The sequence below is a fragment of the Bifidobacterium sp. B4081 genome (assembly GCF_026537335.1).
Taxonomy (GTDB): domain Bacteria; phylum Actinomycetota; class Actinomycetes; order Actinomycetales; family Bifidobacteriaceae; genus Bombiscardovia.
Map to the genome: position 1 here is coordinate 1 of NZ_JAFNMM010000003.1, position 115,343 is coordinate 115,343.

The following is a 115,343-nucleotide window of genomic DNA, read 5'->3' on the forward strand; positions in this document are numbered from 1 at the left end:
ATGTGGTCTTTGCCGGACCATGCTCGTCCATGATAAGCTCCCCCTCCTCACATGACACTTTGCCACCAGCTCCATTCTCCAACATGATCCTCATTGACCGGAGCATGACCTACACGCAGAAACGCTGCACGCTCGTTCATGAGCTCATCCACTGGCAGCACGCCGACAACACCAGGACAGGAGTCTAAGGTTCCCGCGTCGAACACCGCACCGGGAGGGAGACCGCGTTGAAGCTGGTCGACCCACTTGAATACCGGACTACAAAAAACATTTATGGAGGGAACTCCTACCAGATCGCCTGCGAACTTGACATCACCTTCCAAATAATACAAGACTACCGATGGCTACTCGATTCAAACACGACCATTCCAATCATTCACAGAACCATTAACCGAATAACAGGAGGGCATGTCCTCCTGATAGGCTGGCGGACACTCGCAGATGACTGGCAAAGCAAAGGAGATTGACTTATGAAGAAGGGCATCGCTGCTCTGGTCACCGTGGCGGCTTTGACGATGGGGCTGTCGGCCTGCGGAGGGAGCGGCTCGAACAGCGCCGACTCAAAGAAGGAACAGACCAGCTCCCAGGAGAAGACCGAGAAAAAGACGGAAGCCCCCAAGCCTGCAGACTTCACAGGCACGTGGAAGCAGGTGAACGGGGCCGACAAGGACCACTACCAGCAGGCCACCGTGGCAGCAGACAAGATCGATGTCAACTGGGTCAGCCCGGACTCCAGCAGCCTGTACTGGTCGGGCAGCTTCACTCCCCGACCGCCGCCGGCGACTATTCGTGGACCAGCCAAGGCGACAAGGAGAAGATGTCGTCAAGCCTGCTCGCCTCTCAGGACGCTACCAAGGACTTCAAGTACACGGACGGTGAGATCACTTACTCGTCCATCGCGGTGGGCACCACGACCACTGTCCATCTCAAGAAGCAATGACTCAGTTTTGCCAGGCCCCGTTTCGGCGGGGCTTTCTCATGCTGATCTGCGACCATGGTGTAGGCTCACCCGGTTCCCGTACTCTCTCATACCACGGTTGCTACTGTGGAAATCATGGAACCCGACAAGGACGACCACGCCACCATTGACCATAAGCGCAAGCAAAGGGTCGGGGTCACCAGTATCCTCCTCTTCAGCTATTACTTCCTTGTCACAGCCTGTCCATTCATCCTCATCGAGTCGCCCAACGACAACCTCAGCCTCCTGGCCATCTTCGGTGCCGTCCACCTGCTCGTAGTCATCCCTTTCTCGTTCGTGCTTGGCATGTGGACGGCAGGCCATTGGGCCAGGAGAGCACAAGACTTCGTCTATTACACCCTCAGCATCTTCACGGCAGTCGGAATCGTCGCCATCGTGGTGTTCTTTACCGATTACGATTTATTCAGCCAAATATGCTATTTCGCCTTATTCTCCATCCTCCTGTTCCTCGCCGGAGCAGGAGTCATCTGCTTATACCATTCTGCGAGAAACCGGAAGAAAAACAAAACGCACATCAGTAAATGAACCATGCCAGAACTCACACACCCGCTACCAGATGCCGATCGTCCGCACCACCATGCAGCAATTTGCGGCACCGCTCACTCAATATCGATCCTCCGTCATCGTTCGTTATCCCGCAGTAGAATATCTGCTCAGCTTGACCCTTGCTATTAGCGCCCTCGTTCTGTGCTATCGTACAAATCTTCCGCTCTCTGTTCCGCATTTAGTTAAGCCTGCGGTAGCGCACCCTGATATGGCTCTTCATCCGAAACACAGCCTCTTCCAAGGTATGAATGTCCTTCTGATAGGCTGACATAAGTCACAGAAGACGCACGGAAGGACTCTTCATGTCAAGTCCGGGCCAGACAAGGTTCTACCACTCTTACGATCCGCCGATGCCCAACCAGCTTGCGGGGCAGCCGCCGCAAACGCCAACCCGATCAAAAATCCGCCTTGCATCAGAGCTCAAGAAGTATAAGAAGCGCTCCAGGACACTTGCCATAACGACATGCATACCGGCCGTTACAACGCTCATATTCGGAGGCATAGTAGTCGCGGCAGAGGTGATCACGGTCAAAGATAACCACTGTGCTCTCTCCAAGGTTTACAACACCTGCAAAGACGCTGATGATAAAGACTCGTTAAGTCTGGGAGACCACAACAACACCCTTACCGTCGACGAGATAAATGGTTTAGACGCTTATGAGTGCGTTGCATCGACCCTGCCGATCCCGAAAGCCACACAAGCAAAAATTGGTGCCGCCAATGGTTTCTCGGGGACGCAAACCGACTCTTGGGATGGCTTCGAGGCAACCTGGCCATGCAACAAGAACAGCGGGCTGGATCTCGTGATCCAAAAGGATTGGCCCGATTCACAAGACGGCCATCGGCCCCGCTTCGGCGGGGTTTTGGTATGTCTTGGTGATAGTTTTGCACTAGTCACAGTTGACAGACCATGAGAGGGAAGACCATGACAGGACCGACAAGCGATGACTACGATCGTTATCGTCCGCAACAGGAGCAGCCCACGCAGTCCACGCAGCCAATGCAGACCTCACCTGAACCACCGACCCGGACGATGCCACCTGCGCAGGAACAGCCAGCGCAAGCCATGCCTTTGCGACAACCCAATCAGCGACTCAAACAGATACCTTTCCAAGTACTAGGGCAACAACCCATAGGAGGCACGGAACAGGAGACGGCAACAACGCCAGCACCAAACGGGGAAGTCCAAGTCGAACCGAGCAGAGAGAAAAGGGACAAGGGCAAGAAGAAAACATGGTACAAGCACCCCTGGGTATGGATCGTCGTGGCGGTCGTGCTCATCCTGGGGCTGGCTTTCGGGCAGGGCGGATTGAAAGACACATTAGCCCCAGCAAGCAACACATTAGCCCCAGCAAGCAACAAAAGCACCCAGCCTTCGAAGGAGATCTTCGATTTGCAGACACTGGTGGGAAAGAAATGGGATGAAGCCAGCCAAACCCTGACCGAACACCATTGGACTGCCCACGATTATATGGTGCAGACCGACGAAGGTAAGACCCCAGTCCTCGGAGAGAACTGGACCGTCGCCTCCGTTTCCGCTGACACGAAGCCAGTCATCAGCCTCAAACACGACAGCGCCCAAGCTGCACCTGACGCACCGAAGGCGGACTCAAGCGTGCCTCACGAATACTCTTTCGCCCTGGCCAAGGCAGACTACTACTCGCGTGTATTGCACTTGAGCAGACAAGGAATCTACGAAGAGCTCACCGACGAATACGGGTATAAGTTCTCTCCTGAGGCAGCCCAATATGCCACGGAACATCTCAAGGCGGACTATAATGCAAACGCGCTTGCCCATGCGAAATACTACCACAAGAAGATGCATATGACACCAGAAGCCATTCGTAAGCAGCTCACCAGCGAGAGCGGCGATCAGTTCACGCCCGACGAGGCGAATTACGCCATCCAGCATCTGAACGACTGACAGAACCGCATCAGGCCCCGCTTCGGCGGGGCTTTTACATAAGTGCGCCGAAATGGGCGTTTTCGGGGCTTATGCTCGATTATCGTTGGTATGGCAACGATAAGGTAATGACGCCACACCTGTCACGCCATGAAAGCCTCCGGATTGCACTTTACCGTACACATGGGGTTCTTTTGGTGGTCTGAGAAGGTATGAGACCCCCCGCAACCATTGTGGCTGTTGTTTTTTCGTGGCTGTGGAGCCTCAGAGGCTTGAAACCTGGACTGAACGATTATGAGTTCGGTGTTGCATGATTATAGCCTCAGACACCTTACCGTGGTGTAAACGGAAATCCATAGACGGATGGGCTGCTATTTATTGCTGTTGCTTCTTCTAATCACTCAGAAGCTACATTCCTAGCCAATGTGGTCTTTCTGATCTTTGAGTTGACGGACAACATTTAAACTCAATTAATGTCGAAACTGGGTTAGGAGTGGACAAATCAAAAAGAGGACATCTTTCTCATATGGGCTCTGTCCAAAGCCAGATAAAAGTTAAACACACAAAAATGGAAAGAGATAGCACAACGACATCTGCATCGGTGTCAGAGTGTCAGCAGGAACAATCATCATTCGAAGGATTCGGTGGATACCAAATCCTCATCAATTTCAAAATATAATTGGACAGTCTTACAATCGACAACTCGAAATCATTGTTCATACAGTGTTCTCAATACGAATGATTCAATTCCGGGTCTTGCAGCTTTTGTGTCTGTATGGCTTTCTCCTCGTTGGTGACCCATAGGGGAATGAACAGACTAAAGCGATCAGCATCTATGGCATACAGGTTCACTTTGATCGCTTGGCTGGATTGGCCCCCTGGCTTCTTTCGATTCGGACTTGATTTAGTGCATATTTGATCTCATTATCGCTTCTATTCACATCGAGAATTCTGTTAAGACAACCTTGTTAAGGGTTTTCTGTTTACTCGATATAACAGCACTAATTAATTCACCAATTCAATTCGCCAAAACGATGTCTATGAAAAGACAAACATCTAACCTTTGGAACCTACCCAAGTGCGCATGACAAAACCACGGAACAAACCATTTAGCCAGTCTACGCTTTTGATTCAGCTGCACTCTCCTCTGGCTTTTTTGCTTCCCTGCTCAGTACGGAATAGAGCCGGATTTCCGCGCCTGTCATTATAGCCCCTAACAGTATAGCAATGCAGTGAACATTTCCCCAACCACAACAGCCCAGTGGTATTGCTGCCCCCACACTTGCCTGATCAATAATGGAATCGGTACGAAAAATACTGACATGAAACCTTCGAGTGCTATATTCCTGCATCTGCGCACGGTCTTGTGGAATATGTCCTTCCCAACAGTCCTCAGCAAAAAACAAGCATCCCTTTTACACCTTTTATCGCATAGGTCCTATAAAAATAAGGATCAACAAATTCCCTGATACCCAGATTCCCGATATAATACCGACTCAGCAGTATAGCAAGCAATAAAGAAACACACACCAGTCAAAACTAAGGCGAAAAATACAATCGCGGCATCAGATAAATGATCCTTGGGATTCTCCTGGAAAAGCAGTAAAACTAGAAACTCCAGAAAGCGTAGGCCGATGGACCTGCTAGAAAGAGGCTTGCGAACAAACACCCCGGAGAAATGAAACTCCAACCGGGAAACACTCGGCTGTCACCATTCGGCCCAAGCATCCGACGAAAAATCTCATGCGCGATTTTCCTGTTGATAGCGTTCTCTATCAGATCGAGAGAGAATCAGTTAAAGTCGTTCCTGCTACTTTCAATCTCAGCTATTGCTGTCTCAGATCTCCTGATCAATCTCCACAGGTGGTATGTCGTGTCGATGAAGGAAGCCAACTCTCAACTTTCATCGGCATGATTACTGTGCCGACAGACACCGCCGAACCAGCAAACAATATAAGCGAAGATATACTATTTTCTATGGTCATCGTTAATCTCTTTGGAATGTAAGCAGTATCTATTGTAAGTAGATACCACGGTTTCATCCCGGATATGCCCACTCTTGTTATGCGTTCAGCCGGCTCTATCCGACGACTCCGTCGGTTTGTTAGTCGGTATTTCACCCCGCTTTAAATCGAATCGGACTAGGACCGTTCGGATTCTTCTTTGTTTCGGCTTACTGAACCCGCGAACATCGAGATACCAATGTCCAGGGGCCATTTTTCCTATCTGCGATTGGTCGCCATCCGTCCAGTCATCAACGCACCTCAGAGGCTCCGTTTGTGCTTCGGAAGAAGAAACGGCTCAAACTCCAAGTGACGGTTTCCATGAATTAGCACAATGCCAATCCGCGCTACCTGAGACGTCACCTCCGAACTACGCGAATAGGATACTTTCCCCTCATCACAGTCTTGTTAGCCAAAAGCAAAGGATGCCGGCTGGTTGTTCTCTTCATCAAACAGTGGTGGGGTTATCTGACGGTACAGAAGTCCATCAGAAGGCTCAATGATCGATTCGCCCGGCTCAAGCGTCGCTGTCGTCATGACTCAGGCCTCGAAGCTTGGAAGACTGCAACATTCTTTTCAATGAACTGTTGGGCTTCTTTCAAATTCGAAGTATCCTCGTCGGTACCAGTGAATCCACCCTGCGGGAAAATAAACACATTAAAGCCAGTACCAGCATTTGCACCCAGGTCTGAATCGATTCCACACTTACCACTTGTTCGGCCATTGGCCCACTCAGGAGACATCCCTCTCTCTTCTGTGGGGAATATGCCGGGAAGATGCAGCGATTCTTCACCAATGCCTTCCAGCAGTTTCAAAGCAACAGCAATTGCTAAGTCACTTATGGCAGGCTCATCCCCGTTATTCCAGTTTCTGTTAGTGAAGCAGTCTGAATAATACGGGACGCGCCAACCGAACCAGGTTCAATATGGAATCCTTATTCCTGGTATCTGCCAATGGTTCCAATTATTCTGAATCCGCATATCACATGTGATTCGCACCACTTCGGCTTTGCCGGGTGAATCCAGTGATTTCTTGATTTTAGATATATCTTCAAAATTATTAAAGTATCCTTTACAGACATTATCATTCGAAATCGCTTTGAGCCTGAAGCTCTTCTGTTCCACATCCACAATTAAGTGAACTGCCTGGACAACTTCTGTTGATGTTTCCTCTGTGTCGCAGATTCATTTAAAGGCTCCAACTGAAAATCAGCACCACGTTCGTATGCCTTCTTTGCGGCGGCATGCTGTTTCCCTGTGATGCTGATTGTCTCGTCTGCGGAGATTAATGTTATTCCGTCATCCTGATCAAGAGAACCGAATATATCGGTAATCGCCTTACCGATTTCAGCGGATTCGTCTATACCCTTGAAATCACCTTGATCGAAAGAACCGAGCCGTTTGGCCACATCAGCTCCGGATCTCCGCAACAGCTCCGTATGAATCTCGTTAGTGGCCGGGGGAACACTGGCCTCAACCACAACACAGCCTTTTTATGAATGACAACAGGATCGATATGGGCTGCTTCCTGTTTGGGGCTTTCCCTTATGGCGGTTTCCTGAATAGCCTCGGTGATCCTTTGAATCTCCGGAAGCGCGGAAACCGGGATGGGGCCATCGGTGAAACATTCACCTCTGAATTCAAGTCTCAGGAACCGCACTTCCTGTGTCATATCTTTGAAGGTACTTCCGCTCGTGGATATTTGGAAATCCAATAGGACAAGTAATGGAACAGGGAAACAGCGGATTACCCTATTTTATTGCAATTAATGAGCTTATGACACATATGAATCAATTCCCCCTAGCTCCACAAGACAAGAGCCGGCCGAGGCAACTTGGCTGGCCTTTTTTATACTGTCTTGTGCTTCAGAATCCATCTTTCAATATTATGCAGTGCGTCACAGCTACCCGGTTGGTATTTCTGGATTACAACCATTTATGATCCACCTGAGACTTACCCAATCTAGTAGGAACTAGGCTTTCAAAACCTTGAGAGTTTATTGAAGAGGTGATCCGTTATAGAGTTAACTGCATTACTGGAGCCTGGAATTCAAATAAAGAACATGACAAGAAATCAGCAGGACCCATTTATGGCACAATTCAACATAGAGCAAAAACAGTTATAGCCATTGCCTAAAAAGGTTCCCTGCTTCAGGATCTAGACGACCTTAATCCGAGTCAGGAGCTCATCGTGGTATTAGATTAAGAAGCCGTGTCCCCCTTGCCAAGAGCTTCGACATGTCAGCAACACCGATACTCGTTGTTTTTATCGGCCTACTCAAAGAGTAGGCTGCAGAATCACTATGAGATAATCTGTGATAAATCTTCTGACGCATGCGGCCGCTGAGACTCTCTTCGATGAATTTGATCGTTTATGAAGGATTGAGTTTAACCGCAATTGTGTGAGAACGTAGCGATTGCAGGTACAGATTGACGACCACACAGCTTACAAGGAATGGGAGGCATAGCTGTGGCAAGTCGGAGCCCAAGAAGTTCATGGGAGCAGATGGAACAGTAATTCAACTTTATGATGACCTTATAGCTTGCGGAGACGAACAACATAAGCTTGACGGCGTCCACGCGAGTGTGGAGGACAGCTCGGCATTCGAATCACGGGTAACGTCAATCAGGATGCTTGCAGTCGGTCTATTAGCATTTGCTTTCCAAAAAAGCGGTGGAGAGAAATATCTAACTGTTGAAAGCCCTACATTGCGTGGGCAGCCCCGGCTAATCGTGAGCACATATCTAACGCGATGAGATTTGCGACCGCTATTAATGATTCTACGCGAAAACTGCTGCGGCTATGCAAAAAAGGCCGACATCCAACCTTCACAAATCCGAATCGATGCCGAAGCGACACCTATCCAAGGGTGATGTATATGACATGACGGCATTGAATGAGGATTTCGAGGCTGAACGAATCTATCTTGCAACAGAGTTCTTAGCAAAAAAGAAAGAACCCGGATTCTGATTGAACGGTAATATTGACGAACAGCCATTGGCTAAGGCACGATGAGTCTAGCTTGCTCCAAAATACAGATTTATAAACACGAAAAACGATTCAGCCGACGGTGTGTTATCTGTTCAAAACTCAGCGTTGCTCGCAAGTGACTTTTCAGACCAATTAGCAACAAAAATGATGTCACTTACCCTGAGGGGATTCTATTGGTACAAATACAAATAAGAAAACAATATTTATGGTAGCTATAACGCCTCCACTTGTCCACGGCCTATCCGCAACAACGATTAAACATACAAGCTTTTAAGGTAGTAGGTACAAATTCAACGTTAGCAGGCAAATTACTACCCATTCATAGGCTTATTCCGGACTGTCACCGTTTTCTTTATACCAAAATTATATGCCAGTAAAGCGAGCCGCTCATACTTGAATTTCTTCATGACACGGTTAAATCTTTTTATTTCTGGGAATTTTGGATGGACAGGCACACTACGTTGACGGCTGAGCGCTGCACATTTACAGGACCATAAGGAATGGTTAATGTCACATATGATTGCGAATTATTTATCCATTATATTTCACAACTCAAGCAGGGCCACAGCTGTTTGGCGGTCGATGACCAGATGTGTCACGAATCCGGACCTGAGGGCGACATGCAGAGCTCGAGCTTTGCTGGGGCTGGCTACAAGAAACAACCGGGATGCCACACTCATCAGCTCGGCGCGATTCAATCCTGTCGATCTGCTGTTCAGATCGATGTCACTGGTGCTGCCGTCAGCCCGGTAAAACGTTGAGGCAAGGTTGCCGATAACCTTTTGCTCATGCAAGCTCTTAATGTCTTTGCTGCTCAATAGTCCCGGCGTAAACAGCGGGCTCGGGTCAGATCCGTTCGGTGTGCCGACAGAGGTGACCATCAGATTCATGTGTTTTCGTAATTCAAGAATCTTGCGTATGCTCGATTCTTCATACATGAGATTCCGAGTACTTTCAGAGTCGAAAATAGCGGGAAGCGGAAGAAATCGCACTGATGCATCGAAGTTCTTATGAAAACGCGAAAGAATCTGCGTGGCATAGTTCTCTCCAAAGGTCTGCGAGTTGCCGAACCCATGCAGCTGAAGGATTCGCATGCCGGGCAAATGACGCTGTTGCAATTGCAACGACATAGCCTCTATAGTACGGCCCCAAGCAACACCGATTGTGGTGTTGGAATGAACAAGGGTATTGAGCCAGATGGCTGCGGATTTTCCTACAGCCATTCTTTTCAATGTGTTGTCTGCATTGTCACTGGTATCAGCGACGACTACCCGGATATGGTATTTCTTAATAAGCCGGTTCTCCAGTTCAAGTGCTGAATTTTTCGTTCTGTGAACAAAGAATTCGATGACATGCTCCTTTCTGGCCCTTGCAATGAGTCTGGAAACCGTTGAGCGTGAAATACCCAACTCCCGTGCCACCCGTTCTATCTTCAGCCCTTGGATCCAATACAATTCCGCTACATCGGCAAGACGGTCACGAGACTTATTCGTATCAGCTTTATTCGTCATTTGTATCATCATCGCTACAGTTATTTGACCTTTTTTCTCAAAAATACAGTATCAAGTTCCAAATCACAAGAACAATTGATATAAATTTTCATGTTTCAGCCGAATTCATATTGCAAGGAAGCGTATATGGCATCTACACAAAAAGCGGCACAACCGCACCGCAGCGGTTATCGCTGGGTTGTCCTTTCGACAATCTTCGTAGGCTACGTTATCTGCATGGCAGATCGCTCCAATATCGGTGCCGTTCTGCCAATGATGAGAAGCGAATTCCATATTTCAAACTTTGAGGCAGGTGCAGTGTCCAGCCTCTTCTTCCTGGGATATGCTGTTTCGCAAATTCCCGCCGGCTTGGTTATGGGTAAGTTTGGCACCAGAAAGATTGTTTCCGTAGCGATTCTAGGTTTTTCGATCGTCACATTCCTCATGGGACATGTGGGTGGAGCGTTGGCGCTACTGATTCTGCGTCTGTTCCTTGGACTGATTGAAGGACCCACACCCGTTGGCATGACATCAACAATCAATTCATGGTTCCCTTTGAAAGAAAAGGGCATCGCGACAGGTGTCTACATCGGCTCTACTATGGTGGCCCCGATTCTTGTCCCAATAGTGTCCGTGTTCCTGGCTCAAGCATTTGGCTGGAGATCCGTATTTATTTGGTTCTCGGTCCCCGGATTCATTATGGCCTTGGTATTTTATCTGGTCGTCCGTTCTCACCCCAGGGAGAGCGGGCACGTAAACAAAGCCGAGCTTGAATATATCGAAGGCGACAAGAACGGGAGCAAGACCACAGCAGTCGATTTTGGCAATATGGGCTGGATCGACAAGGCCATCAGACTGCGCCAGGGTCGTAGGCTCCGTCGTAACGGCGAAGTGCTCAAGTCCTGGAACATCTGGGGCGTTACGCTTGCCTACTTCTGCATGAACAACGTGCTTTATGGGATGATTACTTGGATTCCTGACTATTTGAAGAGCGCACGAGGCTATGGAACCATTTCCATGGGCTGGATGTCGTCCACTCCGTACATCGGAGGTCTGATCGGCGCCGTTCTTGGCGGCTTTGTCTCAGATCGTATTTTCCGTGGACGCAGGAAGCCCGCAATGCTGATTACGGCACTGATGACAGCAGTGATGATGGCGATTCTGCTGATTACACCCAACAGCACCGCACTATTGGCAATAGTACTGATTCTTGCCGGTTTCTTCCTCAACATCGGCTGGTCCGGCTTTACATCCTTTGCAATGAATATGACAACCGATTCAACCTATCCATTTGCCATTTCCATTATCAACAGCGGCGGCAATCTCGGTGGGTTCTTCGCTCCGTTGATCGTGGGTGCGCTGCTTGATGCCACGCACAACTACACCGTGGCATTCAGCTATTTCGTACTGATACTGGTCCTTGCTTTCTTCATATTGCTCACACTTACCGAGTTCAAACCTGCAGTTGAGCTGAGAAAAGACGAGGCCGTCAAAGTGGGAGCAACTGCCGAATGAGTTTCCCACCCCATCCATACAGCTTTTAAAAGCAGTAAAGGAGTAATGATGACCGAACTTGGCATTGTGGCCGACGACGTCACTGGTGGCACCACCGTGGGAGCGTTGCTGGCACGCGAAGGAATAGAGCCGACATTGTGCTACGACACGCAAACTATGGCGAATATCGTAAGCCCCGACGAAGACGTGATTATCACCAGCACCGATTCTCGTGCCATGAAGCCAGTGAAAGCATACAAAGCGGTTCGTAAAGCCACGCAGAGTTTACTTTCACTCGGCGCCACCCAGTTTTCCAAACGCATCGATACCACCATGCGCGGCAACATAGGTGCTGAAATGGAAGGAATGCTGTCGGTTCTTGATGACGACTATGTCGCTTTGGTGGTGCCGGCGATGCCCCAATCGAAAAAAGTCATGATCGGCGGATATTTGCTGATTGACTCGATTCCCCTGGCAATGACCGATGTCGCACATGATGTGCGCACACCTGTGGTGCTTTCCGACGTGCGCGATCTGGTGCAGTCCCAGATGAAACAGAAGATAGCTTATGTACCAGTCGACGATGTAGTGCTCGGCGCCCATACCATAGCAGCGCAGCTGCTGCTGCAACGGGCAAGAGGCTGCAGGGTCTTTGTGATTGATGCCGCTACATTGCAGGAGATTCAGTGGATCGCCGATGCCATCGTCGATTTGGGGTGGAAAGTAGTTGCCGTCGATCCGGGCCCGCTCACACTGGCATTGGCCATGAGACACAGCTCTATTCGTCCGAGTCCTCGTCCTGATCGATCAGTTCGTACCGAGGCCAGCGAATTCGACAAGGGCATTGTGCTTACATTCGCCGGCAGCGCCACGAAGACCACTCGTATGCAGATGATGCGTTTGGCGGCAGAACCCGGCACAGCGGTTCTTTCAGTCGATCCCATGAAACTGATTTCGAATAAGCCGTCAGTATGCAGAGAGGAGATGCATCGGGTCAAAAAGCAAGCCATTCAAATATTATCGACTGGCACCCACCTGCCGAGGGTAGTGCTTCTGGCTGTTGACAACGCCTTGAAAGACAAGCTTCCGGCCAAACATGACGAATTAGCGAAGATCAGCGGCCTTCCTGCCGAAGTAGCTTCAACCCTGATAACAGAAAAATTCAGTGAAGTGGCCCGCACAGTGGCCAATATAGTTACTCCCGAACGTTGCGCCGGCTTTTATCTGACAGGAGGGGACACCACAGTACGTTTCTGCAAAGCCATCAAGGCGCACGGGCTGCACATGGTCGATTACCTCATTCCTCAAGTAGATCAATCAGTTATTGTCGGCGGACCCTTCTCGGGTACGCCAGTCATATGCAAAGGAGGATTGACCGGCGTAGAAAAGACATCCCTTCAGGTCGTCAACCGTCTTTTCGATGAACAGCATGTCCAAACAAACCAATCAGAGAAAGCAACTATTTAATATGAGCGAAGAATTGCAAAAGCCAGTCATGGCCATCACTCTAGGCGATCCAGCTGGAATCGGACCTGAAACTGTAGTCCAGACCATGAGATCCTCGATGATTTACGACATAAGCAAACCGTTCGTCATCGGGCATAGAGACAGCTTTGAACAGGCAATGAAAGCATGCAATGTAGATGCTCTGAAGATCCATATGATTAATGACCCCAGCGAAGCATATTACCGCTATGGCACAGTCGATCTGTTGCAGACCGATGTGGCTAATGACGCAAAGATCGAATATGGCTACCCTCAGCGCGATGCGGCTCTTCGTGCTTACTCATACATCACTAAATCCATCGACCTAGGAATGGCGGGCAAGATCGACGCAGTCTCCACTGCAGCAATCAATAAGGCCGCGCTGAAAATGGCGGACGTTCCCTATATTGGGCATACCGAAATCTATCAGGAGCTCACACATTCACCTTATGCCTTAACCATGTTCAACGTCCATAAGCTGCGTGTCTTTTTCGTCAGCCGTCATGTTTCGTTACGGGAGGCTTGTGATATGGCCAACCATGATCGCATCCTTGAGTTTCTCAAGAACATCAACACCGAATTCAAGAAACTCGGCTTCAACCAACCGGCCATCGGCGTTGCGGCCTTGAATCCCCACGTGGGCGAAGGCGGTATGTTCGGCGCCGAAGAAATCACCGATATCCGCCCAGCTGTCGATGATGCGCAAAAGCTTGGAATCTGCGCAGAAGGCCCTCTTTCGGCTGATGCCATTTTCGCGCTGAATCTAGACGGCCACAATGACTGCATTCTTTCGATGTACCACGATCAGGGCCACATCGCCTGCAAAACTTTGGACTTTGAGCATGCAGTAACAATAACGCTGGGATTGCCCTTTATGCGAAGTTCCGTAGACCATGGCACTGCCTTCGATATTGCCGGGAAAGGGACCGCTCAGGGGCGCAGCATGATTGAGGCGACTCGGGTCGCTGCAGTGTACGCCGAGATGGGCATGAATTACAAGCGCTCACAGGAGCACAAAGCAGGGGAAGAGGAGTAGATATGAAGCTGGCTTTCGGCTGTGATCCCAATGCCGCTGAGCTCAAGCAGGCCTTGATAAAGGAGGCTGAGCGGCTCGGTCATGAAGTAACCGATTTCCCCTCTGAAGATCCTGTTTATGCCAACACTGCCATAGCGGTGGCAAAGTCGGTTGCCGCTGGTGAAGAGGACCGTGGAATTCTGCTGTGCGGAACCGGCATAGGTGTGTCCATCGCTGCAAACAAGGTCACCGGGGCATATTGCGCATGCGTGACGGATGTCTATCAGGCTCAACGGGCAGTGCTCAGCAATAATGCGAATCTCATTTCAATGGGAGCGCAAGTGGTGGGAGTGGAGTCGGCCAAGATGTTCATGGACGAGTACCTGAGTTATACGTTTGATCCCAATTCGCGCAGCGCTCCTAAAGTCGACCGGATTAACGAATACGAACGCGGGACGATCGGAACACGCTAAGACGCCCGGTCCAAGTGGATAGATGCGTTCAGGCGCGCGGTAGGCTGCTCAAAAATGTCTCTGTGCGCCTGTGCAATAAGACGTTACAGAAAAATAGTGACGCCGCTTCTGCCACAGGGCTATGTAGCAAAAAAACAGTAGATACTAATAATTCGACATGCGGAAGTAAAAGTCATGGCAATCGTCGCCTTAAGCACCAAGATGTATTTTCCCCGGAAGAGGACGCTTGATTATTGTCAGCGTCTAGTTCAATTACTAAAGCCCATCCATAACGCCGATTCCGTCGTTATGGCCGTGCTTCCTGATTTTCTTACGATTGCTCCAGTGAAATCGTTGCTAAAACCGGCAGGGGTGCTAATCGGAGCCCAAGATGTCTGTCCCAACGACAGAGGGGCGTACACCGGAGAAGTATCCGGCTCAGATTTGGCTGCTCTGGGTGCTTCGATTGTAGAAATCGGTCACATTGAACGTCGCAGATATTATCACGAGGACGATGCCCTTATCTCAGGTAAGGTGGCTGCTGCTAGGCGCAACGGTCTGACACCATTGTTGTGTGTGGGCGAGCCAGAACGCATGGATGCAGGGAAAGCATCGCAAGTATGTATCAGAGAGATTAATAACGCTGTGGATGGTCATAAACCAGGCCCACTATGGGTGGCATATGAACCGATATGGGCGATAGGAGCCCAGCATCCCGCATCAACAGAGCATGTGCGCGAGGTATGTACCGCTATTTCTAATCATTGCCGACAATACGCCGATAAAATATCCCTCATTTATGGAGGTTCGGCAGGACCCGGGCTTCTGACTGAATTATGGCCAGCTGTCGACGGGTTGTTCTTAGGCCGATTTGCGCACGAACCCGAAGCTTTCATTTCGGTTGTGCAAGAGGCCTGTATACTGGAGGCTTCCTGATTCTGTTACCAATTTACGAATGATCAGTCGGGCCCGCTCACTCCATCCAAACCCATAAAGCTTTCTTTTTTACACAACGAAGGGGAATAGAACAGCTTGACAGGCAAACTGTCCTGCTGGTTTGCGACAATCAACAGCCCATAACCAAACCCCTAGAGCCATTGCCATAGACCTACTCCAGTTGCTTGGTGTCGATCATTCGCCTATGGCGCCTTGCAGAATGGCTATGGGCGAGCGCCTCAATGCAGGCCGAGCCGTCAGCATGGTCGCCAGCGAGCCGACGACGATAATCGGCAACCCGCATATAAGGAAGAACCGCCAAGGAAAAACTATGGACAGACTGTGGACAAGCGGGCAATAGACTAGGGCCGTACTCAGTCCGACCAGTCCGGTACCGACAGCTGCGATGATAATGCCTGTAGTCGTCACGATGGTGCCGTCCAATATGGATATAGCAGTCAGCTGCTGCGGGTTTGCACCAGCAATTGACAGGAGCGCCAGATCCAGGTCACGATCCCGGGCAGCAATGGTGAACCCCGCGATCACGCCGACTAGGGCGATCAGCAGCGCTGCCCAGAAGCCATAGAGCAACTCCAGGGTTCCGCCTGATGTGATGTTCTCTATTCCCGGTACTTTGTTCATAGCGACGGTACTGGTGCTTCCGGCAGTCAGCAGACCGCCGACCAGAAACATGCAGGCGGTCAACGCTATGACCGTAGAGCCAAATGTCGTGTCTCGACTTCTGGCCTCCGCCTGCGAACGCGCTATTCGCCAGACGGCAGACGATGACGGCACCAGAGCGGTCCAGAGTTGAGTGACCCTGCCAATAACCGGCTCGCCCGCGCGAGCCAGGGCGATCAGCAGCAAGAGAATGGCGAACAGCGGTCCACTTCCAACAGCATTAAGGACCGCCGAGACCTGCTTAGGATCCAATGACCTAGGGCCGCTGCTCGAAAGATAGGCAAAAACAGGCAACGGCAATAGCAGCAAGGCCAACCCAAGGAAAAGCGGCACAAGACCGCGTCCATGTCGGAGCCGTTCGACTGATTCGCTCTCCTCGGCACGGCGCGCCACCCGGACGGGTGTCATCTTCGCCAAATCTCGCAAAGTCAGGCTGGTCGCCAAGATGGCCGTGGCAAAGCCCACAGCAAGGCCGGTCAAAGCAGACCTGGGAAAACCGTGCCAGGTAAAAGCGAAATGCACTGGCCTCCGCATCCCGGCGGAATACCAATCGAGGATCCTTCCAGCCAGTGCAGGCGAAAGAGCCGCAGCAACAAGAGAGGCCAGCAGGGCCAAAATCATTACCTGCAGTAGCGTAAGCACCAGGATCTGCTTAGGCGTAGCTCCCAGCAGCGAGAGAAGGGCCAGCCCCTGGCGACGTTGGCGAATTGATGCTTGCAGGGTGTGCTTGATCACCAGGCAGCCGAGCACAATGACCGTGAAGAAGACCAAACTCAGGGCCGAAGCCAGACTCTTGGCAGGATCCCTGGTCTTGACCGATAGACCTTGGTAATAGCTGTTGACGCCCATGCTCACGCTCATGGCACAGAGCATGATTTGGGCGACCACAAGAACGATAAAGACACCAGCCCAGATGCCATTATTGGCTTTCAGATCACGCAAGGCCCAAGTCATGATTCATTCACCTGCCAAATCCCTCTATTACATGTATAGTCGATCGACGCGGAAGACAGTATCCGGCAAACCCCTTATTCGACCCTGAATCAACCCTGATTCCTCTTACATGAGGCCATCGGCCACTCCCCTGCTTGGGCCACCATCACTCAGGATTAGATTCAGGTTCCCGGACGATGGTCAAACACCCGGACAGCGATAAGACATGCCGAAGGGAACCATCTCCTCGTGGATCGTACTCATACTCGCCGGCATCCGTGAATCGGTCTGGGCCACCGCCCTGGGAAAATCTCAGGGCTCTACCGAAATCGTTCCTTACATTGTTTTTATTGTGGGATTGATTCTCAGCATCCCTTCCAGCATGGCCTACGCTGTCTGGGTCGGCATTGGGGCTGCCTTGACAGTCCTGTACGCCATAGCTAGGGGGGTCGAAGCCTGTTTGGACGATCCCCGGCAGAAGACCCATCCTCCGGCAGGGATCAAGTTGCTCAATCCGACATGACGGTAGCTTCTATCTTGCCGCGGAAGAGCATGACCGCCACGGCCACGACAAGTTCAGCGATGCCGATGATCAGCATCAGCGGCAGCTGCTGGTCCAGGGTGGTCAGCTTCCCATAAATCAGCAGCATAATAGCTGTGCCGATGGCAGCCGACAAGCTGAAAGCGGTCTGCATCTGAGTCTCGTAGGACTTGGGCGCGATGGCCGCCACGGTCGAGTTGGCCGCAACGCCATAGGGGAAGCCGCCGAAGTTGGAGACCACATAGTAGAGCAGCAGCCAGAGCACGGAATACTTTGCCGTATGAGGATTGAGCACCACAGTGGGGACGATCAGAAGCAGGTTGGAAATGCCGAAGAAGGCGAATCCGAACCAGAGGCGGTTGGTTGACTTCCACCGCTTGCCCGTGTCGGTCAGCCAGAACCAGCTGAAGAAGATGCCGGCCAGCATGGCGATGATGCCCACGAGAGTGTTGAAGGATCCCGGAGCGATTTCAATGCCGCCGAACTTTCTGTTGATCCGCTGGTCCAGGAACATGAGCAGAGTGGTGCCCTGAATGGCGTAATCCACTCCGGCAACAATCTGCATGATCACGATGGGCACGAAGGCCTTGAGCCGCCGACGCTCCACTCCGACAATCCTCTTGGACCGCCAGATGACGGCAAAGAAAGCTATAGCCACTACAAAGGTGCAGGAGCTTACTGTGCTGGCCAGCGCATTAACGCTGACCTTGTGGGTGATCAGCAGGACGGCGATGACCAGGCCGATCGCCACTAGCACACCCAGGGCGCCAAAGCCGTAGCGCTTACGCTCCTGGCTGTTGAGCGGACGCGTAGGCTTGGAACCCAAGGATCCAAAGAAACGATTGCCCGGCACACCAATGATGGCGGCGTAGATCAGCGCAGCTACCGCTCCTATCGCGAATCCATAATGGTAGTTGATCAGTCCCAGCTGCGCGGAGATGATCGGGGTAATGAACCCAGCGATGTTGTTGGCGATGGCGTGAATAGCAAAAGCACCATCACGACGGTTGTCCTTGCGGTGGAACAGCATGCCGGTCAGCGAGGCGTTCGAAGCTCCCATAATGGGCAGGTTCATGAGGATCATGCCCACGATGGCCATAGCTCGACCTTGGCTGACGGAGAAAGCCGGAATAGCCAAGAGCCCGCAGGACAGCCCCTTGACGATGTTGCCGATGACCAGGGCCTTGCGTGCCCCGAACACCCGGTCCGCCAGCCAGCTGCCCACAATGCCGAACATGGAATTGATGGCCGCCACGATAGCGATAAGCTGGGCTGCCTCCCCTTGGCTGAATCCTAGACCTTGGGTCCAAGGCTTATAGAGGTAGTAGATCGTCACGGCCCCGTAGGAGGCCCAACAGATCGAATTGAAGAAATTGCCGGATGCCAGGGCGCCGATGCCCTTGGGATAGCCGAAAAAGGAGCGGTCCGCCCTCAGCCGGTTCAGCTCCTCCTCCTGTTGTCGGTCAACCTTGAGACCGGATTCATCGATCACAATATCCGGTTGCTCGTCACCGTTTTCCGCTGGTGTAGCCATACGCTTCTCCTCGCTTCTCAATGGTGCCGACCCTCGTTGTCCGGCACCCTTTTGCTCTGCGTGGAACCACAAGCTGTTCCACTTGGAACGGTAAATCCTCAGCCTTTCTGGCCTAGGTGCAAACCGAAGGGAAAAAGGTGGATATTTCTTGGTAATGCTGTCTGAACGCTACTCGACAAGGCCCCCCGACAAGTTGTAGCTTGCTCGGAAACCGCGCCATGGCAAAGGATTACGAAGAAAGAGACGCTAACCAGAACGACTCCAAACCAAAGACACAAGATTGTCCACCCATTCGACGATATCCCCCACCTTCTCGATAGGGCAGCCGTCCATAAACTGATGAGGTAAGGCGCGCAAAGGCATCAGGGCAGAGCGGCGCCGACGGATCGGAGACGACCCGATGGAGAGCATGACCGGCCAGAATCCGCCCGTCAGCGGAGGGAGTAGGTAATTCATCATGACATCACCCATGCACACTGATCAGGACTGCGTCGACGAGACAGCCCGTCGGATATATATCGGCAACACAGGCACCGTGGACTTTGACCTGACGCTGCCGACCAAAGGGGTGGAGGAAGCCACCATCGAATGGGCCAGCAGCGACGATCGATGGGTGAATCCTCAGGGCAAGGTCAATCAGCCCGAATACGGTCGAGGCGACCGTAACGTGACCCTGACCGCGACCGTCACCAAGGGCGAGGCCAAGGCCCAGCGCAGCTTTGATGTGACCGTGCTGCAGATGCCCAACAGGATCGAAGTGCGCAAGGTCTACCCCATCGAGATCAAGGCTCGCAAGGGCGCTACCTACTATCTGCCCATGTTCACGGCCGTACTGACCAAGGACGGACAGAAAGTCTCCCAGCGGGTCAACTGGGACGAAGGCGTTCAGCAGCGGGACGGGCAGACCGGTGAACACGACTTCCAAGGATCCATCGACGGCAGCGGCATCCGTGTGCAATGCAAGGTTCAGGTGATTGACGAAGACCCCGAACAGCCAGTGGATTCCAGCCCTAAGGTCCGCCGCGTGCCTATCAGCCGGGTTCGGCTGACCGGCGATGGAATGCTGGCAGACAACCAGCGCCGACGGATAGCCTTTCTGAAGACCCTGGACGACGATCAGCTCCTGGTTGAGTTCCGCCGAGCCTCCCACCTGGACACCAAGGGAGCCAAGCCCATGATCGGCTGGGACGCTCCGGACTCCAACCTGCGCGGCCACACCACAGGGCATGTCCTGTCCGCATACGCTTTGGGGTATGCCGCTACCGGCGACAAGGACATCCAGGCCAAGCTGACCTATCTGGTCGACGGGCTGGCCGAGGTCCAGGCCGCCTTCGCAAAGGGCGGGACCACCAAGCCGGGCTTCCTGTCTGCCTACGACGAGAGCCAGTTCGACAAGCTGGAACAGTACGCGCCCTACCCCACTATCTGGGCGCCCTACTACACTCTGCACAAGATTCTGGCGGGCCTGATCGACGCCTACCACTTCGCGGGCAATGAAACGGCTCTGCGAGTGGCCTCGGATCTGGGCGACTGGGTCTATGACCGCGTCCACCGGCTTCCCCATGAGCAGTTGCAGAACATGTGGAGCATGTACATCGCCGGTGAGTTCGGCGGCATGAACGAATCCCTGGCCCATCTGTATGCCATCACCGGACGCCGTGAGCACCTGGAGGCCGCCCGCCTCTTCGACAACGACCGCCTCATGGTCCCCATGCGTCAGAAGGTGGATGCCTTAGGCGGGCTGCATGGCAACCAACACATCCCCCAGGTCATCGGCTCGGTGGAGCTCTTCCGCCATACCGGCCTGCCCTACTACCTGCATCAAGCCGAATTCTTCCTCAAGTCGGTCATGGGCCATCACATCTACGCCATGGGCGGCACCGGTCAGGGGGAGATGTTCCAGCAGCCCGATGTGATCGGTGCCCTGCTCAAGGACAACACAGCCGAATCCTGTGCCTCCTACAATCTGCTCAAACTGTCGGCGCTCCTGTTCTCCTTCGATCCCGACCAGACCTATGCAGACTACACTGAGCTGACCACACTCAACCACATCGCTGCCGGCACCGACCATGTGCCCCAAGGCGGCAGCCTCTACTTCTTCCCCACCCAGCCGGGCGGCCGCAAGGAGTTCGACGAGGAGAACAGCTGCTGTCACGGCACTGGCCTGGAATCGCACTTCTACTACGCCGATGGAGCCTTCTACACGGATGAAACGACCCTGTGGATCGAGCAGTATCTGCCCTGCAGCCTGAACGACATCGACCAGAAGATGGCGCTGAGCATGAAGGTGGACGACCGCCACCCCGAGAAGGTGACCATCACCATAGAAGCCCTGGACAGACCGCACCTGGCTCTGCGAGTTCCAGCCTGGACCCGTGGCAGAGTCCACATCGACATCGACGGAGCCCCGGCATCCCAGGCTCTCATGGGCACCGACCCGGCTGTAGCGATCTTGGAGGCGAGCGCTTGCGGGCTGGATTCCTGGTCAGGGGCCACCGTTACGCTGACGTTCGACCCGACTATCCGGCTGATCGGCACCCCTGACAGACCCTCCCTGGCCGCCGTGGCCTGGGGCCCTTACGTGCTTGCCGCCTTGAGTCCCAGCACCGATATGCAGAGTCTGGACATCAATCGGAAGGATCCCGGGTCCGCCTTCGAGCGCCAGGGCGAGAAGCTGGTCTTCCGTCACCGGGACAGCGGCCTGGAATTTGTCCCCCTCTGGATCATTGACGAAAACCAGCCCTATCATGCCTACGTCGAAGTGGCCAGCCACTGACCGCGTTCTAAGGCCAAGGTTTTCAGCGACAGGAAGGACGGTCAGCACGGATCAGGCAATCATCACAAGTTTCCCCAACGATGCGGCGGTCTTCAAATCCGCCGGACGCTTCATCGGCACCCCCGGATGGATCCACGAGCGCCGCACTGTTGACAGCTTTGAGCTGATTCTGGTTGAAGAGGGCGTCCTCCCGCTGACCGTAGCCGGGCGGCATCATGATCTGAAGGCAGGCGGCCTGCTGCTAATCCCTCCCAGCATCCCTCATGAGGGCAGTCGACGGCTGGGACAGGAGCCGCTGACCTTCTACTGGGCCCACTTCACCTTGCCCGACTGGCAACGGGCCCAGGGCCTGCCCGACGAACAGAGTGACGGAAAGGACCAGGGCGCGGCACGCGTGGTGCTGCCCCTGGATTCTCGTCTGGCAGACAACAACCGGGTGACCGTCATGTTCAACCAGCTGCTCGACATCTATCAGCGCACCTACCCGGATCCCAGCCCCTACTGCAGCTATTTCATGACCTGTCTGCTCATTGAGATCTCCATGGGAAGGCCTGCACCAAAGGACCCTCAAAAAGCGGACGACGAGGACAGCACCCTCCAGAAGATCCAGGATTGGATCCGCATCAACGCCTGCGACCGGATCAGTGTGGCCAGCGTGGCAGAGAACTTCAACTACTCGCCCTCCTACCTGTCGACCATATACAAGCGACGGTTCGGCATGGGCATCACTGGACAGATCAGGCGGGTGCGCATCGAACGGGCGCAGGAGCTGCTCCTGTCGACCTCCATGGGCGTCAGACAGATAGCCGAGGCCTGCGGGTATGACGACCCCAAGTACTTCATGCGGGTCTTCAAACGGTTCTCCGGCTTGACCCCAACCAGGTACCGGTCCAGCTTTTCCCTGCGTCACTACAACAACGCCTAAAGTCTCTAGACTGGAAGCATGAGAATCGTCATACAGCGGGTCAGCCGCGCCCGAGTCGATGTTGTCGACGAACAGGGGCAGCCGGATCCCGATTTCAAACCCCAGAGCATTGGCACGGGCCTCTTGCTTCTGGTGGCCATCCAGGATGACGACGGGATTGACCAGGTGGACTATGCCGTCCGCAAGCTGACCCGGATGCGCATCTTCTCCGACGAGGAGGGCCGAATGAACCGGTCGGTCCTGGACTGCGGCGGCTCCATCCTCTCCATCTCCCAGTTCACCCTCTATGCGGATCTGCGTCGCGGCAACCGTCCCAGTTTCATGGCAGCCGGAGAGCCCCGACACGCCCAAAGCGTCTGGCAGGACCTGAACCGGGCCCTGGCCGCGACCGGTGTCCCTGTTGTCGTCGGACGCTTCGGTGCCCACATGCGAGTGGATTCGGTCAACGACGGCCCTGTGACCATCCTGCTGGACACCGACAAACTGATGAAGACGGCGACCTCTTCAGCGGTTATTTGACGATGGGCCGCAGGGGCGCCGACACATCCAGCTGATGTTTGTCGCCGATTTTGGACGGATCGTTGATGATCTTGTCGACCACGGCCTGTTTGAGCTTCAGGTCGGAGCCGTCGCCCCAGACGATGACATGCTTGCCCTGGTCCAGCTCAGTGGTGATAGAGTCCTGGGTTTCCGCAGTCACCTTAGTCACCGAATGACGCATGGCCTCGGGCATGGTCGACAGAATCCGCAGGGTCTGCCTGACCGCCTGATCCTGCTGGGCACGATTGACGGTGGACACCTGGATGACCGGCACTCCCTTCACCGGCTTGGACACAGTATTGAGCACCCTCCCCTGTCTGTCGACGGCCGTCAGTTTGTCCTGCGCATCCTTGAAGACCGCAGTGGGCTCCTGGGCATCGAAGGTCACCTGCAGACCGTGAGGAAAACTCTTGCGGACCTTGGCATCGGTCACCCCGGCCATGCCACTGATCTCCTCCTCGACGCCATTGGTGGAAATCAGCAACAGTGAGCGATCCCCCTGATGGGCCACGATTGAAGCCACCCGATCGTTGGACACCCAGGCATTGCCGCCGCTGACACCGATCTTGTCAGTCTGTAGGCGGAAGACCGGCGAGAGAAAGAGCAACCATGACAGTCCTGCAATAAGAGCCATGACCAGGACGACGACAGCTGTTCGGATCAGAACCAGCCTGCGGCTGACCTTCTTCTTCTCGCGCACCCGGGCCTGAAAGTCCAGAACCTTGGGCCGAACAAAGATCCCCAGCCCCTGATCCTCCTGGTCGCTGCCTATCCTGCCTGAGACGGGTCGATCCGGCGGTATGGTCCGGGCATCGACGAATCCGCCGGCCGAACTCGTCGAACGAGATTCTGCAGACTTGGATGCCACAGACTTGGAGGCTGAGGCACTGCTGCCTTTGATCAGCGAGCGGGAGGATGAGGAGGCCGACCTTGGACTACGTGTCCGGGATCCTTCTGCATTCTTGGCACGATTCGGACGACCCTTGAGGCGCTTAGACCGCTTAAGACGCCTGCCCCGGCCGCCTGTCCTTTCAGCCTTAGACCGGTAACCTGCCAGTTCAGCAGCATCAAAAACGGTCGACCTGCCTGATCTGGCGGTTCTACCGGTCCTCCGTTCCTCTTTCGAAGACTTGGTGCGCCCAGACCGGGCTGTCCGTGCGGCCTTGGCAGCCCGGACAGCCCTGGTCCTGGAAGAGGCTCCACCTGAGGCGCTGCGACCCTTACCGGTCTTCACTGTTCGTCCCGTTCAGCCAGCTTGTCGAGAATGACCGGTCCCATGGCTGTGACATCGCCAGCGCCTACGGTCAGGATCACATCCCCAGGCTCCGCCCGCTCGGCCAGATCCAGAGCGGCCTGATGCATGTCCGGGCAGGCCCGGAAGACAGCTTCGGTCGACCTCTTCCCGGAATCTCGGGACTCCTGGTTCGATGCCTTGCGGGCAGCCGCGGGAATGGTCCCGGCATCCACGCCCGGAAAATCACTGGCCAGTTCACGGGCAGGGAAGATGTCAGTGACGGTCACGTCGTCCGCCAGAGACAAAGCATCTGCGAACCGGTCAGCGAAGATGGCTGTGCGCGAATACAGGTGGGGCTGGAAGAGCACCCTGATGGTCTGCCCCGGATAACGCCGTCTGGCGGCGGTCAACAGAGCAGCGATTTCCGTAGGATGATGGGCGTAATCATCCACTACGGTGACCCCATGCTGGATTCCGCGGACCTCGAAGCGTCGAGAGGCCCCGCGGAAGTCGGCGGCAGAAGCGGCGGCCGTATCGGGATCCATTCCCAACAGGATGGCGGCGATGATGGCCGCGGCGGCATTGCGGGCGTTGTGGATGCCGGGAATCGCCAAGTCCACCTGCAAATCAAGCGGCTTGCCGGCATCCAACCCTGCAGCCTGGAGCACCTGCGCCGGGAGAGCCAGACGGCAATGCTCACGACCGCTGCCACTGCTTTCGGACTCGGATTCGATGCGGACCAGGCCCAGAACCCCGGGCAGGGAGTCAGTATTCAGCTGAGGATCCGAGGCATAGACGATGATCTTGGCCCGGCAGTCCCCGTGCAGCCGCCGCAGCACCTCCAGGGCGCCCTGATCGTCCCCGCAGACCACCAGGAAGCGGCGGCCATGCCGGGCATGTTCCACAAAGGCCTGATGGAAGGCATCAGCCGTACCGTAGTGGTCTAGATGGTCGGGCTCCACGTTGGTGATGATGGCGATGTCGGGAGTGTACTTGCCAAAGCTGCCGTCGGACTCGTCCGCCTCGGCCACCAGGACCCGTCCGGCTCCCACATGCCCTCCGTCCATAGGCCCCTGGTCGCTCTGAAGGCTGCCCCCGATGGCGTAGCTGGGATCGGCCAGATCCCCTTGGCCGCCCTTGGTCAGCAGGTGGGCCAAGAGTGCACTGGTGGTGGTCTTGCCATGGGCACCAGCCACGGTGACCGAAATCCTGGAGGCCATGAGCAAGGCCAGAATGTCACTGCGATGAACCAGTCGGGCACCAGCGTCACGAGCAGCCAGAATCTCTGGATTGTCGGGCTTGATGGCACTGGACCAAACCACTGTGCGGGCCCCGGCCACGTTGCTGGCGTCCTGACCGATGGTGACCGGTATTCCCAGCTGACGCAGACGGCGGGCCTTGCCCCCCTCGGCGCGGTCGGAGCCCGAGACCTGCACCCCCTCCTGGTGGAGCATCTCGGCCAGCACGCTCATCCCAGCCCCACCGATGCCAATGAAGTGTGTAGGCCCCAGATCCTTGGGGTCGCGCACTCCGGCCTGGGCCAAGGCAGGCAGGCAGGGGTCCAGAACCGGCAGGGACCGGTCGCCGCCGTCCTGCCGACCGGACACGGTATTCAATTCATGCTTGGGCACAGTAGTTGCATCTCCTCCAACAGTTCAGGACCATCCAGGACGGGGTCGCCCGTCGCCTGCCTCCATTATGCCCGATTAGGCCCTCCCTGAGTCCTTGCGGGCAATGTGTTGGCCGGCCATGGTCAGAATCTGCTCGGCCATTACCTGAGCAGCGTCGCGAATCCCGTACCCCCAGGCCCGGCGGCGCATGTCAGCCAGCCTATCCTTATCAGCCATAAGAGCAGGGACGTGCTCGGCCACCCATTTGGCATCCAGTGACGCATCATCGACCATAAGGCCTCCCCCGGCCTGAACGACTGGCTGGGCGTTGAATCGCTGTTCACCGTTGCCAATGGGCAGGGGCACATAGACGGCAGGTACACCCAGGGCAGCCAGCTCACTGACAGAACCGGCACCAGCCCTGCAGACCACCAAGTCGGCGCAGGCGAAGGCCAGATCGATCCGCTCCAAGTATTCGGCCATATGGTAATCTCCCTGGCCCTGGTGAGCCGGGTCCAAATCGTTGATGACCCCATCGCCCAGATCAGCCGCCACCTGCTCTCTGACTTGGTCGGCCTTGCCACGGCCCGTCAAATGGATGACCTGGGTTTGATCCAGTAGCTGCCGTGCCGCGCCAGCCACCGCCGTATTGAGACTGAGCGCACCCAGGGATCCCCCGGTGACCAGGAGGATGGGCCTATCGGGATCCAAACCCAAGGACTGTGCAGACTTCCTGCAAGCGCCCGTGGGATCGGTCTCCATCTGCTTGGCCAGTCGGGCGATGGCCGGCCGCAGGGGAAGACCCACGCGGCGCACGGGCACTCCGGCCCGGGCTCGGATGCCGGTATCCTCATAGGCCGTACCTACAAAATCAGCCCAGCGAGCGCCCAGTTTGTTGGCCATGCCTGCCCGGGCGTTCTGCTCGTGGACGACGATGGGCAGACCCAGGTTCCGTGCAGCCCTGTAGGCCGGCGCCGAGGCATAACCGCCAAAGCCGACCACCAGGTCGGCCGACCGATCCTGCAGATAGCCTCGAACCCGCTGCACCTCATGCCGCCAACGCCGAGGGAAGCCCAGAGCGGCCTTACTGGGACGACGAGGGAAGGGCACCTTCTCAATCAGGTCCAGGGGCAGTCCGGCGGCCGGCACCAGGTCGTGCTCCAACCCGACAGCGGTACCGATCACGCTGACAGCAGCCTGGGGGCAGCGCTCCCGAATGGCCGCAGCCACACTGAGCAGAGGGTTGACATGCCCTGCCGTCCCCCCTCCGGCCAGCACCAGATGGGGGCCAGTACCTTTTCCGGGATGCTCCTGGCCGTCCCCAGGCATCCCGTTCTCAGTCCTCGTCGCTGTCGTCATCCGCGAATCCGCTTCCTTTCCGCCATATCCATTCCCTATCTCAGGACCCGTCCGTGGCCGCCTTCACGTCCGGTTGAGTCCGAATCATCTGCAGGGCCACCCCGGCCGAAGCCAGGCAGGAGATCAGGGCGGTCCCTCCAGCCGAAACAAAGGGCAGGGGCAGGCCGATGACCGGCAACAGGCCAAGAACCACGCAGATGTTGACCAGGGCTTGACCCACCAGCCACACATCCAGGCAGATCAGCACCATGCCCGCATACCGGTTCCTGGTGGTCAGGGCGATCCTCAGCATGCACCAGCCCATGACCACGAAGACCAGAATAAGCATGGCCGCCCCTACAAAGCCCAGCTCCTCGCCGATGACAGCGAAGATGAAGTCATTATGCGCCTCTGGCAGGTAGTTCCACTTCTCCCTGGAGTTGCCCAGCCCGACCCCGGTCAGACCCCCCGAGGCCATGGCATACAGCCCGTGTATGGACTGGTAGCAGACACCCTGAATGTCATCCACCGAGCACTTGCCGTAGGCGGCCATGATCCGCTGGGTCCGGTTGCTGTTGCCGTAGACCGAAAAGCCGATGACCGCGGCCATCCCCAGAACTGCCAGGCTGAGCAGCCAGCGCAGGGGGAAGCCCGAAACCAGGAAGGCCACGAAGCCGATAATGACGATGATCATGGCCGTTCCCAGGTCCTTGCCCAGCATGATCAGCAGGAAACTGACGATAAAACCGGCGGCAGGCTTGGCATAGGCCTTGGCCAGGCTCTTCAGGTCGGAATCCTTGCCAGCCTGCCGCTGGGCTTCGATCAGGGCCTGGGGCAGCCACAGACACAGGGCCAGCTTGAGCAGCTCGGCCGGCTGCATGGAGATGCCCCCCACCGAGATCCATCCCTCATTGCCGTTGGCGGACCGCCCCAGCGGAGTACGCGTCAGCAGCTGAATACCCTGGCTGACAATCAGAAACCCCGTACTCCAGCTCCGGTAGCGGTCGATGCTGATCCGCACAGCCAGAAGGGCCAGCAACAGCCCCACCACGGCGTATATGCTCTGACGAATAACCTGGCTCCAGGGAGAGCTGCCCTGGGCCACCAGATCCACAGCCGAGGAGGAAAAGACCATCATCAGGCCGAAAACCGTAGTGGCGACGACCGTGGCCAAAAAGCCGTAGTAGCACCAAAGCGGGTTGAGAATGGCCCGCCAGCCCCGGTAGTTCCCCTTGCCGCCAGACCCCCGGGAGGGATCCTTGTGCGGATCAGTGTCGCGCTTCATGCTCGTGGACCCACTGTTCGGCCTGCCGGGCAAACTGGTCACCCCGGTCGGCATAGGAGGCGAACTGGTCCATTGAGGCGCAGGCGGGGGCCAGCAGAACCACTTGGCCAGGCTGTGCATAGGAGCCAGCCGCACGGACGGCCCGGGCCATAACCTGATCGCCGGTACCAGGATCGATGAAAGTCACCGGCAGATCGGGCGCCTGGTCCTTGATGGCCTGGGCCATGGGCTGCTGATCCTGGCCGATGACCACGGCTGCAGCCAGCTTGGACCTGCGGGACCGAACCAAATCGTCAAAGCGGGCACCCTTGGCCAACCCGCCTGCCAGCCAGACCACCTGGCCGTCATGGTAGCTGGCCAGAGAAGCCTCGGCGGCATGGGCGTTGGTGGCCTTGGAGTCGTCTACAAAACGGATGGCCTGCGAACCCTGGCCCAGGGTCGCCACGGTGCTGATCCTATGGTCGCCGGGTGTGAAAGTACGCATGGCCTCGATGGCCACGTCGACCTTGGCCCCAGCTCCTAGTGCCAAGGCCAGGGCACAGAGGGCATCAGCCAACAGATGGGGGTAGACCGTGCCGTCAGGCTCGCATAGATCCGCCAGGTCGGCAACCCGGACTAGCCGGACGCCCTCCTCAGGGTTCTGACCGGTCAATCCGCTGCGGTCTATGACCCAGCCGTCCTCCACGCCCAGTTGCCCAGGCTCGGGCCGACCCAGAGTGAAGCCCACCCGTCGGCAGCCGGGAGCCGGCTGTGCCTGTCTGGCCAGATCGGAGACCCGGGAGTCATCAGCGTTGTAGACCAAGGCCTTGCGCACGCCCTGGTAGATGCGCGCCTTGTCGGCCGCATAGGCCTCGAAGCCCCCGTGCCAGTCCAGGTGGTCGTCGGCCAGATTGGTGATGGCCGCGCACTCCAGGGCCGGCGAGAAGGTGAAGTGCAGCTGGAAGGAGCTCAGCTCCACGCAGAGCATGTCATTGTCGGGGTCCAGGACGGCTGTGGAGACGGCCTTGCCGATGTTGCCCACCGCAGGGGCCGTGAACCCACTGGCCTGCATCATGGCGGCGACCATCCTGGTGGTGGAGGTCTTGCCATTGGTGCCGGTGATTCCGATCCAGGGGGCTGGCCGGCCGGTCCGCGCTGCGGGCACCCGCAGCATCCAAGCCATCTCCACCTCGCTGACCACAGGGATGCCACGACGCTGCGCCTCAAGGATAAATGGGGTGCGCGGATTGAAGACGGGCGAGGCCATGACCAGGTCCACCTGGCTCCAGTCCACCTGGTCGAAGTCATGAAGATCGGCCTGGGGGGCGCGTTGATCCACAGTAGTCACTCCGGCCGCCCGGCCTCGCAGGGCTGCGGCCACGCTCCGTCCGGAAATGCCCAACCCGGCAACCAGTACACGCTTCTGGCTCAAGTCCATATCCATGAACACCTCATTCCGCTAGCTCCGGCATCTGCTTGGCATGATACCGGCTGCCGAAGTCCGGTACCGTGAATGGACGCACTCAGATAGGCAACCCGGAACGGACCACCCAGTCTGCATAGAAGCAGACCAGGGCCAGCAGGACGAAGATCAGGTCCACCATCCAGAACCGGACAACCACCTTGGACTCCTGCCAACCCATCAGCTCGAAGTGGTGGTGGATGGGCGCCATCTTGAAGACACGCTTGTGAGTGAGCTTGAAGTAACCCACCTGGATGACGTCGGAGGCGGCCTCGCCCACGAAGAGTCCGCCCAGGATGACCGCCAGAAGCTCGGTATGGGTGGCGATGGACAGGGCTGCAAAAAGCCCGCCCAGAGCCAGGGATCCGGTGTCCCCCATGAAGATGGAGGCCGGATTGGTGTTGTACCAGAGGAAGCCGAAGCAGGCCACGGCGGCGCAGCAGGCGATGATGGCCAGGTCCAAGGGGTCGGAGACCGCATAGGCATGGCCGGGATGGCCGCCACCCTTCAAGTGGTAGCTCTCCCAGATTGCAATGACCGTATAGCCCACGAAGGCAATCATGGAGGAACCCGAGGCCAGACCGTCCAGGCCATCGGTCAGGTTGAACGCATTGCTCCAGGCCGTCATCAACAGATTGACCCAGATAATGAACAGCACCACGGACAGGACGCTGCCCGCCATTCGGAAGTCGATAATAGGGTGCTCAACGAAGGATATGCCTGCCTGAGCGCTGGGATAGCCGTTCTTGGTGGGCAGCTTGAGGGCCAGCACCGCGTATATGGTGGCTAGAATGAACTGGCCGATGAACTTGGCCCTGACCGACAGGCCCAGATTCTGCTTCTTACGCACCTTGGCAAAGTCGTCGATAAAGCCCAGGAAGCCCATGGAGAGCATGGCAAACAGAACCAGCATGGCCGACAGGGACACGGACTCCCCCCGGGACAGGTAGCGGTAGAGCGCCGAGGCTGCCCAGCCCAGCAGGATGGCCAGGTTGATGACCAACCCGCCCATGGTCGGGGTGCCACGCTTGACCAGATGGGACTTGGGCCCATCCTGGCGGATGTACTGGCCGTAATGCAATCGGTGGACCAGCCGTATCAGCAGGGGGGTCCCTGCCAGCGTCACCACCAGGGCGACCAGGATTCCGATGATGAGGGCAATCACAGTGTGTACTCCAACTCTTGAATTCTGTCCTTGAACGTTCGAACCCGCTGCGGGTATACCAGTGCACTCATGGCTCAGCCCTGCCAGCGGTCGGCCAGACCGGACAGGCCGGACATGTGCGAACCCTTGAGCAGGACAAGATTTTGCCGGTCCGGATGCCTGACGCACAGGCGACGGACCATCTGATCGGCCTGGTCAGCATCCTGGGCGAAGAGAACGCACATGGCCCCAGACTGTTCCTCGCTGGGATCAGATAGGCCACCAGCACCACGGACAAGGGCATGAACCAACCTGTCCATCTGCTGATCCCTGCAGCCCACCGCAACCAATGCATCGATGCCCAACCGACGGCAGTAGGCGCCGATCTCCTGGTGCAGCTGCTCGCCTCGATCGCCCAGCTCAAGCATGACCCCCAGGACGGCTATCCGATAGACCGGGCCATCGGATCCCCTCCAGGTAGCCAAGGCGTCCAGACCAGCCCGCACGGAATCGGGATTGGCGTTGAAGGAATCATCGATCAGGGTGAAGGAGGCATCCGGCAACCGGACCGAAGACAAAGCCATCCGATGCGGACTTATTTGCCGCTGCCGACCCAGCTCATCGGCGATGCGTTCTGCGTCCAGACCCAAGGCGTGGACTACCGTGGCGGCAGCCAGAGCATTCATGACATTGTGCCGTCCCGGAATGCCCAGACGCAGCCGCACTGGTTGCTGGCCACGCAGACGCAGCTCGAAGGCCGGCCTGTCCAGACTGTCGCTGTCCAGGTAGCGAGCCGAGCCATCCAGGTCGCGGTCCTGCCCGCCATCATCAGCGGCCATGCCAAATCGCAGAACAGACCCAGAGGCCAGATCAGCCATGGCGGCCACCCGGGAATCGTCGGCATTGAGCACGGCGGCCCCGCCCGGCACCAGGCCTTGCACGATCTCGCTCTTGGCCTGGGCGATGCGCTCCACGGAGCCGAATTCACCCAGGTGTGCTACTCCCACCTTGAGGACCAGAGCCATGTCCGGGGGAACCATTTTGGTCAGCCGGGCGATCTCACCCACGTGGTTAGCGCCCATCTCGGCCACCAGATATCGGGTGTCGGGCCCCACTTCCAAGGCGGTCAGAGGAAGGCCGATCTCGTTGTTGAAAGACCCGACAGGGGCCACCACCGGACCAAGGAGTGCCAGCAGAGAGGACAGCAGATCCTTGGTGGTGGTCTTGCCGACGGATCCGGTGATGCCGATCACAGTAAAGGGTTCTGCCGCTGCACGCCGACGGTCCATATTGGCCCGGGCCAGCAGCCCCAGGGCAGCAACCGTATCGTCCACAAGAATCTGGGACAGGTCAGCGCCCGGAACGAGATGATCGACCAGGGCCGCGCGGCAGCCCTTGGCTCCCAGGCCGGGAACATAGTCATGGCCATCCACATGCTCGCCCTTGATGGCTACGAAGAGGCCATCAGCCCCCGCCTGCCGGGAGTCGGTCACCACCCGCATGCGCACGGACCGCCGGTCAGGTTCACGACCAGAACCGACTTCAACCAGCCGACCGTGCACATATTCGACGACCTCATCCAGGGTCATGGGCATGGACCCGGCCCTTACAGACTGACTCATCCTCACCTCTCAGGACATCTCGCGGGAGACGCGCAGGGCGCTCCTGATGTTGTTGCGTTTGACGCCGGCGGCCATGGTCATGGCGATGCACAGGGACAGATCGTCACTATTCGCATCGGCGGGCAGGGATTGGCGGGCCAGCCCATCGGATTCCTCGTTACGCTTGGCCACGATGGTATGCCCGCCCAGGTTGAACCCGTATCGACGGGCCCTGGAAATCAGCCGAACGTGCCGCATATCGCGGGTGGAGCCCTCCTGGGCGCCCAAGGCCACCACATCCAGATCCACTGCCTGCAAAGCGTCCCTGGCCAGGGTCTGGTCGTCCACGGATATGACCACGGCGGCCGCTCCATCCTCCAGGGCGATGGACAGACTGCGCTGCACATCGAACATGCTCAAGGGATATTCCAGATCCAGTCGCCTGTCCAGCGAGTATGAGCCCTTGGCGCTGAGAATGCCGACAGGATTGCCCAGCACATGCAGGAAGTCAGCCAAAAGATCCACCTGGTCCTGCACCTGGGAACCGACCAAAGCGAAGACAGCCAAGGCTCCTGAAGGATCACCGGCGGCATTGGCCAGCAATTGGCCCATCTGCCAGGCATGCATGGTACCGAAGAGCAGGGGTATACGGGCTCGGCCCACCTCTTGACGGGCCGAGGTCGGCAACAGGGCCGCATAGGCGCCGCGAAGCTCAGCCTCCTCAATCATGCCCTGGTCCACCTGCCGGTCTGCAGGCACGTAAAGGCTACCGGGCCGCACTGAGGGCAGGTCGTCCACCAGTGAAGTCACCGTAACTGGTTCAGCGAAATCAGGGACCAAGGTCAGCCCGTAGCGCCCCTTGAGCTGACCCAGGGTCAGTCGTCGGGAGATTGATTCACTCAGCGCACTCATGCTGCAATCTCTCCTTCGTCCGGGAACGCCATGATGTCTGCCGGTATCACCATGTTACCGGGATAGCATCGGTTCTGGGCGGGGACGTGGGGACCTGGTATTTCTGCATAAGGAATTCACCGATCTGGGCGAAGATGGGACCGGCGGTGATGCTGCCGAAAACGCCATCGCTGCTGTGGGGATTCTTCAGCACCACGGTGACCACAAAATGAGGGTCGTCAGCAGGCAGGATGCCCACCCAGTCGCTGATGATGCCACCCAGGCCGCCCGAGCTGTCGGCCACCTCGGCAGTGCCCGTCTTGGAGGCCACCCGATAGCCCTCTACCTTGGCCGTATTCTGGTACTTTTCAGCCACTGACTCCATGCCGTTCATAACGGTAGCCGCCACCTTCTCGTCCACTACCCTCACCCGGTTGGCATTGACGGCACCCTGGCCGTGGATGATGGTCTGATCAGCGCGGACCCCCTTGTTGGCCAGGGTGGCGATGACGTTGGTCAGCTGGATGGCGTTGGTGGCATAGCCCTGGCCGAACAATACCGTATTGCGGGTGCGCCGATCCCAGGTCTGAGGCGAAGTCAGCAGGCCCTTGGACTCCCCCGGCAGACCTAGTGCCGAAGCCTGGCCGATGCCAAAACGGGTCAGATAGTCGTAGCGCTTCTGGTCCGGGTAGTGTTCGCCGGCCATGACCATGCCCACGTTGGAGGAATTCTGCAGAATGCCGGCAAGGGTCCAGTGCTCGGCTGGATGGTCGAAGGCGTCCTTGTACTGCTGGTTGTCCACGGTGATGTGGTCGGGCACGGTGAAGCGGTCGCTCATGGAGTGCACCTGCTCCTGGAGCATGCCGGAGATCGAGATGGTCTTGCCGATGGAACCGGGTTCGAAGGTCTCCGCCACCGCCCGCGAGGAGTTGACCTTGGCCTGGTCGCTGCCCGCCTGGTAGTCATCGGTGTCGGCCAGGGCCAGGATCTCGTTGGTGCGGGTGTCCTGGACGACAGCCAGGGCCCAGTCGGCATGAAATCGCTGACAGCCTGACTTGAGGGCTTGACGGACGTACCACTGAACGTCTTGATCAACGGTCAGGGTGACATCCTTGCCGTTGACCGGATTGCGCTGACGGGTCACGGTTCCGGGGATCTCCTGACCAAGCATTCCCTGCTGGTAGACCGTGTAACCGTCAGTACCGGTCAGCTGCCGATTCTCCATCTGCTCGATCCCGGCCACGCCCTTGCCGCTGTCGTCGATGCCCCCGATCAGGGCTCCCATCAGATCCGCATGCGGATAGGTGCGCTCACTGCTCAGTTCTGCCGTGATGATCCCCTGCAGCCCCAGCTTGTCGATGGAGCGCTTGACCTCGGGAGTCACCCGCTTGGCCAGAACCACGTACCGTCCAGGGACGCTGAGCTTGCCGCCCAGCTCCATGGCGTTCATGCCCAGGGCCGGCGCCAGGAGGCGGGCCACGCCGGCAGCACCGTCAGCGCCCACCGGATGGCCTTTGATGCTATGGCAGTCACTGCCTGTGCGCTTGGTGCAGTTGATAGGTATGAAGGAGGCGGCCGCCTCGGGGTCGCCGATGATGTTGTACCGCTCCAGGCTCTGGGCAAGCACCCGGCCATTGACATCCAGGATGCGGCCACGCTGGGCCTTGATGGTGTGCGGCACAGTGCGGCCCGCCGCAGCCGCTTGCGCCATGGACCTTCCGTCGAAGAGCTGGATATAGGCCAGCTTACCCAGGGCCAAGGCGGCCACCAGGACCAGAATCAGACCCACAGACAAGGAACGTTTGCAGAAAGACAGGTGCCAGGAGCGTTTGGTTCCGTTGCCGCTCATGGATGCCCCGCCTTGCTCTGGGCATCCTGAGGGGGCTTGTAGCCCTGCAGATCGATGGAGTTCAGGCCCTGCTGGGGCTGCATGCCCAACTGCTGGGCCTTGTCCGGCAGGGAGGCTTGGAGTTGGTCGAGCTTGTTCTGGTCATCCTGGACGTCCTGGGTCAGATTGCTGATTTCATGCTGGACCCTGGTGGCCTCGAAGGAGTCCTGGACCATCTGGGTACGCAGCATCAGGGATCCGAACATGCAGGCGGCCAAAAAGATCACGGAGGTCATGATGCGCAAGAGAGGATTGCCGCGGGTCCGCGTCCAGCCGATCAGACGCCGAGCCCCCTCAGCAAATGGACCTCGTTCGGGACGGCGGGCCTTGCCTGCCTTGCCTGTGCCCTTGATCAGACTGAGCTCAGGCCTGGTGGGCATCTCCTGGATGCGAGGATGACCCTTGTCCGCAGATGTCTTGGAACGGACCGAACGTGCTGGCATGGTCATGACCGGCGCCTCGATTCCGAACCGTGGCCGACATGACGATGGTGACCGGCTGAGCCCTGCCCACGGGCCTCGGCCTGAAGCCGACGACGACGCTCCTCGGGGATGGCTCCGATCTTCTCAACAGCCCGCAGGCGCACTGAAGCAGACCTGGGGTTGCGTTCCCGCTCGGCCGCATCGGCCTTAACAGCACCATGAGTCAGGTCCGACAGGTAGGGTCGGGCCTGATCGGGCACCACCGGCATGCCTGCAGGAAGATCCACATGCAGCCCTGGCGCCATGAAGCGCTTGACCATGCGGTCCTCCAGGGAGTGATAGGACTCCACGACCAGACGACCGCCCTTGGCCAGCCGCAGAATGGCCTGGGGCAGGGTGCGCCTCAAACGATCCAACTCTCCATTGACCTCGATGCGCAGGGCCTGAAAGACCCTCTTGGCCGGATTGCCAGGAGGACGGTGGCCACGCGGCACTGCCCTATCGACCAGACGGTCCAGCTGGGCCGAGGTGGTCAGCGGTTGCTCCTGCCTGGCTTCAACGATGGCTCGTGCGATGCGTCCTGCATAGCGCTCCTCCCCATACCGGGAGAAGATGTCAGCCAGCTGGTCCTGGTCGTACTCGGCCAGGACCTTCGCAGCCGTCAGCTCCTGGCTGGTGTCCATGCGCATGTCCAGCGGAGCATCCTGACGGTAGGTGAATCCCCTGTCGCGCTGGTCGATCTGCAGAGAAGACAATCCCAAATCCATGAAGACCAGGTCCACCTGGCCTACATCCAGGGCATCCAGCTGCTGGTCCAGCTGATCAAAGGGGGCGTGAACCGGCGTGAAACGGTCGGCCAGGCCCTCGTCGCGCATCCGGCCAGTGGCCAGATCCAGGGCCTGGCTATCCCTGTCTATGCCAATAAGACGGGCCTCAGGGCAGGACTTGAGAAAGGCGGTGGCGTGACCAGCCAGGCCCAGCGTGCAATCCACAGCCACGGCCCCAGGGTGCTCCAAGGCGGGCCGAGCCAGCGCAAGGCAGCGTTCCAGTAGGACGGGACGGTGGACCTTGCCGCTGTCCACGGCCTCCTGGTCGAGAGGATTGCGTTCTGACATCAGGGCCTCCATCAGCAATCCACCGCCGGAAGAACATCATCGGCAATGTCGGCATAGCCCTGCTCCTTGCTCTCCAGGTAGGCAGTCCAGGAATCCTGATCCCAGATTTCAGCACGGGTGCCCACGCCGATGACCACGACGGGGCCGGTCAGCCGTGCATAGGAGCGCAGCATGGGCGGGACCAGAATGCGGCCCTGCTTGTCCGGGACCTGGTCGACGGCGCCTGACAGAAATACGCGCAGGTAGTCCCTGGCCGATTTGTCACCCATGGAGGTGTGTTGGATGCGCACGGCCATCCGCCGAAATTCCTCGGTGGGCAGCAGGCTGACGCAGCGTTCCTGGCCACGGGCCATGACCAGGCCCTGACCCAGCTGAGCGCGGAACTTGGCGGGCAGAGCCAGGCGGCCCTTGGCATCCATCTTGGGGGTGTAGGTGCCCAGAAGCATGGGCGGCAGGGAAGGCGAGGCGGCATCTGCGTCGTATGTATCGGCCATGCCCCACCTCCAATGCCAGTTTGGTATCCATGGGACGGCCCCACCGGGTAGCGTCCCCTACGCAGTGCTCCCCACTTTACCCCACCTATCCCCATTGCTCACCACCTTGACACCACTTCAGGCCCAAACCCAACCATTCGCCCCGCCGAAGGGTTCACCTCGGCGTTTCGCCACCCGGCAAAGAGGGCACGGCCAAGGGTCAGTTGAACCGAAAAAGTAGAGGACGGGCGGTATATTGGATCATCCGATTTTGAACATTCCACAGAACGGACGCACATGTCGAGCTATTCCTCACAGCTGCATGAAGAGCAGACGGCGGTGGACAGGGCCTACGGCCGTCTGGACGAGCTGCGGACGCAGGCCAGGACCAGACTGGACGCGGTTCGGGCCGCCGGCTCCCACGGTTCCCCCACCCAGCGCACCGAACGGGATTCCTTTGCCAACATGTACGAGGACCGGCTCACCCAACTGCGAGCCATGGAGGACCGTCTGGTCTTCGGCCGACTGGATACTGCCCAGGGCGGTCGGCGATATATCGGACGACTGGGCCTGCTCGACAGCAACCATGAGCCCATCCTGACCGACTGGCGTGCCGAGGCCGCACGCCCCTTCTACGAGGCCACTCCAGCGGACCACGGCGACATCGTCATGCGTAGGCACATCACCCTTAACTTCCGCCAAGTCACCGGCATCGAGGATGAGGTTCTGGACCTGTCGGCCCCAGAAGTGGACAAGGCGGCCCAGGGCGGCACCCTGGCCGGCGAGGGCGCGCTCATGGCATCCCTGTCCAGCCGGCGCACCGGGCAGATGACCGACATCGTGGCCACCATCCAGGCTGAACAGGACCGGATCATCCGCTCCCCCATGACCCGTCCACTGGTGGTCCAGGGCGGGCCGGGCACCGGCAAGACGGCCGTGGCCCTGCACCGGGCGGCCTATCTGCTCTACACCCATAGGCGTCGACTGGAGAGTTCAGGCGTGCTGATCGCCGGGCCCAGCAACGCCTTCCTGCACTATATTGATCAGGTCCTGCCCTCCCTGGGCGAGACCGGAGTGCTCAGCCGCACCATGGGCGACCTCATCCCCGGCATCAGCACCGAACGCCAGGAGGACCCGCACGTGGCCCGGCTCAAGGGAGACATCCGCATGGCCGAGGCCGTAGCCAATGCCGTCGCCTCCCGGGAGCGGGTGCCTGCCTCCCTGCCCACGGTCAAGGTGGATGGGGTGGCCGTCCCTATGCTGGCGGTCGACCTGGAACAGGCCCTGGTCGATGCCCGACGCAGCCACCAGCCCCACAACAAAGCCAGGAATACCTTCGTGCGTTCGGCCCTGAACGCCATGACCGCCCGCTATGCCGAGGGCGTGGACTATCAGCCTGGAGCCGAGGAACTCGCCCGGGTCACCTCCCTGCTGAGACTGAACGACCAGGTGCGGCGGACCCTCAATCTAGCCTGGCTGCCCATGAACCCCCGCTGGCTGGTCAATGACCTCTGGTCCAGGCCGGATCGTCTGCGCCGGTTCGCCCCTTGGCTGACTCCTGAACAGATTGATCTGCTGACCCGCCAGGACGGCGCCGAACTGACCGTATCCGACATTCCCATCCTGGATGAGGCCATGGAGCTGTTGGGCCCTGACCCCCGTCAGGCGGACCGCGACCAGGCTGAAAAGGCCCGCCGCGATGAGGAACGACGGTTTGCCAGCGACACCTTGGCCCAGAATGGCATCGGAACGGGCATCGTGACCTCGCAGATGCTGCTTGATTCCATCAACGGCCAGGACGAGAACCAGGCAGCCACTCAGGCGGCCGCCGACCGCGAATGGGTCTACGGGCACATCGTGGTCGACGAGGCCCAGGAGCTGACAGCCATGGACTGGAGGATGCTGGTCCGGCGCTGTCCCTCCCGATCCTTCACCATCGTCGGGGACGTGGCGCAGACGGCCGCACTGGGTGGCACCCGGTCCTGGGCCTCCACCATGGACGCGCTTTTCGGACCGGATGGATGGGATCTGCGGCAGCTGACCATCGACTATCGCAACCCTCGTCAGGTATCCAACCTGGCCTCCTCCTTCGCAGCCTCCGAGGGCCTTGAGGTTTCGACCCTCAAGGCTGTGCGCGAGGTGGAAGGATCGGTAAGCCGCCTACGGGCAGAGGATCGGGTCAGTCTGTTGGACCAGCTGCCTGACCTGGTGCGCGAACTGGCGGAACGTCATCTGAGCAAGGACGGCACCGGACGCCTGGCCATCATCGTTCCCAGCGCCCTGCAAGCCGAAGTCAGCTCGCGCCTGCATATTGATAAGGCTCAGGAGCATCAGATCACGGTCACGACCACCGGCCACACCAAGGGCCTGGAGTTTGATGCCGTGGTTCTCGTGGAGCCTGGTGCCATTCAGGATGAGGCTCCTTCCAGGCTGAGCGCAGCGTCTGACCTCTATGTGGCCATGACGCGCCCCACTCAGGAGCTGGTCATTGCCCAAACTTCCGGGGATCAGAAACTATTGAACCTGGGATGAAGTATCTAGTGCCGGGCCAGTATCAGGCCTGGCACCGCGTTCACTTCCAGTCACAGGCCAGCCCCGTCACACAATGACGGAAGCTGCTCGCCTGCTGCAGGCAGAATGGCCGGTGCCCGAATAGCCGAATTCAGGACTGTGCAGTAGCAGACTGCTCTTCAGCTGACTGGTCTTCGGCGCGCAGGGTGTCGATGGCCTGCTGGAAGTCCTCCAGGTTGCTGAAGTTGCGGTAGACCGAGGCGAAGCGCAGATAGGCCACCTCGTCCAGCTCCCGGAGAGGCTTCAGGATAGCCCTGCCGACCTCTTCCGAATCGACCTGTGCCAGGCCACGCGAACGCAGATCCTCTTCGACCTGCTGGCCCAAAAGTTTCAGGTCATTTTCATCAATGGGCCTACCTTGGCAGGCCTTCCTCACGCCAGCAATGACCTTGTCCCGATTGAAGGGCTCGGCATTGCCTGAGCGCTTCATAACCAGGAGGATTGAGGTCTCCACCGTGGTGAACCGACGCGAGCATTGCGGACACTCACGGCGGCGTCTGATGGCATGGCCGTCGTCGCTGATTCGCGTATCCACAACCTTGGTATCGGGATTTTGGCAGAAAGGACAGTGCATGTGCAATATCATAGCGCCAAAGAACCTCAAGACCCACGTATACCGGGCCTATCAGCGTATAACACTGGACAAACTCCTCAAACTCAGCTAGTTACCCTTTTCCAGTCGACAAGCTATTGAAGCCCCATTGGTGATTTCCTGAACCGAAGATCACTGCCTCACTCGTCGCTGGGAATCAGAATTCGGTCCCCAACGCGCAGATTGGGTGAGGACATATTGTTGATCTGCATGATGCGGTCTACGTTTTTAGTGACGTCCTCGCCTTGCGGCGTGATTGAGGCCGCATAGGACCAGACATTATCGCCCGGACGAACTGTACGGGTGACGACCTCCTGTGGTCCTGGAGCGGAGCTTGCCGGACGAGCCATCAATCCGACCCCAGTCAGGGCCAAGGCGCTCACTGCTAGGAAAACCACAGATCTGCGTATGGTGACGCTCGCAAAACCCTGCGCGGACAAACATGCTGTTATAGCTCCACGCAGACGAGCCATGATGGATGAGAACACAGCACTGATACGCGTCCGGCAGTCCGAAAACAGGTTCGAAGGCGCGGACATGCGGGAACTGGCGCAGGAACGAACAACCATGGCACACCTCTTTCGAACATTTGTTCTATCGAACAGATGTTCTCATTGTGGCACTGCAGTCGTCATTTGGCAAGACCGATTCGAACATTTGTTTGATTTTTCACTTCAGGCAGGTTAAGCTGGGTTCAGTTTCCAAGGAAAGGAGCCATCAGTGAGCACCATCCCCTTTGCCGGGTCTGCGACCATGAGCTCCGCCAGCCAGTCCACCACCACTGACAACGCAACCTCTCAGGAAAAGGCCGAGACCTCAGCCAAAAACGAAGCGAAAGAAAACGCCGCCACCACTGAGAGCCCGAATCAAGGATCCAGGCCTGAGCTGACCGATCGACAGGCCAGGGTGTTGGAAGCCATCAAGCGTCACCTGTCAGAGCGCGGATTCGTGCCCTCCTACAGGGAGATCGGCAGAGACGCTGGACTGCGCAGTACTTCTTCTGTCAAGCACCAACTTCAGGTCTTGCAGGATCTGGGCTACATTCGTCTGACTGCAAACAAGGGCCGTGCCATAGAACTGGTCCAGAACCATCCTGAGCCGACCGCAGGAACCGCCAGAATCGTTCCTTTCCCTGACGCAAAGGCCGACGAGGCCATCATGCAGTCACGCGATGTACCCCTGGTCGGCAGAATTGCCGCCGGCCAGCCCATTCTGGCCGAACAGCATGTGGACGATGTCATGCGCCTGCCGGAACGTTTGACCGGATCCGGCGAGCTCTTCATGCTTGAGGTCCATGGGGATTCCATGGTCGATGCCGCCATCTGCGACGGGGACTTCGTGGTCGTCCGCCGCCAGCAGGAGGCCGAGAACGGAGATATCGTTGCAGCCCTGCTGGACGATGGTGCTACAGTTAAGACCTTCCGCCGCGAGGAGGGCCACGTTTGGTTGATTCCCCACAACCCGGCCTACTCCCCCATTGACGGCACCCACGCCGTCATCATGGGCAAGGTGGTCACCGTTCTGCGCAAGGTCTGAGGGTTACATATCCAAATGCTCGCCGCTGCTGTTCCGGTGGCCCTGCGGTTCTATCTGAAAGGTCGTGTGTTCGACCGAGACCGGGAAATGATCGCGCAGACAGCGTTGCATGCTGGTCAGAATACGTTCGTTTTCGACAGCCGTCGTGCCCTGACGCACTACCACATGTGCCGTCAGCTGCGGCAGACCAGTGGAAACGCTGCTGGCATGCAGATCATGAACCTCAAGTACGCCAGGCACTCCCTCCAGGTGCTTCCTGACCTTGGCCATGTCGAGCTCCGGCGGGGTTTCCTCAAGAAGCACGGAGACGCTGCAGGCCAGGAGCTTGATTGCGCGGGGAATCATCAGCAGGGCGATCAGGGCTCCCGCCACGGCATCGAACCCGGCCCAACCGGTGATCATCATAACCACAGCTGATATCAGAACCGCCACCGAGCCCAATGCGTCGTTGACCACTTCGAGAAAAGCGGCACGCATGTTCAGGTTGTCCTTATGCCCTGAGGCCAGGACAAAAATTGACCCTACGTTGGCAGCCAGGCCCAAAATGCCGAAGAAGAGCAGCAGCCCCTGCTGATGGACCTGATCCCGCCCAGGTGACCAGAGTCGCAAGACGGCCTCCACAATGGCGTAGATGCCCACAGCCAGCAGAACCAGAGCACCGCCAGCCGCCGTGATGACCTCCAGACGGGACCAGCCCCAGGTACGTCGGTTCGTGGGGCGACGCTCCATCAACACGGCAGTGACCGTGGAGGCGATCAGCACAGCCATGTCGGTCATCATGTGCCCGGCATCTACCAGCAGAGCCAGGCTACGGGTGACCACGGCGCCGACAACTTCAGCCACGAAGACCGATCCCGTCAGCGCCAGGGTCATCAGCAACTGTCGACGATGGGCGGATCCGCCACCCCGGACATTACCTTCATGAGCGCTCATGCATACCCCGATTCATCAGTCACCAAAGTATGTCACCAGGGGTCATAAGGCAAGAGTCTTCTGAGAAATACTCAGAAACCGAACTTGCTTGCCGTCTCCTTGAGGGTCTCGGCGGAACGCTTCAGAGCGGCCAGCTCGCCGTCGCTCAGAGGGGTGTTGATGTGGGTGTTGACCCCATCACGGTTGAGCACGCTGGGCACTGACATGCACACGTCGGAGATCCCGTGGAAGTCCTCCAGCAGAGAGCTGACCGGCAGGATTCGGTCAGTGCCGTTCAGTATGGACTCGATGATGTCCACGCCGGACATGGCGATGGCGAAGTTGGTCGCCCCCTTGCCCTCGATAATCTGGTAGGCCGCGTTCTTCACCTCCTGGTGGATCTCCTCGCGCTTGGCCGCGTCCAGGGGCTCATGGCCAGGCAGCTCCATCCAGTCGCACATGGGCACGCCGCCGATGGTGGCCGAACTCCAGAGGGGGACCTCGGAGTCGCCGTGCTCACCGGCAATGTAGGCATGGACGTTCTTTACGTTGACGCCGGTCTGCTGGCCGATCAGGTAGCGCAGGCGGGCGGAGTCCAGGTTGGTGCCCGAACCGAACATCTGGTTGACCGGCAGCCCGGACAGCTCCAGGGAAACCCTGGTCACGATGTCGACGGGGTTGGTAATCAGCAGGAAGATGGCATTGGGGGCCACCTCGACCATCTGAGGGATGATGGACTTCATCATGTTGATGGTGGCGCCGGCCAGGTCAAGCCGAGTCTGCCCCGGCTTCTGCCTGGCTCCGGCAGTGATGACCACCATGTCGGCATCGGCGCAGATCTGCGGATCGTCCGAGCCGTCGATGGTGACTGTGGGGTAGAAGCTGGATCCGTGCTGCATGTCGCGGACCTCGGCCTCAACACGCTGGGCGTTGATATCCTCAAGGACGATCTCCCGAGCCACACCGCGCTGGGCCGCCGAGAAGGCCAGGGTCGACCCCACGGCTCCGGCTCCTACGATCGCTAGCTTGGTTGGCTTGATTGATGATTCCGCCATAGTTTTATGGACCTCTCTTATCGGAACCCGGGAAACGGGTTTGCCGCTGACAACATACGTAGTTTACCCAGCATAGGTGACCTGGCGTGCACCTGCCCCTTAGGAGCCCAACCCGGCTGCTGGCGTGTCACCCGTTGAAGCCTGCAAGGGCTTCTCGTCGATGGCCTGGTCAAGCACGGCAGCCGCCAGCCGGTCGTCCACATCAGCGCTCAGCACAACCCCATCGGCCCGGTATTCCAACGAATTCACCCGTCCCAACTGCCGCACCTGTTCCAGCAGGGAGCCACTGGTGTAGGGCAGGATGGCCTCGACATGCACGGCGGGGGCGGGCAGCAGCTCCTCCACTCGTCTGCGCAGGGACTCAAGGCCCTGACCCTGCCTGGCCGAGACCAAAAAGGCATCAGGCTCAAGGTTGGCGAGCCGCTGCCGGGCATCCTGATCGATCAGATCCACCTTGTTGAAAACCAGCAGACGGGGGATGGACTCAGCGCCGGGGATGTCTGCCAGCACGGCATCCACAGCCCTGATCTGCCCAAAAGGATCGGGGTGGGAGCCGTCCACGACGTGCAGAATCAGGTCGGACTGACCCACCTCCTCCAGGGTGGATTTGAAAGCTTCGACCAGCTGAGTAGGCAGACGGCGGACGAACCCGACCGTGTCCACGTAGACGTAGAGCCGACCGTCCGCCGCCTTGGTGCGCCTGACGGCCGTATCCAGGGTGGCGAAGAGGGCGTTCTCCACCAGTTCCTCGGACCCGGTCAGCCGGTTGGTCAGCGAAGACTTGCCGGCATTGGTGTACCCCACCACGGCCACTGCCGGCAGCTGGTAGCGCCGCCGGGATCCACGCTTGACCTGACGCGAGGGGGCCATCTGGGCGATCTGACGCTTCAACCGGGAAATCCGTCGTCTGATGACCCGTCGGTCGGTCTCGATCTTGGTCTCACCAGGGCCTCGGGAGCCTATGCCGCCGGCCTGCCCGGCAGCCTGGCCGCCAGCCTGCCGGGAGAGGGATCCGCCCCAGCCGCGCAGCCTAGGCAGCATGTACTCCAGCTGGGCCAGCTCCACCTGGGCCTTGCCCTCGCGGCTGGTGGCGTGCTGGGCGAAGATGTCCAGGATCAGGGCCGTCCTGTCGACCACCTTGACCTTGGTGACATCCTCCAGGGCCCGTCGCTGGGAGGGATGAAGGTCGTCATCGGTGATGATGGTGTCGGCGCCCAGCCGGGCCACGATATCCGCCAGCTCCCGCGCCTTGCCTGAACCCAGGTAGGTGGCCGGATCGGGCTTGACCCGCTGCTGGAGCAGTCCATCAAGCACCTGAGCCCCGGCAGTCCGTGCCAGGGCGGCCAGCTCGCGCAGGGACTCCTCGGCCTGACCGACCGTGGTGCGCGAACCCGACCAGACGCCGACCAGGACCACCCGCTCCAGACGAACCTTCCGATACTCCACCTCGGTCACGTCCTGGAGCTCGCCCAGCCCCTCGACATGGCGGAAGGCGTTGCGCCGGCTGCGCTCCTGCCACTCCTGATCCTGGTCCTGCCCGACCTGCCCCTCGCTGCCGGTCAGCACCTTGGACTTGTGGGCGAGCGGGTCCTGGTGGGCATCGACAATTGTTCGGCCAAGCTCTTGGGTCGGTTGTTCTTGGGTCAAAGGCACCTCTGCACTGGTTTATGAACTAGGGAACGAATCCGGTATAGGCGGAATCATGACACAGTCTTTATTATCATCTTCTTAGCAGACATCAGTGAGTGCCCGAGGGACGGGCAGGATTCGAAGACGGACAGGATGGACATGACGCACAGGGACCATGGCAGCAGCCGGGGACAATCCTCCAGGACCGGGACGGACGGAGGCGAACAGTACTTCGTGACCCGTCCGGCCTCCCCCGACCAGCGGCGGACCATCCAGGTGGAGCTGGCCGGCCGTACCTGCCAGGTGGAGGTCTCCCACGGGGTCTTCTCGTCAGGAAGGCTTGACCTGGGGACTTCGGTCCTGCTCAAACGCGTCCCCCAGCCTCCGGCCGAGGGCGATTTTCTGGATCTGGGCTGCGGCTGGGGGCCCATAGCCCTGAGCATGGCCATGCAGTCGCCCAAGGCTGACGTCTACGCTGTGGACACCAACCTGCGAGCCCTGGACCTTACCGCCCGCAACGCACAAACCCAGGGTCTTGACAGGGTGCGCACCCTAACCCCGGAACAGGTGCCGGACGATCTGCACTTCGACCTGATCTGGTCCAATCCGCCCATCCGGGTGGGCAAGGCGGCCCTGCACGACATACTGATGACCTACCTACCCAGGCTAAAGCCCCAGGGCCGTGCCTATCTGGTGGTCCAGCGCAACCTGGGTGCCGACTCCCTGATTCCCTGGCTGGCTGACACCCTGGGCTCCGGCTGGACGGCGGAGAAATACGCCTCAGCCAAGGGCTACCGGGTCATCGAGGTGGGCCGGGCATGAGGTTCGAGTATCCAGCCGAGCTGCCCATCAGCGCGGCCAAGGAGGACATCGTCCATGCCGTGCAGTCCTCCCAGGTGGTCATCGTCTCGGGACAGACCGGCTCGGGCAAGACGACCCAGATCCCCAAGATCCTCCTGGAAATGGGCCGTGGCGACCACGGCCGCCAGATTGTGCACACCCAGCCCAGGAGGATCGCCGCCAGAACCGTGGCCGAGCGTATCGCCTCGGAGACGGGCACCAGGCTGGGCGACCAGATCGGCTACCAGGTACGTTTCACCGACAAGTCCAGCCGAAGCACCCGCCTGCGAGTGGTCACCGACGGCATCCTCCTGGCGCAGATCCAGGGCGATCCGCAACTGCGGGCCTACGACACCATCATCATCGACGAGGCCCACGAGCGCAGCCTCAACATCGACTTTCTGCTGGGGTATCTGACCGCCCTGCTGCCCAAACGGCCCGATCTTAAACTGATCATCACCTCGGCCACCATCGATTCGGTCAAGTTCCGGGACCACTTCGCCAAGGCCCTGCACACCCAGGTGCCCGTGCTGGAGGTCTCCGGCCGTACTTATCCGGTCCAGACCCTCTACGAGCCTGCCGGATCGGCCCCTGCCCTGATGCGGCATGTCCCCGGGTTCGACTCCGAGGAGGAGGGCCAGGACAGGGAGGAGCCGGACATACCCAAGGCGGTGGCCCGGGCCTGCGCTGAACTGGTCATCCACTCCACCCATGTCGACGGCCCCAGGGACATCCTGGTCTTCGCCGCCGGCGAGCGCGACATCCGGGAGTACGAGACTGCCATGCGGCGCCACTTCGGCCCGCGGACTTCCGACATGCGTCGCCCGGATGCCCTGGAGATCATCCCCCTCTTCGCCCGCCTGTCCGCCAAGGAGCAGCACCGGGTCTTCGAACACCACGGCCATCAGCGCATCGTCATCGCCACCAATGTGGCCGAAACCTCCCTGACGGTGCCGGGCATCCGATACGTGGTGGACCCCGGACTGGCCAGAATCAGCCGCTATTCCAAGTCGGCCAAGGTCCAGCGGCTGCCCATCGAGCCCATCTCCCAGGCCTCGGCCGATCAGCGTGCAGGCCGCTGCGGACGTGTGGCCGACGGCATCGCCATCCGCCTGTATGCCAAGGACGACTACGACACCCGTCCCAAGTTCACCGACCCGGAGATCCTGCGCACATCCCTGGGGTCGGTCATCCTGCACATGCTCTCGGTAGGTGTGGCCCATACGGCCGAGGACGTCACCGACTTCGGCTTCATCGATCCGCCCGACACCCGTGCGGTCAGCGACGGTCTACGCAAACTGACCGAGCTGCAGGCCATATCCCGGCAGCAGGGCCTCATCCGTCTGACCAATCTGGGACGGCGGCTGGCCAGAATCCCCATCGACATCCGCCTGGGCAGAATGATCCTGCAGGCCGGTCAGGACGCCACCCCGGACACCCTGGCCGCTGTTCTGGTGGTCGTGGCCTTCCTCTCCCTGCAGGACCCTCGCGAGCGCCCGGAGGAGAAGCGCGAGGAGGCCGACCGGATCCACGCCCGCTACGAGGACCCCTCCAGCGACTTCCTGACGGCCCTGAACATCTGGAACCGATTTTTCCCGCAGGACAAGGAGCCCTCCAACGGGACCCTGCGCAAGGCCTGCAAGCAGGAGTACATGGCCTTCCTGCGCATGCGGCAGTGGCATGACCTCTACCGGCAGCTGGCCCAGATGTGCCGAGGCCTGCACATGAAAGTGGGTTCCCCAGTACCTGTCAAGGGACCGGACCAGACCCTGCTGGACCTGCCTATTGGGCAGCAGGCAGCACACGCCCTGGTCTGCTCCTGGGACGACCAGGGCATCCACCGTTCCATGCTGGCTGGCCTGCTCTCCAGCATGGGCATGCAGGTGGTTCACGAACCCAAGGCCTCCGATTTCGCCGGCCTGCATGGCGCGGCCCGGGCCAAGGCTATGAAGCGGGCACGCCGGCAGGCCAAGAACGACTATCAGGGTGCGCGCGGCACACATTTCGCCATCTTCCCAGGTTCTGCACTCTCCAAGGCCAATCCGCCCTGGATTATGGCTGCTGAGCTGGTGGAGACCTCCCGGCTCTGGGCTCGCTGCTGCGCGGCCATCGATCCGGCCTGGGCCGAGCCCCTGGCCAAGTCCCTGACCAGAACCACCTACGCCGAACCCCACTGGTCGGCCTCCCGTGGTGCCGCGGTGGCGACCTCCAAGGTCCTGCTCTATGGTCTGCCCATCGTGCGCGACCGGACCGTCCAATGGGCACGGATCAACCCGGGCCAGGCTCGGGATATGCTGATACGCCAGGGCCTAGTGCAGGGCGACGTGCGCGAGCGCTTCCCCCATGACGGCTTCATCCAGGCCAACCGGCAGGTGCTCAGCGAGGCTGGCGAGCGGACCAGCCGAACCCGCCAAGTGACCGGCACCGTCACCGAAGAGGACCTTTACGATTTCTACCAGGAACACATTCCCCAGGAGGCCACCTCCCTGGCCGCACTGGGCTCTTGGTGGCGGAAGCACCACGATGCGGACCCGCACCTGTTGGACTTCGACCCTGACAAGGTGGAGCGCCTGAACGACCAGTCCGCCTCCTATCGACCCGGAGACTACCCCGACCACTGGCACACCCTGGGCACCGACGGCCGGCCCATGGATCTGCCCCTGACCTATCGCTACCAGCCGGGAGAGCCTGACGACGGCATCACAGTCCACATCCCCCTGCACTGCCTGAACCAGCTGACGCCAGGACAGTTCAGCTGGACTGTGCCCGGCCTCCTGGACGACCTGATCACAGCCACCATCAAGTCCCTGCCCAAGGCCCTCCGGGTCCAGTTCGTTCCCGCCCCTGACGCCGCCCGGACCATCCGCTCCTGGATAGACGGCCACTATCCCCTGCTGCCCGGTGCCGATCCTGCGTCGGCAGAGCAGGCCACCTACGGGTCGGCAGACCAGCATGCGGACGGAGACGAAAATGGTGCAGGAGCCATCCCCACCGGGGGCTGGCCGGACTTCGAGCAGGTCTTCACAGCCGCGGCCATTGATACTCTCGGAGCCCAGCTACACCCGGAGGTCTTCACCCAGGCCAGGCTGGAACGACTGCCCGACTACCTGCGGCCCACCTTCCAGGTGGAGGAGAAACGGCGCCACGGCCACCCCAAGGTCCTGGGCCGGTCCAAGTCCTTGACCGATCTGCAGCGAAACCTGGCTGGACAGGCCCGACAGTCGGCCCGGTCACGGGTGGACTCCCAGGCCAGCAAGGCCGCCCAACAGGGCCAGGTGGTCAAGAGCGCCGACCTCCTCCACCAGTCCGGCGCCACCACCAAACCGCGCGAGGAACTGATCTGGCAGGTCGCCCTGTACAAGCTCCACCTGCCTGCCCAGCGGATCTCCTCACGCTGGCTGAGCCGGGAAGCCCTGATGTTGGCTTCGGCCCCCTACCCGGACACCTCTGCCCTTGCCGAAGACCTGCAGATGGCCGCTGTCAAGCGACTGATCCCCCACACCGAGACCATCACCGACGATCAGACCCTGCAGGAGGCTGTGGCCGGCGTCAGCCAGGTCTACGAGGACACTGTGTATCAGGTGGCCAAGGATGTGGTTGCCATTCTGGAGACTTCGGCCCAGGTGGACAAGGCCGTGTCTGGCCCGGCCGATTTGCCCCTGCTCTCCGTCCTGCAGTGGATACGCCAGCACTCGGCCAGCCTGGTGGCCAAGGGCTTCATCGGCGCCGACCCGCCCTATGCCCTTCCCCGCCTGCGCACATACCTGAAGGCGGACCTGATGCGCCTGGACAAGGCCCGTAGGGACAAGGACCGTGACGTACGATGGGCATGGCAGGCACAGACCGCCCAGGATCTGGTGGGCCAGGCGGCCAAGACGGCCCAGGCTCTGCCCGCCGGTCCCGGAAGAGACCAGGCCATGGACCGTGCACGAAGGGGACGTTGGATGATGGAGGAGTACTTCGTCTCCATCTGGGCCCAGGAGTTGGGGACAGCAATCCCTGTCAGTCTGCAACGAATCAGGAAGGTGCTGGAAGGAAAGCCATGAGCAAAAGACCATCGGGACGATCACGTAAGGGCGGCACCAAACGCGGAGGGACGAGCCTCCGCCGCGCGCAGACCTTGGGGGCCGCCCTGATGGCCGTAGTCCTGGTGGTCGCCCTATGCATCCTGGCTGTCCGCTTCGTCTCCTACCGGCTGATGGTAGGCCGCGTCATCCGCCACCAGGAGGAGCTGTCCCAGGAGTACGTTTTCAATCCAGGCAAAATCATCACCGATCACCGTTTCCATGACACCGTGGACATGAACGCCGACGACGTCCAGGCCTTTTTAAACAAACACGAGGCCTCATGCAACGGATCCACCTGCCTGCGCAGCCTGCAGATGGATGTTCCCGACCGTCCCGGTGACGGTCTATGTGATGCCTACAAGGGCGGCAAGAAACAGAGCGCGGCTCAGATCATCGACGGGGCCGCCCGCTCCTGTGGAATCAGCCAGAAGGTCCTCCTGACCATGCTGGAAAAGGAGCAGCATCTAGTGGCCACCAATCATCCCCCCACCCAGGTCCAGCTTCGGTCGGCCATGGGCCTTTCCTGCCCAGATGATGCAGACTGTGACACCCGCTATGCCGGATTCTTCAATCAGGTCTACGGGGCTGCCCACCGATTCCGCTACTACCAGGCCCATCGGAACCAGTATGCCTACCAGACCAAGGCTCTGAACGATGTACGCTTCAGCCCCGATGTCTCCTGTGGCAGCGGCAAAGTCTACATCGAAAATGATGCCACTGCCCTGCTCTACATCTATACGCCCTACCAACCCAACGAGGCAGCGCTACAGGCAGGCGACGGCGAAGGCGACCGCTGCTCCAGCTACGGCAACCGCAACTTCGTCATCATCTACAACAATTGGTTCGGCCGATCGGACCAGTGAGCCCCGGTTTCAAAGCCTAGGCAGGTAGTAGGCCAGCTCGTAGGGGGTGACCTGCCGGCTGTACCCGGCCCACTCCCGATGCTTGTTGCGCAGGAAATACTCGAAGGTCTGCTCGCCCAGCACCTGGGCCACGAAGTCCGACTTCTCCATGACCTTCAGCGCCGCGTCCAGGCTGTCAGGCAGGGGTTCGATGCCCAAGGCCTGACGCTCAGCGTCGGTCAGCTCCCAGACGTCGTCGCTGGTGGGCTCGCCCAGGGTCATCTTCTGCTCGATCCCGTCCAGGCCGGCAGCCAGCAGCACCGAGTATGCCAGGTAGGGGTTGGCCCCTGGATCCAGCCCGCGGAACTCCATCCTGGCCGAGTTGCCCTTACCGGGCTTGTACTGGGGTATGCGCAGGAGGGCGGACCGGTTGTTGTGCCCCCAGCAGACGTAGCTGGGCGCCTCGGCCCCGCCCCAGAGCCGCTTGTATGAGTTGACGTACTGGTCGGTCACCGCGCAGATCTCAGCCGCATGGGCCAGGATGCCGGCTGCAAACTGCCGGGCCGTCTGGGACATGTTGAACTCCTGGCCCACCTCGTAGAAGGCGTTGGCGTCGCCCTCGAACAGGCTCAGATGGGTGTGCATGCCCGAGCCCGGCTGGTCGGTGAAGGGCTTGGGCATGAAGCTGGCGTAAATCCCCCGCTCCAGGGAGATCTCCTTGACTACGGTCCTGAAGGTCATGATGTTGTCGGAGGTGGTCAGGGCGTCAGCATAGCGCAGGTCGATCTCATTCTGACCCGGTCCGGCTTCGTGGTGGGAGTATTCCACCGAGATGCCCATCTGCTCCAGCATGTTGACGCAGGCCCGGCGGAAGTCCATCCCCGGGCTGCGGGGCACGTGGTCGAAGTAGCCGCCCTCGTCGATAGGGGTCGGGGTCTGGGACCAGTCATCCTGGTTTTCAAACAGGTAGAACTCAATCTCCGGATGCGTGTAGAAGATGAAGCCCTTCTCCTTGGCCTTGGCCAAGGCCCGCTTGAGCACGTGCCGGGGATCCCCGCTGCTGGGCTCGCCGTCCGGGGTGAGCACGTCGCAGAAGATTCGCGCTGTGCCCTGCGGCCCTCCCCTCCAGGGAAGTATCTGGAAGGTGGATGGGTCGGGCTTGACGATCATGTCGTCCTCGGAGACCCTGGTCATGCCCTCGATGGCCGAGCCGTCAAAGCCCAGTCCCTCCTCGAAGGCCACCTCCAGCTCGGTAGGCGCTATGGCCACCGACTTCAGGGTTCCCAAGACGTCGGTGAACCAGAGGCGAATGAACCGGACATCGCGCTCCTCGACAGTGCGCAGCGCGAACTCCTCTTGTTTATCCATAGAGCTTATGCTCCCATTCCTATATTTCGCAGACTTGCTTATAGCGTTAACAATGCCCCGAGACCAGGTCCAGCGCCTGCTCCAGGGTGAAGGCCCCTTCATAAAGGGACTTGCCCAGAATAGCGCTGTCCACGCCCCGATCGACCAGGTCCAGGATGTGACTCAGGTCATCCAGACTGGAGATGCCCCCGGAAGCGGTCACCTTGGCCGGAGTCCGGTCAGCCACCTGGCCCAGCAGATCCAGGTTGGGGCCGGTCATCATCCCATCGCAGGTCACGTCGGTGACCACGTACCGGCTGCACCCGTCCCGGTCCAATCGTTCCATGGCCTCGAAGAGATCTCCGCCCTGTCTGGTCCAGCCCCGGGCGGCCAGGGTGTGTCCACGCACGTCCAAACCCACGCAGACTTTCTGTCCGTAGCGAGCCAGGACCTGGCTGGTCCACTCCGGATCCTCCAGGGCCGCCGTGCCGATGTTGACCCGGGTGGCACCGGCATCCAGGGCGGCCTTCAAGCTGGCGTCGTCGCGGATGCCGCCGCTGAGCTCCACCTTGACGCGATCGCCCAGCTGGTTGACCAGGGCGGCCAACTTGTCACGGTTGTCTCCGGTACCGAAAGCCGCATCCAGGTCGACCAGGTGGAGCCACTCGGCACCCTGGTCGACCCAGGCCTTGGCTGCATCGGCAGGCTCGCCGTAGACCTTCTCGGAGCCGGAGACCCCTTGCCTGAGACGGACCGCCTTTCCGTCGCGGACATCGACAGCGGGTAGCAGCGTCAGCATCTTCATTCACCTTTCTCGGAGGGGAGTCCGGAAGCCCCGGGAAGGGTCCGCACCCAATTGGTCAGCAACCGTGCCCCGGCCTGACCGGACTTTTCCGGATGGAACTGAGTGGCGCTCAAGGGACCGCACTCATAGGCAGCCACGAACCTGCTGCGCCCATAGGTGGCCCAGGTAACCAGCGGTTCACCAAAAGTGACGCCCTGTGAGGTCTTGCCTGACTCCGGCTGGCTGCCGCTTTGTTCATTCAACGCCGAAACTCGTAGGGCCAGGTCGTGCTGTGTCTCGCCGGCCCGGTCATCCCCCTGCACCGCCATAGCTGCATAGGAGTGGACGAAGTAGAAACGCTGATCCTGAACCCCCGCCAGCAGTTGTGTTCCCTGAGGTGCCTGGACATGATCCCAGCCCATATGGGGCACGACATCAGCATCCAGCTTGGTCACCCGACCGGGGATCAGGCCCATTCCGGGTTCGCTGCGGCCATCCTCGTCCCCGAACTGGAACATGATCTGAAGACCTATGCAGACCCCTAGAACCGGTAGACCCTGGGTCAGGCGGTCCAGGATGATCCGATCGCCGCCGACGGCGCGTAACCCCGCCATGCAGGCCCCGTAAGCCCCCACGCCGGGAATGACCAGGCCGTCGGCCTTCATGGCCAGGTCTTGGTCGGCGCTGATTTGGGCATCTACCCCCAGCTGGGAGAGGGCATGCACCATGGATCTGACATTGCCGAACCCATAGTCAAGCACCTGTATCCTGGTCATGTTCCTCCTAGCAGGTCTTTGGTCTCAACGATTACTCGACGCGACCCTGGCGGGTCGATCCTCCGGCCCCGAACCTGGTGTGCGAAGCGATGATGCCCATGGCCTTCTCGCGGTTGTACTCCCCCGAGTCGAAGATGGTGGCCCCATCCTGGCGCAGCCTGTCCACCGTAGTGGTCCCGATCATCAGGTCCTCCACGAAGTCGGCGGTAGCGGCAAAGAGAATGGGCGGCGCAAGCGTTTGCCCCGACTGTCCGCTGATCCAGAGGGTCACTTCGAGCTTGTCGGCCCTGTTGACCGCCAGGATGGCGCTGAGCCCGGATACGACGGTAGTCAGATCGCGGATGGCTGCCTCGGGTCCGTCACCGTCCAGGTTTCTCAGGACGGCCACGGCACCCTCACGGGCCTGAATGCACCAGGCCGAGATATCGGAGATTTGGCAGAAGGCCGCCAGAAGCTCTGCCGAAGCCAGACGGGTCACCATGACGGCGGCCTTGGCCCGGTTGCCGATCAGACCTTCCAGTTCCTGATCGAAATCGGCAGCAACACCATCAGTCCCATCTGGTTCCACCGACGATTCGTCAGTGGGCGCAGAATCCGAACCAGCCTCGTCATCCACTCCTGATGCAGACCGTTCAACAGGTTGATCCGCTTGATCCTGGCCCTCATTGAACTCGGCCTCAAAGCTGGCCAGGGCCCGCTCGACCTCCTCCTCGCTCAGATGATGGCCGGAATCCGGCAGGTCCTGATCCTTGCCGTCCTTGTTATCGTGTTCATCAGCGCTCATAGCGACCCCTTGGTGCTGGGGATGCCCTTCACCCTGGGATCAGGCTCCACAGCAAAGCGCAAGGCCCTGGCCAGGGCCTTGAACTCAGCCTCGGCAATGTGGTGCGGATCCCTGCCCGACAAAAGAATCAGGTGCAGGCAGATGCCGGCGTGCAGGGCGATGGACTCCATGACGTGCCTTACCAGGGAGCCGGTGAAGTGCCCGCCGATCATGGCGTACTCGAACCCTTCCGGTTCGCCGGCGCAGACCGCATAGGGCCTGCCGGAAATGTCGACCACGGCTCGGGCCAGAGCCTCGTCCAGGGGAACAGTGGCGTCAGCGAAGCGCTTGATGCCCCGCTTGTCCCCCAAAGCTTGGGCCAGGGCCTCGCCAAAGACGATGGCCACATCCTCGACGGTGTGGTGGACGTCGATCTGTGTGTCCCCGCTGGCCTTGATGGTCAGGTCAATCAGGGAATGCCTGCCCAAGGCCGTCATCATATGGTCATAGAAGGGAACTGAGGTGTCGATGTCGGTCACTCCGGTGCCATCCAGGTCCAGACTCAGACTCACCTTGGATTCACTGGTCTGGCGGGTGATGGTGGCTGTTCTGCCTGCCATTGCTGCTCCTCCGCTTTCTTGCCGCGCATTCCAGTCCGCACTGCGGCTCCTGCACGGCATCTAGACCACCAGCATAGCCGTGCCGCTGGTCTGATCCTTCAGAACCGCTTGAGGACATGGACCAGGGTTTGACGGAATCGCTCCATCTCCGCGTCCGTGCCCATGCAGACCCTCAGGTAGCCCTGAGGACCGACAGCCCGGATCAGCACGCCTTCATCCTTCATGGCCTCGAAGATGGCATCGCGGTCGGGGAAGGTACCGAAGAGGATAAAGTTGGAGGCCGAGGGGACCACGGTCAAGGGACGACCATGGAACTTCTGTCCGGCCAGCCACTCAGCGGTTTCCCGACGGGTCTGGCGAAGCTGATCCACCCGAGCCAGCTGGAGGTCGGTGTGCTCCAGGGCAGCCAGGGCCGCAGCCTGGGTCAGGGCGCTCAGGTGGTAGGGCATACGAACGATGCGGACCGCGTCAACTATTCCCCTGGATGCTGCCAGGTAGCCCACCCTGGCGCCGGCGAAGGCGAAGGCCTTGGACATGGTCCGGGTGACTGCCAGATGGTCGTACTGCCCGATCAGACTGACCGCCGAGGGCGTGCCCGGGTCTCGGAACTCGATGTAGGCCTCATCCACGACCACGATGGGCTGGGCGGACTTATCCGCGCCCGCTACAGGGACCTTGGAGCAGGCCTCCAGGAGCCTGGTCAGCTGATCCATGGGCAGGGGCGTCCCCGTGGGATTGTTGGGGCTGGTGACCAGGACCATGGCGGGGCCTAGCGTCTTGATGCGCTCGATGGTCGTTTCAATATCCAGGCTGAAATCAGGCTGCCGATGAGCCAGCTCCCAGTCTGTGAAGGTGTCTCTGGCGTACTCGGGATACATGGAGTAGGTCGGATCGCAGCCCAAGGCGATCCTGCCCGGTCCACCGAAGGCCTGGAAGAGCTGGAGCATGATCTCGTTGGACCCGTTGGCCGCCCAGATCTGCTCGGGTTGGAGCGAGGTCCCTGACTCCTTCTTCAGATAGGCAGACAAGGCCCGCCGCAGATCCTCATGCTCCCTGTCCGGATAGCGGTTGAGACCGGGGGCCGCCTGGCGCACACGCTGGCAGATGGCATCGACCACCTCCTGGTCCAGGGGGTAGGGGTTCTCGTTCACATTCAGACAGACCGGGACATCCAGCTGGGGGGCGCCATAGGGCTCCTCCCCTACCAAGTCCCTACGGAGGGGAAGATCGGCAGGTATGGCACTCACCGCAGACCGGCATTCTCTTCGTTGGCTTCCAGGTCGGCCTTGTCGTAGGGATCCTCCAGGAACCGGCTCAGGACGCACTCGCCATGGGCGGGCAGATCCTCGGATACGGCGAAATCATTGATCTTGGCTGCGATGGGCTTGAGCCCTTCCTGGTCATATTCGATGACTTCGACAGGTTTCATGAAGGTGTGGACGCCCAGGGCCACGTCGAACCGGGCGGTGCCGCCGGTGGGCAGGACGTGGTTGGACCCGGACATGTAGTCGCCCAAGGGCACAGGAGCGTAAGGGCCGCGGAAGATGGCCCCTGCATTCCGAATCCGGTCGATGACGGCATCAGGATCGGCCGTCTGAACCTCCAGATGCTCGGCGGCATAGGCATTGGCCACGTCGATGGACTGGTCGATTCCGTCGGTCAGGATGATTCCCGACTGGTTGCCGCCCAGGGAGGTGCGCACCCGGTCGGCGTGCTCGGTCCTAGGCACCCTGCGATCCAGGGCCTCCTGAACGCCCTGGGCCAGGTCCTGGCTGTCGGTGATCAGCACCGAGCCGGCCAGCTCGTCATGCTCGGCCTGTCCGATCAGGTCTGCTGCCACCCAGTCGGGGTTGGCCTGGCCGTCGGCTAGAATAGCGATTTCCGTGGGTCCTGCCACGGCATCGATTCCCACCATGCCGGAGACCATCTGCTTGGCCGTCGCAACAAAGATGTTGCCCGGGCCTGTGATCTTATCGACCGGGTCGCAGAGAATCTCCCCGTCCTGAGGTTCCGACCCCTTGGCCCCGTAAGCAAACATGGCTATAGCCTGGGCACCGCCCACGGCATAGACCTCATCCACGCCCAGGATGGCACAGGTGGCCAGGATGATGGCCGCTGGCAGACCACGGGGATCGTCAGAGGCGGGCGGAGTGGCCACGGCCAGGGAATCGACGCCGGCCACCTGGGCGGGCACTGCGTTCATGATGACCGAGGAAGGATACAGGGCCTTGCCTCCCGGCACGTAGAGACCTACGCGTTGGACCGGGATCCACCGCTCGCTGACCCGGGCACCGGGTGCCAGGTCGGTGGCCATGGGCTTGGGCACCTGGGTGGTGCAGACCTTGCGGATGCGGGTAACGGACTCCTCGATTGCCGCCCTGACCTTGGGATCAAGCCCCTCCAAGGCCTTCTGCATGGCCGATGCCGGGACCCTCAGATCATGGGGACGCACATGGTCGAACCTCTCCTCCAGGTCACGCAGGGCAGCGGCCCCATGCTCGCGCACCCGGTCCAGTATGGGCTGCACCTGGGCACTGGCCTCCCGGGTACCCATATCGGCACGGGGCATGGCGGCGAGAAGTTGGGCGCGGGACATGGTTTTCCCGCGCAGATCCATGGTTCTCATCATGAGCTTTGTCATACTTTGATGGTAGTGAACTTTTGTGTCGCCAAAGCCAGTGACTGACCACCGTCCCAAATGGTGAGACGGTTTCGGGCGCGTCCTAGGCCGACGGCAGGCAGGAGGGCCCGAACACCGACTTGATCTCGGCCATCATGGAGGTGTCGTGCCCGGTGCGGAATCCGTCGCCAAAGGTCAGCAGACGGACGTTGCCCCGGTCGTCGGTGACGGCCAGGCGGACCTGGCAGTAGCCGGGGTGGGACTTGAGTATCCGGGCCAGCCGCTCCATGTGCCCCCGATCCAGGGCCTGCCTGGGCAGGGTGATGGTCAATGGCCGCTCGTCCGCCGACTCCAGGACGGGCACCTCCATATCGTTGACGCGGATATTGGTGGCCTCATCGCGCAGCTCGACCAACCCCCTCACTCGGATGACCGAGTCCAGGGCCAGGTCGTCGGAGTGGGCGTCGTAGACCTTGCCGAAGAACATGCATTGGATGGAGCTCTCCAGGTCCTCAATGGTGACGATGGCCCAGGGATTGCCCTTCTTGGAGACCCGTCGGTCCACTGCAGTGACCAGCCCGGCCAGGGTCACCGCCTTGCCTTCCATGCCCCTGGACCGGTTGAGCAGCTGGGCGATGGACATGTCGCGCATGCCGGCCAGAACCGAGGTCATGCCGCTCAGCGGGTGGTCGGACACATACAGACCCAGCATCTGTCGCTCGAAGTTGAGCTTGGTGGACTTGTCCCACTCATCGATGTCGGGCACAGTCACTTGGGCGTCGCCCAAGGCATCCTGCTGGGGTGCGTCGTCATCGGCGTCGGCGAAGAGGTCGAACTGGCCCTCGGCCTGCTTGCGCTTGATGGGCATGACCTGGTCGACGGCCTCGTCGTGGATCTGGAAGAGGGCCCTTCTGTTGGGGTCGATACCGTCGAAGGCGCCGCCCTTGATCAGGGATTCCACGGTTCGCTTGTTGAGCACTTCCATGGGCACCCGCTTGACGAAGTCCATAAAGTTGATGTACTTGCCCCGGGGCCCCTGGCGCTCCTTGATGATGTCCGCCACCACCTTGTCGCCCACATTTCGGATGGCTCCCAGGCCGAAGCGGACCACGTCGCCGACAGCGGAATACTCGGACACGGACTCATTGATGTCGGGAGCCAGGATGCGGATGCCCATCCTTCTGGCCTCGCCCAGGTAGAGGGCGGTCTTGTCCTTGTTGGTCCGCTCGTTCTGCAGCAGGGCGGCCATGAATTCCACCGGATAGTGGGTCTTCAGGTAGGCGGTCCAGTATGCGATCAGGGCGTAGGCTGCCGAGTGCGCCTTGTTGAATGCGTAGCCGGAGAAGGGCACCAGGACGTCCCAGACCGCCTGGGCGGCCTCCTGGGAGTAGCCGTGCGCCTTCATGCCCTCAAAGAAGGGCACCTGCTCCTTGGCCAGGACGTCGGGCTTCTTCTTGCCCATGGCCCTTCGCAGCACATCGGCTCGGCCCAGGGAGTACCCGGCCAGAATTCGCGCTGCGGACTGGACCTGCTCCTGGTAGACGATCAGGCCGTAGGTCTCGTCCAGCACGCCCGCCAGGGGCTTGGCCACCTCGGGGTGGATGGGCTCGATCTTCTGCAGTCCGTTCTTGCGCTTTGCATAGTTGATGTGCGAGTTCATATCCATGGGCCCCGGCCGGTAGAGGGCGATCAGGGCGGAGATGTCGTTGAAGTTGTCGGGCTTAAGCATGCGCAGCAGGGATCGCATCCCGTCGCCATCGAGCTGGAAGACGCCCAGGGTGTCGCCCCGGGACAGCAGTTGGTAAGTCTCCTTGTCATCCAAGGGGACCTTCTCGATGCTGATGGGCTCCTTGCCGTTGCGCTCGATGTTGGTGACCGTGTCCCTGATGACCGTCAAGTTGGACAGCCCCAGGAAGTCCATCTTGACCAGCCCCAGGGTCTCGCAGGTGTGGTACTCGAAGGTGGTGGTCACCGTGCCGTCGGTGCGCTCCATCAGCGGTGAGGTATTGGTGATGGGATTGGAGGCCATGATGGTGGCACAGGCGTGCACACCGGTCTGGCGGATGATGCCCTCGATGCCTTTGGCCTCCTCGGTGATCCGCTTGACATCCGGGTTGGACTCGTACAGATCGCGGAACTCCTTGGCCTCCGGGTAGCGCTTGGACTGGGGGTCGAAGATCTCCTTGAGGCTCATGTCCTTGCCGTTGACCGTAGGCGGCAGGGCCTTGGTGACCTGGTCGCCAACGGAGTACTCGTAGTCCATGATCCTGGCTGAGTCCTTCAAGGCCTGTTTGGTCTTGATGGTGCCGTAGGTCACGCACTGGGCCACCTTATCGGAGCCGTACTTGCGGCCCACATAGTCCAGGACCTTCATGCGCCCCTCGGGGTCGAAGTCCACGTCGATATCAGGCAGGGAGACGCGCTCGGGGTTGAGGAAGCGCTCGAAGATCAGCCCGTGCTTGAGCGGGTCCAGCTCGGTGATGCCCATGGCGTAGGCCACCATGGATCCTGCCGCCGATCCACGGCCCGGCCCCACCATGATTCCGTGGTTCTTGGCCCAGTTGATGTAATCGGCCACAACCAGGAAGTATCCGGTGAACTGCATCTGGCAGATGACGCCGCACTCGTAGTCAGCCTGGTGGGAGACCTCCTCGGGCACCCCGTCCGGGTAGCGGTTCTTCAACCCCTCGTCCACCTTCTTCAGGAAGAGGGAGGTTTCGTCCCAGCCCTCCGGGCATTCGAAGCGGGGCATGAAGGCCCCGTCCTCGTGGTCGTCGAACATGACGTTGCAGCGTTCCGCGATCTCCAAGGTGTTGTCGCAGGCTTCTGGGAACTCCTTGAAAATCTCGCGCATCTCCTGGGCGGAGCGAATGTAGTAGCCGCTGCCATCGAACTTGAAGCGGCCGGGGTCGGTCAGCCGGGACCCCGAGTTGATGCAGAGCAAGGCATCCTGGGCCGAGGCATCGTCCTTGCGCACATAGTGCGAATCGTTGGTGGCCACTAGGGGTGCATCCAGACGACGAGCGATTTCCAGCAGATCCTTGGTCACCCGATGCTCGATCTCCAGCCCGTGGTCCATCAGCTCCACGTAATAGTTTTCCTTGCCGAAGATGTCCTGGAACTCCCCGGCGGCCCTCAGGGCCTCGTCGAACTGGCCCAGCCTCAGTCTGGTCTGAACGATGCCAGATGGGCAGCCAGTGGTGGCGATGACCCCCTGGTGATAGGTGGACAGCAGATCCTTGTCCATGCGGGGCCACTTGCCCACCAAGCCCTCCAGGTTGGCCACCGAGGAAGCCTTGATCAGGTTGACCAGGCCTGTGTCGTCACTGGCCCAGAGGGTCATGTGGGTGATGAAGCCGCCGCCGGAGACGTCGTCAGAACGCTGTTCGTCGGTTCCCCAGTGGACCCGGCTTTTGTCCTGGCGGGCAGTCTCAGGGGTCACGTAGGCCTCGATGCCGATGATGGGCTTGATGTCGGCATCCACGGCCGTCCGCCAGAGCTCGTAGGCCCCGTGCATGTTGCCGTGGTCTGTGATGGCCACGGCCGGCTGCTCCAAGCGACTCACCTCGGTTACCAGATCGGGAATCCTGCTGGCCCCGTCCAAGGTGGAATAGTGGGTGTGGGTGTGAAGGTGAACGAAGTCTGACCGGGTTGAGGACATATCTCCAACCTACCCAGATCCCTGGCCGAATCGCCGGAGTCCGCTAGCTGCGTATACCAGTGGCGCTCTGACGCTCGATCTGTAGGGAGCGGCGCAGATCAGCCGGGTAGGAGGAGACCACCTGGGTCCAGATTTTGGTGCGCGGATGGCGGAATTCCAAGCGCATGGCATGCAACCACTGCCGCTTCAGGCCCAGTCTGTCCGCCAGGTCGGGGTTGGCCCCATACATGTGGTCGCCCACCAGGGGATGACCTATGGAGGAGAAGTGCACACGTATCTGATGGGTACGCCCGGTCTCCAGATTGACGCTGACCAGGGTAGCCGAGCCGAAGCGCTCCAGCACATCCCAGTGGGTGATGGCCTCCTTGCCGGCAGGCGTGACCGTAAAGCGGAAGTCCGAGACGCGTGCCCGTCCGATGGGGGCCTCTATGGTGGCCTTGTCCTCGGTCAGGTTGCCCTGGACCAAGGCGTGGTAAATCTTGACCACCTCATGCCGGGCGAACTGCCGACGCATCTCCTTGTAGGCCAGGTCGGACTTGCAGACCAGCATAAGGCCGCTGGTGCCCGCGTCCAGGCGGGAGACGATGCCCTGACGGCCCTGGGCCCCCATGGAAGTGATGTGGGTGCCCCGCTGCAAAAGGCTGCCCAGAACGGTTGGGCCGGTCCAGCCTATGGAGGGATGGGCCGCCACCCCCACCGGCTTGTCTACGACTACCACGTCCTCGTCCTCGTAGACCACGGGCATATCTTCGGCCACCGGCTCAACCTGTTTGGCTGGCTCGGGCTCGTCCAGCTCGATAAGATCACCGCCCATCAGGGTTGTGGCCTTGTTTACCCGACGGCCCATGATCCGCACATGGCCCTGGGCCACCAGATCGCTGGCCTTGGCCCTGGACAGGCCCAGCATCTTGGACAGGGCCATGTCCAGGCGCCGACCCACCAAGGCATCAGGCGCGGGAAGAAGCCGGGTCACTTGGCCGCTCCCCCATGATCCGGTGTCTTGTCCCTGTCGCTGAACCGCACATTGCAGATAATGAGCACCACTACGGCCATGCCTGCCAGGGTCAGATACACGTCGGCCACATTGCCCACCGACCAGCCGTAGTCCAGAAAGTCGACCACGGCACCGTCAAGAAAACCGGAAGCATAGGCCGCCCTGTCGATCAAATTGCCTGCTGCCCCGGAAAAGGCCAGGGAGAGGACCAGGGTCCAGACCATGGAGGTGGTGCGCAGAGCCAGAACAATGATAAGCAGACAGGCCGCCAGAGCAATAAGGGATATGACCCAGGTGCTCCCGGACCCCAATCCAAGCGAAGCCCCGGGGTTGCGCACCAGACGCAGTCCACGCAACGGTCCAGGCAGAGCCACTCTGATCCCGTTGCCCAGCCGTGCCACGGCCAGGGCTTTGGTCACCTGGTCCAGGGCTATGGCCACTGCCGCCAGAGCAACGAAGACGGCCACGCGCCCGCGCAGCCGTCTCTTGTATATGTTCTTGGTCATTACCGGATGGAATCAGTGGGGCTATTCAGGCTTCTTTTCCATGGACTGGTAATTGCTGGTGTCCGAGATCTGGTTGATCAGCTGGTTGAGGAACTCGGTCAGCTTGCTGCGGTAACCCGCCTCGAACTGCTTGAGCCCCTGGATGTTCTCCTCAAGAACCTTGGACTGATCCATGAGCTTGTTCTTGACATCGGCTGCATAGCGGTCCGCTCCGTCGCGAGTGTTCTTGTCGTACTCCTGAGCCCGGGTCTGCACCTGGGTTTCGTACTCGTCGGCCTGGGTGTGCTGGCGCTTGGAATAAGCGTCAGCATCGGAACGGGTCTTGACCGAGTACTCGTCAGCCTGGGAGCGTACACGCTGTGAGTAGCCATCAGCCTCGGAGTGCACTCGCTTGGAGTACTCGTCCACCTCGGCGCGGGTCCTCTTGGAGTAGTCCTCCGCTTTCTTGACGATGTCGTCGTGCCGGGCGTGGCCCTCAGCCACCAGCTGAGAAGCGTCGGCCTTGCCCTTGTCTACGTACTGGTCGTGCAGGGTCATAGCCAGGGAGATCATGGCAGTGGCCCTCTCGGGTTCGCTGACCTCGGCGCCAGCACCAGCAATCCGCTGCAGGCTGCCCGTTTCGGTGGAGGGCTCAGACTTGGAGACCTGCTGGCGCAGCTGCTCCTCGCGCTTGTGGGACTCCTCCAGCTGCTTGTTCAGCTGCTCAGTGCGTTGTTGCTGTTCCTGAGAGGCCTTCTGGGCCTGAGCGACCTGCTGGCGAGCCGCGGCCATGCTCTGCTTGGAGGCATTGAGCTGGCTGGTCAGAGCCTGGGCCTGCTGGCGGGCCTGGTCGCGCTCCTTTTGCATGGCGGTCAGCTGGTTGGTCAGAGCCTGGGTGTTGTTGCCCGCGGCGGCCTGGGCAGTCAGCTGGTCGATCTGCGAGTTGAGCTGCTCGACCTGACGTTTGAGCTGGTCGTTCTGGGAGGCCAGGGTCTTGATCTGACTCTGGGACTCAGCCAGGAGACGCTTGGTCTGGGCATCCACGGCAGGCTGCTGGGCGGCATTACCCTGGGCCTGCTTCAGATCCCGGTTTTCTGTCTGCAGGGATTCCACCTGAGCCGTCAGGTCAGAGATCTTGGAGTTCAGCGAGGCCACGTCGGTACCCAGGGACTGGGTGGAAGCGGTGTTGCCCTGCATGGCCTGCTTGCCCAAGGCTTCAACCGTGTCGGTGACCTGATCCAGGAAGTCGTCAACCTCGTCGACGTCGTAGCCTTCCTTGAACCGCACTGTCTGGAAGGTATGCTCCCTTATGTCATTAGGCGTCAATAGAGCCATATGTTTCTCCACCTCGCTTCAGGCCAACCAGCCCGATTGTGTTCTCTTACTGCATGCTAGCACGGAGTCTGCCGTATCCGCGGTCTTGCCTTTATCCCAGCAGCACCTGGATGATAATCAGGGCGGCATAGAGCACCATGAAGGAGACGTCGAGCTGGATCCTGCCCATGGGCAGGGGCGGGATGTACCGGCGCAGCCAGCGCAGGGGCGGCTCAGTCAAGGCATAGATGACCCGAATGAGCGAGGCCAGGAAGCCGCGGGGATACCGGCGAGGCGACAGAACCATGACCCAGTCCAGAATCATCCGCACGAATAGGATGAGCAGGTAGGTTTCAATGCAGATGTCTACCAGATATCGGATAAAAGGAACAAGCATGCGTCTTTAGGCTCCTGCGGACACGGCTGCCAGAGGGTCGGTCACTGGGCGAAAAGCCCCTTGGCCGAAGAGCCTGATTCGGGCTCCTCCACCTTGATGTTGACCTGTGCAGGACTGAGCAGGAAGACCCTGGGGGTGACCCGCTCGATGGATCCACGCACCCCGAAGACCACGCCGGCTGAGAAATCGACGATCCTATAGGCCACCGACTCGGACACGCCAGTCAGGTTGAGGACCACCGGCACCCCATCCCGCAGGGCCCTGCCGACCATCTGGGCATCCTCATAGGACTTGGGATGGATGGTGGTGATGCGGTTGATCCGGCTCTGGAAGGGCGTGGACTCGGTCTCCTGGCTGCTGGACGTGGATTGCGGAGCCATGGGAGTCACAGAGTGATCGATGTCGAAGCCATCGCTGGCCTCTTCATCGTCGGCCAGGTCGTCGTCATCGTCGTCCACGACATCCGACATGCCGAAAAAGGACATTGCGTTCTTCATCAATCCTGCCATACCTGCTCCTTCGCCTGATTACCGCAGAAAGTCAGGGATATCCAGATATCCCGGGTCGGAGGTGCCGTCATCGCCGGAGGCAGGGGGCACCACATCGTGTTCGGAGGTCTCATCGGACTCCGCCTGGACAGACGGGGTCGTCAGTGGCTGCTGGGGCTCCTGGACCGGAGTGGCCGCCGCAGGTGTGGTGGTCGCGTCCACTGCAGGGGCCGGAGTCTCATCTTTCTTTGGGGTGGGATCGAATCCGGCGGCGATGACCGTGACCCGCACCTCGTCCCCGTAAGCGTCGTCCAGGGCCAGGCCCCAGATGATCTGCGCCTCGGGATGGATGGCATCCTGGACCAGCTGGGCGGCTGCAGATGCCTCCTGCATGCTCAGGTCGGTGGGGCCGGCCACGTTGATCAGGGCCCCATGGGCACCTTCGATGCTCTCCTCCAAGAGCGGAGAGGAGATGGCGATCTCGGCGGCCTGGGTGGCTCGATCCTCGCCTCTGGCTGCGCCGATGCCGAAGAGGGCTGTGCCGGCGTCCTTCAAGATGGCGGTGACATCGGAGAAGTCCACGTGAATGTAAGAGTTCATGGTGATTAGGTCGGTGATGCCCTGAACGCCGGCCAGCAGGGCCGTGTCGGCTGTCTTGAAGGCATCCATGACCGAGACCGTGCGATCCGAGAGGTCCAGAAGCCGGTCATTAGGGATAACGATGAGGGCATCGACCTCCTTGCGCAGGTTCTCGATGCCCGATTCGGCGGAAGCGGAGCGCCTGGGCCCCTCAAAGGTGAAGGGACGGGTGACCACGGCGATGGTGAGCGCGCCTTGCTGACGGGCTGCACGCGCAACCAGGGGGCTGGCACCGGTGCCTGTGCCGCCGCCCTCCCCTGCAGTGACGAAGACCATATCGGCGCCCTTGAGGACCTCTTCGATGTCGGACTGATGATCCTGGGCAGCCTTGGCGCCCTTCTCCGGATCAGCTCCGGCTCCCAGGCCGCGGCTGTTCGCATCAGAAAGGGAGATCTTCACATCGGCTTCTGAGCGCAGGAGATCCTTGGCATCGGTATTGATGGCCACAAACTCGACATTCTGCAGACCTTCGGCAATCATGCGATTGACAGCATTGCCACCGGCTCCACCAACACCAACGACCTTGATGTTGGTCTTGTCATTGAAATTGTCATTCTGGGCAATCTCGCTCACAGTATGCTCCCGTCACTCACGTTACGCTCAACTCTAGCGCAGATCATATACGCCAACACGCATTTGCCCACAGGCGTTCCGACCCTCCCTGACGGCCGTGGGCCTAGGGTCCGGGAGGTCAGAGCCAACCGCCCCAGCCTTCCGAAAGAACCTCCACGCCGTTCTGTCCGTATTCTAAACCCTGATTCTAGACCCGGATGCGCATGGTTGGTGACGGGAATATTTCCAGCTTCAGTAGGAGGCATCCATAGGGTCGTTGCCGAAGAGCGTTTCGCGCTCCTGATGAGTGGTGGTCCGAGAATCCAGCCAGCCATAGGGCAGGCGGACCTTCTTGGCATAGCGAACCCGACCCCGAGGCTTGCCGGCCACGGCCTGCGGATAGGGCATGTCCTTGTCCAGGTCAGCGATGCAGCGGTCCATATCCTCCAGGCTCTCGCAGGCCATGAAGTCGCGGCGCACCTGGCCGCCCACGGCGAAGCCCTTCAAATACCAAGCCACGTGTTTGCGCATATCATGGACCGCCATACGCTCGTTGCCGTCGTAGAACTCGACCAGGAGTCGGGCATGGCGGGCCACGATAGCCCCAACCTGGCCCAAAGTGGGCTCCTGCCGCTCCGGGGAGCCGGCTAAGGCTGCCGCTATGTCGGCAAAGAGCCATGGACGGCCCTGACAGCCCCGGCCAATGGCCACGCCTGCACAGCCGGTCTGAGCGAACATGTCCAGGGCATCCTCGGCGGTCCAGATGTCGCCGTTGCCGAAGACAGGGATGTCTATGGCCTGGGCAAGCTCGGCGATCCGGTCCCAGTCGGCATGGCCGCCATAGTATTCAGCTGTAGTTCTGGCGTGCAGGGTGACGGCGGCGCAGCCTTCCTCCTGGGCGATGTGGGCCGCCTCCATGAAGGTCTCGTGCTGATGATCGATGCCCACCCGGATTTTTGCAGTGACGGGGATTCCGGCAGGCGAACAGACAGCGACAACACGATGGACCAGTTCAGCAAAGAGGTCAGTCTTCCAGGGCAGGGCGGACCCGCCGCCATGCCTGGTGACCTTGGGGACCGGACAGCCGAAGTTCATGTCGATATGATCGGCCCACCCTGCATCGACCACCATCCGGGTGGCCTGCTCCATAATCTGCGGGTCTACCCCGTACAGCTGCAGGGAGCGCACCTTTTCCTGAGGGGCGAAGCGACAGAGCCTGAATGCCTTGGGATTGCGCGCCACCAGGGCCCGGGCCGTCACCATCTCCCCCACATACAGTCCATCGGGTCCGTACTCGCGGCAGAGCAGACGGAAGGGCCAGTTGGTCACGCCCGCCATGGGCGAAAGCATGACCGGCACAGGCACGGTTATCGGGCCCAGCTGCACCGAAGCAACCTTCGGGGTCGGGCGATCAGCCTCAGTACCGGCCACCGGCCTCGGCCACCTTGATGGGTTCGCTCTCGTCCGTGCCCGGCTCGCTGGCCAGGTCCGTGTAGCCGTCAGCGGCACGTGAGCCGGTCAGGTCGGATGGGCCCATGGGGTAACGCACCCGCTGCTCGCCAACGACCCGGCGCACATAGTCCTCCACCTGGTCCAGGGCCACGCGGTCCTGCTGCATGGAGTCGCGGTTGCGGATGGTGACCGCTTTGTCGTCCAGGGTGTCGAAGTCCACGGTGATGCACAGGGGGGTGCCGATCTCGTCCTGGCGACGGTAGCGGCGTCCGATGGCGCCGGACTCGTCGTAGTCCACCATCCACTCGTTCTGGCGCAGGTCGGCGGCCAGGTCATGGGCAATCCGCTGCAGATCGGGCTTCTTGGACAGGGGCAGGACGGCAGCCTTGACCGGGGCCAGCCTCGGGTCCAGACGCAACACGGTGCGCCGGTCGACCCCGCCCTTGGTGTTAGGAGCCTCGTCCACGTCATAGGCATCCACCAGGAAGGCCATCAGCGAGCGCGTCAGACCGGCCGCAGGCTCGATCACGTAGGGGATGTAGCGTTCCCCGCTGGCCTGGTCGTAGTAGCTCAGATCCTCGCCCGAGTGCTCGGCATGGGCCTTGAGGTCGTAGTCGGTGCGGTTGGCCACACCCTCCAGCTCACCCCACTCGGAGCCCTGGAAGCCGAACCGGTACTCAATATCCACAGTCCGCTTGGAATAGTGGGCCAGCTTTTCTTTGGGGTGTTCGTAGTGGCGCAGGTTCTCGGGCTTGACGCCCAGATCCACGTACCAGCGGGTTCTGGCGTCGATCCAGTACTGATGCCATTGTTCGTCGGTGCCGGGGTGAACGAAGAACTCCATCTCCATCTGCTCAAACTCCCGGGTACGGAAGATGAAATTGCAGGGCGTTATCTCGTTGCGGAAGCTCTTGCCCATGTTGGCGATGCCGAAGGGGGGCTTGGAGCGGGAGGAGGCCATGACGGACTTGAAGTCCACAAAAATGCCCTGGGCGGTCTCGGGACGCAGATAATGCAGGCTCTTCTCGTCCTGGACGGGTCCCAGGTGGGTCTGCAGCATCATGTTGAAATCGCGCGGCTCGGTCCACTGTCCCTTGGTGCCGCAGTCCGGGCAGGGAATGTCCTTGAGACCATTTTCCGGATCGTGGCCGTGCTTCTCGACGTAGGCCTCCTCCAGGGTGTCGGCCCGGTGCCGCTTGTGGCAGTTCAGGCACTCGATCAGGGGGTCATTGAAGACGGACACGTGGCCCGAGGCCTCCCAGACCGCCGTGGGCAGGATGACCGAAGTGTCCACGCCAACCACGTCGTCGCGGGTGACCACCATGGTCCGCCACCACTCACGCTTGATGTTGTCCTTGAGGGCCACGCCCAGGGGTCCGTAATCCCAGGCCGAGCGAGTGCCGCCGTAGATCTCCCCTGCGGGAAAGACGAATCCCCGGCGCTTGGCCAGGGAGATGACCTCATCCAGTTTCGATACTGCCACTGATCACACCTTCTGCTTGGGAACCCCTCCTGGGGGCATACGACCTGATGACCGGCCTCCAGCATACCTTCGGCTGGTGACCTGTCAGCGTAGAGGCCTACCATCGAGACAGGTGCGGGAGGCCGCGCAGGTGGCCGCAGGGGACACCGGGCATCCTGCCTACGAACACACCAATCGATGTGGGAAGGTTCCCGATATGCCCGACATAAACGATTCATCCTACATGAATACCGTAGCCGAGGTCACGATCGCACCCTCAGGTCAGGGTGAAGAGCTGTCCACCTACGTGGCCCAGGTCATCAAGGTCATCAGGGATTCGGGACTGCCTAACCAGACCAATGCCATGAGCACCGTCGTCGAGGGAGATCTGCATCGGGTCATGGAGGTCGTGGAAGAAGCTGCACGGGTCCTGGCCGAACAGGGGTATCGGACCGGCGTCAGCCTCAGGCTGGACATCCGTCCCGGCAAGCGGGATCAGATTCACGAGAAGGTGGAGCGAGTCAACCGGATTCTAGGCGGGGAAAACCGCTGAAACCCTACCACTCAAGATCAGCCGGGCTGAAATCGCCTGAGCAAGTTAAGGTGTGCCCATGATCACGATGAAGCAGATCGCCGAACGCACAGGCGTATCCGTCTCCACAGTCTCTCTGGTGCTCAACGGCCATGACGAGGGCAGAGTCAAGTCGGAGACTGCACGGAGGGTGCGCAGTACAGCCAAGACCTTAGGCTATCGGCCCAATCCCATGGCCCGGTCGTTGCGCACCAGCAAGACCGGCATGCTGGGCTTCATCAGCGAAGAGGTGGCCACCACGCCCTACGCTGGCGCCATCATTCAGGGTGCGCAGGATGCGGCCGCTGAGCGTGGCTATGTGCTTCTCACTGTCTCCACCGATGGGGGCATCCGGGAAGCCGAGCAGATCCAGGCTCTGAAGCGCTATGGGGTGGACGGATTCCTCTTCGCCAAGATGTACGACCAGGATGTTGACCTGCCACAGTCTCTGCGCTCCTGCCCCGCCGTGGTGGTCAACGCGACGGAGCGGGCCAGCCGCTGTCCGAGCATAGCCCCTGACGAGTTTCTGATTGGCTACGATGCCACCCGCCACCTGATCGAATCAGGCTGCCATCGGGTAGCCTACCTGGGCACCACACAGGATTTGCCGGCGCAAGAAGACAGAATGCGCGGATATCACACAGCCCTCAAGGAAGCCGGCCTGCCTACAAGCCAGACCTTGATCCGACTGGTCGGATTCAACCAGGATGCCATGGATCAGGCGGACGACCTGGTGGACGAACAGCACCCCGATGGGGTCTTCTGCTTCAATGATTCACGTTCGTTCTACCTCTACCAGGCCGCCGCAACCCGCCATCTGGTCATCGGCAGGGACCTCAATCTGGTGGGCGTGGACAACCACCAGGTCGTCGCTGAAACCACGGCACCCCCCTTGACTACAGTTGAACTGCCTCACTACGAGATGGGCTTCTGGGCAGTGCGACGGCTGCTGGCGCAAATCAATCCCCGTCGCGTTGCCCTGCCCTTGCCCAAAACCCGTGCCGTCCTGCCGCCGCTTGATCAGGCTGGCGGAGTGCGCATTCATTGCGCCCTTATTCGCAAGGGCTCCACCCGCCTCGACACCGCCTCGGATCCGGTCCCAGCCAATCCCTAAAGCCAGAGTCACACCTCCCCCTTCCCTGTCGCAAGATGGTGAGCCAAGGCCGGATTCTGGCTGGCTTGGCGCCAGTCGCCAATCAGTCAACATCCCCTGCCAGTTGCCCATCGTGTCCGATGGGAAGGCACAACAATCGTCAATCGTTTGACGTAAATCGATTGACGGCTTACTATACCTACCAGGTCCGCTCTGCACACAGGAAGTGCATCGGACTGGGAGGCACTGCGGGGAAGCGGTGCACGACAAGGAAAGAGGGGCAGCATGGCCGCCAAATTATCGGCGTGGAGGAATCCATCATATTTGGAATCCTCTACCGGAATATTCTTCTTCTTCTGCGCCTGGGGCATCTGGTGGTCTTTCTACTCGCCCTGGCTGATCAACGGCCTCGGTATGACCAACACCCAGGTTGGTAAAATCTACTCCATCAACTCCGTGGGCACACTGATAATAATGTTTGTCTACGGGGTCATTCAGGACGAACTGGGAGTCAAGCGCCGTCTAGCCATCTTCATCGCTGCCATCGCCGCCCTGGTGGGGCCCTTCGTCCAATTCATCTATGCGCCGCTCATGCGCACCAACATAATGCTGGGCGCCATGCTTGGCGCAGTGGTCCTCTCTGCCGGCTTCATGTCAGGTTGCTCCTTGATCGAGGCCATCACCGAGCGCTACTCTCGCAAGTTCGGCTTCGAGTACGGACAGTCCCGGGCCTGGGGCTCCTTCGGCTACGCCCTTGTGGCCCTAATTGCCGGGTTTGCTTTCAACATCAACCCGATGATCAACTTCTGGCTGGGATCCGCCTTCGGCGCCTGCATGCTGCTGGTCTATGCTTTCTGGATCCCCGATGAGCAGCGCGAGGAAATCATGCGGGAGTCCACCCCCGAGGGCGAAAAGTCCCAGCCCTCCCTGCGCGACATAATCCTCGTTCTGGGCATGCCCGCCCTATGGCTCCTGATTGTCTTCATGATCTTCACCAACACTTTCTACACGGTCTTCGACCAGCAGATGTTCCCCAACTACTATGCCAACCTCTTCTCAACCCCGGAGCAGGGGCACGAGATCTATGGCATTCTCAACTCCTTCCAGGTCTTCCTGGAATCGGCCATGATGGGCGTCGTCCCCGTCATCATGCGCAAGATCGGCGTCCGCAACTCCCTGCTGCTGGGCGCTACGGTCATGTTTGCCAGAATCGGACTGTGCGGCTTCTTCCACGACCCGGTCATGGTCTCCATCGTCAAGCTCTTCCACTCCATCGAAGTCCCGCTCTTCAGCCTGCCGGCCTTCCGCTACTTCACACTGCACTTCAACCCCAAGCTGTCCGCCACCCTTTACATGGTGGGCTTCCAGATTGCCTCCCAAGTCGGCCAGGCGGCCCTGTCCACCCCCCTGGGCATGCTCCACGATCGCGCCGGTGACCGGGTCACTTTCTACACCATTTCATTGGTGGTGCTGGTCGCCCTGATTTACGGCACCTTCGTGCTCAAGCGCGACGACCAGCAGGTCGACGGCGATCCCTTCATCAGGGATTCCCGGAAGTCCGCCGTGACCCAAGGCTGATTCCCCACGTCAATCATAATCAGCACCCCTCCAACCCCGAAAGGATTCAAGGATGAACCAGTCAGCAACCAAGGAAAACGCCGATATGAACGCCCAGCTGGACAAGGCCCAGAAGAGCATCGATCGGCTCTTCACCACCCGCAATGACCGCTGGTATCCCCAGTGCCACATCGCTTCCAAGGCCGGATGGATCAACGACCCCAACGGCCTGAGCTACTACAAGGGACGCTATCATGCCTACTTCCAGCTCAACCCCTACGGGAGCGAGTGGGGAAACATGCACTGGGGGCATGTGTCCAGCGCCGACCTGGTCACCTGGCGGCGCGAGCCCCTGGCCATGGCGCCCACCCTGGAGGTCGAGAAGGACGGGGTCTTCTCCGGATCGGCCGTGGTGGGCGACGACGGCCGTCTGACCATCTACTACACCGGTCACCGCTGGCGCAATGGGGTCAACGATGATGACGGCAACCTCCAGGAGCAGTGCATGGCCGTCTCCTCCGACGGTATCCACTTCGAAAAGAAGGGTGTCGTGGTCCCCTGCCCCGACGACAAGATCCTGCACTTCCGTGACCCCAAGGTGTGGAAGATGGGCGGGCTCTGGTACATGGTCTTCGGAGTCAGCACCCCAGCCCACCGGGGCGAGATCTGGATGTATACCTCCAATGACATGGAGCACTGGACCTTCGACCGGGTGATCTATCGGCACCCCGACCCCGAGGTCTTCATGCTGGAATGCCCCGATATGTTCCCCCTGGAGGACAAGTGGGTGATCTGCTACTCGGCCATGGGCTTGAAACCCCATGGATTCGAAGCCCGCAACCACAACAACGCCGGCTATGTAATCGGCAGCTGGCAGCCCGGCGGCGACTTCCATCAGGAGACCGAATTCCACCTCTGGGATGACGGCCACAACTTCTATGCCCCGCAGACCTTCCAGGCTCCTGACGGCCGTCGGCTGGTATTCGGCTGGATGAGTCCCTTCACCGAGCCCATCCCCATGCAGGAGGATGGCTGGTGCGGCCAGTTCACCGTACCCCGCGAGGTCACCCTGGCCGGTGATCATCTGCGCTGCTTGCCCATACGCGAGTTCTCCAACCTGGACCAGGACCAGCAGGACTTCGGCCCCATCGAGCTGAAGGTCAACGGCAGCCAGGATCTGTTGGACGACGCGCAGACCGCCGACATCACTATGGAAATTGACCTGGCCAAGTCCCAGGCCGAGCGCATCGGTCTGGAGATTCACCGAACCCAGTCAGGCGATCATACGCTGGTCTGCTATGACGACCAGCTGGACCGCGTGGTGCTGGACCGCCACTGCAACACCTACGGGGATCGGGGTTACCGCACAGCACCCGTCGACAAGTCCTCGGGCAAACTCAAACTGCGTATCATCGTGGACCGGGGCTCGATCGAGGTCATCATCAACGACGGGCTGGAGATCATGTCCTCCTACTCCTTCCCCGCCGAAGGACCCCGCGGCATCCGCCTGATCGCCGAGTCCGGCGAGGGCCAGGCCCTGATCGACTCCCTCTCCATCGCCAGACTGGGCACCATCTGGGAAGAGCCGGATCGCTGATCCGACTGTCCTAGTCGGCACAGGAAAGGCCCGCCCCCTGAATTACTCAGGGGGCGGGCCTTTTACTTGGTAAGCATCGCCTTCAAGTATCCGTGGTGAGCACCAAAGAATCGAAGATCCCAGAAGAGGTACTGACTTTTTGACACTGACTCCCTGCCATGGACCAGCGGCCATGACTGCGCCACAGCCGCCTAATCTTCGAGACCAGAAACCATTGATGTGGCCGATCCGGCCCAGGCTTTACTTGCCGACCTTGACCAGCAGAGCCATCAACCCTGAGACAATGGCCGCCGCACCCATGAAGAGGAAGGCTCCGACGAAGGAACCGCCGGCCGCCTTGACCAGATAGCCGATGATCATGGGGGCCAGGAATCCGCCCAGGGTGCCGCCGGTGTTGATGATGCCGATGGCGGAGCCGATGATATGCGGGTCCATGATCTTGTGGGGCCAGGTGAAGATGCCGGTGAAGGCCACCACGGAGACGCAGGATACCAGGATCAGCAGCAGGAGGGAGAGCCAGATGTTGCGCGAGAAGACGAAGCATACGACCAGGACGGCGCTGATCACCCCGGCACCCAGGATGGCCAACTTCTCCCTGCCCAGGAAGAGCTTCGAGAGCAACTGACCGGCGTAGATGGTGGCAACGGTCGTGAAGACCGCATTGACCGCCAGCAGGATGCCTGCCTGGCCGATCGAGAGCCCGAAGGTATTCTTGATGAAGGTGGGCATCCAGGAGATATTGCCATACAGGAGGATGTTCAGCAGCAGCATGGCCACGAAGAGGACCAGCACGTTCCGATTCTTCAGAACCTCGAGGAACCCTGCCCCCTTGGCTCCGGGCTTCTGGTCAGCCTCGGGCTGGCGGGGCTTGGATGGCACGAAGATCAGGATGCAGACAAAGGCCAGCAGGTAGAGGGTGCCCAGCACAGCGTATGCCAAGTGCCAGTTGATGGCGACCAGGTTGGCGCCCAGGACGAAGGCCAGGATGCCGCCGATGCCCGAGGTCGACAGGATCAGGGACTGGACGAAGGTGCGCCGTTCCTGGGGGAAGTTCTCCGCGATCGACTTGGAGCAGGAGGGCGGATAGCCACCGTGGCCCATGCCAGCGAAGAACCGGACGATGATGAAGAAGGCCAGACCATTGGCCAGGCCGAACAGATAACTGAACAGACCGATGATGATCATGGAGGCCATCAGCACACGCTTGGCCCCAAGCCGGTCGGCCAGCCAGCCGCTGGGAATCTGCATGAGCGAGTATCCCAGGAAGAAGGCCGACATGATGATGCCTGTCTGCCCCGAGTCAAGGTGGAACTGCTCGGAGATGGGGATGATGGCGGTCGAGATCATGTTCTTGTCCATGTACACGATCGAGTAACCGGCCATCAGGGAAAAGATCAGCGTTCCGCTCGCCGTTTTTGAGGATTGCTTGATTGCCATTGGTCTGTCATCCTTCAGTCGAAGCCAACCGCCGCAGGGCGATTCGATCCACAGGGATCACAGGGCCCGGCGGCAGCCGAATAGCAAGTCAGTGAGGCATCACATCGTCAGGGATGACAACCTTGTACTCCTGGCCGGCGAATGTCTTGCTGAAGTCCTCCTTGGCGGCCTTTACCAGGTCCGGGTTGGTAAACGCATCATAAGCGGTCAAAGCCAGGGTCTTGCCCGCCGCAAGCAGACCCTTGTGGGCCACCGAGGACTTGCCGTTGGCCGCCCATTGCCAGGAGTGTGGTGAGGTTCCCTGGGGCTCGAACCCGCCGCTGAACTGGGCGGTGGGCGTCTGCCAACTGACATCGCCAACGTCGGTGGACCCCGATGCCGTATCGGTGAAGGCCAGCGGATACTTCTTCAGGGCCATGGTGGACTCGGCCATCTTCCGGACTTCCTCCTCCGGAAGATCCGGGAAGGCTGCCTTGGTGCGGCTGAGCACCCTCTGCTTGCCGGCCTCGGAAACCGTGTCGGTGTAACGGCGTTCGTAGTCCAACTCCTGCTGGTCCAGGGGCAGGGGGCCGACGACGTCCAAGTTCCTGTCTATGGCCTCGGTCAGCGGATGGTTGGGAATGAAGTTGTAGCAGGCCGCGTCGAACTCCTCCTTGACCTGTGTCTCGGTCATCAGGGCCGCACCCTGGGCGATCTTCACCACACGCTTGAACAGATCCTGAGCCTGATCCATCCTGGGGGCACGTACGAAGTAGTAAAGACGGGCGTGGGACTGCACCACATTGGCCGACTCGCCGCCTGCGTCGATAAAGGCGTAGTGCACACGGGCCTCATCGATCATGTGCTCACGCAGGAATTGCACCCCCACGTTCATCAGCTCCGCAGCATCCAGGGCGCTCCGGCCCAGCTCAGGGGCCGCAGCCGCGTGCGCTGGCACGCCGGTGAAGTCGAAGTAGGCCTGCAGGACTGCCAGGCTGGAGGAGCCCCAGGCCTGGGTCACATCCGAGGGATGCCAGGACAGGGCCAGGTCCAGCCCGTCGAAAACCCCGTCCCTGGCCATGAAGGCCTTGCCATAGCCCGACTCCTCAGCAGGGCAGCCGAAGACCTTGATGGTCCCCTTGAGCCCCTTCTCCTCCATGAAGGTCTTAATCCCGACCCCGGCCGCGACGGCTGCCATACCCAGAATGTTGTGGCCGCAGCCTTGCCCGTTGCCGCCTTCGACCAAGGGCTTGTGTTCACCCAAATCAGCCACCTGGCTGAGGCCTCCCAAGGCATCGTATTCGCCAGTGATGCCAATCACCGGACGGCCCGAGCCCCAGGTCGCCACGTAGGCATAGTCCATATGACCCACGCCCCTCTCGATGCCAAAGCCTTCCTGCTCCAACACCTTGTAGTGCTGCTGGACCGACTCCTTCACGGCAAACCTGGTCTCGGGGGTACCCCAAATATGGTCGGCGGCCTCAATGAACTCCTGTGACTTATCTTCGATGATCTGCATGATGCGTTGCTTGTCGTCCATGCCTGTCGCTCCTTCGCTTCGTTTGCTGCCCTGATTCCCACAGCGGCTATGGCTTGCTTCGCTGTGATAAGACACATACTACCTTTCAAGGGCATTGCGAGAGTGCTCAGACATGTAAATTCGGACGACCATGGCTGGCTTCACATCATGGGAGGGACAGTTTTCTCAGCCATTCTCCACGCCGCCGAAGCGCCTGTCCCTGTGAATGTAATCGTCGATGGCCCGCCAGAGCACCTCGCGCCCGCAGTCAGGAAAGAGCTCAGGCACGAATTCCAGCTCCGCATATGCCGCCTGCCAGGGCAGAAAGTTGGAGGTGCGCTGCTCCCCCGAGGTGCGCAGAACCAGGTCGCAGTCCGGTATGTCGGGGTTGTAGAGGTGCTGGGCGATCATCTTTTCAGTCACCTTGGAGCCCTTGATTTGCCCGGCCGCCACCTCCCGGGCGATGTCAGTGGCTGCATCGGCAAGCTCAGCCCTGCCCCCGTAGTTGATGCAGAAGATCACATCAATCTTGGTGTTGTGGCGGGTGCGCTCCATGGCCGCCTCCAGCTCGTCAATGACCGACTTCCAGAGCCGGGGCCTACGACCCGCCCAGCGCACGCGCACTCCCCAGTCGTCCATCTGGGCCACTCGCCGATGGATGATGTCCCTGGAGAAGCCCATCAGAAAGCGGACCTCAGCCGGCGAGCGTTTCCAGTTCTCCGTGGAGAAGGTGTACAGGCTCAGGTAGCGGACCCCAGCCTCAATGGCCCCGGCTATGGTGTCGAAGACCACCGGCTCGGCAGCCCGGTGACCCTGGGTGCGCTCCATGCCCCTCTGCTTGGCCCAGCGGCCATTGCCGTCCATGATCACACCCAGATGACGAGGGACTGAACCCTTGGGGAACTGCGGGATACGCGCGGGATCGGAGAAGGGGGCTGCAGGCACATCCAGGGAGGTGTAGTCGACGGGGTCAAAACTCATGCTTCACGAATCTAATAGCCGCAGAGATCTGATGGGCCGCTCCAGATAATATTCGCCCCATTTCTCGACAAGACCATCGCAGAGGGGAGTTGAGCCCCTGCCGTCCAGCTTGGGCCAGTCCCCGCTGTTCAACGCCCGGAAGCGGGCCAGGGTGGCTGGATCTACCGCCACAGCGTCAGTAGGCCTGTCCCGACTGCAGACCATTCCGCCGCCGGGCACCGAAAAGTGGGTCAGCTGATCGGTCCGCCCGCAGACGATGCAGGAATCCAGCCGGGGCCGCCAGCCAGCCAGCGCCAGGGAGCGCAGCAGATATGAGGCGCCGATGTCACGGGGGTCATGCCGGTGACCTGCCAGACTGGCCAAGGCGGAGACCAGCAGACGGTATTGCTCCGGAGCCGGCTCGTGCTCGCCCACCACCAGCTTGTCGGCGGTCTCAAGCATGACACCCCCGTTGGCGTAGAGGTCATAGTCGGCGCATATGGCATCCGCATAGGGAGCCGTGCAGGCCGCCTGGGATACGATGTCCAAGTTGCGGCCGCGGGAGATGAGCAGGTCGTCACGCATGAATGGCTCCAGCCGGGCGCCGAAGCGGGACTTGGTCCGTCGCACCCCTTTGGCTACGGCCCTGACCTTGCCGTGTCCCCTGGTCAGAATGGTGACAATTCGGTCGGCCTCGCCCAATTTGACCGTTCTCAGGACCAGGCCCTCGTCACGATAGATGGCCACGACAGTCCCGTCCTTTCATTGGTAGATGAACAGGCCCCAGAAGGCGAAGATCAGCAGAACCCCGAACATGGCCAGGGTGGTGACGATGAAGAGTGCAACACCCAAGCGGGTGGAAGCCAGTACAGGCCTGGGGTCCATGTTCCGCATCTGCTGGCGAAGACTGGGGCCGCCGGCCTTGCTTGTGCGGACCTGGTCGGGCAGCCGGTCCAATCCCCTCAGGGAGGCTACTTCGACCATGCGAGCGAAGGTGCGTGACCAGGCCCAGATGACCAAGGCGCAGACCACCTGGATGACCGGCCAGCTCCAGTAGCTGACCCCAGCCTGGTCGGGCACGCCGCCCCAGCCCAGACGTACCACCGCCATGATGACCTGGCCCAGACCGGCTCCGAAAAGGACCAGGGTGGCCATAGTGGTGCCGGTGATGGTTGCCAAGATGCCGCCGAAGCCATGGCTGAAGCCCAGGACCGGGTCCTTGCGTCGGCGCAGACGGTACAGTTTCGTCAGACCGGCCACCAGGGCCATGGCCAGGGCCGCCAGCAATAGCACCAGGGTCAGCAGGTGCAGGACTAGCATATAAATAGTCAGCGAGCGCCGCCCCCTCAGATCAGTGGGCACAGCGATGGACTGGTGGATAGTGGCCCCGCCCACGCTGGGGCTGGTCTGATGCAGGCCATGGGCCTGACCCACCGCCCAGTCGATCATGTCCTGCTGGTAGTGGTCGGCCAGGGGCGTGCCGGTCCGGGCCTCATCCCCCAGCCGCAGCACATGGTTGGAGACCGGATAGGAACGCACAGTGACGTTCTCATTGCCGGAAGCATGAGCTTTGGAGAGCACGCGCTGCACGCCCTCCACCTGGGCGGTCATGACATCCTTGGCCCCGTAGGCCAGCAGGGTGGGAATGGCGTAGGTGTAGCGGTCAGTAGGGTCGATATCCAGATTGTTCAGTCCCAAGAGGGAAGCATCGGTGCTGAAGAGCCGACGGACCACCGACTGGTAGCCCTGGTTGGCCCCGGCAATAGCGAAGTCCTGGGCCACGAAGAAACCCATGGCGTGCCGCGGGGAATAGACCATTGGGCTCAGCAGGATCTGGAAGGCTATCCGGTGGTCCATGGTCAGCAGCATGGCGGCGATCCAAGTGCTCTCGCTGGTGGCATAGATGCCCACCTTGGATGCATCCACATCATCCCGGTCGCGCAGCAAATTGGCAACCCGCTCGTAGGCCCTGGCCGAAGCGGGATAGTCCCGGTCGGCATCCGTGGTTGACCAGACCGGCTTATCCAGCACGGCAGTGACGAAGCCAGCAGAGGCCATGGACCGGGCCACGTCCCCGAAGGAGTTGTCGCATGTGCCATAACCGGCGCCATGCATGAAGACTACAGCCGGCCGATGGCCGGAAGCCCCCTGAGGAGCACGAATCAGAATCCGAATACGTTGGCGCTCGCCAGTGGCGGGCCTTTCCATGCTCAGTTCCTGGTGACGGGATTCGACCTGGTACTGCCCCACGGTATCCCTGGCAACCCCGGCAGGCCAGTCAAAAGTGACCGCGGTATCCGGAGTCAGTGTGGGGAAATTCTGATCCACTGGTTCGTATTTCCAGGGAACGGCGGTCAGGTGGGAGACAGAAGCCAGCAGACCCATGAGAATCACGAAGATGGGCAGGCTGGTCATCAGCCGCCTGACCCTGCTCCACCGACTTGCGGGGAGGGAACGCTCAACCTCTTGGGACACGACGGCCATTGTAACCGGTGGCGAGGATGGTGCTTATGCGCTCAGCTGGCACGGCCGGTGACCGGAACCACCATGGGCCCTGCCTCCGGCAGGGTTTCACCCTGGACCGCCGCCTTTGCATCCATCCGGGCGGCGATTTCCTTGGCCCGCTCCAGCAGTGTGGGGACGATTTGGTCCTCAGGGACGGTCTGAACCACCTTGCCCTTGATGATAATCTGGCCCTTGCCGTTGCCCGAAGCCACCCCAAGGTCGGCCTCCCTGGCCTCGCCTGGCCCATTGACGATGCAGCCCATGACAGCCACCCTGATGGGAGCGGTGATGTCCTTAAGACCCTCGGTGACTTCCTTGGCCAGCTCGATCACATCCACCTGGGCCCTGCCGCAGGAGGGGCAGGAGATGATGTCGAAGTGGCGCTGGCGTAGACCCAGGTATTCCAGAATCTTGCAGCCCACCTTGACCTCTTCCACAGGCGGTGCGGACAGGGAGACACGGATGGTGTCGCCGATGCCCTCGGCCAGGAGCGCGCCAAAGGCCAGGCAGGACTTGATGGTCCCCTGCCAGGAGGGGCCGGCCTCGGTCACGCCCAGGTGCAGGGGCCAGTCGCCCTTGGAGGCCAGGAGCCGGTAGGTCTGGACCGTTGTCACAGGATCGTGGTGCTTGACGGAGATCTTGAAGTCGTGGAAGCCCACATCCTCGAACATGTGGGCCTCTTTCAAGGCCGAAGCGACCAAGGCCTCGGGGGTGGGGCCGCCGTAGCGAGCGTAGATGTCCTTGTCCAGGCTGCCGGCGTTTACCCCGATACGCAGGGAGATGCCCGCATCCGTGGCGGCCTTGCAGATTTCTGGGCCGATCTGGTCGAACTTTCGGATATTGCCCGGGTTGACCCTGACAGCTGCACAACCCGCATCGATGGCCTGAAAGACATACTTGCTCTGGAAGTGAATGTCGGCGATGACCGGTATGGGTGACTTCTTCGCAATGATGGGAAGCGCGTCGGCATCGTCCTGGCTGGGCACAGCCACCCGTACGATATCGCATCCAGCTGCAGCCAGCTCGGCGATCTGCTGCAAGGTCGCATTGATGTCAGCGGTGACCGTGTTGGTCATGGACTGCACCGAAATGGGAGCGCCTCCGCCGACCGGCACAGGCCCCACCATGATCCGACGGGAGCGGCGACGAGGATGCAGCGGAGTCTGGCTGATAGCCTGCTCACCTGTCTTGCGGAACCCTTGGGAGGGTGCTGGCTGTTCGGTCTTGGGAATGCTACTCACGCTGTCATGTCTATCAAAGCATCGGCCCTTTGGCGTGCCTCATGCTCGACTTGCTCCATTACCTCCACGGATGTGAATGTTCCCGGAAGATGCGTTTCCATGGCATCCATGACTGAACGGATGGTTTCGACGATGTCCAGGTAAGGCAGCTGATGATCCAGGAAAGCCCGGACCGCCTGCTCGTTGGCGGCATTAAAGACCGCAGTCATGGGCTCGCAGCTCCCTAGAGCCCGCCTGGCCAGATTGACCGCCGGGAAAGCCTGGTCATCCAAGGGCTCGAAAGTCCAAGTACTGGCCTTGGACCAGTCGCAGGGCGCAGCCACATGGTCAAGACGGACGGGCGCCGACAGGCCTAGGGCGATTGGCAGACGCATATCAGGTGGCGAAGCCTGGCTTATGGTGGCCCCGTCCTGGAATTGGACCATCGAGTGGACCACAGACTGGGGGTGGACCACCACGGTGATCCGCTCGGGCTCGATCCGGAAGAGCCGACTGGCCTCGATGACCTCTAGACCCTTGTTGACCATGGTGGAGGAGTTGATGGTGACCACCGGACCCATGGACCAGGTCGGATGGTTCAGGGCCTGTTCAGGGGTGATCTCGCGCATGGCTTGGCTGCTCCAACCCCGGAAGGGACCCCCTGAGGCAGTGACCACCAGACGGGCCACCTCTCCATGCTGCCCCGAACGCAGAGACTGCCAGATGGCCGAATGCTCGGAGTCGACAGGGTTGATCTGGCCCGGCCTTATCTCGGCGTCAAAGAGCAGATGGCCTCCGGCCACAACGGACTCCTTGTTGGCCAGAGCCAGCTGGGATCCGGCCTGCAGGGCTGCAATAGACGGACGCAGACCAACTGAACCGGTAATGCCATTGAGGACCAAGTCACTGCCGGAACCGGCCAGAGCCTGAACCGCATCCATGCCTGCCTCTACCTGGATGCCAGTCAACTCCAGAGCCTCGAGAGCCTGCTGCAGAGCCGGAACCTGGGCCTTGTCGGCCAGAGCAAGACGGGTCACGCCAAAATCGCGAGCTTGGCGGGCCAGCAGTTCGACATGCGCGCCGCCAGCGGCCAATCCAGTCACTTGGAACCGGTCCCTATGACGACTGATCAGATCCAAAGCCTGAGTGCCAATGGATCCTGTGGATCCCAGGATGACCAGACTGCAAGACTGGCCGGCATCGTCCCTGGGCGACCAATCCGACAAGATGCGCTCATGCTCGACCGACAAACCAGCCTGCCTGCCTTCACTGCCTGCATTCATTGTTTCCAAATGACTCATCGACCGCCTTTATCCTGCTCCCCCTCGTCACCGAAGGCCGGAAAAGCAATATCAGGAATGTCCAAATCCATCTTGGGCAGATCCTGGTTGAGCAGGGAGGCCAGGTAGGAATCCGGATCCTTGTCCTGCTTATTGCCCTGCATGTTTTGCGAATACCGGGGCTTGGCCCAGTCAGGCGTATCCGTGCTGCTTCCGGCTGTTTCAGCCCAGGACCGCTCATGGGCCTCAGGCGCTGCTGGCGAGGGTTCCCCATAGCTGCCCAAGGGCCCGCCTGCGCCCAGAGGACCATCGACGAAGGGCGAGGAGATGATTGAGGCGGATCCCGGCATAGACGAGCCGTCAGTGTCAGCACCTGCTGTTGAGGGAGACACTGGCGATTCCGGCCTTGTGGAGGGGACGAAAGCGTTCCCTGCAGAAGTAGGCGCAGTGGAGGCCGCGGGTGCCGAAGAGGTCGGCTGGAATACCGCAGGCTCAGGAGTCTGTGGTGCGGGGGAAGGCGAAGAAGCGGCCACCGAGTTGAATGGCACGGATTGCGCAGCCGACGCGGGTGCTGCTGACGCTGATGTGGGAGCCGCAGGAGTGTGGCTGGTTGGCGCAGAGGCCGGCTGTGCAGCCGCGGGCGGCACGGAGGCGGGCATGACCGATTCCTGTTGACCGGAGACAAAAGGATTGGCAGGGATGGGATTGGCAGAGCCGACAGGGGCTCCGCCACTCACGCCTACTGAGGAGGCCGACCTGGCTGTGGAAGAGGCAGGAACAGCTGCCGCCGATGCTGCTGAGGCTGCCCCAGCGCCTTCCTGAGTCAGTCGCTGGTTGACGGTCGAAGCCAGAGCACTCAGCGAACTGTTGGGTTGCGCCGTCGGTGCTGTAGGCGTTGTCTGCGTGCTGGCGGCCGGCGCCTCAAAGATAGCCCGCTCCGCCTGGTGCAGTTGAGCGAAATCGTCCTGGCTGCCCTTGTCGCTCGCGACAGCGGAATCATCGGGAATGCTCCAGGCTGGTGCCTGGCTCTGTCCGATCAGCGGCTGAACGCCCGAAACTGAAGGGTTCTGCCCGGCAAGCTGCGAGTGCCCAGAAACAGCAGCTGGAGCCGTTGCATTAGCGCTTGCTCTCTTGGCCCTCTCGCTGACCCTGGCAAAGGACTCCAGCTGCTCCAGAAGCTCGACGGCCTTGGCCAGGAAGAAGTCCACCTGGCGCTCGTCATAGCCCTTGGGCCCCCGCCGCTGGGTGAAGATGACGTTGGAGACGCGGTCAGCCGTGATGTCGGTGTTCTTCGACTTGCCTGAGTCGGTCTTCCGTCCCTCATGCAGGTTGAGCTGATCAGAAGTCTTGTTGAGGACCTGCTCGATCAGCCGCTCCACCTGCTTGCAGTCGTATGAGGGCATGCCGGGATCCCCGCGCTTGAAGACGCTGCCCGAGGGTCTGCCGGCATGAGCGGTCAGCTCTGATTGCAAACTAACCATTCTAGTCGTCCAGCCATCCACGCCCACCCGGGCTATCTCCAGACTGGTCTGCCTGTCGGAAATCACCCTTTCCAGCCGCGAGAGGGCAGCATCCACCTGGGTGATGATATAACCGTTCTTGCACAGGTCAAAGGAGGCATTGGCTATCTCCTCCTGGGTAAGATCGGGGTCCTGGCTCTCATAGAGTGAGTGAGCCCGCTCCAAGAAAGCATCAACCTGCTTGGTGTCATATCCCCACTTGCGCTTGCCCGAGCGCGCGATGGTCGCCTCGGTTCCACGGGCATCAGGCTTAGCTGACATCAGGCATCGACCTCCTGACCTTTCTTGCCAACGATCTTCGTGCATTGATTCTACGTGAGCGCTAAGACGCAACTTCGGGCACACACCCCTAAAACCCCTGTGGTCCCGCCCGGACTCGAACCGGGGACATCCACCGTGTAAAGGTGGCGCTCTAACCAACTGAGCCACGGGACCAGCACACTACCTTAGCAGAATACACGGTGACAAGGCCGCAAGGTGCGGCTATAATCCTCTAGGAATTCGGGCCTTGCCCGCAAAAGAAGAGAAACACACCGTATATACCGCATAAGAGGGGGTTCGGATTGTCACAGACAGTCGATACAGGCAGTGGCAGAAAGACCAACCGCACCTTGGTGACGGTGGCGGTCTTTATTGCCACCTTCATGACGGCCATCGAGGGGACCATCGTCTCCACCGCCATGCCCACCATCATCGGGGACCTGCATGGGCTGTCCATCATGAACTGGGTCTACTCCATCTATCTGCTCATGACGGCGGTCACCACACCCATCTACGGCAAGCTTTCGGACCGCTTCGGCCGCAAGCCGCTGCTGACCATCGGCCTGCTGGTCTTCGTGATCGGGTCCACCCTGTGCGCCCTTTCCCAATCCATGCCCCAGCTGATCAGCGCGCGTTTTCTGCAGGGCTTGGGGGCAGGCGCCATCCAGCCGCTGACATACACGGTTCTGGCCGACATCTATCCCCTGGACAAGCGGGCGGGCATGATCGGTCTGAACGGTTCGGCCTGGGGCATCGCCTCCATCATCGCCCCCCTGCTGGGAGGCTTCATCGTCCAGCAGATAAGCTGGCACTGGGTCTTCGCCATCAACGTGCCCATCGGCCTGCTGGTCATCATCATGATCCAGCTCTTCCTGAGCGAGCATATCCAGGCGCGTAAAACCCGCGTCGACTACATCGGCATCGGGCTGCTCAGCATCTGCCTGATCTGCCTGATGCTCGGCCTGCAGAGCCTGGGATCGGCGGGCGATGCGCGGATCACCTTGGTTCTGATTGCGGCCACCGTGGTCACCTTTGCCCTGCTTCTTCATGTCGAGGGTCGCCAGGAAGATCCCATCCTGCCCCTGCGACTCTTTCGGATCAGGACCTTCGTCATCCAGAACATCTGCATGCTCCTGGTGGCCGGATTCCTCATGGGCTTCGACACCTACATGCCCATCTGGATGCAGTCTGTTCTGGGAATGAACCCCTCCCTGGGCGGTTTCGTGGTCACCCCCTCTTCCATTCTTTGGCTCCTGGGCGCCTACCTGGCCGGACCTCTGACCATGCACCACCCGCCGCACCGGGCCACCAATATCGGCCTGGCCTTCATCCTGACAGCCTGCGTCTGTTACATAGCCGTCCCACAGGCCACCGCCTACTGGGTCTTTCTGGTCATTTCCGCCGTAGTCGGTTTCGGCTTCGGCCTGACCATCACCACCTCGACCATCACCGCCCAGAGCGTGGTGCCAGCAGGTGATGTGGGCGCCTCGACCAGCTTCAACACACTGGCCCGTTCCCTAGGGCAGACCCTGATGGTCTCAATCTTCGGCATCGTCATGAACACGGTCATCGCCCGCGAGGTGCCCCAGCATAAGGGGCTGACCGAAGACATGATGAACAGCATGATCAACCCGGCCACAGCAGGGAGCATCCCCTCTCGCCTGCTGGGACCGGCCCGCACCATCGTCTTCGACGGCCTGCATTGGATATTCCTGGTGGGCCTGGTCATCCTGATAATCGCCTTGGTGGCCAACCTCTGCGATATCCGCTCGCGCACGCTGCTGGCTGAATATCAAAACAAGGCCACGACGGTGGCTCCTGCCGTTGCTGAGAAGGGCGAGCGGTAAGGGCCGTTGTCCAGACGGATTCCTCCGTGAATTCCTCATGAACGACAAGGAGGTGTCGGGCATGTTTGATCCTGATGCCCGACACCTCGTTCATTGGCGCTTATGCGATATGTCGAGCCGACGCAGGCGCCGTTACAGCCAGGAGTCTTACTTGCCCTTGCCGAAAGCCCGCAGCTGGGTGGCGTTCCAATCCTTGCTGACGGTGGTGGGCATCAGGGCGTTCATGCCCGCAGTCTTGGCCGCATTGGAGACGACCCCTGGCGCCGAAGCTCCAGGTCTGCCGGGTTTGGGAGTCAGCACCCAGAAAGGTGCGCCCTTGTTGACCATGGCCGAGGCATCCATGATGGTATCCGCCAGATCGTCTTCGGCATCACCGTCCCGCCACCAGATGATGACCCCATCCACGGCTGCGTCATAGTCCTCGTCCACCAGCTCTTCGCCGGTCAGATCCTCGATCCTAGTCCGGATCCCGTCGTCGACATCGTCGTCCCACATCCATTCCTGGACGATATCGCCGGGATGAAAACCGAACTCTTCCGCTGTATAGGTTGTAGTCTCAGCCACGGCTTCAGCATAACAAGACTGCCGGAATTCACCAATTAATTGGACCGGCCTTGTCTTACCTGCCCTTGGCGGCCGTGCAGCGGGGCAGCACCTCCCCCTGGCCATGGCCGATGGCCACCAGGGCCTTGTAGGCCTCATCCAGGGTGGACACCCGCACGTCGCGCAGTCCTTCGGGCACATGGCCTGCCACCTGTGAGCAGTTGGCGGCTGGGGCCAGGAACCAGGCGGCGCCGTCCCGTCTGGCCCCCAGCATCTTCAGCTGAATGCCGCCGATGGCCCCGACTCGCCCTTTCTCATCCATGGTGCCGGTCCCGGCAATGGTCAGGCCACCGGTCTCCTGCTCGGGGGTGATCTTGTCGATGGCCCCCAGGGTATACATGAGTCCGGCCGAAGGGCCGCCTATGTCGGCCACCCTCATGCTGAACTGCAGACCTGATACGTCATATCCACGAGCCTTGAGGAAGGCCAGAGCCTGGGCCGAGGCAGCCTTCTGGGAGCCGTGCATATCGCCCTGCTCCTGGCGCTTGTACTCCTCCACGCTCTGTCCGGGAGGCACCACGGCCTCTTGGGGAAGCACCGTGGCGTGAGGGTCGGCCCAGCCCACCAGGGCATCCAGATTTGAGGCCGGGTAGCCGGGGATTCCGCGGGCATTGACCGTGGTCATCAGCAGCCTGCCCTTGTCACGATGGACCTGACCACCCTTCACCTTGATGACTGGTGATCCTTTTGAACTTCCCAGCACATCCTGGGTGGGGCCGGGCGTCTCGATGGTGTAGGGCGAAGGAAGGAAAAGCACCAAGAGGGCCAGAATGACCAAAAGACCACCGACCAGCATTTTGCGGGTGGGTCCGCCAAGTGTCCCGATTTGCCTTTCGGGTGCGCCTGTGGCGCAGTGATCCGATTTCCCGTGCGGAAGTGTCATAGCTCCAATATTATGGTTGATGAAGACGATAATCCCGGCAGACGCCAACCTAAGCGGCGGGCGACCTGCCTTGGCGAGGACTGGAAACAAAGCAATGGACGAGAATGCAATCCACCAATGGCTCATTGAGTGCTTCGGCCCGGTGCAGGGCGAGCTGGCTTGGAGTCAGTTCTCTCAGCTGCCTGAGTCCATCCGCTCCCAGATGGCTGCCCAGGGAGCCGAACAGTTGCCCAAACCCGCCGAAGTCCAGGCCCTGATTCAGGCTTTCACGGCTGGAGGACTGAACACTCCGGCTGACATGCAGGCCCAGGCTGACCAGGGGCCCATCAACGTTGCGCTGGCCAAGAACATCGCCCTGGGGCGCACCAGGGCCGACCAGTCCGACACCGCTGTCACAGCCGAGGACAGCGACCGGGTGGCCCGAGTCATGAGCGAAGCCAACCTCTGGCTGGACACCGTCTGCGCCTTTGACCCCGCCCCAGGCCAAACCGAAGCCTTGACCCGTGCAGGATGGATCGAGGGCAGCATAGACGCTTGGGTTCAGTTCGCCTCGCCGGTGGCCCAGGCGGTCAGCGAGGCCTTGACCTCCGTCATAAGCCAGCGCTTCCAAGGTTTCGACCAGGGTGAGATTTCGGGGATGTTCGCCGGACCTGTGCCCATCCCCTTGCCTGACAACCTCAAGGATCCGACCACGCTGATGAGGCTGCTGGGGAACACCTCATTCGCCATGCAGCTGGGTCAGGCAGCCGGCGAGCTGGCCAAGGAGGTGCGCGGAGGATTCGACCAGGGCATACCGTTGCTAAAGAACCCCGCCGGAGCCCTCATACCTCAGAACATCAAGGCCTACGCCAAATCCCTGCAGCTGGATCTGGACGAGGTCACCCGCTACATGGCCCTCAAGGAAGCCGCCCACGCCCGGCTCTACGCTGCCGTCCCCTGGCTGATGCCGCGCTTCGAGGCCCTGATCGGCAAGTATGCCCGGGGAGTCTCTATCGATTTGGACGCTGTGGAGGATCAGCTGCGCGACGCTGAGCAAATCAACCCCGAATCGATCGCTGGCGCCATCAACCTCAGCAATGTCGGCATTGAGGATACCCCTGAGCAAAAAGAGGCCCTGCACAGCCTGGGCGACCTGCTGGCCCTGGTGGATGGCTGGGTGGATTGCGTGGTCTGGAACGCCGGCATGGCCCACCTGCCCCACCTGGAGCAGCTGCGGGAGATGACCCGACGCGAGCGTGCCGTGGGAGGGCCGGCAGAACAGACCTTTGAGTCCCTGCTGGGCCTGCATCTTCATCCCAAGCAGCTACGTGAGGCCGCCGACCTTTGGGAGCGCATCACCGCAGAGGAGGGAATCCAAGGCCGTGACAGTCACTGGTCCCATCCTGATCTGCTGCCTTCGCTGCCTGTTAAGGTCGAAGGCGGCCAGGGCGGAGCATCTACATCTGCAGACGGGCAATCCGAGCAGGAGGCCGCCACTTCCGCTCCCTCGGTGGACTGGGATGCCGAGCTGGACAAACTATTGAATGCCGAGGAAAAGGATTCCTCTGCCGATTCGACCGCCTCCTCAGACTCCGGAGCTTCTGATTCCCACGCTGCAAATGACCAGGAACATTCGTGCCACGAGGCTCCGGGCGACCAGAAGAGCACCCACGACAGCAACCCGGACCAGGATGACTCAGACAGGAGCGATCCTGACAGCAGCCAGGACTGAACACCCTCTACGTTCCGATGGACGAGACGTTGGTCCTCAGCGGTGAATGAACCGGCTGGGGGTGCGTCGGACGAAGGCGCTGCCATCCTTGTGCTCCGCGTAGGAAAGATGCAGGGTGTCCTCTGCTCGGGTCACCCCTACGTACATGAGGCGGCGCTCCTCCTCCAGGGCATCTCCTTCCGGCGGCGAGCCAAAGGGAATCAGCCCCTCGGCGCAGCCAACAATGAAGACATGAGCGAACTCCAATCCCTTGGCAGCGTGAATAGTGGAGACCGTGACCCTCCCTTGGCCCATGCCACCCTCAAGCTGTTCCAGTACTTCCTGCCTGCTCAGATCGACCGACTGGTTCTGCCAGCCCGACTCGGTACGCACCCGATAGCCGATTCCGCGTTCGTGCAGGGCACGGCAGATCAGGGTCTGCTGGGCATTGATCCGGGTCAGGATTGCAAACTGGCCGGGCCGCGCCCCCTTCCGAATCATGGAGGATATGCGGGAGGCCACGGCTCCAGCCTCATCGCCATCGTCCTCATAACGTGTCATCGCGACCCTGCTGCCCGCCTGACGGGCCGAGGCCAGCTTCAGATAGTCGTCACGCACCGGCGAGCGCGCCAGAATGCCGTTGGCGTAATGGACTACCCTACCCGTGGACCGGTAATCGGTGGACAGATCCAAATCTGCCTTAATGCCGGGGAATTCCTGGGGGAAGTTCAGCAGATAGTAGGAAGTGGCTCCAGCAAAGGAGTAGATGGTCTGGGCTGGGTCCCCCACCACACAGAGGTTCTGCCTGCCGTTGAGCCAGAGCTTGAGCAGCCGGTGCTGCAGGGGCGAGACATCCTGGTATTCGTCCACGGTCAGCCAGCCGATTCGGTCTCGAATATCTGCAGCAGCCTGGCCGTCTTCCTCCAATATGTGGCAGACCAGCAGGAGGATATCATTGAAGTCCATCTGATTGTGGGCGGCCTTGGAGCTCTCGAAGACCGTGTACAGGTCGGCCATTCGATCGGCCTCCAGACCGGCCGGCGGCAGACGGTGACTGGCCGCGCAGACACGAACGTAGTCCTGAGGGGCAATCAGCCCCACCTTGGCCCAATTGATCTCCGCCGTCAGGTCCCTGACCTGGCCCGGGTCGGCCTCCTGCCCGCAGACCCTCTGGTAGGAGGAGGACACCAGAGGACCCACATCCTCAATCAGATCGGGAGGGTAGGTCCCGCTGACCTGGGGCCAGACCCGTCTGAGCTGCTGCAGGGCCGCCGAATGGAAGGTCGCCGCCTGCAGGGAGGCCGACACGCCAAGCTTGGTCAGACGATCACGCATCTCGGCTGCGGCACGGACCGAAAAGGTAACTGCCAAGGTTCTGGAGGGCTCCCAGCTGCCGCTGGCACAGGCATAGGCCATCCGCCGGGTGATGGTCCTGGTCTTGCCAGCCCCGGCCCCCGCGACAATCCGCACAGGCCCGTCAAGCACGCTAGCCGCCTGCCGCTGGGCTGGATCCAGACCCTCCAGCAATCGTTCCTCATCCTCATGCACACCCCCATTGTGTCAAAGGCCGGTACCGGAACCGGCGGCGGCGTGCCCATGTGGTCTAGTGGGCAACCGTATCCACAACAGTCCTTGTATTATCCTTGAGGGTGTGAGTGAACGAACGAAGCTGACCCTGGCCGCCCTGGCATCGGCCACCATGCCCGAGGTGCCCATGACCGGTGCGCGGGACTGCGACCAGCTCAGCAGCCTGGACCGTACACAGGGCGTGGACTGCGCCGTGGTCCAGGATGCAACCGGCAACGTCTACGACGTCTGGGCCACCAGCTCGGAGGCCGGCAAACGTCGGCTGGCCGCTCGGGTCAAGGCGGCTCAGGCCCTGGCCGATGCCAAAGAGATAGCGGCCATGGGCTTCCGGGTCGAGCGCATATTGGCCTACCAGCCCGGGGAGAGGGCCGATAGTCCGACCGGCACCACCGCTGTTGCCGTCATGACCCACTGCCCAGGCCGAATCCGTCCCCTTCATCTGCTGACCTTGAACGAATGCACCGCCGCAGGCACCGCCATCGGCGCCATCCACCGGGTGCGTCCTGATTTTCTGAAAACCCACGGATATCCGGTCTTCTCCACCGCTCAAATCGCAGCCCAACTGCGGGGATGGATCAAGCGGCTGCGCATGGATGGCCACGTGCCCAAGGAAATCACCGATTCCTGGGCCTCCATCGTGGCGACCGACGGACTCTGGTCCTTTGAAACCTGCACCGTGCACGGAGGCTTCTCCGATGGAGACCTGCTCTATGCAGGCTCCGGGCTGAGCGGACTCTACGGCTGGCAGGATATGCAGGTCAACGATCCTGCCCGTGATCTGGCCTGGATCTTCGCCAAGCTGGACGGATCCCGCCGCAATGCAGTCATTGCAGCCTACGGCAGGATGATGGGGGCTCGGCTGGACGATCTGATCATGCTCCGAGCCAACCTCTGGCTGCAGATGGAGCAAGTGGGCGACTTCATCACCGCCCTGGATCATGCGGACAACGAACGGATCATCCAATTCAAAGCCCAGGTTGAGCGCCTGGCCCAGCAGCTGGGCGATCATGAGCAGGTCCAGCGCACCCGTCGCCAGGAGCAGACGCCAAGTCCGTCACCTGCCGGTGCACCCTCCACCATCACCGTAGGCACCCTGCTGGGCGACGATAATGCTGAAGCCCCCTCTGCAGCCGAGCTGCAGGAGAATCCGACACCAGAACCGGACCCCGCCCCGACAGAAGCGTCCGATGAAAGCTCAGCCACCATCGCCATCAACAGGGCGGAAATGGCTGATCTGGCTGTGGCCCAGACCGCCATGGGGCACTCCGATGTCAGGAATAAGCCCATTGGGCAGGACCAGAGCACAGATCTTGGCAGGGACGACCAACGCAAGCAGCCAGCTGTTGCTCCTGCTGCCCAAGACGAAGACTCAGGCCTGAGCGATCACTTCCGCGGCATCGGGAACCCAGCCCCCAGCGACGGGGATGCAGATGGCGAAGCGGATTCGCAGGCTGCAATAAGCCACTCGTCCGGAGATGACCAGCCCTCGAACGCCGCTGATTCAGGAGACGCCGTTTCCCAGCCGCATGATGCTTCGTCAACTCAGGCTCTTGCAAACGATCAGACAGAGACCATCGTCCTTCCCAGAAAACCTCTGCCCGAGCAGACCCCCACACTCACCACAGACGGACAAGCATCGGCATCGCCGCCAGAGACGAGCTCTCCCCAGAAGGAGCCCCACGGGGACGCTTAGAGCGTAATCACCAGGGTCAGCGAATAATGAGACCGGAAGATCCGTGGACCGGCAGGTCTGGGCGACGGAGAAAAACCTTGGAGGTAACGATGGATATCGAATTCGGCATCAAAAATGTGGCCCGCACGGTCAGCTTCAGCACCAACGCCAAGGCGGACGAGGTGGCTGCCCACATCGCCCAGGCACTGAACGAGGGCGGACCCATCGATTTGGTGGACGACAAGGGTCGGCACATCATCGTTCCCAAGGAGTCGCTAGGCTACGCAGTGGTTGGTTCCGACACCACCCATCCTGTGGGCTTCGGCGTTCTGGGAGGCTCCTCCGACTGAGGCTGTAATCGCCCGACGGGGGCGGCAGGATCCTTGTGGTCCGACCGCCCCCGATTCGTATCCGTTAACCCTTCCAGGCCACCGGATGGCTCCCCCGGGCCCTGTCCACGATTCGGGCCACCACCTCGTCACTGGTGCTGTTCTCCCCCATGTGATTGGGTTTGCCTTGGCCGTGCCAGTCCGATCCGCCGGTCACCAGCAACCCCCAGCGCTGAGCCAGAGCCAACAGCCGTCGACGCTGCTCGGGCGGATTGTCCCGGTGCCAGACCTCCAAGCCTCCCAGGCCCTTTCTGGCCAGCGCGGCGATCTGCTGGTCGGAAAGCAGGACGGGATTGCGGCTGACCGCACCCGGGTGAGCAATGACCAAAACGCCCCCCGCATCGTTAACGGCTGCCAGCACCTGGTGGGTGGTCGGCGAGGGCGTGGGGAGGTAGTAGGCGCTTCTGGAGGAGCAGACCCCGGCGAAGGCCTGGCTGCGGTCGGCATAGACACCGGCCTTTACCAGAGCGTCGGCAATATGCGGACGGCCCACCGTTGTCTTCGATCCCTCCTTGACCTGGTCCAGCACATTTTGCCAGGTGATCGGATAATCTCGGGAAATCTGCTCGACCATGGTCCTGGTTCTAGCCAGCCTGGCCTCCCTGGTCTTGGCAAAGAGCCTGGCGATGACCGGATCCTCCGGATCATAGAGGTAGGCCAGCATGTGAACCGAGACACGACCATCCTGCGCGGTGATTTCAGTGCCCGGCAACAGTGGCATCCCCAAGTTTTGGGCAGCCTGACGGGCCTGATCCCAGCCCGCATTGGTGTCATGGTCGGTGATGGCCAAACCTTCCAGACCCAGCTGCTGCGCCTGCTCGACCATCCCCCTGGGCGTCACGGTGCCGTCCGAGAACACGGTGTGGCAGTGCAGATCCCACCCGGAAACCGTGGCAGTATCCTCATGCGTCATGCCTCCATCCTAAACTCGTGAACGCGTTCCTGTCCCAGAGAACCTCCCCAGCCATTGAGGTGATGGACCCCATGAGTGAATCGACCTCTTCAGCCCCTTCCAGCTATCTGATTGCCGCCCTGGCCTCACTTGCAACCCTCTACGCCAGCCTGGTTCTGTCAGCGGAAACCCTACAGCTGGCACGTCACCCCCAGGGCCAGCTCAGCTGTGACATCAACTCAGCGGTCTCCTGCTCAGCCGTGGCCCACTCACCCCAGGCCGAGCTGTTTCGTCTGGGCACCCTGCCGGTTCCCAATGCCTTCCTTGGACTGATCGCTGAATCCGTCTTTCTGACGCTGGCCGTTGTGGGCCTTTGCCGGATCAAGATGCCCGCGCTGCTGGCAGCAGGGACCTGGCTGGCCTCGCTCGCCGCTCTGGCCTATGCGCTCTGGCTGTTCACCCAGTCGCTCTTCGTCATCCACGCCCTATGCCCTTGGTGCCTGGTCATGACCTTCGCCACCAGCCTGCAATTCATGGCTTTCAGCCACGCCACGGTGACCCAGCAGGGTCTTCCGCGCAAGAGGTCGGGATGGCTGCAGATCTACTACCAGCGGCACTTCGATCTGATGGTCGATCTGATCTGGCTGGTCGCCTTGGCAACCATCGTCTTGGCTGTGGAAGGCTCTGCCCTCTTCGGCTGATCAGCAACCTGGCACGTGCTCCAGGGTCAGACGGGCGACCATTCTGGCCGGTCCGGTCAGCCACACATCCTGCGGATCCACATCCACCTTCAGACAGCCCCCACCCACATGGATGGTCCAATGATCGACTCCAGTCAGGGCTCGCAGCAGCACGCCGCTGGCGCATAGGCCCGTCCCGCAGGACAGGGTCTCGCCCACGCCTCGCTCATAAACCCTCATGGTGGCCCGACCGCTGCCATTGTCGGCATCCAGGGCATCCAGACGCAGGAATTCCACATTCTGCCCCTCGGCAAGCCCCGGCCTGACTCGCGGCGGGGCCGACAGGTCCAGATCGCCCGGATCAGGCAGATCGGTCCTGGCCAGCAGGTCGGCCACGGTCCCCGGCAACCCGCTGGCCTCCAACTCGGCAGCGACTGCCGTCAGAACGACTGCGTGGGGATTGCCCATATCCACCATGGTGCCAGGAGCCGAGCCTCCTAGGGCGCCGCCGTCAATCAGCTGTTGCCCCACCGGCCCCATCCGCCAGGCCCCGACCTTGACCATGAACACATGCTCGCCATCGCACTTCATCGGACTGCACGAGACAATCCGCTTGACCCCGGCTCGGGTCCCCAGCAGGAAGGAGGACCCCTCCATAGTTGGCGTCAGCCCCTGCTTCTGAGCGAAGAGGGTGATAGCCCGCGTCCCGTTGCCGCACATCTGCGCCAGTGATCCGTCCGCGTTGCGGTAGTCCATGAACCACTGACAGCCGAAACGGTCACAAGCATCCACCTGCGCCTGGTCCAAGTCGCTGACATCGGCCGGGTGGGTCAGCCGAATCACCCCGTCGGCTCCGACCCCGAAATGCCGGTCACACAGCCATCGCACCTGGTCGGCCGTAGGTTCCAGATCCCCCCGGGGATCGGCGTAGACCACGAAATCGTTGCCGGTGGCTTGCATTTTGTAAACAGTCCGGGGAATACTCATGCTTGTAGGGTACGGCCCTTCGGCGACAGGCTAGGCTGGTTCTTCGGCTGCGAAAGGAGCAGATCACATGGCATCAGATGCACCGATCGGGATCTTCGACTCCGGGCTCGGCGGTCTGAGCGTCACCGCAGCCATTCAGAACCTTCTGCCCCAAGAAAGTCTGCTCTACTTCGGAGATTCCGCCTACGCCCCCTACGGCACCAAGGAGCCGGACCGGATTGCCAAGCGCTGCCAGGTCATCGGCGACCGGTTCATGGACCAGAGCGTCAAGGCCATGGTCATCGCCTGCAACACCGCCACCAGCGTCTGCGTTGATCAGATGCGCAAGCGCTATCCGGTCCCTGTCATCGGCATGGAGCCGGCCTTGAAACTGGCTTGTACGCGCAGCGGAGGCCGACCTCAGCGGGTTCTGGTCACTGCCACCCCGCTGACCTTGAAAGAGGCCAAGTTCTCGCGCCTGATGGCACGGTTCTCCGGCAGGCACACCATCCTTACCCAGCCCTGCCCAGACCTGGTGACCATTGTGGAGTCTGACAGGCTAAATGACCAGACCCTGGTCGACGCCACTCTGCACCGTTACTTGGACCCCTACGATCTGCAGAACCTGGATGCACTGGTCCTGGGCTGCACCCACTTCGTCTTCTTCCGCAAGTCCATCGCCCGCATCTGCCCGCCAGGCCTGGCACTGATTGACGGCAACCCGGGAACGGCCCGCCACCTCAAGGATCTGCTGGCCCAAGCCGATGCCCTCAACCCGGACCCCGGCCCCGGCAGAGTAGAGATCGCCAACTCTGATCCCTCGCCAGCCATGCTGGATCTGTCCAAGCGGCTACTGGCCTCATGCCGCCCCTGAACGGCTTGTCCAACGTTCACGCATAAGCTGTCATCAAGGGAGGATACCTGTCAGGAATCGAGGTGCCCATGGCACGCAAAAGAACAGCCGTCATTGACGTAGGCGGCGGTTACCGGTCCATCTTCGGCGCCGGCGTCTTCGACCGCTGCATGGAGCAGGGCATCGCCTTCGACCACTGCTATGGGATCTCGGCCGGCAGCGCCAATCTGGCCTCTTTCCTGTCGGGCCAGCTCAGACGCTGCTACCGCTTCTACACCGTCTACTCCTCGCGTAAGGAGTACGCAAGCGTGAGCAACTTCCTGACCAAGCACGCCTTTGTCGACTTGGACTACGTCTATGGCAAACTGTCGGCCCATGACGGAGAATACCCGCTGGATTATCAGGCTTTGAAGGCCAACCCGGCCCTGTTCACCGTAGTGGCCTGCAAGGCCACTGACGGATCCACCGCCTACTTTGACAAGTCCGACCTGGCCCAGGACAACTATGACATACTCAAGGCCTCATCCAGCGTGCCGGTGGCCAATAAGCCATACATGCTCGATGGCGTGCCCTATCTGGACGGCGGTATCGCTGACCCGGTCCCGATCCGCAAGGCCATGGACGAGGGCTATGAACGCATCGTCCTTGTCCTGACACGCCAGAGGGACATTCTGCGTGAGCAGAAGAAGGATGTCCTGCCGGCCCGAATCCTGTCGAGGACCTATCCGGCGGCCGGCGAGCGCCTAATGGAGCGCTACCGCACCTACAACGACGAGGTGGCTCTGGCCAAGCAAGCCGAAAAGGAGGGCCAGGCGCTCATCCTGGCCCCGGACAGCCTGTGTGGGCTGACCACGCTGAGCAAGTCGCTCAAGGGGCTCAACGCCATGTACGACAAGGGCTATCGAGCCGCCGAGGCCATAGCCGACTTCTTGAAAAGCTGACCCCCCCCCCACCCCCGCCGGACCTACCATACGGGGGGGGTTGTTGCTGTTGTTTTGTTCAAATCTTTTTAGAAGAACTTACAGAACTGGCGTTCCAGATCCGCTCTCTGCGTCCGCACTCTTGCGGTCGTGGCTGGGATCCGCACTTCCCTGACTGCTCTGGGCGGTCATCAGCGCTGCGGTCATCTGGTTAAAGAGCTCGTTATAGCCACCAGGGGTCGCCGCGGGCAGGACCAGGGTCTTGCCATTGTCAGACTCGGCCAGCGAGCGCATAACATCGAGATACTGGTTGAAGAGCACCACATTGTTGACGGCATCAATATCCATGCCCACGGCCCGCAGACTGTTGATCTGGTCCACAATGCCATTGGCGATCTCCCGCCGGTAGTTGGCTTGGCCCTCGCCCTGCATTCTGGTCTTCTCGGCATCCGCCCTGGCCTGCGTCTCGATCTCGATACGGTGGGCCTCGGCACGTTCACGGGTAGCCTCCTTTTCGCGCTGGGCCGCATTGATGGAGTCCATGGCCTGTTTGACCTGGGCGGAGGGGTCGATGGCGGTGACCAGGGTCTTGATAACCGAAAATCCGAAGCGCTGCATCTCCTGGCCAACAGTCTGCTGCACATCGGAGGCGATGTCATCCTTGCGGGCGAAGGCGTCATCCAGGCTCAGGGCGGGAATGGCCGATCTGAGGGCATCCTCCATGTAGGAGCGCAGCTGGCCTGCCGGGTCGACCAGCTCATAGTAGGCCGTAACCACGTTGGCCGCCTCTACCCGGAACTGTGCGGAGACCTCCACGGTGACGAAGACATTATCCTTGGTCTTAGTCTCCAGCTTGACGTTCAGCTGGTTGACGCGCAGGTTGGTCTTGGTGGCTATCCGGTCCACCAGGGGAATTTTGGCGTGGATGCCCGCCTGCGCCACCCGGTGGTACTTGCCAAAGCGCTCAATGATGTCCGCCTGCTGCTGGGGCACCACGAAGATTCCCGAGAGGAAGATGATCAGCGCCAGGACCAACACGGCGACCGCAATGGCAATGTCTAAATGCATGAGTGTTCTCCTTCGAGCTTAAAACCCTTGGATGTCGGACCTGAAAACCGCACCATTCCGGCCTCCCCTCCATCACTATACATGAGGCACACATCTAAATAATCCGTTCTGGCGCCTGGAACGGTAATAGACTCGGCCTGACAAGGCTTCAACCCGAAAGGATGAATATGGCAAAACTACGCGGCATCGACACCGAAATCTTCCCCCTGGTTCTGGGCGGCAACACCTTCGGATGGACCAGTGACGAATCAGAGTCTGATCAGGTCCTGGACGCCTACACAGAAGCCGGAGGCAACCTGATCGACACAGCTGACGTCTACTCGGCCTGGGCCCCCGGCCACTCCGGCGGCGAATCCGAGATCGTCCTGGGCCGCTGGCTGGCCAAGAACGGCAACCGCAACAAGGTCCTGGTGGCCACCAAGGTCAGCCAACACCCCCAGTACTCTGGTCTTTCAGCCAAGAACATCGAGGCCGCTGCCGATGCCTCCCTGCTCAGGCTGGGCCTGGATGTGATCGACCTCTACTACGCCCACTTCGACGACAGCTCCACCCCCTTGGAGGAGACCGCGGCAGCCTTCGACAAGCTGGTCAAGGAGGGCAAGGTCCGGACCATCGGCCTGTCCAACTACACACCTGACCGGATCCGCGAATGGTTCAGGATAGCGCGCCAGGAGGGCCTGACCCTGCCGGTGGCCTTGGAGCCCCAGTACAATCTGGTCTACCGCAGGACCTATGAGGATGGCCTCATGCAGGTCGCCAGGGACGAGAATCTGGCGGTCTTCCCCTACTTCTCGCTGGCTTCGGGCTTCTTGACGGGCAAGTACCGTACCATGGACGACCTCAAGGGCAAGCAGCGCGAGGGCATGGTCAAGGACTTCTTCACCCAGGAGGGGCTGAATGTGGTCGCCGCCATGGACGGCATCGCCAAGGCCCACGATGTTGAACTGGCCACCGTAGCCCTGGCCTGGCTCAACCACAGGCCTGGAATCGCAGCCCCCATCGCTTCTGCACGCACTCCGGAACAGTTGCCGGCCCTTCTGGCCGCCGCCCATCTGGAACTGAGCGACCAGGATATGCAGACCCTGGACCAGGTCAGCGACAAGGTCAAGGGCTGATCGGCAGCCGGGTATCACGCCCGGCAGGACGCATCACAAAGGGTTTCCATCTGATGCAGGATGGAACCCCTTTGTGCAACTAGGATCAGGCCTTGACCAGGTCGACCTGCGGCTGGTCCAGATCGCCAACATTGACGGTCAGATTGGTGGCCAGGGTCTCGCGAGCGATCAGGTCGCTGAACTGCTGGGCCTTGGGGGCATCCTCCCCGGGCAAGGTCAGGGTCAGCCGGATTCGATCAGCAATGTCCAAACCGGCAGTCTTCCGGGCATCCTGAACCTGGCGGATCAGATCTCGGGCATAGCCCTCGGCCAGGAGGTCGTCGTCCAGCTGTGTGTCGAGAATGACGAAGCCACCGGTGGGCAGGGCTGCAGAGGCCGATCTGTCGGCCTGGGAGCCATCCTCCTGCTCGATCCGGTTGTCCAGCTCGTATTCGCCTGGCTTCAGGGCCACCGATCCGTCGGGGGTAGCGACGACCACGTGCCCGTCCTGCTCGGACCAGTCGCCCTGCTTGGAAGCCTTGATGACGAACTGAACCTGCTTGCCCAGCCGAGGCCCAGCCGCACGGGCGTTGACCTTGAGATCGTGGATGATTCGCAGGCCATGCTGGCCGGCCTGGTCCAGGGTGCAGAATTCCACATTCTTGATGTTCAGCTCCGACTTGAGCACGTCCACGTAAGAACGGGCCGCATCGGGGTCGCGAACCACCACGGTCAACCGGGACAACGGCTGGCGGACGCGGATCTGCTCGGCCTTGCGCAGGGCCAGGGTGGCCGAAACCACCTCGCGAACCTTCTCCATGGCAGCTACCAGGGCAGGATCATCACGCAGGACCTGCCCCAGTTCGGTCTCTTGTCCGGTGGACTCATCGGCCAGGAAGGGCCAGTCGGCCAGATGGACCGACTCCCCACCGGTCAGACCACGCCAGATCTGCTCGGCTTCCATGGGCGCCAGAGGGGCCAGAACGCGGGCGAAGGCCTCCAGGACCGTATAAAGGGTGTCGAAAGCCTGGTGGTCCTCACTCCAGAAACGGTCGCGATTGTTGCGAATGTACCAGTTGGTCAGTACATCGATGAAGTCGGTCACCGCATCGCAGGCATCCGAGACGGCGAAGTCGTCCAGGGCCTTCTGCACCGACCGGATCAGCCGGCGGGTCCGCGCCAGCAGGAAGCGGTCCATCTCCGGCAGACTCGCCACCCAGTCCGGTGTCAGCGCCTGGGCCTGGTAGCCGGCTCCCATATTGACCGCGTTGGCGTAGAGCGTGTAGAAGTAGTAGGAGCTCCAGACCGGCAGCATAACCTGACGGACCGTGTCACGGATGCCCTCGGCGGTGACGACCAGGTTGCCGCCGCGCAGGATGGACGAGCTCATCAGGAACCAGCGCATGGCATCGGATCCGTACTCGTCGAAAACCTCATTCACATCCGGATAGTTGCGTAGGTGCTTGCTCATCTTCTGGCCGTCGGAGCCCAGGACGATGCCATGGCAGATCACGTTCTTGAAGGCCGGCTTATCGAAGAGGGCCGTGGACATGATGTGCATGGTGTAGAACCAGCCGCGGGTCTGACCGATGTACTCGACCACAAAATCACAGGGATCCCGGTCCTCGAAATACTGCTTGTTCTCGAAGGGGTAGTGGAATTGGGCGAAGGGCATGGAGCCTGACTCGAACCAGCAGTCCAGCACATCAGTGATCCTGTGCATGGTGGACTTGCCGGTCGGATCGTCAGGGTTGGGCCTGGTCAGCTGATCGATCCAGGGCCGGTGCATGTTGATCTGCCCCTTTTCGTCGGTCGGGTAGCGGCCGAAGTCCTGCTTGAGCTCCTCCAGTGACCCGTAAACATCCACCCGAGGATACTTGGGATCGTCAGAAACCCAGACCGGGATGGGCGAGCCCCAGAACCTATTGCGGGAGATGGACCAGTCACGGGCATTGGCCAGCCACTTGCCGAACTGGCCGTCCTTGACATTCTCGGGGATCCAGTTGATCTGCTGGTTGAGTTCCAGAAGGCGGTCCTTGATCTTGGTTACGGAGACGAACCAGCTGGAGACCGGCTTGTAGATCAGCGGAGTGCCACAACGCCAGCAGTGGGGGTAGGAGTGGACGTAGCTCTTCTCCTGGAAGAGGATGGCCCGGTGCTCGGCGGGGATCCGGGCCAGGGGGCCGTCCCCTGCGCGCAGGTTGCGAATAATGGGCATGTTGGCATCGAAGGCCTGCATGCCTTGGTAGTCGGGGCACTGCTCGATGAAAACGGCCCCGGCATCGAGGACGTCCACGCTGCGGATGCCCTTGGCGTTCAGGGTGTTCATATCATCCTCGCCATAGGGAGCCTGGTGGACCAGGCCGGTGCCCTCCACAGTGTCGACGTAGTCAGCCATGTAGATGGTATAGGCATTGGGGCCGGGGGTGCCACCCTCTGATTCGGCCTGCTCTCCGGCAAAGTAGGGAAAGACCGGCCAGTACCGCCAGCCCTCCATCTGGGACCCCTTGAGGGTGCGGACCACCTGGTAGTCCTCCCCCAGCTGCTTGGCGTAATCGCCCAAGCGGGCCGTGGCGATGTAGAAGCGCTTGCCGGCGAATGGCCCAGACACCGGGCTGACTTCCGAGTACTCGATGCCTGCGCCGACCACGATGGCCAGGTTGGTAGGGACGGTCCAGGGAGTAGTAGTCCAGAAGACCGCATAGGCGTCCTCGTCCCTAAGCTTGACGGCCACGGAGACGGTGGTGTCCTGCCGGTCCTGGTAGACATCGGCATCCATGCGCAGCTCGTGGTTGGACAGCGGTGTTCGATCCTTCCAGCAGTAGGGCAGCACCCGGTGCCCCTTATAAGCCAGGCCCTTCTCGTAGAGGGTCTTGAAAGCCCACATGACCGACTCCATGTAGGAAACATCCAGGGTCTTGTATCCGTGATCGAAGTCCACCCAGCGGGCCTGACGATGGACGTAATCCTTCCACTCGCTGGTGTACTTGAGCACCGATGCGCGGCAGGCGTCATTGAACTTCTCGATGCCCATCTGCTCAATCTGATCCACGCTGTCGATGCCGAGCTCGCGCTGGGCCTCCAACTCGGCGGGCAGACCGTGGGTGTCCCAGCCGAAGACCCGATTGACCTTGTGACCCTTCATGGTCTGATAGCGTGGAACGACATCCTTGACGTAGCCTGTCAGCAGGTGCCCATAGTGGGGCAGGCCGTTGGCGAAGGGCGGACCATCGAAGAAGACGAACTCGTTGTCGGCATGATCGCCAGATGGACGGCGATCCACCGATTTGTTGAAGGTGTCGTCCTGATCCCAGTAGTCCAGAACGGACTCCTCCATATCAGGGAAGGAAGGATTGGGCTTCACCTTAGCCAGAGCCGGGTCCACCACCGCCTTGGGATAGACTTCGCCATCCCGATTTGTCGCATCTGAGGTATCAGTGGTCTGATTCACCGTTCACGCTCCTCGCTGGTCGTTCATGTCGCCATACCGAGGACGAGGGACCCAGGGGGCCCACCGCGGTACCACCTCGCTTGCCCGGCCAATGACCCGCACCGGACCGCTTGATCTGGGCTATGCGGGCCCACCCGTCGGTTCTACTGAGGATCGCCGCAAGCAGTCCCGTTCTTCCGAAGGCTCCCCGCTGATGACGGATCAAGGCCTATTGATAGTTAAGAATACACCACCCATCTACTATTTCTTTCCGCTCATTCACCTCGCGGAAACAACTATGGAGATCTATTGCTCATCACCTTTTTCACCCAAAGATTTGACAAGTTAAATCCTATTTGATAATTTATTCACCACAGAGACGATAAAAGGTTTTATCTTCTTTGTTTTAAAGAATGCAAGTGAGGCAAAGATGCTTAGAGGGAGCGCAGATGCTTTGTATTCACTCATTGCTGCTATTGGAAAGGCGAACAATTGAGGAAGTTCATACTCGACCTTGATACCGGAATTGATGACACCCTTGCCATCGCCTACGCTCTTGGAAGCCCAGAGGTAGAGCTGATCGGTATCACCGCAACCTACGGCAACGTAACCATGAGGCAAGGAATCCGCAATGACCTGGCTATCACCGATTTATTTGGTCATGCAGAAGTCCCTGTTTACCCTGGTCTACCCCATGCAACCAACAAGGACTTCTTCGAGGTCTTGGAGGGATCACGGCTGATCCATGGTAAAAATGGAATCGGCGATGTGACAATACCCGATTCGCCTCGCTGCCAGGAAGTATCATCAGCGGTCGATTTTATTATCAATTCAGCTCATAAATACGGCAAGGATCTGACTTATGTGGCCACGGGGCCACTGACCAATATCGCCGCAGCCGTGAAACAAGACCCTTCCATTAAGGAAATCATGGGGGGAATCGTGGTCATGGGAGGCGCACTGACTGTTACAGGCAATGTGGCGCCATGGCGGGAAGCCAACATATCGCAAGACCCCGAAGCTGCTAATGCACTGTTCACATCCGGAGCCCAATGCACCATGGTTGGTCTTGACGTTACTTTGCAGACTTTGCTGACGAAAAACGAAACCAAACAATGGCGAGCGCTGGGAACCCCCGCTGCCGCTTTTCTCAGCGACATGACAGATTACTACATCCACGCATATGAGCTTACGTCCCCAGGCTTGGGCGGTTGCGGTTTGCATGATCCCCTGGCCGTAGCAGTAGCCGTTGACCCCACATTGGTCAAGACCCTGGGTGTCAACTTGAAAGTTGAGACTGACGGAGCCACTAGAGGAAGAACTATTGGAGACAAGAACAGGCTCAACGATGCCACCAAGACCACTCAAGTGGCCATCAAAGTAGATGTAGAGCGTTTCCTGCACGAATTCATGACCAGAACCTCCCTAGTTGTCTCTGACCAGCAATGAAGCCAAACACCGGTAAACCCGTTAATTGATATAGATAATAAAGAGAGAATAAGAGCAATCATGTCAGACAGCACGACTGCAGCCAAAAATGGCTCGCAATCACAGAGTTCCTCTCAACAAGCGGAAATAACAAGCGACATGGCTGTCAAAGCCTTAATTCCGCTACTCATCACTTTCGTCCTGGGTACTTTATGCCTACAAGGATTCAATCTGGTCTTCCAGGAAATCGGAGAAAGCGTTGGAGCACCAGGGCAAGCCTCCTTGATAACAGCGATTCCCAGTATTGTTCTCGGTATCGTATGCTTCATCTACGGCTCTCTGGGAGATTTCGTCTCACTCAAAAAATTGGTAGTTGTAGGCATTACCTTGCTGGTATTCGGTTCAGTTCTTGGATTTGTAGCCAACTACTATTTCACTGCTAATATATGGACGGTCATTGTAGCTCGAGCTATCCAGACGGCTGGCGAGCAGGTGGCCGGCTCCGTTTATTTGGTTGTGGCAACAAAATATCTTAAGGATTCACTTAAGGTCATATTTTTCGGGATCTTTACCGCTGGATATCAGATCTCAGCTGCCATCGGCGTCTTCGCTGCAGGCTTCTTAACTTCGATTCATTGGCAGTATCTATTCCTGATCCCCGCCGTGACTGTACTCTTCCTACCCCTTCTTCTTAAGAATCTTCCTGATAAAACAGGAAACGGTGAAAAAGTTGATGCGATCGGCTTCACGATCTTCGGCCTGGCCACAGCTTTCATTACCCTCTTCTTCTCCTACAAGAGCTGGTGGATGCTTGCTGCCTCTGCCGCTCTTTTCATTGTCTTCGCAATATACATCCACAAGGCAAGAAATCCCTTCGTCACTCCGGCTTTCTTCCGCAACAAGCGCTGGCTGATGGCAATATCTCTGCTCCTCCTCTTCTATCTGCCCAACTATTCCTTCTCCCCGCTCTTTAACGGAATCAGCACCAAGGTATTCCACCTGACCACTTCACAGGTATCGCTGCATATCGTCTGGGCTTTCGTTGTAGGGGCCACTGTAGGAATCTGCTCAGGGTGGATCGTTGGCAAGATCGGTCGTCGTGCCGCAATTATCACCGCGGGCTGCATGAAAATACTCGGCTTTGTTCTTGCCGTCTTCTGCGTCAATCTAGGACCGATTGCTCTGACCATTGCAGGCTGCATTTATTATGGTGGAGGCGGTTTCCTCTACTCGCCGCTGGTCTCAACGGTTCTTGGCACCCTGTCTAAGGATGAGTCTGGACGCGGCGTAGGCATGAATGACCTGGCTATGAACGTTTCCAGTTCCATTGGTATCGCCATCATAGGCGGTCTGATGAGTTCCCCAACACTCTCCATAGGCAGCATCAATGGCACTACTGGATTCGCCGCCAATTATTCCAACCTCTTCCTAATTGATGCAGGTATGATTGTTGTTGGCCTTCTTATCTACTTCGCTTTCAATAAGAAGATTTATGGCGAGAGCAAGTAATAAACAATACGTTCGTGACCACGATCTGTTCGATTTGTGAGTCTAATGAACTACCAACCGGTGTCGATAAGCATATTGGCACCGGTTTCATTTAATACCGTGCATCATTTGAATAATATTCAAGGATATTGTGCAGTTAACGATTCGGTCTAAGCAAGGTGGAATCGCTTTGCAAATTTCACTCAGTGGTATGAGCCCAAAGCTGGAGCCGGCCCCACCGATTCACGTTGAATGAAAATGGTGGGAATACTCACCATAGCCCCCAGGCCACTTACTCCATTTCTTATCAGTTCAAGTAGCATCTCCACGCCTCTGCGCCCCATTTTCTCGGCCTGCTGGGAGATAATCGAAATTCTTGGCGTCATAAGATTGAAGACATCAATATCATCAAAAGAAATAAGCGACATGCAGGAACCTATTTTGATTCCGCGATCATGGAAAATGCCCAAACAACTGATAGCATCTGGCGAATACCCGAAAATGAGTGCAGTAGCTCCAAATTCATCGATACGGTTCAGCGCCAGTTCGAGCGATCCGCTCTTGCTGTCACTAGACAGAATCAGAGAACCCGACTTTCCGAAGAACTGAGGACTCAACTTTTTAAATGCTTCTGCGCGTTCATTCAAGCTAAAAGACTTCAAGGAAGGATGAGCGAGATAAGCGATTTTCCTATGTCCGTCGGCATATAAGGCACGCATCGCCTCCACCAGACCTGGCCTGGGATCTGAAACAACATAAGGAATTGTTTCCATACCGGGTACACGGCGGTCTACAAAGACCGTGGGGATATTTCGTTTTACTAAAGCCTTCAAACCTGCAGATTCCACTCCTTGTGGGATAATAATTAACCCATCAAATCTCTGCCCTAGAATATTGGTAATAAATGAGTCCTGACGTTCCACATTTTCGGCAGAAGTACCGATAAGTGTGTTGAAGCCTTCTTCATAGAGTATATTTTCCATAGAACTGACCAGATCCGCGAAATATCTGTTTCGTAAATCAGGTACCAATAAACCGACCATCTTAGAATCGGACATACGGATAGCCTGGGCCCTTGAATCAGGAATATACCCTAAAGCGTCAACCGTGTTCATGACCAGTTTTTTGGTTTTCTTGGAGAAACGGCCCTTCCCATGCAAGATCTGCGAGACGGTCGCGATGGATACGCCTGCTTTTTGTGCCACATCGCGAATAGTCACGAATCCCATAAAATATCTTTCCGAATTGGCCGATTGTGTAACAGTCCAAGCATAACCCGAAGTCCGTGTTGAATGTCGTACGAGTGCGGCAGCAACTGAAAGTTCATTCATCGCTCCAGACGAATACACTGAGCCAGCGCATTTCTGTATCAGCGCAAACGACTGGGTGCTCCTCACTCGTTCAGATAGGCATAAATCCAGGTACACCGACCATTATTTCCATGTATCAAATATAAATAGAACACTCTAAAAGAATGGGTGATCCCAAAGTTGACCAAGGGCCTCCCAAAATCGACTGCGTCGACACTAGGGAGGCCCTTAGGGGGGTTTACAACTGCAATCAGTATGGCAGAAGGAAGATCGACAAAACCAATACGCTGATGATGCCCACGATGCTGGGCACGCTGGTCCGCTTGAGTACCTTGGTGGGCTCCACCTTGATGCTGGCAGCCACGATCATAATGACCGCCGCCACCGGGGATATGCCGCGGGCCAAGTTGGCGATCAGCTGCATGGGCATGGCGATAAGGATGCCGTCGACACCCGCGGCAGCAGCGATGCCAGGCACCAGGGCGATGACCGCGTAGAACATGGCCAGGCCACCACCGGACAGGAAGCCGAACAGGCAGGTGGCCAGGGCGAAAATTAGAGCCACGGTCAGGCCGGCTCCAGTGGATCCTTCCACCGAGTGGGTTAGGGCGTCAATTAACCCCAGCTTCTGAACACCGGTGGTGAAGAGAGAACCGCCGCAGACCAGGATGACCACCTGGCTGAAGCCGCGACCCATGCCGGTGAACATCTCGACAACCGATCCCTGGATCTCCTTGAAGGAGCGATGCCGGACGGCCTCGATGATAACCGCGATGAAGAAGGAGATGAAGGTCAGCACCACGATATCCATCGTCAGACCCTTGATGAACATGGCCGCGATGCCGATGACCAGGATCAGAATGAGGGGCAGTAGAGGCAGGAAAGCGTAATATCCGGGAATTCCCGTGGTGTCACGCACAGCCTTCGCATCATGGTCGACCGGGTCGGCGACGCCGGTACCCTCCTCATGGCGATCGCACCACTTCTGCCAGATATAGTGGGCCAAGGCCATAATCAGCAGGGAAGGAATAGCGATCTTGGCGTTGTTGCCGACATATTCGATCAGATCGTACTTGAGCGTCTTGGCGGCGATAACATTATCTGCACCCAGAGGAGTGGGCATGATGGTGGCCGTGCAGGCGATTACACCGGCAGCAGTAAGCGATGAAAGGCCCATGCCCACCAGTACGGGGTAAAGGATAGACATGAGGATGATTGCCAGGCTGGAAGCGCTGGGGATAACGAGGGACATGACATTACCCAGCAGGAAGACAGCCGGCACGATGAGCGCCTTGTGCTTGATGTGACGCAGGGGCTTGACCATGTAGTTCACGGCAACCTGGTTGGCCCCGATGTTGTTCATGTAGGCTGAGTAGCCGAACAGAACCATGATGACCAGACCGGCAGCCTTGAGCTGATCCAGAATGGTGTCCTTGAAAACCATGAAGACATCGAAGAGCCCGAAACCTGTCCCCTTGCCCGCAGCATACAGAGGATGTCCCAGCGCCCAGGCACCCAGGAGGAGGACTAGGCCCCCGATAATCAGGGTCAGGGCTGGATTATATTTCTTGATGATCAGGTACCCGATCGCCACCAGGACGACCAGAACCAGAATGATCTCCGCAATCACCTTGTAATACTCCCTTTCTTGGTCTTGGTAATCAAATGCACTTGCTCATGCCATCCAGGAACCAGGCCCGGAATCCCTTGGAATCCACATCGATAGCCACGGAAGCGTTGGCTTTGCGCTTCCGATAACCCTTCAGATCGACGACCGTGCAGCCGCGGGTCGGGCCTTGCGCCAGCTCTACCTCAACAGAGGTCTCTGCGAACTTGAAGAGCTCAGGGGCCAGGATGCATGCGACCGCGCAGGGATCGTACATCTTCAGACCCGTGGCGAAGCTTCCTCCGCGGTACTTCTTGAACAGGTCGTGGGTCATCGTGCCCACCTTCCCCATGGCAGGCAGCTGAGCGCTGTCCTCGGGCAGGACCAGGGCCTTGAGACCGACGTCCAAGCCCGCCATGACGATGGGGATTCCCGACTCGAAGACAATGGCGGCAGCCTCGGGGTCCGTGGCTATATTGAACTCGGACATGACACCACGATTGCCGCGGGCAGTGGAGCCTCCCATCATGGCGATCCGTCCAATCCCCTTGGCGACCTCGGGGTAGACCTTGAGCAGGAGGGCGATATTGGTCAGCGGTCCGATGGTCACCAGGGTGACCGGCTCGGACGAGTCCATGATCTCCTTGCGCATGGCCTCGATCGCATTTTCCTTCAGCAGCAGGGAGCGATCGGGCTCAGGGAAGTCGAAGCCCTCCATTCCAGTCTTTCCATGGATATCGCTGGCATCCACGAAAGGCTCCAGCAGAGGAGCAGAGGCCCCTTGGGCCACCGGGACACGACGTTCGAAATATGTCAGCAGCCGCAGGGCGTTCGGCGTGGTCTTGTCCAAGCCGACATTGCCGGCCACCGTGGTAATCAGACGCACATCCAGCCGAGGCGAAAATAGCGCCAAAGCAATGGCAACGGCATCGTCAATTCCCGGGTCAGTATCGATGATGACTGGTGTTGGATTCATGATTCCTGCTCCTTTGATTTGCTTCCAGTTGATAACTGCGACCGATAGGCGCCGTCCAGGAAACGGATCATCCCGCTGCCTAGGTCCGGACCTGGCCGCCGAATAAAGCCATGTTCCTCGTAGAAACCTTCCTTGCCAGGAGTGGCCATCAGCCCCACGTAAGCATGCTCGCATGCTTCTTGAGCGATTCGATCCAGAAGTGCCTGAAGGACAGCACTACCCACGCCGTGGTGGCGATACTGGGGCAGCACCACAAGATCCTTGATGAAGAAAGCTATTCGTCCATCGGCAATGACACGGCCGATACCAGCAGGTTCACCCTCTACCTCGGCAACGACTGAGCAATAGCCACCAGAAAGGGCCGCCTTTATGTCGATTGGTGAGTAAGCGTGGAAACCAGCCGTCGAACGCACCCGTTCGTATAATTCTGGCGTCAGCGCATCATACCGAATGACAACCACCATTGGAATCCCTCCGCTGCGAGTCTCCAGAATTGCTATAACGTTTTATCAACTAACACGAGTTTAAACCGACAGCAAAGTTTTGTCCAATTTAGTGAGCTTGCGCGAGATATTAGTTCTGGAATCGGCTGGGATTAGAGGGGTCACCCGGCACATCATCCAGAGTGTCCTCGGCACCTAGCACCTGCCGCCAGAAGTCCAGAGAGCGGCCATAGGGGCTGGCCTGGCTGCCACGGACCTGCAGGTCAGCCTTGGCCTGGAGCACATCCTCCTCGCTCACCCCGTCCAAGAGCTCGACAAGCCTGGCGAATCGATCCGAGTCGTAGAAGATACCACCGACAACCTCAAGAAGTCGGCTGGCGCGTTTCATGGGCAGGGAATCCCAGTGCCTGAGCTCGATGTAGTTCTTTAAGCGGACATCGTTAAAGTGCGTGGTCAGAATGTGCGCTATCTCGGCATCATTGAGCGGCCGATCAGGATAGATCTCCCCGGCGTTTTCGTGCCAGGCTATGAAGACCTGCTGCCCCTGCGGCCCCTCTACCTCTGGGGTGTGTGAGACATCAGCCACCATAAGCGGGGTGGACAGCATGTCCACGGCATAATCCTCCCAGCCGAAGCCATCCTCAAACAGCCCAGGAATCAGACCTGTGCGCTGGGTGTCGAGCCAGTCCCAGATCCGCTGGCGCCGCAGGGGCATGTGGTTGGGTTCCCCCTCAAATATTGGAGTATTGCGGAATAGGTAGGCCAAAATAGGCCCAATGGCCGTGCCCAGACGGATCTTGGCGATGGCATCCTTCTCGTCCTGGTAGTCGATGCTGATCTGGGTGGAGGCGGTGCTGCGCATCATCATGGGTCCGCACTGGCCAATGCGACCCAGGTAGGTGTTCATGACCGCATAACGTTCCTTGGGATTGACGCCCACATCAGCGTAGGACCCGGCTGGGCGATACCCGTACTCGACCAGCCGGAACCCCAGACGCTTGGCAATGGGGTCGACCTCGGCACGGAAGCGACGGTAGAGGTCCTCGAATTCTCGGCTGTTCCGCATCACACCCAGGGAGCACTCCACCTGGCTGCCGGGCTCCAAGGAGACCACGCAGCCCGGCCTGCTCAGCCCCACCAGGTGTCCGTCCTCCCGGTACTCCTTATCGCCGTCGTAGCAGGGCTCCAAGGCAGACAGCAGGGCCTCGATGCCCCGCTCCCCCTCATAGGGAACCGGGGCATCGGATCCGTCGTTGCGGACCGGCAGATGCTCAATCTCGATGCCGAACCGCCACTGGGAACGCGGCTTAGACCCGCGCGAAAAGTAGTTGGCCAGGCTGGCTACATGCCGCGGATTAGGGACCGTCAACAGGTGCGCGTACCCAGCGCCTACGCTTTTCCTCATGCTGCAATCGTAGAAGCAGGCGAGGGCCTTGGGCAATCAACACGCGAGGAGTTCCGCTACCGGATGGCGGTCAGTCAGCCCACTGTCACCGTCACGGCCTGCAGGTCTTCCCTACGCGAGGACGATCCTACCAACACCTGGAACTGACCGGGCTCCACCCTGCGGTTGCAGTCAGCATCGACCAGGGTCCACTCGGACACCGGAAGGTCGAAGACTACCTTCTTGGTCTGCCCTGGATGCAGCTGAATCCTTTGGAAGGCCTTGAGCTCGCGATCAGCCCAGCTGACCGATGTCACCAGGTCGCTGATATAGGCCTGAACGACCTCGGTGCCTGGCCGCTGGCCGGTGTTGGTCAGGTCTACAGTCACCCTGACCGTATCCTCGGGTTCCACGGTATCCGGTCCATCGACCTGGGGCCTTCCGTAGGCAAAGGTGGTGTAGCCCATGCCCTGGCCGAAAGCGAAGGCCGGTTCCTGGGTCAGATCGGCATAGCGGTTTCCATGCTGGCCCCGGATCTGGTTGTAGTAGACCGGCAACTGCCCTACGTGCCTGGGGAAGGTGATGGGCAGTCTGCCTGTGGGCTCAACCTTGCCGACGAGAATCCTGGCCAGGGCACGACCGCCCTGCATACCCGGGTCGGGCTGCCAGATCAGAGCCCTGGCCGACTGTGCGGACGCGGGCAGGATCAGCGGCTTGGAAGACATGAGCACAATGACCATGGGCTTGCCCGTCTGCGCCAGAGCATCCAGCAAATCACGCTGAGGACCATAGAGCTCCAGGGTGGCGGTCGAACAGCCTTCGCCCACGAGCTGGACCACGTCGCCGACCACGGCAATCACCAGGTCGCTTTGCCTGGCCAGGTCTACGGCCCTGTCGAAGCGGTCCTGATCGATCCTGGCCGGGGCCGCCACCTCGGGCCTGGGCTGGCCATCGGGGAAGAGTTTGTCCGCCAGGTCGTCTACCAGACGGAGCACCTCAACACCCTGCTCGCAGTTAAGCTGCCAGTTCTCGGGCAACTCCTGGCGCAGACCGTCGGCCACGGTCGCGATCATCTCCCGAGGCTGGTCCTTGATCCAGTCGCACTGACCTGAACCGCCCGCCCAGTCCCCTAGCTGGTTCTGGGCATCGTCGATCAGCGGACCCACCAATGCGACGCTGTGCGGCGAATCATCGCTAGGGCGGCCATCAGCATCCACACCCCCGAACAGGGGCAGGATGCCGTCGTTCTTCAAAAGGACTGCAGACTCCTGGGCCACCTGGAGGTTGAGATCCTGGTGCTCCGGTGAGTTAATGACCGCCTTCTGGGCCTCGGGGTCGGGCAGACGCGGATCCTCACAGAGCCCCATGCGGAATTTCAGGGCCAGGATGTGCTTGACCGCCCGGTCAAGGTCCTCCTCGCGCAACAGCCCGACATCCAGCGCATCCAAGGCTCCCTGGTAGAAGCCTGGCGTGGTCATGATCAGGTCGTTGCCTGCCTTGACTGCGGCCGCGGCGGCCCTGGCGTAGTCGGGCTGCACCTTCTGCTCCCAGACCATGCGGCCCACGTTGTCCCAGTCGGTGATCAGGGTGCCCTGGTAAGCCCACTCCCCTCGAAGAACGTCGTTGAGCAGCCAGTTGTTGATGGTGACCGGTACCCCGTCGATGGACTCGTAGCCCAACATGAAGGTGGCCACGCCCTCCTTGGCCAGGCGCTCGAAGGGCGGCAGGAACCAGGAGAGCAGCTTGCGGTGCGAGAGGTCGGCCTCGGAGGCGTCGCGCCCGCCCTGGGTCTCGGAGTAGCCGGCAAAGTGCTTGGCCGTGGCCAGCACAGCATCCTTGGGCAGGGTTCCGGTCATGGCTGATCCGCCCTGGTAGCCGCGCACCATGGCCGACGCCATTTCGCCGATCAGGAAGGGATCCTCGCCGAAGGTCTCGTCCACCCGACCCCAGCGGGTGTCCCTGGCGATGCAAAGCACCGGGGAGAAGGTCCAATGAATGCCTGTTGCGGCAACCTCCTGGGCCGTAGCCCGTCCCATCCGCTGAACCAATTCCGGGTCGAAGGAGGCCGCCATGCCCAGCTGCTCGGGAAAGATGGTGGCCCCGCGGAAGAAGGAATGGCCGTGGATGCAGTCGTCGCCGATCAGCAGGGGGATGCCCAGTCGGGTGCGATGAACGGCCTTGTCTGCCTTGATCATGTTCTTCGGAGAGACATGGAGCAGGGAGCCGACGTGCTGGTCCACCACCTCCTTGTCCACCCCCTGGCTGGCATCCAGCTGCATCATCTGGCCTACCTTCTCTTCCCGGGTCATCCGTCCCAGCAGGTCGGCCACCCGCTCATCCACGCTCAGGTCGGGATTGCGGTAGGGCAGATCCTCCGTCAGCTTCCTCGATGCCATCTGGACACCTTCCTTTCTCATTGATAACTCATAAACTGATAGCTTTGCAGTCAGTCAGACTGAAGACGGTTTACCGAACAATGATCGCCAGTTCCCAAGGGCCGATGGTCATGGACTGGCCCTGATCCACATGCGCCTGAGGATCAGCCTGCCCGTCTGCCACCAGCAGATGCCCA

General features: G+C 59.9%; 94 protein-coding genes, 1 tRNA gene and 1 pseudogene (1 of these 96 running past the window's edge). 34 read left to right on the forward strand and 62 right to left on the reverse strand.

Annotated elements, in window-relative coordinates; genetic code table 11:
• From J3T92_RS06670 to J3T92_RS06695, 6 genes and pseudogenes are all read left to right on the forward strand, one after another.
• Positions 1-188 (forward strand): annotated as a pseudogene (locus tag J3T92_RS06670) (hypothetical protein); the annotation flags it as partial.
• A 452-nt stretch (positions 189-640) separates the two neighbouring features.
• Entirely contained in the window at positions 641-940 is a 300-nt protein-coding gene (locus tag J3T92_RS06675) for a hypothetical protein (protein ID WP_267400618.1), read from the forward strand.
• A 105-nt stretch (positions 941-1,045) separates the two neighbouring features.
• A complete protein-coding gene (locus J3T92_RS06680) occupies positions 1,046-1,504 on the forward strand; it encodes a hypothetical protein (protein ID WP_267400619.1) in 459 nt (152 codons plus the stop codon).
• A 31-nt stretch (positions 1,505-1,535) separates the two neighbouring features.
• Positions 1,536-1,793 (forward strand): hypothetical protein, encoded by a 258-nt coding sequence (locus tag J3T92_RS06685; protein ID WP_267400620.1) that lies wholly within the window; start codon positions 1,536-1,538, stop codon positions 1,791-1,793.
• Between the two features lie 82 nt (positions 1,794-1,875).
• The gene (locus J3T92_RS06690; RefSeq protein WP_267400621.1) at positions 1,876-2,439 is read left to right on the forward strand and encodes a hypothetical protein; all 564 of its coding nucleotides are present in this window, start codon (positions 1,876-1,878) and stop codon (positions 2,437-2,439) included.
• 11 nt (positions 2,440-2,450) lie between these two features.
• The gene (locus J3T92_RS06695; RefSeq protein WP_267400622.1) at positions 2,451-3,449 is read left to right on the forward strand and encodes an Ltp family lipoprotein; all 999 of its coding nucleotides are present in this window, start codon (positions 2,451-2,453) and stop codon (positions 3,447-3,449) included.
• A 2,390-nt stretch (positions 3,450-5,839) separates the two neighbouring features.
• Here the strand turns inward: J3T92_RS06695 and J3T92_RS06700 are convergent.
• The 4 genes from J3T92_RS06700 to J3T92_RS06715 all read right to left on the reverse strand — a co-directional run bounded on the left by J3T92_RS06700 (position 5,840) and on the right by J3T92_RS06715 (position 9,932).
• Positions 5,840-5,968: a hypothetical protein gene (locus tag J3T92_RS06700; RefSeq protein WP_267400623.1), complete on the reverse strand. Its 129-nt coding sequence runs from the start codon at positions 5,966-5,968 to the stop codon at positions 5,840-5,842.
• Entirely contained in the window at positions 5,965-6,246 is a 282-nt protein-coding gene (locus J3T92_RS06705) for a hypothetical protein (RefSeq protein ID WP_267400624.1), read from the reverse strand. Before J3T92_RS06705 ends, J3T92_RS06700 begins: the two co-directional genes overlap by 4 nt.
• 317 nt (positions 6,247-6,563) lie before the next feature.
• On the reverse strand, positions 6,564-6,911 hold the full coding sequence (locus tag J3T92_RS06710; protein ID WP_267400626.1) for a hypothetical protein: 348 nt from the start codon (positions 6,909-6,911) through the stop codon (positions 6,564-6,566).
• A gap of 2,055 nt (positions 6,912-8,966) precedes the next feature.
• Complete coding sequence (locus tag J3T92_RS06715) at positions 8,967-9,932, reverse strand: sugar-binding transcriptional regulator (RefSeq protein WP_267400628.1); 966 nt, start codon at positions 9,930-9,932, stop codon at positions 8,967-8,969.
• A 126-nt stretch (positions 9,933-10,058) separates the two neighbouring features.
• Here J3T92_RS06715 and J3T92_RS06720 point away from each other — a divergent pair, with 126 nt between their 5' ends.
• From J3T92_RS06720 to J3T92_RS06740, 5 genes are all read left to right on the forward strand, one after another.
• Complete coding sequence (locus tag J3T92_RS06720; protein WP_267400630.1) at positions 10,059-11,426, forward strand: MFS transporter; 1,368 nt, start codon at positions 10,059-10,061, stop codon at positions 11,424-11,426.
• Between the two features lie 45 nt (positions 11,427-11,471).
• A complete protein-coding gene (locus J3T92_RS06725; RefSeq protein ID WP_267400633.1) occupies positions 11,472-12,872 on the forward strand; it encodes a four-carbon acid sugar kinase family protein in 1,401 nt (466 codons plus the stop codon).
• A 1-nt stretch (position 12,873) separates the two neighbouring features.
• Positions 12,874-13,926, forward strand: a complete 1,053-nt coding sequence (pdxA, locus tag J3T92_RS06730) for a 4-hydroxythreonine-4-phosphate dehydrogenase PdxA (protein WP_267400634.1) — start codon at positions 12,874-12,876, stop codon at positions 13,924-13,926.
• Between the two features lie 2 nt (positions 13,927-13,928).
• Positions 13,929-14,378 (forward strand): RpiB/LacA/LacB family sugar-phosphate isomerase, encoded by a 450-nt coding sequence (locus J3T92_RS06735; RefSeq protein ID WP_267400636.1) that lies wholly within the window; start codon positions 13,929-13,931, stop codon positions 14,376-14,378.
• Positions 14,379-14,552: 174 nt separating this feature from the next.
• Positions 14,553-15,293 carry a triose-phosphate isomerase family protein gene (locus J3T92_RS06740; protein ID WP_267400637.1) on the forward strand — a complete coding sequence of 247 codons (741 nt, stop codon included), beginning with the start codon at positions 14,553-14,555 and terminating at the stop codon, positions 15,291-15,293.
• A gap of 195 nt (positions 15,294-15,488) precedes the next feature.
• On the opposite strand, the gene J3T92_RS06745 is transcribed toward J3T92_RS06740, so the two are convergent.
• Positions 15,489-16,928, reverse strand: a complete 1,440-nt coding sequence (locus tag J3T92_RS06745; RefSeq protein WP_267400638.1) for an FtsX-like permease family protein — start codon at positions 16,926-16,928, stop codon at positions 15,489-15,491.
• 205 nt (positions 16,929-17,133) lie between these two features.
• Between J3T92_RS06745 and J3T92_RS06750 the strand changes: the two genes are divergently transcribed.
• Positions 17,134-17,430, forward strand: coding sequence for a DMT family transporter (locus J3T92_RS06750; RefSeq protein WP_267400639.1), 297 nt, complete (start codon positions 17,134-17,136; stop codon positions 17,428-17,430).
• Here J3T92_RS06750 and J3T92_RS06755 read toward each other — a convergent pair.
• Positions 17,417-18,982 carry an oligopeptide:H+ symporter gene (locus J3T92_RS06755; protein ID WP_267400641.1) on the reverse strand — a complete coding sequence of 522 codons (1,566 nt, stop codon included), beginning with the start codon at positions 18,980-18,982 and terminating at the stop codon, positions 17,417-17,419. The genes J3T92_RS06750 and J3T92_RS06755 overlap by 14 nt on opposite strands.
• A 469-nt stretch (positions 18,983-19,451) precedes the next feature.
• Here J3T92_RS06755 and J3T92_RS06760 point away from each other — a divergent pair, with 469 nt between their 5' ends.
• The 3 genes from J3T92_RS06760 to dtd are packed head-to-tail and all read left to right on the forward strand — an operon-like array spanning position 19,452 to position 23,202.
• Complete coding sequence (locus J3T92_RS06760; protein ID WP_267400643.1) at positions 19,452-21,758, forward strand: beta-L-arabinofuranosidase domain-containing protein; 2,307 nt, start codon at positions 19,452-19,454, stop codon at positions 21,756-21,758.
• Complete coding sequence (locus tag J3T92_RS06765) at positions 21,730-22,683, forward strand: AraC family transcriptional regulator (protein WP_267400645.1); 954 nt, start codon at positions 21,730-21,732, stop codon at positions 22,681-22,683. Before J3T92_RS06760 ends, J3T92_RS06765 begins: the two co-directional genes overlap by 29 nt.
• Before the next feature lie 18 nt (positions 22,684-22,701).
• The gene (dtd, locus tag J3T92_RS06770) at positions 22,702-23,202 is read left to right on the forward strand and encodes a D-aminoacyl-tRNA deacylase (RefSeq protein ID WP_267400646.1); all 501 of its coding nucleotides are present in this window, start codon (positions 22,702-22,704) and stop codon (positions 23,200-23,202) included.
• Here dtd and J3T92_RS06775 read toward each other — a convergent pair.
• From J3T92_RS06775 to mraZ, 12 genes are all read right to left on the reverse strand, one after another.
• The gene (locus J3T92_RS06775) at positions 23,195-24,091 is read right to left on the reverse strand and encodes a cell division protein FtsQ/DivIB (protein WP_267400648.1); all 897 of its coding nucleotides are present in this window, start codon (positions 24,089-24,091) and stop codon (positions 23,195-23,197) included. The two genes, dtd and J3T92_RS06775, sit on opposite strands and share 8 nt — an antisense overlap.
• 362 nt (positions 24,092-24,453) lie before the next feature.
• A complete protein-coding gene (gene murC, locus J3T92_RS06780) occupies positions 24,454-26,064 on the reverse strand; it encodes a UDP-N-acetylmuramate--L-alanine ligase (RefSeq protein WP_416378849.1) in 1,611 nt (536 codons plus the stop codon).
• 99 nt (positions 26,065-26,163) lie between these two features.
• Positions 26,164-27,396 (reverse strand): UDP-N-acetylglucosamine--N-acetylmuramyl-(pentapeptide) pyrophosphoryl-undecaprenol N-acetylglucosamine transferase, encoded by a 1,233-nt coding sequence (locus J3T92_RS06785; protein ID WP_267400795.1) that lies wholly within the window; start codon positions 27,394-27,396, stop codon positions 26,164-26,166.
• A gap of 70 nt (positions 27,397-27,466) precedes the next feature.
• Positions 27,467-28,690: a peptidoglycan glycosyltransferase FtsW gene (locus tag J3T92_RS06790; RefSeq protein ID WP_267400650.1), complete on the reverse strand. Its 1,224-nt coding sequence runs from the start codon at positions 28,688-28,690 to the stop codon at positions 27,467-27,469.
• Positions 28,674-30,113, reverse strand: a complete 1,440-nt coding sequence (murD, locus tag J3T92_RS06795) for a UDP-N-acetylmuramoyl-L-alanine--D-glutamate ligase (RefSeq protein ID WP_267400654.1) — start codon at positions 30,111-30,113, stop codon at positions 28,674-28,676. The genes J3T92_RS06790 and murD overlap by 17 nt, the downstream gene beginning before the upstream one ends.
• Before the next feature lie 79 nt (positions 30,114-30,192).
• Positions 30,193-31,296, reverse strand: coding sequence for a phospho-N-acetylmuramoyl-pentapeptide-transferase (mraY, locus tag J3T92_RS06800; protein ID WP_267400657.1), 1,104 nt, complete (start codon positions 31,294-31,296; stop codon positions 30,193-30,195).
• A 74-nt stretch (positions 31,297-31,370) separates the two neighbouring features.
• On the reverse strand, positions 31,371-32,897 hold the full coding sequence (locus J3T92_RS06805) for a UDP-N-acetylmuramoyl-tripeptide--D-alanyl-D-alanine ligase (RefSeq protein ID WP_267400659.1): 1,527 nt from the start codon (positions 32,895-32,897) through the stop codon (positions 31,371-31,373).
• A 9-nt stretch (positions 32,898-32,906) separates the two neighbouring features.
• Complete coding sequence (locus tag J3T92_RS06810) at positions 32,907-33,788, reverse strand: UDP-N-acetylmuramyl peptide synthase (RefSeq protein ID WP_121914017.1); 882 nt, start codon at positions 33,786-33,788, stop codon at positions 32,907-32,909.
• A gap of 46 nt (positions 33,789-33,834) precedes the next feature.
• Positions 33,835-35,616: a peptidoglycan D,D-transpeptidase FtsI family protein gene (locus J3T92_RS06815; protein ID WP_267400664.1), complete on the reverse strand. Its 1,782-nt coding sequence runs from the start codon at positions 35,614-35,616 to the stop codon at positions 33,835-33,837.
• Positions 35,613-36,104: a hypothetical protein gene (locus tag J3T92_RS06820; protein WP_267400667.1), complete on the reverse strand. Its 492-nt coding sequence runs from the start codon at positions 36,102-36,104 to the stop codon at positions 35,613-35,615. The genes J3T92_RS06815 and J3T92_RS06820 overlap by 4 nt, the downstream gene beginning before the upstream one ends.
• A complete protein-coding gene (gene rsmH / locus J3T92_RS06825; RefSeq protein ID WP_267400669.1) occupies positions 36,101-37,192 on the reverse strand; it encodes a 16S rRNA (cytosine(1402)-N(4))-methyltransferase RsmH in 1,092 nt (363 codons plus the stop codon). The genes J3T92_RS06820 and rsmH overlap by 4 nt, the downstream gene beginning before the upstream one ends.
• An 11-nt stretch (positions 37,193-37,203) precedes the next feature.
• Positions 37,204-37,686 (reverse strand): division/cell wall cluster transcriptional repressor MraZ, encoded by a 483-nt coding sequence (gene mraZ, locus J3T92_RS06830; protein WP_024627224.1) that lies wholly within the window; start codon positions 37,684-37,686, stop codon positions 37,204-37,206.
• Between the two features lie 276 nt (positions 37,687-37,962).
• Here mraZ and J3T92_RS06835 point away from each other — a divergent pair, with 276 nt between their 5' ends.
• Complete coding sequence (locus tag J3T92_RS06835) at positions 37,963-40,197, forward strand: HelD family protein (RefSeq protein WP_267400672.1); 2,235 nt, start codon at positions 37,963-37,965, stop codon at positions 40,195-40,197.
• Between the two features lie 130 nt (positions 40,198-40,327).
• Here the strand turns inward: J3T92_RS06835 and nrdR are convergent, their stop codons facing one another.
• Both nrdR and J3T92_RS06845 read right to left on the reverse strand, forming a co-directional pair.
• Complete coding sequence (nrdR, locus tag J3T92_RS06840) at positions 40,328-40,810, reverse strand: transcriptional regulator NrdR (RefSeq protein WP_024627226.1); 483 nt, start codon at positions 40,808-40,810, stop codon at positions 40,328-40,330.
• 158 nt (positions 40,811-40,968) lie between these two features.
• On the reverse strand, positions 40,969-41,226 hold the full coding sequence (locus tag J3T92_RS06845; protein ID WP_267400675.1) for a LysM peptidoglycan-binding domain-containing protein: 258 nt from the start codon (positions 41,224-41,226) through the stop codon (positions 40,969-40,971).
• Between the two features lie 322 nt (positions 41,227-41,548).
• Here J3T92_RS06845 and lexA point away from each other — a divergent pair, with 322 nt between their 5' ends.
• Positions 41,549-42,364 (forward strand): transcriptional repressor LexA, encoded by an 816-nt coding sequence (gene lexA / locus J3T92_RS06850; RefSeq protein WP_267400676.1) that lies wholly within the window; start codon positions 41,549-41,551, stop codon positions 42,362-42,364.
• Between the two features lie 3 nt (positions 42,365-42,367).
• Here lexA and J3T92_RS06855 read toward each other — a convergent pair whose 3' ends face one another.
• From J3T92_RS06855 to hflX, 3 genes are all read right to left on the reverse strand, one after another.
• Positions 42,368-43,297: a cation diffusion facilitator family transporter gene (locus J3T92_RS06855; RefSeq protein ID WP_267400677.1), complete on the reverse strand. Its 930-nt coding sequence runs from the start codon at positions 43,295-43,297 to the stop codon at positions 42,368-42,370.
• Between the two features lie 71 nt (positions 43,298-43,368).
• A complete protein-coding gene (locus J3T92_RS06860) occupies positions 43,369-44,331 on the reverse strand; it encodes an L-lactate dehydrogenase (protein ID WP_024627229.1) in 963 nt (320 codons plus the stop codon).
• 99 nt (positions 44,332-44,430) lie between these two features.
• Positions 44,431-45,897 carry a GTPase HflX gene (gene hflX, locus J3T92_RS06865; RefSeq protein ID WP_267400796.1) on the reverse strand — a complete coding sequence of 489 codons (1,467 nt, stop codon included), beginning with the start codon at positions 45,895-45,897 and terminating at the stop codon, positions 44,431-44,433.
• 222 nt (positions 45,898-46,119) lie between these two features.
• On the opposite strand from hflX, the gene J3T92_RS06870 reads away from it, so the two are divergent.
• The 3 genes from J3T92_RS06870 to J3T92_RS06880 are packed head-to-tail and all read left to right on the forward strand — an operon-like array spanning position 46,120 to position 51,730.
• A complete protein-coding gene (locus J3T92_RS06870) occupies positions 46,120-46,782 on the forward strand; it encodes a class I SAM-dependent methyltransferase (RefSeq protein ID WP_267400679.1) in 663 nt (220 codons plus the stop codon).
• The gene (gene hrpA / locus J3T92_RS06875) at positions 46,779-50,846 is read left to right on the forward strand and encodes an ATP-dependent RNA helicase HrpA (RefSeq protein ID WP_267400681.1); all 4,068 of its coding nucleotides are present in this window, start codon (positions 46,779-46,781) and stop codon (positions 50,844-50,846) included. The genes J3T92_RS06870 and hrpA overlap by 4 nt, the downstream gene beginning before the upstream one ends.
• The gene (locus J3T92_RS06880) at positions 50,843-51,730 is read left to right on the forward strand and encodes a hemagglutinin (RefSeq protein ID WP_267400684.1); all 888 of its coding nucleotides are present in this window, start codon (positions 50,843-50,845) and stop codon (positions 51,728-51,730) included. The genes hrpA and J3T92_RS06880 overlap by 4 nt, the downstream gene beginning before the upstream one ends.
• A 9-nt stretch (positions 51,731-51,739) precedes the next feature.
• On the opposite strand, the gene glnA is transcribed toward J3T92_RS06880, so the two are convergent.
• The 16 genes from glnA to J3T92_RS06960 form a co-directional block, all read right to left on the reverse strand.
• Complete coding sequence (glnA, locus tag J3T92_RS06885) at positions 51,740-53,077, reverse strand: type I glutamate--ammonia ligase (RefSeq protein ID WP_267400686.1); 1,338 nt, start codon at positions 53,075-53,077, stop codon at positions 51,740-51,742.
• A 46-nt stretch (positions 53,078-53,123) separates the two neighbouring features.
• The gene (gene priA / locus J3T92_RS06890; RefSeq protein ID WP_267400688.1) at positions 53,124-53,855 is read right to left on the reverse strand and encodes a bifunctional 1-(5-phosphoribosyl)-5-((5-phosphoribosylamino)methylideneamino)imidazole-4-carboxamide isomerase/phosphoribosylanthranilate isomerase PriA; all 732 of its coding nucleotides are present in this window, start codon (positions 53,853-53,855) and stop codon (positions 53,124-53,126) included.
• A gap of 2 nt (positions 53,856-53,857) precedes the next feature.
• Positions 53,858-54,616 (reverse strand): imidazole glycerol phosphate synthase subunit HisH, encoded by a 759-nt coding sequence (gene hisH, locus J3T92_RS06895; protein ID WP_267400691.1) that lies wholly within the window; start codon positions 54,614-54,616, stop codon positions 53,858-53,860.
• A gap of 31 nt (positions 54,617-54,647) precedes the next feature.
• Complete coding sequence (locus tag J3T92_RS06900) at positions 54,648-55,400, reverse strand: hypothetical protein (RefSeq protein WP_267400693.1); 753 nt, start codon at positions 55,398-55,400, stop codon at positions 54,648-54,650.
• Entirely contained in the window at positions 55,397-55,999 is a 603-nt protein-coding gene (hisB, locus tag J3T92_RS06905; protein WP_267400695.1) for an imidazoleglycerol-phosphate dehydratase HisB, read from the reverse strand. The genes J3T92_RS06900 and hisB overlap by 4 nt, the downstream gene beginning before the upstream one ends.
• Positions 56,000-56,097: 98 nt before the next feature.
• On the reverse strand, positions 56,098-57,246 hold the full coding sequence (locus J3T92_RS06910) for a histidinol-phosphate transaminase (RefSeq protein ID WP_267400697.1): 1,149 nt from the start codon (positions 57,244-57,246) through the stop codon (positions 56,098-56,100).
• Positions 57,243-58,640: a histidinol dehydrogenase gene (gene hisD / locus J3T92_RS06915; protein WP_267400699.1), complete on the reverse strand. Its 1,398-nt coding sequence runs from the start codon at positions 58,638-58,640 to the stop codon at positions 57,243-57,245. Before hisD ends, J3T92_RS06910 begins: the two co-directional genes overlap by 4 nt.
• Before the next feature lie 82 nt (positions 58,641-58,722).
• Positions 58,723-62,280, reverse strand: coding sequence for a DNA polymerase III subunit alpha (gene dnaE, locus J3T92_RS06920; RefSeq protein ID WP_267400700.1), 3,558 nt, complete (start codon positions 62,278-62,280; stop codon positions 58,723-58,725).
• A gap of 43 nt (positions 62,281-62,323) precedes the next feature.
• Complete coding sequence (locus tag J3T92_RS06925; RefSeq protein ID WP_267400701.1) at positions 62,324-63,253, reverse strand: RluA family pseudouridine synthase; 930 nt, start codon at positions 63,251-63,253, stop codon at positions 62,324-62,326.
• A complete protein-coding gene (locus J3T92_RS06930; protein ID WP_267400702.1) occupies positions 63,250-63,780 on the reverse strand; it encodes a signal peptidase II in 531 nt (176 codons plus the stop codon). Before J3T92_RS06930 ends, J3T92_RS06925 begins: the two co-directional genes overlap by 4 nt.
• A 21-nt stretch (positions 63,781-63,801) precedes the next feature.
• Positions 63,802-65,094: a DivIVA domain-containing protein gene (locus J3T92_RS06935; protein WP_267400704.1), complete on the reverse strand. Its 1,293-nt coding sequence runs from the start codon at positions 65,092-65,094 to the stop codon at positions 63,802-63,804.
• Positions 65,095-65,185: 91 nt separating this feature from the next.
• Positions 65,186-65,470 (reverse strand): YggT family protein, encoded by a 285-nt coding sequence (locus J3T92_RS06940; protein ID WP_267400706.1) that lies wholly within the window; start codon positions 65,468-65,470, stop codon positions 65,186-65,188.
• Between the two features lie 41 nt (positions 65,471-65,511).
• On the reverse strand, positions 65,512-65,979 hold the full coding sequence (locus J3T92_RS06945; protein ID WP_267400708.1) for a cell division protein SepF: 468 nt from the start codon (positions 65,977-65,979) through the stop codon (positions 65,512-65,514).
• An 18-nt stretch (positions 65,980-65,997) separates the two neighbouring features.
• Positions 65,998-67,170 (reverse strand): cell division protein FtsZ, encoded by a 1,173-nt coding sequence (gene ftsZ, locus J3T92_RS06950; RefSeq protein ID WP_267400710.1) that lies wholly within the window; start codon positions 67,168-67,170, stop codon positions 65,998-66,000.
• Positions 67,171-67,401: 231 nt separating this feature from the next.
• Positions 67,402-68,580 (reverse strand): tRNA dihydrouridine synthase DusB, encoded by a 1,179-nt coding sequence (gene dusB, locus J3T92_RS06955; RefSeq protein ID WP_416378865.1) that lies wholly within the window; start codon positions 68,578-68,580, stop codon positions 67,402-67,404.
• Positions 68,567-70,084: a glycine--tRNA ligase gene (locus J3T92_RS06960; protein WP_267400712.1), complete on the reverse strand. Its 1,518-nt coding sequence runs from the start codon at positions 70,082-70,084 to the stop codon at positions 68,567-68,569. Before J3T92_RS06960 ends, dusB begins: the two co-directional genes overlap by 14 nt.
• Positions 70,085-70,280: 196 nt before the next feature.
• Between J3T92_RS06960 and J3T92_RS06965 the strand changes: the two genes are divergently transcribed.
• The 4 genes from J3T92_RS06965 to J3T92_RS06980 all read left to right on the forward strand — a co-directional run bounded on the left by J3T92_RS06965 (position 70,281) and on the right by J3T92_RS06980 (position 74,881).
• Entirely contained in the window at positions 70,281-70,616 is a 336-nt protein-coding gene (locus J3T92_RS06965; RefSeq protein WP_267400713.1) for an MTH1187 family thiamine-binding protein, read from the forward strand.
• Between the two features lie 58 nt (positions 70,617-70,674).
• A complete protein-coding gene (locus J3T92_RS06970; protein ID WP_267400714.1) occupies positions 70,675-71,748 on the forward strand; it encodes a LacI family DNA-binding transcriptional regulator in 1,074 nt (357 codons plus the stop codon).
• A 264-nt stretch (positions 71,749-72,012) separates the two neighbouring features.
• Complete coding sequence (locus J3T92_RS06975; protein WP_267400715.1) at positions 72,013-73,305, forward strand: MFS transporter; 1,293 nt, start codon at positions 72,013-72,015, stop codon at positions 73,303-73,305.
• 52 nt (positions 73,306-73,357) lie between these two features.
• Positions 73,358-74,881, forward strand: a complete 1,524-nt coding sequence (locus J3T92_RS06980) for a glycoside hydrolase family 32 protein (RefSeq protein WP_267400716.1) — start codon at positions 73,358-73,360, stop codon at positions 74,879-74,881.
• Positions 74,882-75,121: 240 nt separating this feature from the next.
• Here the strand turns inward: J3T92_RS06980 and J3T92_RS06985 are convergent, their stop codons facing one another.
• The 9 genes from J3T92_RS06985 to J3T92_RS07025 form a co-directional block, all read right to left on the reverse strand.
• Positions 75,122-76,318, reverse strand: coding sequence for an MFS transporter (locus J3T92_RS06985; protein WP_267400717.1), 1,197 nt, complete (start codon positions 76,316-76,318; stop codon positions 75,122-75,124).
• 88 nt (positions 76,319-76,406) lie between these two features.
• On the reverse strand, positions 76,407-77,837 hold the full coding sequence (locus tag J3T92_RS06990) for an amidohydrolase (RefSeq protein ID WP_267400718.1): 1,431 nt from the start codon (positions 77,835-77,837) through the stop codon (positions 76,407-76,409).
• 165 nt (positions 77,838-78,002) lie between these two features.
• Positions 78,003-78,797 (reverse strand): isoprenyl transferase, encoded by a 795-nt coding sequence (locus J3T92_RS06995; RefSeq protein ID WP_267400720.1) that lies wholly within the window; start codon positions 78,795-78,797, stop codon positions 78,003-78,005.
• Positions 78,798-78,800: 3 nt separating this feature from the next.
• The gene (gene recO / locus J3T92_RS07000) at positions 78,801-79,523 is read right to left on the reverse strand and encodes a DNA repair protein RecO (protein WP_267400721.1); all 723 of its coding nucleotides are present in this window, start codon (positions 79,521-79,523) and stop codon (positions 78,801-78,803) included.
• A 15-nt stretch (positions 79,524-79,538) separates the two neighbouring features.
• The gene (locus J3T92_RS07005) at positions 79,539-81,191 is read right to left on the reverse strand and encodes an alpha/beta hydrolase family protein (RefSeq protein ID WP_267400798.1); all 1,653 of its coding nucleotides are present in this window, start codon (positions 81,189-81,191) and stop codon (positions 79,539-79,541) included.
• A 101-nt stretch (positions 81,192-81,292) separates the two neighbouring features.
• The gene (gene ispG / locus J3T92_RS07010) at positions 81,293-82,522 is read right to left on the reverse strand and encodes a flavodoxin-dependent (E)-4-hydroxy-3-methylbut-2-enyl-diphosphate synthase (protein WP_416378845.1); all 1,230 of its coding nucleotides are present in this window, start codon (positions 82,520-82,522) and stop codon (positions 81,293-81,295) included.
• Positions 82,519-83,802 (reverse strand): 1-deoxy-D-xylulose-5-phosphate reductoisomerase, encoded by a 1,284-nt coding sequence (dxr, locus tag J3T92_RS07015; protein WP_267400722.1) that lies wholly within the window; start codon positions 83,800-83,802, stop codon positions 82,519-82,521. Before dxr ends, ispG begins: the two co-directional genes overlap by 4 nt.
• Complete coding sequence (locus tag J3T92_RS07020) at positions 83,799-85,562, reverse strand: DivIVA domain-containing protein (RefSeq protein WP_267400723.1); 1,764 nt, start codon at positions 85,560-85,562, stop codon at positions 83,799-83,801. The genes dxr and J3T92_RS07020 overlap by 4 nt, the downstream gene beginning before the upstream one ends.
• A gap of 100 nt (positions 85,563-85,662) precedes the next feature.
• Positions 85,663-85,736: transfer RNA gene (locus J3T92_RS07025), tRNA-Val, on the reverse strand.
• Positions 85,737-85,864: 128 nt separating this feature from the next.
• Here J3T92_RS07025 and J3T92_RS07030 point away from each other — a divergent pair.
• Positions 85,865-87,409 (forward strand): MDR family MFS transporter, encoded by a 1,545-nt coding sequence (locus tag J3T92_RS07030; RefSeq protein ID WP_267400724.1) that lies wholly within the window; start codon positions 85,865-85,867, stop codon positions 87,407-87,409.
• A gap of 147 nt (positions 87,410-87,556) precedes the next feature.
• Here the strand turns inward: J3T92_RS07030 and J3T92_RS07035 are convergent, their stop codons facing one another.
• Positions 87,557-87,973 carry a DUF3052 domain-containing protein gene (locus J3T92_RS07035; protein ID WP_024627263.1) on the reverse strand — a complete coding sequence of 139 codons (417 nt, stop codon included), beginning with the start codon at positions 87,971-87,973 and terminating at the stop codon, positions 87,557-87,559.
• 55 nt (positions 87,974-88,028) lie between these two features.
• On the reverse strand, positions 88,029-88,895 hold the full coding sequence (locus J3T92_RS07040; protein ID WP_267400726.1) for a S16 family serine protease: 867 nt from the start codon (positions 88,893-88,895) through the stop codon (positions 88,029-88,031).
• A 94-nt stretch (positions 88,896-88,989) separates the two neighbouring features.
• Here J3T92_RS07040 and J3T92_RS07045 point away from each other — a divergent pair, with 94 nt between their 5' ends.
• Entirely contained in the window at positions 88,990-90,606 is a 1,617-nt protein-coding gene (locus tag J3T92_RS07045; protein WP_267400728.1) for a zinc-dependent metalloprotease, read from the forward strand.
• A gap of 36 nt (positions 90,607-90,642) precedes the next feature.
• Here the strand turns inward: J3T92_RS07045 and J3T92_RS07050 are convergent, their stop codons facing one another.
• Positions 90,643-92,133: an ATP-dependent helicase gene (locus J3T92_RS07050; RefSeq protein ID WP_267400729.1), complete on the reverse strand. Its 1,491-nt coding sequence runs from the start codon at positions 92,131-92,133 to the stop codon at positions 90,643-90,645.
• Between the two features lie 103 nt (positions 92,134-92,236).
• Between J3T92_RS07050 and J3T92_RS07055 the strand changes: the two genes are divergently transcribed.
• Together J3T92_RS07055 and J3T92_RS07060 are read left to right on the forward strand one after the other, a co-directional pair.
• A complete protein-coding gene (locus J3T92_RS07055; RefSeq protein ID WP_416378866.1) occupies positions 92,237-93,865 on the forward strand; it encodes a phosphotransferase in 1,629 nt (542 codons plus the stop codon).
• 89 nt (positions 93,866-93,954) lie between these two features.
• Positions 93,955-94,194 carry a DUF3107 domain-containing protein gene (locus J3T92_RS07060; protein WP_220237019.1) on the forward strand — a complete coding sequence of 80 codons (240 nt, stop codon included), beginning with the start codon at positions 93,955-93,957 and terminating at the stop codon, positions 94,192-94,194.
• Positions 94,195-94,258: 64 nt separating this feature from the next.
• Here the strand turns inward: J3T92_RS07060 and J3T92_RS07065 are convergent, their stop codons facing one another.
• A complete protein-coding gene (locus tag J3T92_RS07065) occupies positions 94,259-95,146 on the reverse strand; it encodes a PHP domain-containing protein (RefSeq protein WP_267400730.1) in 888 nt (295 codons plus the stop codon).
• 71 nt (positions 95,147-95,217) lie between these two features.
• Here J3T92_RS07065 and J3T92_RS07070 point away from each other — a divergent pair, with 71 nt between their 5' ends.
• On the forward strand, positions 95,218-95,826 hold the full coding sequence (locus J3T92_RS07070) for a vitamin K epoxide reductase family protein (RefSeq protein ID WP_267400731.1): 609 nt from the start codon (positions 95,218-95,220) through the stop codon (positions 95,824-95,826).
• Here J3T92_RS07070 and dapF read toward each other — a convergent pair whose 3' ends face one another.
• The gene (gene dapF, locus J3T92_RS07075; RefSeq protein ID WP_220237016.1) at positions 95,827-96,792 is read right to left on the reverse strand and encodes a diaminopimelate epimerase; all 966 of its coding nucleotides are present in this window, start codon (positions 96,790-96,792) and stop codon (positions 95,827-95,829) included.
• Positions 96,793-96,859: 67 nt separating this feature from the next.
• On the opposite strand from dapF, the gene murI reads away from it, so the two are divergent.
• Together murI and J3T92_RS07085 are read left to right on the forward strand one after the other, a co-directional pair.
• Entirely contained in the window at positions 96,860-97,645 is a 786-nt protein-coding gene (gene murI / locus J3T92_RS07080; protein WP_267400732.1) for a glutamate racemase, read from the forward strand.
• A 68-nt stretch (positions 97,646-97,713) separates the two neighbouring features.
• On the forward strand, positions 97,714-98,565 hold the full coding sequence (locus J3T92_RS07085; protein ID WP_267400733.1) for a patatin-like phospholipase family protein: 852 nt from the start codon (positions 97,714-97,716) through the stop codon (positions 98,563-98,565).
• A 78-nt stretch (positions 98,566-98,643) separates the two neighbouring features.
• On the opposite strand, the gene J3T92_RS07090 is transcribed toward J3T92_RS07085, so the two are convergent.
• On the reverse strand, positions 98,644-99,612 hold the full coding sequence (locus J3T92_RS07090) for an SPFH domain-containing protein (protein ID WP_267400734.1): 969 nt from the start codon (positions 99,610-99,612) through the stop codon (positions 98,644-98,646).
• Positions 99,613-99,779: 167 nt separating this feature from the next.
• On the opposite strand from J3T92_RS07090, the gene J3T92_RS07095 reads away from it, so the two are divergent.
• Complete coding sequence (locus J3T92_RS07095; protein WP_267400735.1) at positions 99,780-100,727, forward strand: aldo/keto reductase; 948 nt, start codon at positions 99,780-99,782, stop codon at positions 100,725-100,727.
• A gap of 85 nt (positions 100,728-100,812) precedes the next feature.
• Here J3T92_RS07095 and ileS read toward each other — a convergent pair whose 3' ends face one another.
• Positions 100,813-104,157, reverse strand: coding sequence for a mupirocin-resistant isoleucine--tRNA ligase (gene ileS / locus J3T92_RS07100; RefSeq protein ID WP_267400736.1), 3,345 nt, complete (start codon positions 104,155-104,157; stop codon positions 100,813-100,815).
• 471 nt (positions 104,158-104,628) lie between these two features.
• Here ileS and J3T92_RS07105 point away from each other — a divergent pair, with 471 nt between their 5' ends.
• Positions 104,629-105,585 carry a nucleoside hydrolase gene (locus tag J3T92_RS07105; protein ID WP_267400737.1) on the forward strand — a complete coding sequence of 319 codons (957 nt, stop codon included), beginning with the start codon at positions 104,629-104,631 and terminating at the stop codon, positions 105,583-105,585.
• A gap of 60 nt (positions 105,586-105,645) precedes the next feature.
• A complete protein-coding gene (locus tag J3T92_RS07110; RefSeq protein ID WP_416378847.1) occupies positions 105,646-107,073 on the forward strand; it encodes an MFS transporter in 1,428 nt (475 codons plus the stop codon).
• Positions 107,074-107,255: 182 nt separating this feature from the next.
• Here J3T92_RS07110 and J3T92_RS07115 read toward each other — a convergent pair whose 3' ends face one another.
• The 7 genes from J3T92_RS07115 to J3T92_RS07145 form a co-directional block, all read right to left on the reverse strand.
• Positions 107,256-108,281, reverse strand: coding sequence for a LacI family DNA-binding transcriptional regulator (locus tag J3T92_RS07115; RefSeq protein WP_267400738.1), 1,026 nt, complete (start codon positions 108,279-108,281; stop codon positions 107,256-107,258).
• A gap of 331 nt (positions 108,282-108,612) precedes the next feature.
• Positions 108,613-109,992: a C4-dicarboxylate transporter DcuC gene (gene dcuC / locus J3T92_RS07120; RefSeq protein ID WP_267400739.1), complete on the reverse strand. Its 1,380-nt coding sequence runs from the start codon at positions 109,990-109,992 to the stop codon at positions 108,613-108,615.
• 31 nt (positions 109,993-110,023) lie between these two features.
• The gene (gene rihC / locus J3T92_RS07125) at positions 110,024-110,944 is read right to left on the reverse strand and encodes a ribonucleoside hydrolase RihC (protein ID WP_267400741.1); all 921 of its coding nucleotides are present in this window, start codon (positions 110,942-110,944) and stop codon (positions 110,024-110,026) included.
• Positions 110,941-111,408, reverse strand: coding sequence for a GNAT family N-acetyltransferase (locus J3T92_RS07130; RefSeq protein ID WP_267400742.1), 468 nt, complete (start codon positions 111,406-111,408; stop codon positions 110,941-110,943). Before J3T92_RS07130 ends, rihC begins: the two co-directional genes overlap by 4 nt.
• A 109-nt stretch (positions 111,409-111,517) precedes the next feature.
• Positions 111,518-112,792, reverse strand: a complete 1,275-nt coding sequence (locus J3T92_RS07135; protein ID WP_267400743.1) for a glutamate-cysteine ligase family protein — start codon at positions 112,790-112,792, stop codon at positions 111,518-111,520.
• Between the two features lie 74 nt (positions 112,793-112,866).
• Positions 112,867-115,167 (reverse strand): glycoside hydrolase family 3 N-terminal domain-containing protein, encoded by a 2,301-nt coding sequence (locus J3T92_RS07140; RefSeq protein WP_267400744.1) that lies wholly within the window; start codon positions 115,165-115,167, stop codon positions 112,867-112,869.
• Between the two features lie 70 nt (positions 115,168-115,237).
• Positions 115,238-115,343, reverse strand: partial view of a beta-galactosidase gene (locus J3T92_RS07145; RefSeq protein ID WP_267400745.1) — the 3' portion only. It continues 1,979 nt past the right edge of the window; the window shows 106 of its 2,085 coding nt (coding positions 1,980-2,085); the start codon falls outside the window, past its right edge; the stop codon is at positions 115,238-115,240.

Coding starts and splice junctions, on each gene's coding strand:
- J3T92_RS06685 (WP_267400620.1), top strand. CDS start 1,536: ATGCCGATCGTCCGCACCACCATGCAGCAATTTGCGGCACCGCTCACT.
- J3T92_RS06690 (WP_267400621.1), top strand. CDS start 1,876: ATGCCCAACCAGCTTGCGGGGCAGCCGCCGCAAACGCCAACCCGATCA.
- J3T92_RS06695 (WP_267400622.1), top strand. CDS start 2,451: ATGACAGGACCGACAAGCGATGACTACGATCGTTATCGTCCGCAACAG.
- J3T92_RS06700 (WP_267400623.1), bottom strand. CDS start 5,968: ATGACGACAGCGACGCTTGAGCCGGGCGAATCGATCATTGAGCCTTCT.
- J3T92_RS06715 (WP_267400628.1), bottom strand. CDS start 9,932: ATGACGAATAAAGCTGATACGAATAAGTCTCGTGACCGTCTTGCCGAT.
- J3T92_RS06720 (WP_267400630.1), top strand. CDS start 10,059: ATGGCATCTACACAAAAAGCGGCACAACCGCACCGCAGCGGTTATCGC.
- J3T92_RS06725 (WP_267400633.1), top strand. CDS start 11,472: ATGATGACCGAACTTGGCATTGTGGCCGACGACGTCACTGGTGGCACC.
- pdxA (WP_267400634.1), top strand. CDS start 12,874: ATGAGCGAAGAATTGCAAAAGCCAGTCATGGCCATCACTCTAGGCGAT.
- J3T92_RS06735 (WP_267400636.1), top strand. CDS start 13,929: ATGAAGCTGGCTTTCGGCTGTGATCCCAATGCCGCTGAGCTCAAGCAG.
- J3T92_RS06740 (WP_267400637.1), top strand. CDS start 14,553: ATGGCAATCGTCGCCTTAAGCACCAAGATGTATTTTCCCCGGAAGAGG.
- J3T92_RS06745 (WP_267400638.1), bottom strand. CDS start 16,928: ATGACTTGGGCCTTGCGTGATCTGAAAGCCAATAATGGCATCTGGGCT.
- J3T92_RS06750 (WP_267400639.1), top strand. CDS start 17,134: ATGCCGAAGGGAACCATCTCCTCGTGGATCGTACTCATACTCGCCGGC.
- J3T92_RS06755 (WP_267400641.1), bottom strand. CDS start 18,982: ATGGCTACACCAGCGGAAAACGGTGACGAGCAACCGGATATTGTGATC.
- J3T92_RS06760 (WP_267400643.1), top strand. CDS start 19,452: ATGCACACTGATCAGGACTGCGTCGACGAGACAGCCCGTCGGATATAT.
- J3T92_RS06765 (WP_267400645.1), top strand. CDS start 21,730: ATGCCTACGTCGAAGTGGCCAGCCACTGACCGCGTTCTAAGGCCAAGG.
- dtd (WP_267400646.1), top strand. CDS start 22,702: ATGAGAATCGTCATACAGCGGGTCAGCCGCGCCCGAGTCGATGTTGTC.
- J3T92_RS06785 (WP_267400795.1), bottom strand. CDS start 27,396: ATGCCTGGGGACGGCCAGGAGCATCCCGGAAAAGGTACTGGCCCCCAT.
- J3T92_RS06790 (WP_267400650.1), bottom strand. CDS start 28,690: ATGAAGCGCGACACTGATCCGCACAAGGATCCCTCCCGGGGGTCTGGC.
- murD (WP_267400654.1), bottom strand. CDS start 30,113: ATGGATATGGACTTGAGCCAGAAGCGTGTACTGGTTGCCGGGTTGGGC.
- J3T92_RS06805 (WP_267400659.1), bottom strand. CDS start 32,897: ATGAGTCAGTCTGTAAGGGCCGGGTCCATGCCCATGACCCTGGATGAG.
- J3T92_RS06810 (WP_121914017.1), bottom strand. CDS start 33,788: ATGAGTGCGCTGAGTGAATCAATCTCCCGACGACTGACCCTGGGTCAG.
- J3T92_RS06815 (WP_267400664.1), bottom strand. CDS start 35,616: ATGAGCGGCAACGGAACCAAACGCTCCTGGCACCTGTCTTTCTGCAAA.
- J3T92_RS06820 (WP_267400667.1), bottom strand. CDS start 36,104: ATGACCATGCCAGCACGTTCGGTCCGTTCCAAGACATCTGCGGACAAG.
- rsmH (WP_267400669.1), bottom strand. CDS start 37,192: ATGTCAGAACGCAATCCTCTCGACCAGGAGGCCGTGGACAGCGGCAAG.
- mraZ (WP_024627224.1), bottom strand. CDS start 37,686: ATGGCCGATACATACGACGCAGATGCCGCCTCGCCTTCCCTGCCGCCC.
- J3T92_RS06835 (WP_267400672.1), top strand. CDS start 37,963: ATGTCGAGCTATTCCTCACAGCTGCATGAAGAGCAGACGGCGGTGGAC.
- nrdR (WP_024627226.1), bottom strand. CDS start 40,810: ATGCACTGTCCTTTCTGCCAAAATCCCGATACCAAGGTTGTGGATACG.
- J3T92_RS06855 (WP_267400677.1), bottom strand. CDS start 43,297: ATGAGCGCTCATGAAGGTAATGTCCGGGGTGGCGGATCCGCCCATCGT.
- J3T92_RS06860 (WP_024627229.1), bottom strand. CDS start 44,331: ATGGCGGAATCATCAATCAAGCCAACCAAGCTAGCGATCGTAGGAGCC.
- J3T92_RS06870 (WP_267400679.1), top strand. CDS start 46,120: ATGACGCACAGGGACCATGGCAGCAGCCGGGGACAATCCTCCAGGACC.
- hrpA (WP_267400681.1), top strand. CDS start 46,779: ATGAGGTTCGAGTATCCAGCCGAGCTGCCCATCAGCGCGGCCAAGGAG.
- J3T92_RS06880 (WP_267400684.1), top strand. CDS start 50,843: ATGAGCAAAAGACCATCGGGACGATCACGTAAGGGCGGCACCAAACGC.
- glnA (WP_267400686.1), bottom strand. CDS start 53,077: ATGGATAAACAAGAGGAGTTCGCGCTGCGCACTGTCGAGGAGCGCGAT.
- priA (WP_267400688.1), bottom strand. CDS start 53,855: ATGCTGACGCTGCTACCCGCTGTCGATGTCCGCGACGGAAAGGCGGTC.
- hisH (WP_267400691.1), bottom strand. CDS start 54,616: ATGACCAGGATACAGGTGCTTGACTATGGGTTCGGCAATGTCAGATCC.
- J3T92_RS06900 (WP_267400693.1), bottom strand. CDS start 55,400: ATGAGCGCTGATGAACACGATAACAAGGACGGCAAGGATCAGGACCTG.
- hisB (WP_267400695.1), bottom strand. CDS start 55,999: ATGGCAGGCAGAACAGCCACCATCACCCGCCAGACCAGTGAATCCAAG.
- hisD (WP_267400699.1), bottom strand. CDS start 58,640: ATGACAAAGCTCATGATGAGAACCATGGATCTGCGCGGGAAAACCATG.
- dnaE (WP_267400700.1), bottom strand. CDS start 62,280: ATGTCCTCAACCCGGTCAGACTTCGTTCACCTTCACACCCACACCCAC.
- J3T92_RS06930 (WP_267400702.1), bottom strand. CDS start 63,780: ATGACCAAGAACATATACAAGAGACGGCTGCGCGGGCGCGTGGCCGTC.
- J3T92_RS06935 (WP_267400704.1), bottom strand. CDS start 65,094: ATGGCTCTATTGACGCCTAATGACATAAGGGAGCATACCTTCCAGACA.
- J3T92_RS06940 (WP_267400706.1), bottom strand. CDS start 65,470: ATGCTTGTTCCTTTTATCCGATATCTGGTAGACATCTGCATTGAAACC.
- J3T92_RS06945 (WP_267400708.1), bottom strand. CDS start 65,979: ATGGCAGGATTGATGAAGAACGCAATGTCCTTTTTCGGCATGTCGGAT.
- J3T92_RS06965 (WP_267400713.1), top strand. CDS start 70,281: ATGCCCGACATAAACGATTCATCCTACATGAATACCGTAGCCGAGGTC.
- J3T92_RS06970 (WP_267400714.1), top strand. CDS start 70,675: ATGATCACGATGAAGCAGATCGCCGAACGCACAGGCGTATCCGTCTCC.
- J3T92_RS06975 (WP_267400715.1), top strand. CDS start 72,013: ATGGCCGCCAAATTATCGGCGTGGAGGAATCCATCATATTTGGAATCC.
- J3T92_RS06980 (WP_267400716.1), top strand. CDS start 73,358: ATGAACCAGTCAGCAACCAAGGAAAACGCCGATATGAACGCCCAGCTG.
- J3T92_RS06985 (WP_267400717.1), bottom strand. CDS start 76,318: ATGGCAATCAAGCAATCCTCAAAAACGGCGAGCGGAACGCTGATCTTT.
- J3T92_RS06990 (WP_267400718.1), bottom strand. CDS start 77,837: ATGGACGACAAGCAACGCATCATGCAGATCATCGAAGATAAGTCACAG.
- J3T92_RS06995 (WP_267400720.1), bottom strand. CDS start 78,797: ATGAGTTTTGACCCCGTCGACTACACCTCCCTGGATGTGCCTGCAGCC.
- J3T92_RS07005 (WP_267400798.1), bottom strand. CDS start 81,191: ATGACCAGCCTGCCCATCTTCGTGATTCTCATGGGTCTGCTGGCTTCT.
- dxr (WP_267400722.1), bottom strand. CDS start 83,802: ATGAGTCATTTGGAAACAATGAATGCAGGCAGTGAAGGCAGGCAGGCT.
- J3T92_RS07020 (WP_267400723.1), bottom strand. CDS start 85,562: ATGTCAGCTAAGCCTGATGCCCGTGGAACCGAGGCGACCATCGCGCGC.
- J3T92_RS07040 (WP_267400726.1), bottom strand. CDS start 88,895: ATGACACTTCCGCACGGGAAATCGGATCACTGCGCCACAGGCGCACCC.
- J3T92_RS07045 (WP_267400728.1), top strand. CDS start 88,990: ATGGACGAGAATGCAATCCACCAATGGCTCATTGAGTGCTTCGGCCCG.
- J3T92_RS07060 (WP_220237019.1), top strand. CDS start 93,955: ATGGATATCGAATTCGGCATCAAAAATGTGGCCCGCACGGTCAGCTTC.
- J3T92_RS07065 (WP_267400730.1), bottom strand. CDS start 95,146: ATGACGCATGAGGATACTGCCACGGTTTCCGGGTGGGATCTGCACTGC.
- J3T92_RS07070 (WP_267400731.1), top strand. CDS start 95,218: ATGAGTGAATCGACCTCTTCAGCCCCTTCCAGCTATCTGATTGCCGCC.
- dapF (WP_220237016.1), bottom strand. CDS start 96,792: ATGAGTATTCCCCGGACTGTTTACAAAATGCAAGCCACCGGCAACGAT.
- murI (WP_267400732.1), top strand. CDS start 96,860: ATGGCATCAGATGCACCGATCGGGATCTTCGACTCCGGGCTCGGCGGT.
- J3T92_RS07085 (WP_267400733.1), top strand. CDS start 97,714: ATGGCACGCAAAAGAACAGCCGTCATTGACGTAGGCGGCGGTTACCGG.
- J3T92_RS07090 (WP_267400734.1), bottom strand. CDS start 99,612: ATGCATTTAGACATTGCCATTGCGGTCGCCGTGTTGGTCCTGGCGCTG.
- J3T92_RS07095 (WP_267400735.1), top strand. CDS start 99,780: ATGGCAAAACTACGCGGCATCGACACCGAAATCTTCCCCCTGGTTCTG.
- J3T92_RS07110 (WP_416378847.1), top strand. CDS start 105,646: ATGTCAGACAGCACGACTGCAGCCAAAAATGGCTCGCAATCACAGAGT.
- J3T92_RS07115 (WP_267400738.1), bottom strand. CDS start 108,281: ATGGGATTCGTGACTATTCGCGATGTGGCACAAAAAGCAGGCGTATCC.
- rihC (WP_267400741.1), bottom strand. CDS start 110,944: ATGAATCCAACACCAGTCATCATCGATACTGACCCGGGAATTGACGAT.
- J3T92_RS07130 (WP_267400742.1), bottom strand. CDS start 111,408: ATGGTGGTTGTCATTCGGTATGATGCGCTGACGCCAGAATTATACGAA.
- J3T92_RS07135 (WP_267400743.1), bottom strand. CDS start 112,792: ATGAGGAAAAGCGTAGGCGCTGGGTACGCGCACCTGTTGACGGTCCCT.
- J3T92_RS07140 (WP_267400744.1), bottom strand. CDS start 115,167: ATGGCATCGAGGAAGCTGACGGAGGATCTGCCCTACCGCAATCCCGAC.